The 115,343-nt window shown below is 55.7% G+C and carries 93 protein-coding genes, 6 tRNA genes, 3 rRNA genes and 1 riboswitch (2 of these 103 running past the window's edge); of the genes, 64 read left to right on the top strand and 38 right to left on the bottom strand.

The features are described from left to right. The 6 genes from RVY89_RS18505 to aldB all read left to right on the top strand — a co-directional run. Positions 1–113, top strand: the 3' end of a protein-coding gene (locus RVY89_RS18505; RefSeq protein WP_024906600.1) for a DUF3302 domain-containing protein. The gene continues 244 nt to the left of window position 1, outside the view; only the last 113 of its 357 coding nucleotides appear in the window; the start codon falls outside the window, past its left edge; it ends in the stop codon at positions 111–113. 2 nt (positions 114–115) lie between these two features. After that, entirely contained in the window at positions 116–1,252 is a 1,137-nt protein-coding gene (locus RVY89_RS18500; RefSeq protein ID WP_025758413.1) for an HlyD family secretion protein, read from the top strand. Between the two features lie 90 nt (positions 1,253–1,342). Next, the gene (locus RVY89_RS18495; RefSeq protein ID WP_484826106.1) at positions 1,343–1,951 is read left to right on the top strand and encodes a glutathione S-transferase; all 609 of its coding nucleotides are present in this window, start codon (positions 1,343–1,345) and stop codon (positions 1,949–1,951) included. Between the two features lie 103 nt (positions 1,952–2,054). Beyond that, positions 2,055–3,440 carry an L-seryl-tRNA(Sec) selenium transferase gene (gene selA / locus RVY89_RS18490; RefSeq protein ID WP_484826105.1) on the top strand — a complete coding sequence of 462 codons (1,386 nt, stop codon included), beginning with the start codon at positions 2,055–2,057 and terminating at the stop codon, positions 3,438–3,440. Next, positions 3,437–5,284: a selenocysteine-specific translation elongation factor gene (selB, locus tag RVY89_RS18485; protein WP_484826104.1), complete on the top strand. Its 1,848-nt coding sequence runs from the start codon at positions 3,437–3,439 to the stop codon at positions 5,282–5,284. The genes selA and selB overlap by 4 nt, the downstream gene beginning before the upstream one ends. A gap of 85 nt (positions 5,285–5,369) precedes the next feature. Continuing rightward, positions 5,370–6,908, top strand: a complete 1,539-nt coding sequence (gene aldB, locus RVY89_RS18480) for an aldehyde dehydrogenase AldB (protein ID WP_371899123.1) — start codon at positions 5,370–5,372, stop codon at positions 6,906–6,908. Here the strand turns inward: aldB and RVY89_RS18475 are convergent. Further along, positions 6,905–7,870 carry a LysR family transcriptional regulator gene (locus tag RVY89_RS18475; protein WP_484826103.1) on the bottom strand — a complete coding sequence of 322 codons (966 nt, stop codon included), beginning with the start codon at positions 7,868–7,870 and terminating at the stop codon, positions 6,905–6,907. The genes aldB and RVY89_RS18475 overlap by 4 nt on opposite strands. 117 nt (positions 7,871–7,987) lie before the next feature. Here RVY89_RS18475 and RVY89_RS18470 point away from each other — a divergent pair, with 117 nt between their 5' ends. Then, positions 7,988–8,728: a MipA/OmpV family protein gene (locus tag RVY89_RS18470; RefSeq protein ID WP_484826102.1), complete on the top strand. Its 741-nt coding sequence runs from the start codon at positions 7,988–7,990 to the stop codon at positions 8,726–8,728. A 281-nt stretch (positions 8,729–9,009) separates the two neighbouring features. Further along, positions 9,010–9,465 (top strand): 4Fe-4S dicluster domain-containing protein, encoded by a 456-nt coding sequence (locus tag RVY89_RS18465; protein WP_484826101.1) that lies wholly within the window; start codon positions 9,010–9,012, stop codon positions 9,463–9,465. Here the strand turns inward: RVY89_RS18465 and RVY89_RS18460 are convergent. The 4 genes from RVY89_RS18460 to RVY89_RS18445 form a co-directional block, all read right to left on the bottom strand. Beyond that, complete coding sequence (locus RVY89_RS18460; protein ID WP_484826100.1) at positions 9,449–11,167, bottom strand: ShlB/FhaC/HecB family hemolysin secretion/activation protein; 1,719 nt, start codon at positions 11,165–11,167, stop codon at positions 9,449–9,451. The genes RVY89_RS18465 and RVY89_RS18460 overlap by 17 nt on opposite strands. A 90-nt stretch (positions 11,168–11,257) precedes the next feature. Beyond that, entirely contained in the window at positions 11,258–12,490 is a 1,233-nt protein-coding gene (locus tag RVY89_RS18455; protein ID WP_484826099.1) for a collagen-like triple helix repeat-containing protein, read from the bottom strand. A gap of 305 nt (positions 12,491–12,795) precedes the next feature. Next, positions 12,796–14,052, bottom strand: coding sequence for a valine--pyruvate transaminase (avtA, locus tag RVY89_RS18450; protein WP_371899132.1), 1,257 nt, complete (start codon positions 14,050–14,052; stop codon positions 12,796–12,798). Between the two features lie 183 nt (positions 14,053–14,235). Next, complete coding sequence (locus RVY89_RS18445) at positions 14,236–16,266, bottom strand: alpha-amylase (RefSeq protein WP_484826098.1); 2,031 nt, start codon at positions 16,264–16,266, stop codon at positions 14,236–14,238. A gap of 314 nt (positions 16,267–16,580) precedes the next feature. On the opposite strand from RVY89_RS18445, the gene RVY89_RS18440 reads away from it, so the two are divergent. After that, a complete protein-coding gene (locus RVY89_RS18440; RefSeq protein WP_032661838.1) occupies positions 16,581–17,405 on the top strand; it encodes a protein bax in 825 nt (274 codons plus the stop codon). Between the two features lie 39 nt (positions 17,406–17,444). Here the strand turns inward: RVY89_RS18440 and xylR are convergent, their stop codons facing one another. From xylR to xylF, 4 genes are all read right to left on the bottom strand, one after another. Beyond that, positions 17,445–18,623 (bottom strand): D-xylose utilization transcriptional activator XylR, encoded by a 1,179-nt coding sequence (xylR, locus tag RVY89_RS18435; protein ID WP_484826097.1) that lies wholly within the window; start codon positions 18,621–18,623, stop codon positions 17,445–17,447. Between the two features lie 33 nt (positions 18,624–18,656). Next, entirely contained in the window at positions 18,657–19,838 is a 1,182-nt protein-coding gene (gene xylH, locus RVY89_RS18430) for a xylose ABC transporter permease XylH (protein ID WP_484826096.1), read from the bottom strand. After that, positions 19,816–21,357: a xylose ABC transporter ATP-binding protein gene (locus RVY89_RS18425; protein ID WP_484826095.1), complete on the bottom strand. Its 1,542-nt coding sequence runs from the start codon at positions 21,355–21,357 to the stop codon at positions 19,816–19,818. The genes xylH and RVY89_RS18425 overlap by 23 nt, the downstream gene beginning before the upstream one ends. A gap of 72 nt (positions 21,358–21,429) precedes the next feature. After that, positions 21,430–22,422 (bottom strand): D-xylose ABC transporter substrate-binding protein, encoded by a 993-nt coding sequence (xylF, locus tag RVY89_RS18420; RefSeq protein WP_484826094.1) that lies wholly within the window; start codon positions 22,420–22,422, stop codon positions 21,430–21,432. A 371-nt stretch (positions 22,423–22,793) separates the two neighbouring features. Here xylF and xylA point away from each other — a divergent pair, with 371 nt between their 5' ends. The 4 genes from xylA to RVY89_RS18400 all read left to right on the top strand — a co-directional run bounded on the left by xylA (position 22,794) and on the right by RVY89_RS18400 (position 27,206). Then, complete coding sequence (xylA, locus tag RVY89_RS18415; RefSeq protein ID WP_371899153.1) at positions 22,794–24,116, top strand: xylose isomerase; 1,323 nt, start codon at positions 22,794–22,796, stop codon at positions 24,114–24,116. Between the two features lie 72 nt (positions 24,117–24,188). After that, the gene (gene xylB / locus RVY89_RS18410; protein WP_484826093.1) at positions 24,189–25,643 is read left to right on the top strand and encodes a xylulokinase; all 1,455 of its coding nucleotides are present in this window, start codon (positions 24,189–24,191) and stop codon (positions 25,641–25,643) included. A gap of 103 nt (positions 25,644–25,746) precedes the next feature. After that, on the top strand, positions 25,747–26,286 hold the full coding sequence (locus RVY89_RS18405) for an isochorismatase family protein (RefSeq protein ID WP_484826092.1): 540 nt from the start codon (positions 25,747–25,749) through the stop codon (positions 26,284–26,286). Then, positions 26,286–27,206 carry a GlxA family transcriptional regulator gene (locus RVY89_RS18400; RefSeq protein ID WP_484826091.1) on the top strand — a complete coding sequence of 307 codons (921 nt, stop codon included), beginning with the start codon at positions 26,286–26,288 and terminating at the stop codon, positions 27,204–27,206. Before RVY89_RS18405 ends, RVY89_RS18400 begins: the two co-directional genes overlap by 1 nt. On the opposite strand, the gene RVY89_RS18395 is transcribed toward RVY89_RS18400, so the two are convergent. Further along, positions 27,199–28,194 (bottom strand): acyltransferase, encoded by a 996-nt coding sequence (locus RVY89_RS18395; RefSeq protein WP_484826090.1) that lies wholly within the window; start codon positions 28,192–28,194, stop codon positions 27,199–27,201. The genes RVY89_RS18400 and RVY89_RS18395 overlap by 8 nt on opposite strands. A gap of 183 nt (positions 28,195–28,377) precedes the next feature. Between RVY89_RS18395 and RVY89_RS18390 the strand changes: the two genes are divergently transcribed. The 4 genes from RVY89_RS18390 to RVY89_RS18375 all read left to right on the top strand — a co-directional run bounded on the left by RVY89_RS18390 (position 28,378) and on the right by RVY89_RS18375 (position 33,762). Further along, positions 28,378–28,683, top strand: coding sequence for a YsaB family lipoprotein (locus RVY89_RS18390; RefSeq protein WP_024909071.1), 306 nt, complete (start codon positions 28,378–28,380; stop codon positions 28,681–28,683). 160 nt (positions 28,684–28,843) lie between these two features. Continuing rightward, positions 28,844–29,755 carry a glycine--tRNA ligase subunit alpha gene (glyQ, locus tag RVY89_RS18385; RefSeq protein WP_003860141.1) on the top strand — a complete coding sequence of 304 codons (912 nt, stop codon included), beginning with the start codon at positions 28,844–28,846 and terminating at the stop codon, positions 29,753–29,755. Between the two features lie 9 nt (positions 29,756–29,764). Further along, positions 29,765–31,834, top strand: a complete 2,070-nt coding sequence (gene glyS, locus RVY89_RS18380; RefSeq protein WP_484826089.1) for a glycine--tRNA ligase subunit beta — start codon at positions 29,765–29,767, stop codon at positions 31,832–31,834. Between the two features lie 308 nt (positions 31,835–32,142). Then, positions 32,143–33,762 carry an ABC-F family ATP-binding cassette domain-containing protein gene (locus tag RVY89_RS18375; RefSeq protein WP_484826088.1) on the top strand — a complete coding sequence of 540 codons (1,620 nt, stop codon included), beginning with the start codon at positions 32,143–32,145 and terminating at the stop codon, positions 33,760–33,762. Positions 33,763–33,801: 39 nt separating this feature from the next. On the opposite strand, the gene RVY89_RS18370 is transcribed toward RVY89_RS18375, so the two are convergent. Further along, complete coding sequence (locus RVY89_RS18370) at positions 33,802–34,089, bottom strand: HTH-type transcriptional regulator (RefSeq protein WP_008502755.1); 288 nt, start codon at positions 34,087–34,089, stop codon at positions 33,802–33,804. A gap of 331 nt (positions 34,090–34,420) precedes the next feature. Between RVY89_RS18370 and RVY89_RS18365 the strand changes: the two genes are divergently transcribed. Together RVY89_RS18365 and cspE are read left to right on the top strand one after the other, a co-directional pair. Beyond that, positions 34,421–35,131 (top strand): DUF3053 domain-containing protein, encoded by a 711-nt coding sequence (locus RVY89_RS18365; RefSeq protein WP_023334083.1) that lies wholly within the window; start codon positions 34,421–34,423, stop codon positions 35,129–35,131. A 247-nt stretch (positions 35,132–35,378) separates the two neighbouring features. Next, positions 35,379–35,591, top strand: a complete 213-nt coding sequence (gene cspE, locus RVY89_RS18360) for a transcription antiterminator/RNA stability regulator CspE (RefSeq protein ID WP_003860775.1) — start codon at positions 35,379–35,381, stop codon at positions 35,589–35,591. 58 nt (positions 35,592–35,649) lie between these two features. Here cspE and ghrB read toward each other — a convergent pair whose 3' ends face one another. The 6 genes from ghrB to RVY89_RS18330 form a co-directional block, all read right to left on the bottom strand. Beyond that, positions 35,650–36,624 carry a glyoxylate/hydroxypyruvate reductase GhrB gene (gene ghrB / locus RVY89_RS18355; RefSeq protein WP_484826087.1) on the bottom strand — a complete coding sequence of 325 codons (975 nt, stop codon included), beginning with the start codon at positions 36,622–36,624 and terminating at the stop codon, positions 35,650–35,652. 26 nt (positions 36,625–36,650) lie between these two features. Beyond that, positions 36,651–37,931 carry an MFS transporter gene (locus RVY89_RS18350; RefSeq protein WP_045907864.1) on the bottom strand — a complete coding sequence of 427 codons (1,281 nt, stop codon included), beginning with the start codon at positions 37,929–37,931 and terminating at the stop codon, positions 36,651–36,653. A 168-nt stretch (positions 37,932–38,099) separates the two neighbouring features. Then, on the bottom strand, positions 38,100–39,038 hold the full coding sequence (locus tag RVY89_RS18345) for a sugar kinase (protein ID WP_484826086.1): 939 nt from the start codon (positions 39,036–39,038) through the stop codon (positions 38,100–38,102). A 3-nt stretch (positions 39,039–39,041) separates the two neighbouring features. Continuing rightward, positions 39,042–39,791, bottom strand: a complete 750-nt coding sequence (locus RVY89_RS18340; RefSeq protein WP_484826085.1) for a sugar phosphate isomerase/epimerase family protein — start codon at positions 39,789–39,791, stop codon at positions 39,042–39,044. Positions 39,792–39,894: 103 nt separating this feature from the next. Beyond that, the gene (locus RVY89_RS18335) at positions 39,895–40,911 is read right to left on the bottom strand and encodes a LacI family DNA-binding transcriptional regulator (protein WP_045907861.1); all 1,017 of its coding nucleotides are present in this window, start codon (positions 40,909–40,911) and stop codon (positions 39,895–39,897) included. Between the two features lie 179 nt (positions 40,912–41,090). Further along, complete coding sequence (locus tag RVY89_RS18330; protein WP_023334089.1) at positions 41,091–41,753, bottom strand: OmpA family lipoprotein; 663 nt, start codon at positions 41,751–41,753, stop codon at positions 41,091–41,093. A 211-nt stretch (positions 41,754–41,964) separates the two neighbouring features. Here RVY89_RS18330 and RVY89_RS18325 point away from each other — a divergent pair, with 211 nt between their 5' ends. After that, complete coding sequence (locus RVY89_RS18325) at positions 41,965–44,244, top strand: molybdopterin guanine dinucleotide-containing S/N-oxide reductase (RefSeq protein WP_484827957.1); 2,280 nt, start codon at positions 41,965–41,967, stop codon at positions 44,242–44,244. Here RVY89_RS18325 and RVY89_RS18320 read toward each other — a convergent pair. Beyond that, a complete protein-coding gene (locus tag RVY89_RS18320) occupies positions 44,207–44,653 on the bottom strand; it encodes an N-acetyltransferase (protein WP_484826084.1) in 447 nt (148 codons plus the stop codon). The two genes, RVY89_RS18325 and RVY89_RS18320, sit on opposite strands and share 38 nt — an antisense overlap. Beyond that, a complete protein-coding gene (gene tag, locus RVY89_RS18315; protein WP_484826083.1) occupies positions 44,631–45,212 on the bottom strand; it encodes a DNA-3-methyladenine glycosylase I in 582 nt (193 codons plus the stop codon). The genes RVY89_RS18320 and tag overlap by 23 nt, the downstream gene beginning before the upstream one ends. A gap of 154 nt (positions 45,213–45,366) precedes the next feature. Here tag and RVY89_RS18310 point away from each other — a divergent pair, with 154 nt between their 5' ends. The 9 genes from RVY89_RS18310 to dppF all read left to right on the top strand — a co-directional run bounded on the left by RVY89_RS18310 (position 45,367) and on the right by dppF (position 55,991). Further along, positions 45,367–46,065: an autotransporter domain-containing protein gene (locus tag RVY89_RS18310; RefSeq protein ID WP_484826082.1), complete on the top strand. Its 699-nt coding sequence runs from the start codon at positions 45,367–45,369 to the stop codon at positions 46,063–46,065. A 238-nt stretch (positions 46,066–46,303) separates the two neighbouring features. Beyond that, positions 46,304–47,506 carry an L-lactate MFS transporter gene (locus tag RVY89_RS18305; RefSeq protein ID WP_371899148.1) on the top strand — a complete coding sequence of 401 codons (1,203 nt, stop codon included), beginning with the start codon at positions 46,304–46,306 and terminating at the stop codon, positions 47,504–47,506. A gap of 239 nt (positions 47,507–47,745) precedes the next feature. Further along, positions 47,746–49,440: a kdo(2)-lipid A phosphoethanolamine 7''-transferase gene (eptB, locus tag RVY89_RS18300; RefSeq protein ID WP_484826081.1), complete on the top strand. Its 1,695-nt coding sequence runs from the start codon at positions 47,746–47,748 to the stop codon at positions 49,438–49,440. Between the two features lie 91 nt (positions 49,441–49,531). Continuing rightward, a tRNA-Pro gene (locus tag RVY89_RS18295) sits at positions 49,532–49,608 on the top strand. A 620-nt stretch (positions 49,609–50,228) separates the two neighbouring features. After that, positions 50,229–51,836 (top strand): dipeptide ABC transporter periplasmic-binding protein DppA, encoded by a 1,608-nt coding sequence (gene dppA, locus RVY89_RS18290; protein ID WP_484826080.1) that lies wholly within the window; start codon positions 50,229–50,231, stop codon positions 51,834–51,836. Between the two features lie 219 nt (positions 51,837–52,055). Beyond that, entirely contained in the window at positions 52,056–53,075 is a 1,020-nt protein-coding gene (gene dppB, locus RVY89_RS18285; RefSeq protein WP_024909087.1) for a dipeptide ABC transporter permease DppB, read from the top strand. 9 nt (positions 53,076–53,084) lie between these two features. Then, positions 53,085–53,987 (top strand): dipeptide ABC transporter permease DppC, encoded by a 903-nt coding sequence (gene dppC, locus RVY89_RS18280; RefSeq protein ID WP_111964354.1) that lies wholly within the window; start codon positions 53,085–53,087, stop codon positions 53,985–53,987. A 10-nt stretch (positions 53,988–53,997) separates the two neighbouring features. Beyond that, positions 53,998–54,981 (top strand): dipeptide ABC transporter ATP-binding protein, encoded by a 984-nt coding sequence (gene dppD / locus RVY89_RS18275; protein ID WP_008502772.1) that lies wholly within the window; start codon positions 53,998–54,000, stop codon positions 54,979–54,981. Further along, positions 54,978–55,991 carry a dipeptide ABC transporter ATP-binding subunit DppF gene (dppF, locus tag RVY89_RS18270; RefSeq protein WP_032644494.1) on the top strand — a complete coding sequence of 338 codons (1,014 nt, stop codon included), beginning with the start codon at positions 54,978–54,980 and terminating at the stop codon, positions 55,989–55,991. The genes dppD and dppF overlap by 4 nt, the downstream gene beginning before the upstream one ends. A 44-nt stretch (positions 55,992–56,035) precedes the next feature. Here the strand turns inward: dppF and coaA are convergent, their stop codons facing one another. Beyond that, positions 56,036–56,986: a type I pantothenate kinase gene (gene coaA, locus RVY89_RS18265; RefSeq protein ID WP_032668002.1), complete on the bottom strand. Its 951-nt coding sequence runs from the start codon at positions 56,984–56,986 to the stop codon at positions 56,036–56,038. A 317-nt stretch (positions 56,987–57,303) separates the two neighbouring features. Between coaA and RVY89_RS18260 the strand changes: the two genes are divergently transcribed. From RVY89_RS18260 to rpoC, 13 genes are all read left to right on the top strand, one after another. Beyond that, a tRNA-Thr gene (locus tag RVY89_RS18260) sits at positions 57,304–57,379 on the top strand. Positions 57,380–57,387: 8 nt separating this feature from the next. Next, a tRNA-Tyr gene (locus RVY89_RS18255) sits at positions 57,388–57,472 on the top strand. Positions 57,473–57,588: 116 nt separating this feature from the next. Beyond that, positions 57,589–57,663: transfer RNA gene (locus RVY89_RS18250), tRNA-Gly, on the top strand. Between the two features lie 6 nt (positions 57,664–57,669). Further along, a tRNA-Thr gene (locus RVY89_RS18245) sits at positions 57,670–57,745 on the top strand. Between the two features lie 118 nt (positions 57,746–57,863). Further along, entirely contained in the window at positions 57,864–59,048 is a 1,185-nt protein-coding gene (gene tuf, locus RVY89_RS18240; protein WP_023309456.1) for an elongation factor Tu, read from the top strand. A 225-nt stretch (positions 59,049–59,273) separates the two neighbouring features. Further along, entirely contained in the window at positions 59,274–59,657 is a 384-nt protein-coding gene (gene secE, locus RVY89_RS18235; RefSeq protein ID WP_014068449.1) for a preprotein translocase subunit SecE, read from the top strand. 1 nt (position 59,658) lies between these two features. Further along, positions 59,659–60,204, top strand: coding sequence for a transcription termination/antitermination protein NusG (gene nusG / locus RVY89_RS18230; RefSeq protein WP_002438628.1), 546 nt, complete (start codon positions 59,659–59,661; stop codon positions 60,202–60,204). 155 nt (positions 60,205–60,359) lie between these two features. Beyond that, on the top strand, positions 60,360–60,788 hold the full coding sequence (gene rplK / locus RVY89_RS18225; RefSeq protein ID WP_008503452.1) for a 50S ribosomal protein L11: 429 nt from the start codon (positions 60,360–60,362) through the stop codon (positions 60,786–60,788). A gap of 3 nt (positions 60,789–60,791) precedes the next feature. After that, positions 60,792–61,496: a 50S ribosomal protein L1 gene (rplA, locus tag RVY89_RS18220; RefSeq protein ID WP_006810530.1), complete on the top strand. Its 705-nt coding sequence runs from the start codon at positions 60,792–60,794 to the stop codon at positions 61,494–61,496. A 291-nt stretch (positions 61,497–61,787) separates the two neighbouring features. Further along, entirely contained in the window at positions 61,788–62,285 is a 498-nt protein-coding gene (gene rplJ, locus RVY89_RS18215) for a 50S ribosomal protein L10 (RefSeq protein WP_001207203.1), read from the top strand. A 66-nt stretch (positions 62,286–62,351) separates the two neighbouring features. Then, entirely contained in the window at positions 62,352–62,717 is a 366-nt protein-coding gene (rplL, locus tag RVY89_RS18210) for a 50S ribosomal protein L7/L12 (RefSeq protein WP_006176746.1), read from the top strand. Between the two features lie 319 nt (positions 62,718–63,036). After that, the gene (rpoB, locus tag RVY89_RS18205; protein WP_023334099.1) at positions 63,037–67,065 is read left to right on the top strand and encodes a DNA-directed RNA polymerase subunit beta; all 4,029 of its coding nucleotides are present in this window, start codon (positions 63,037–63,039) and stop codon (positions 67,063–67,065) included. 76 nt (positions 67,066–67,141) lie between these two features. Beyond that, positions 67,142–71,365 carry a DNA-directed RNA polymerase subunit beta' gene (rpoC, locus tag RVY89_RS18200; RefSeq protein WP_023309968.1) on the top strand — a complete coding sequence of 1,408 codons (4,224 nt, stop codon included), beginning with the start codon at positions 67,142–67,144 and terminating at the stop codon, positions 71,363–71,365. Positions 71,366–71,422: 57 nt separating this feature from the next. On the opposite strand, the gene RVY89_RS18195 is transcribed toward rpoC, so the two are convergent. The 10 genes from RVY89_RS18195 to rsd all read right to left on the bottom strand — a co-directional run bounded on the left by RVY89_RS18195 (position 71,423) and on the right by rsd (position 80,206). Next, positions 71,423–71,740, bottom strand: a complete 318-nt coding sequence (locus RVY89_RS18195; protein WP_008503455.1) for a PTS lactose/cellobiose transporter subunit IIA — start codon at positions 71,738–71,740, stop codon at positions 71,423–71,425. Beyond that, entirely contained in the window at positions 71,740–72,048 is a 309-nt protein-coding gene (locus tag RVY89_RS18190; RefSeq protein WP_010425948.1) for a PTS sugar transporter subunit IIB, read from the bottom strand. Before RVY89_RS18190 ends, RVY89_RS18195 begins: the two co-directional genes overlap by 1 nt. Positions 72,049–72,228: 180 nt before the next feature. Then, on the bottom strand, positions 72,229–73,770 hold the full coding sequence (locus RVY89_RS18185) for a sensor domain-containing diguanylate cyclase (RefSeq protein ID WP_484826079.1): 1,542 nt from the start codon (positions 73,768–73,770) through the stop codon (positions 72,229–72,231). A gap of 337 nt (positions 73,771–74,107) precedes the next feature. Continuing rightward, the gene (gene thiH, locus RVY89_RS18180; RefSeq protein WP_484826078.1) at positions 74,108–75,235 is read right to left on the bottom strand and encodes a 2-iminoacetate synthase ThiH; all 1,128 of its coding nucleotides are present in this window, start codon (positions 75,233–75,235) and stop codon (positions 74,108–74,110) included. Beyond that, positions 75,232–76,002, bottom strand: a complete 771-nt coding sequence (thiG, locus tag RVY89_RS18175) for a thiazole synthase (protein WP_126535174.1) — start codon at positions 76,000–76,002, stop codon at positions 75,232–75,234. The genes thiH and thiG overlap by 4 nt, the downstream gene beginning before the upstream one ends. A gap of 1 nt (position 76,003) precedes the next feature. Next, on the bottom strand, positions 76,004–76,204 hold the full coding sequence (gene thiS, locus RVY89_RS18170; RefSeq protein ID WP_032644502.1) for a sulfur carrier protein ThiS: 201 nt from the start codon (positions 76,202–76,204) through the stop codon (positions 76,004–76,006). Then, a complete protein-coding gene (locus RVY89_RS18165; protein ID WP_484826077.1) occupies positions 76,188–76,943 on the bottom strand; it encodes a HesA/MoeB/ThiF family protein in 756 nt (251 codons plus the stop codon). The genes thiS and RVY89_RS18165 overlap by 17 nt, the downstream gene beginning before the upstream one ends. After that, complete coding sequence (gene thiE / locus RVY89_RS18160) at positions 76,930–77,571, bottom strand: thiamine phosphate synthase (protein ID WP_484826076.1); 642 nt, start codon at positions 77,569–77,571, stop codon at positions 76,930–76,932. Before thiE ends, RVY89_RS18165 begins: the two co-directional genes overlap by 14 nt. Further along, positions 77,571–79,466 carry a phosphomethylpyrimidine synthase ThiC gene (gene thiC / locus RVY89_RS18155; protein ID WP_484826075.1) on the bottom strand — a complete coding sequence of 632 codons (1,896 nt, stop codon included), beginning with the start codon at positions 79,464–79,466 and terminating at the stop codon, positions 77,571–77,573. Before thiC ends, thiE begins: the two co-directional genes overlap by 1 nt. Positions 79,467–79,545: 79 nt before the next feature. Then, positions 79,546–79,654: riboswitch (TPP riboswitch) on the bottom strand. A gap of 54 nt (positions 79,655–79,708) precedes the next feature. Further along, a complete protein-coding gene (gene rsd, locus RVY89_RS18150) occupies positions 79,709–80,206 on the bottom strand; it encodes a sigma D regulator (protein WP_484826074.1) in 498 nt (165 codons plus the stop codon). A gap of 95 nt (positions 80,207–80,301) precedes the next feature. Here rsd and nudC point away from each other — a divergent pair, with 95 nt between their 5' ends. The 6 genes from nudC (at position 80,302) to RVY89_RS18120 (ending at position 84,654) form a co-directional block, all read left to right on the top strand. After that, complete coding sequence (gene nudC / locus RVY89_RS18145; protein WP_484826073.1) at positions 80,302–81,075, top strand: NAD(+) diphosphatase; 774 nt, start codon at positions 80,302–80,304, stop codon at positions 81,073–81,075. Between the two features lie 38 nt (positions 81,076–81,113). Continuing rightward, positions 81,114–82,178, top strand: a complete 1,065-nt coding sequence (gene hemE, locus RVY89_RS18140; protein WP_029742041.1) for a uroporphyrinogen decarboxylase — start codon at positions 81,114–81,116, stop codon at positions 82,176–82,178. A gap of 9 nt (positions 82,179–82,187) precedes the next feature. Then, positions 82,188–82,859, top strand: coding sequence for a deoxyribonuclease V (gene nfi, locus RVY89_RS18135; protein WP_484826072.1), 672 nt, complete (start codon positions 82,188–82,190; stop codon positions 82,857–82,859). A gap of 41 nt (positions 82,860–82,900) precedes the next feature. Beyond that, entirely contained in the window at positions 82,901–83,491 is a 591-nt protein-coding gene (locus tag RVY89_RS18130; RefSeq protein WP_008503468.1) for a YjaG family protein, read from the top strand. A 186-nt stretch (positions 83,492–83,677) separates the two neighbouring features. Further along, positions 83,678–83,950, top strand: a complete 273-nt coding sequence (gene hupA, locus RVY89_RS18125) for a nucleoid-associated protein HU-alpha (protein ID WP_002445246.1) — start codon at positions 83,678–83,680, stop codon at positions 83,948–83,950. Between the two features lie 11 nt (positions 83,951–83,961). Next, complete coding sequence (locus RVY89_RS18120; protein WP_484827956.1) at positions 83,962–84,654, top strand: DUF1481 domain-containing protein; 693 nt, start codon at positions 83,962–83,964, stop codon at positions 84,652–84,654. Between the two features lie 48 nt (positions 84,655–84,702). On the opposite strand, the gene purD is transcribed toward RVY89_RS18120, so the two are convergent. After that, entirely contained in the window at positions 84,703–85,995 is a 1,293-nt protein-coding gene (purD, locus tag RVY89_RS18115) for a phosphoribosylamine--glycine ligase (protein ID WP_484826071.1), read from the bottom strand. 15 nt (positions 85,996–86,010) lie between these two features. Beyond that, positions 86,011–87,600, bottom strand: coding sequence for a bifunctional phosphoribosylaminoimidazolecarboxamide formyltransferase/IMP cyclohydrolase (gene purH, locus RVY89_RS18110; RefSeq protein WP_484826070.1), 1,590 nt, complete (start codon positions 87,598–87,600; stop codon positions 86,011–86,013). Positions 87,601–88,160: 560 nt separating this feature from the next. Between purH and RVY89_RS18105 the strand changes: the two genes are divergently transcribed. The 8 genes from RVY89_RS18105 (at position 88,161) to aceK (ending at position 99,299) form a co-directional block, all read left to right on the top strand. Further along, positions 88,161–89,700 (top strand): 16S ribosomal RNA (locus RVY89_RS18105). Between the two features lie 85 nt (positions 89,701–89,785). Beyond that, a tRNA-Glu gene (locus tag RVY89_RS18100) sits at positions 89,786–89,861 on the top strand. Between the two features lie 182 nt (positions 89,862–90,043). Next, a 23S ribosomal RNA gene (locus RVY89_RS18095) occupies positions 90,044–92,947 on the top strand. 69 nt (positions 92,948–93,016) lie between these two features. Beyond that, a 5S ribosomal RNA gene (gene rrf / locus RVY89_RS18090) occupies positions 93,017–93,132 on the top strand. The 16S, 23S and 5S rRNA genes sit together here with 1 tRNA gene alongside, the layout of an rRNA operon. A 242-nt stretch (positions 93,133–93,374) precedes the next feature. Further along, positions 93,375–94,304 carry a homoserine O-acetyltransferase MetA gene (gene metA, locus RVY89_RS18085; RefSeq protein ID WP_008503405.1) on the top strand — a complete coding sequence of 310 codons (930 nt, stop codon included), beginning with the start codon at positions 93,375–93,377 and terminating at the stop codon, positions 94,302–94,304. Positions 94,305–94,573: 269 nt separating this feature from the next. Then, entirely contained in the window at positions 94,574–96,175 is a 1,602-nt protein-coding gene (gene aceB / locus RVY89_RS18080) for a malate synthase A (RefSeq protein ID WP_047650891.1), read from the top strand. A gap of 31 nt (positions 96,176–96,206) precedes the next feature. Further along, positions 96,207–97,511, top strand: a complete 1,305-nt coding sequence (aceA, locus tag RVY89_RS18075) for an isocitrate lyase (RefSeq protein ID WP_023334117.1) — start codon at positions 96,207–96,209, stop codon at positions 97,509–97,511. Between the two features lie 48 nt (positions 97,512–97,559). Next, positions 97,560–99,299, top strand: coding sequence for a bifunctional isocitrate dehydrogenase kinase/phosphatase (gene aceK, locus RVY89_RS18070; protein WP_484826069.1), 1,740 nt, complete (start codon positions 97,560–97,562; stop codon positions 99,297–99,299). A 68-nt stretch (positions 99,300–99,367) separates the two neighbouring features. Here aceK and iclR read toward each other — a convergent pair whose 3' ends face one another. Next, positions 99,368–100,195 (bottom strand): glyoxylate bypass operon transcriptional repressor IclR, encoded by an 828-nt coding sequence (iclR, locus tag RVY89_RS18065; protein ID WP_371899840.1) that lies wholly within the window; start codon positions 100,193–100,195, stop codon positions 99,368–99,370. Positions 100,196–100,388: 193 nt separating this feature from the next. On the opposite strand from iclR, the gene metH reads away from it, so the two are divergent. Both metH and RVY89_RS18055 read left to right on the top strand, forming a co-directional pair. Beyond that, the gene (metH, locus tag RVY89_RS18060) at positions 100,389–104,072 is read left to right on the top strand and encodes a methionine synthase (RefSeq protein ID WP_484826068.1); all 3,684 of its coding nucleotides are present in this window, start codon (positions 100,389–100,391) and stop codon (positions 104,070–104,072) included. Positions 104,073–104,289: 217 nt separating this feature from the next. Then, positions 104,290–105,921, top strand: a complete 1,632-nt coding sequence (locus RVY89_RS18055) for a Na/Pi cotransporter family protein (protein WP_484826067.1) — start codon at positions 104,290–104,292, stop codon at positions 105,919–105,921. On the opposite strand, the gene RVY89_RS18050 is transcribed toward RVY89_RS18055, so the two are convergent. Together RVY89_RS18050 and RVY89_RS18045 are read right to left on the bottom strand one after the other, a co-directional pair. Next, complete coding sequence (locus tag RVY89_RS18050; RefSeq protein WP_021242718.1) at positions 105,918–106,205, bottom strand: addiction module antidote protein; 288 nt, start codon at positions 106,203–106,205, stop codon at positions 105,918–105,920. The two genes, RVY89_RS18055 and RVY89_RS18050, sit on opposite strands and share 4 nt — an antisense overlap. Positions 106,206–106,211: 6 nt before the next feature. Further along, the gene (locus RVY89_RS18045; protein WP_214598992.1) at positions 106,212–106,514 is read right to left on the bottom strand and encodes a type II toxin-antitoxin system RelE/ParE family toxin; all 303 of its coding nucleotides are present in this window, start codon (positions 106,512–106,514) and stop codon (positions 106,212–106,214) included. A 197-nt stretch (positions 106,515–106,711) separates the two neighbouring features. Between RVY89_RS18045 and rluF the strand changes: the two genes are divergently transcribed. Next, positions 106,712–107,584, top strand: a complete 873-nt coding sequence (gene rluF, locus RVY89_RS18040) for a 23S rRNA pseudouridine(2604) synthase RluF (RefSeq protein ID WP_048990571.1) — start codon at positions 106,712–106,714, stop codon at positions 107,582–107,584. Here rluF and RVY89_RS18035 read toward each other — a convergent pair whose 3' ends face one another. From RVY89_RS18035 to lysC, 3 genes are all read right to left on the bottom strand, one after another. After that, a complete protein-coding gene (locus RVY89_RS18035; protein ID WP_023309994.1) occupies positions 107,585–107,857 on the bottom strand; it encodes a YjbD family protein in 273 nt (90 codons plus the stop codon). A gap of 50 nt (positions 107,858–107,907) precedes the next feature. Further along, on the bottom strand, positions 107,908–108,852 hold the full coding sequence (panS, locus tag RVY89_RS18030) for a ketopantoate/pantoate/pantothenate transporter PanS (RefSeq protein ID WP_116343974.1): 945 nt from the start codon (positions 108,850–108,852) through the stop codon (positions 107,908–107,910). A 93-nt stretch (positions 108,853–108,945) separates the two neighbouring features. After that, positions 108,946–110,295 carry a lysine-sensitive aspartokinase 3 gene (gene lysC / locus RVY89_RS18025; protein WP_484826066.1) on the bottom strand — a complete coding sequence of 450 codons (1,350 nt, stop codon included), beginning with the start codon at positions 110,293–110,295 and terminating at the stop codon, positions 108,946–108,948. 374 nt (positions 110,296–110,669) lie between these two features. Between lysC and pgi the strand changes: the two genes are divergently transcribed. The 5 genes from pgi to RVY89_RS18000 form a co-directional block, all read left to right on the top strand. Then, the gene (pgi, locus tag RVY89_RS18020) at positions 110,670–112,319 is read left to right on the top strand and encodes a glucose-6-phosphate isomerase (protein ID WP_484826065.1); all 1,650 of its coding nucleotides are present in this window, start codon (positions 110,670–110,672) and stop codon (positions 112,317–112,319) included. Between the two features lie 367 nt (positions 112,320–112,686). Next, entirely contained in the window at positions 112,687–112,929 is a 243-nt protein-coding gene (yjbE, locus tag RVY89_RS18015) for an exopolysaccharide production protein YjbE (RefSeq protein WP_008503423.1), read from the top strand. 63 nt (positions 112,930–112,992) lie between these two features. After that, on the top strand, positions 112,993–113,631 hold the full coding sequence (locus RVY89_RS18010) for a YjbF family lipoprotein (protein ID WP_484826064.1): 639 nt from the start codon (positions 112,993–112,995) through the stop codon (positions 113,629–113,631). Beyond that, positions 113,628–114,365 (top strand): capsule biosynthesis GfcC family protein, encoded by a 738-nt coding sequence (locus RVY89_RS18005; protein ID WP_484826063.1) that lies wholly within the window; start codon positions 113,628–113,630, stop codon positions 114,363–114,365. The genes RVY89_RS18010 and RVY89_RS18005 overlap by 4 nt, the downstream gene beginning before the upstream one ends. Continuing rightward, positions 114,365–115,343: the 5' portion of a YjbH domain-containing protein gene (locus RVY89_RS18000; protein WP_484826062.1), read on the top strand. 1,118 nt of this gene lie beyond the right edge of the window; the window shows 979 of its 2,097 coding nt (coding positions 1–979); it begins with the start codon at positions 114,365–114,367; its stop codon lies beyond the right edge, outside the window. Before RVY89_RS18005 ends, RVY89_RS18000 begins: the two co-directional genes overlap by 1 nt.

Here is a 115,343-nt window from a genome sequence, read left to right as displayed (position 1 = left end):
CAAAGCCTGATGAAGTCCCGGGCATGGATGCGCTCGCCAAACGCGTGGCGGAACTCGAACAAAAGCTGGCCGCGGTAAAGCCTGCTGCTGATAAGAACACGCTGGAGCGCTAATCATGGATCTGTTGATTATTTTGACCTACGTGGCATTTGCCTGGGCCATCTTTAAAATATTCCGAATTCCGGTCAACCAGTGGACGCTTGCCACCGCAACATTAGGCGGCGTATTTATTGTTGCCGGACTTATTCTGCTAATGAACTATAACCACCCGTATACCTTTACGGCGCAAAAGGCGGTTATTTCTATTCCAATCACGCCGCAGGTGACCGGTGTGGTCAGCGAAGTGACTGATAAAAATAACCAGCTTATTAAAAAAGGCGAAGTGTTATTTAAACTGGATCCAGGCCGCTACCAGGCGCGCGTCGACAGACTTCAGGCCGACCTGGTGACCGCGACGCACAATATCGATAATCTGAAGGCGCAGCTGGCGGAAGCCGTTGCCAATACCACGCGCGTCTCCGCTGAGCGCGATCGCCTGTACAAAGATTATCAGCGCTACCTGAAAGGCAGCCAGGCGAAGGTGAATCCGTTCTCTGAAAGCGATATCGACAACGCGCGGCAGAACTATCTGGCGCAGGATGCGCTGGTGAAAGGCTCCGTGGCTGAACAGGTGCAGATCCAAAGCCAGTTAGACAGCATGGTGAACGGCGAACAGTCGCAGATTGCTTCGTTACGCGCCCAGCTTGCCGAAGCCAAATACAACCTGGACCAGACCGTGGTGCGCGCGCCGAGCAATGGTTATATCACCCAGGTGCTGATTCGTCCGGGAACCTATGCCGCCGCGCTGCCTTTGCGTCCGGTGATGGTCTTCATTCCAGAACAGAAGCGTCAGATTGTGGCCCAGTTCCGCCAGAACTCGCTGCTGCGTCTGAAGCCGGGCGATGAGGCGGAAGTGGTGTTTAACGCGCTGCCCGGCCAGGTGTTCTCCGGGAAGCTCACCAGTATTCTGCCGGTGGTGCCGGGGGGAACCTATCAGGCGCAGGGCGCGCTGCAGTCGCTGACGGTGGTGCCGGGAACGGACGGCGTTCAGGCACTTATTGAGCTGGAACCCAACGCCGAAGTCGATGCCCTGCCGGACGGTATCTATGCCCAGGTGGCGGTCTATTCGGACCACTTCGCTCACGTCTCGGTGATGCGTAAGGTGCTGCTGCGTATGACCAGCTGGATGCACTACCTCTACCTCGATCACTAATCCTTCCAGGGCAGGAATGCGACACGCGTATCTGCCCTTTTTTCATCGCTTGATCCATACTGACTTTTTTCCGGCATCAAGGATCAGGCAATGAAACTCATCGGTAGCTACACCAGTCCCTTCGTGCGAAAAATCTCGATTCTCCTGTTGGAGAAAGGGATTGAATTTGAATTCATCAATGAACAGCCCTACAACGCGGAAAACGGCGTTGCGCAGTACAATCCGCTGGGGAAGGTCCCGGCGCTGGTGACGGACGAGGGCGAATACTGGTTCGATTCCCCGATTATTGCGGAGTATATCGAGCTGCTGGGCGTTGCCCCGGCAATGCTGCCCGCTGACCCAAAAGCGGCGCTGGCGGTGAAGCAGGTTGAAGCCCTGGCCGATGGCATTATGGATGCGGCGTTAACCTCCGTACGGGAACAGGCAAGGCCCGCTGCCCAGCAGTCGGAAACGGAACTGTTACGCCAGCGGGAAAAAATCAGCCGCAGCCTGGACAGGTGCGAGCAGCTTATCCAGGAGGGAAAGATCGACACCGACAGCCTGAACCTGGGGACCATCGCCATCGCCTGCGCAATTGGTTATCTCAACTTCCGCCGGGTCTCCCCGGGCTGGTGCGTCGACCGACCGCTGCTGGTGAAGCTTGCAGACACGCTGTTTAGCCGCGAGAGCTTTGCCCGTACCGAACCGCCAAAGGCTTGACGCGGGTTATAACACTTCGCCGTCGGAGGCGGTACAATCCCCCCACATGTTAACTCCCTCTCCCGTCGGGAGGGGGGAAGATATTTACTCGCCAGGCGCTTTCATGACTACTCATCATTCGCTGTACAGCCAGATCCCCGCTACCGACCGTCTTCTTCGCGAACCCCGCATTCATGCTGTTGTTGAGCGTTTCGGTCATACCGCGACGGTGGAAATGTTACGCCTGCTTCAGGACGAAGCCCGATACGCGATTCAGGCAGAAAACGCCTTGCCCGACTGGTGTACTGACTGGGAGCAGGAAGTTAAACGCCGGCTGGATGAGAAGGCGCAAAGCGCGTTACGCCCGGTGATAAACCTGTCGGGGACCGTGCTGCATACCAACCTTGGGCGCGCGCAGCAGGCTGAAGAGGCCGTTGCCGCGGTCGTGCAGGCCATGCGAACGCCAGTGACGCTGGAGTACGATCTGGACGGTGCCGGACGCGGGCATCGCGACCGCGCGCTGGCGGAGCTGCTGTGCCAGCTGACCGGCGCGGAAGATGCCTGCATTGTGAATAACAACGCCGCCGCGGTGCTGCTGATGCTGGCGGCCACCGCCAGCGGCAAAGAGGTGGTGGTGTCCCGCGGCGAGCTGGTGGAGATTGGCGGAGCGTTTCGTATTCCGGACGTGATGCGCCAGGCAGGCTGCACGCTACATGAAGTGGGCACGACAAACCGTACCCATGCGAAAGATTATCGCGCGGCGGTGAATGAGAATACCGCGCTGTTGATGAAGGTTCACACCAGCAATTACCATATTGAAGGCTTCACCAAAACGGTTGAAGAGGCGGAGCTGGCGGCGATTGGGCGCGAACTGAATATACCGGTGATTGCCGATCTCGGCAGCGGCTCGCTGGTGGACCTGAGCCTGTACGGGCTGCCGAAAGAGCCGATGCCGCAGGAGATGATTGCGGCGGGCGTTAGCCTGGTTAGTTTTTCCGGCGACAAACTGCTGGGCGGGCCGCAGGCCGGGATTATCGTCGGCAAGCGCGAGCTGATTGCGCAGCTGCAGCAGCATCCGCTTAAGCGCGCCCTGCGCGCCGATAAAATGACGCTTGCCGCGCTGGAGGCGACGCTGCGGCTCTATCTCCACCCGGAAAAACTGGCCGACCGCCTGCCCACGCTGCGCCTGTTAACCCGCGATGCCGCCTCGATTCGCGCCCAGGCCGAACTGCTGCTGCCGCGCGTCGCCGCGCACTACCCCGATTTTGACGTTCGCATTGAGCCCTGCCAGTCGCAGATTGGCAGCGGGTCGCTGCCGGTAGACAGGCTGCCGAGTGAGGCGCTGACGTTCACGCCGCGTGACGGGCGCGGCAGCCAGCTTGAGGCGCTGTCTTCGCACTGGCGAGGTCTCTCGACGCCGGTTATCGGGCGGATTTACGACGGCCGAATGTGGCTGGATCTGCGCTGCCTTGAAGATGAAGAGCGATTTCTGGAGATGTTGTTGAAATGATTATTGCCACCGCCGGTCACGTCGACCACGGAAAAACCACGTTACTGCAGGCCATTACCGGCGTAAATGCCGATCGCCTGCCGGAAGAGAAAAAGCGCGGCATGACCATCGATCTGGGCTATGCCTACTGGCCCCAGCCTGATGGTCGCGTGCTGGGCTTTATTGATGTGCCGGGGCATGAAAAGTTTCTGTCCAACATGCTGGCGGGCGTGGGCGGCATCGATCATGCCCTGCTGGTGGTGGCCTGCGATGACGGCGTGATGGCGCAAACCCGCGAGCACCTGGCGATCCTGCAGCTAACCGGCAACCCGCAGCTGACCGTGGCGCTGACTAAAGCCGATCGCGTGGATGATGCGCGCGTCAGCGAGGTGCGCGAAACGGTCCAGGCGACCCTGCGGGAGTATGGTTTTGCCGATGCATCGCTTTTTGTCACCGTGGCGACAGAAGGGCGTGGTATCAACGAACTTCGCCACCATTTGCAGCACCTTTCATCACGCGACCACGCCAGCCATCATCGTTTCCGTCTGGCGATCGACCGGGCGTTTACCGTCAAAGGCGCGGGGCTGGTCGTGACCGGCACCGCGCTGAGTGGTGAAGTCAGCGTGGGAGATACGCTCTGGCTGACGGGCGTGAACAAACCGATGCGCGTGCGCGGGCTGCACGCTCAAAACCAGCCCGCTGACCGTGCCCACGCCGGGCAGCGGATCGCGCTGAACATTGCCGGGGATGCGGAAAAAGAGCAGCTTAATCGCGGCGACTGGCTGCTGTCCGATGCCCCGCCGGAACCGTCTGAACGGGTGATTGTCTCCCTGCAGACACACATGCCGCTGACCCAGTGGCAGCCGCTGCATATTCACCACGCGGCCAGCCATATCACCGGGCGCGTGTCGCTGCTGGAAAACGATCTCGCCGAGCTGGTATTCGATTCGCCGCTCTGGCTGGCAGACAACGATCGTCTGGTACTGCGTGACATTTCTGCAAGGGAAACGCTGGCGGGGGCGCGCGTGGTGGCGCTTAACCCACCCCGACGCGGCAAGCGTAAGCCGGAATATTTGCAGTGGCTTGCCGCGCTGGCAGAGGCCAGAGAGGATAACGCCGCGCTGCGGGTGCACCTCGATCGCGGAGCGGTGAGTCTGCGTGATTTTGCATGGGCACGCCAGCTGAGCGGGGAAGGCTTACGGCAGCTGACACAAGAGCCGGGCTTTATTCAGGCCGGCAACAGCCTGCTCAATGCCCCGGTTGCTGCGCACTGGCAGCGTAAGATACTGAACACGCTTGCGACGTACCATGAACAGCATCAGGACGAGCCTGGCCCGGGCCGCGAGCGTCTGCGACGCATGGCGCTGCCGATGGAAGACGATGCGCTGGTGCTGCTGCTGATCGAAAATATGCGCGAAAGCGGGGTGATTAAAAGCCACCACGGCTGGCTGCACCTGCCGGATCACAAGGCCGGGTTCACCGCCGAGCAGGAGGCGATATGGCAAAAAGCGGCCCCGCTGTTTGGCGATGAGCCGTGGTGGGTTCGCGATCTGGCCAGGGAAACCAACACCGACGAGCAGGTGATGCGCCAGGTATTGCGCCATGCAGCGCAGCAGGGGCTGATTGTCGCGATCGTGAAAGATCGTTATTACCGTAACGATCGCATTGTGGCGTTTGCCAACCTGATCCGCGAGCTGGATCAGGCTCGCGGTTCTACCTGTGCAGCGGATTTCCGCGACCGGCTGAACGTGGGCCGCAAGCTGGCGATCCAGATCCTGGAGTATTTCAACCGCATCGGCTTTACCCGCCGTCGCGGTAACGATCATTTATTGCGAGATTCGTTATTATTTCCTGAAACTCCGTGACCCCCGTCGTAAAGCCGTTACCGGTTGGCGAGAAAATCGCCAGCCGGGGCTAACCTTGTTGTACACCAACAGCAAGGAGACGGACATGACAAACAATCCTCCCTCATCGCGAATCCAGCCCGGCGAGTATGGTTTTCCCCTCAAGCTGAAGCCCCGTTATGACAACTTTATCGGCGGCGACTGGGTCGCTCCCGTCGACGGCGAATACTATTCCAACCTGACCCCCGTTACCGGCCAGCCGCTGTGCGAGATTGCCAGCTCCGGCAAGCGCGATATCGATCTGGCGCTGGATGCGGCGCACAAAGCGAAAGAGAAATGGGCTCACACCTCCGTGCAGGACCGCGCGGCGATCCTGTTCAAAATCGCCGACCGAATGGAGCAAAATCTGGAGCTGCTGGCGACGGCGGAAACCTGGGATAACGGCAAGCCGATCCGGGAAACGATGGCGGCTGACGTGCCGCTGGCTATTGACCACTTTCGCTATTTTGCCTCCTGTATTCGCGCTCAGGAGGGCGGGATCAGCGAAGTCGACAGCGACACCGTGGCGTATCACTTCCACGAACCGCTGGGCGTCGTCGGGCAAATCATTCCGTGGAACTTCCCGCTGCTGATGGCGAGCTGGAAAATGGCGCCCGCGCTGGCGGCCGGGAACTGCATTGTGCTGAAACCGGCGCGTCTGACCCCGCTCTCTGTCCTGCTGCTGATGGAAATCGTTGGCGATCTTCTGCCGCCGGGCGTGATTAACGTAGTCAACGGCGCGGGCGGGGAGATAGGCGAATATCTGGCGACCTCGAAACGGATCGCCAAAGTGGCGTTTACCGGGTCGACGGAGGTGGGCCAGCAGATTATGCAGTACGCCACGCAGAATATTATCCCGGTGACCCTGGAGCTGGGCGGGAAGTCCCCGAACATCTTCTTCGCGGACGTGATGGAGGAAGAGGATGCCTTCTTCGATAAAGCTCTGGAAGGGTTTGCGCTGTTTGCGTTTAACCAGGGCGAAGTCTGCACCTGCCCAAGCCGCGCGCTGGTGCAGGAGTCCATCTATGAGCGCTTTATGGAGCGCGCTATTCGCCGCGTCGAGTCTATCCGCAGCGGTAACCCGCTCGATAACGTCACGCAGATGGGGGCGCAGGTCTCGCACGGACAGCTGGAAACCATCCTCAACTACATCGACATCGGCAAGAAAGAGGGGGCGGATATTCTCACCGGCGGGCGTCGTAAGGTGCTTGGGGGGGATCTGCAGGACGGCTATTACCTTGAGCCGACGATCCTGTTCGGCCAGAACAACATGCGCGTTTTCCAGGAGGAGATTTTCGGACCGGTGCTGGCCGTGACCACCTTTAAAACGATGGAGGAAGCGCTGGAGATTGCCAACGACACGCCGTATGGTCTGGGGGCAGGCGTCTGGAGCCGCAACGGTAATCTGGCCTATAAAATGGGCCGCGGCATTCAGGCCGGGCGCGTCTGGACCAACTGCTACCACGCCTATCCGGCGCACGCGGCATTCGGCGGTTATAAACAGTCGGGCATCGGGCGTGAAACCCACAAGATGATGCTGGAGCATTACCAGCAGACGAAATGCTTGCTGGTCAGCTACTCCGATAAACCGCTGGGGCTGTTCTAATCGCCCAGCTCAGGCCGCCCGTGGGCGGCCTGAGCAATTTGCTGACGCAGGCAGTTAAGGACGCCATCCAGAACGTATTGCACGCGCCAGGGCTGGTATTCGCGTTTGCGGAAGATGGCCGTCAGATCGAGCCACCATTCTTCCTGATGTGGGAAGCAGGGGACCAGCATGCCTTTCGTTAATTCTTTCTTCAGGCTCTCTTTTGGTGCAAAAACAATCCCAAGATTATTTCTTGCCAGCTCCAGAGCCGTCTGCGTATTGTCGCAAATATAATTACCGGTCACCCGGTAGTCATGCACGTCATTGCTGCCGTGCATGCGGAAACGCCAGATGTTTGCATCATCGATCAGCATGGAATCAATGAGAATACAGGAGTGATTAATTAAATCTTCAGGCCCCGTTAAGGGGTGTTTATTTAAATACTCTACGGTAGCGAATGCCGTAACGGAATATTTTGTTAACACGCTGGCGACCAGGCTTTCGTCTTTCGGTGGTGCATAAGTAATTAAAATGTCGCAGTCATCCGGAAAAGAAACACCTTCTGCAAATTCATTCCGGTCCAGGTTATAGGTTTTCAGGGAGATGCGGATGTCACCGATATCTTCTATCTTATGGATCACGTGTCGCGCGAGATAGGTTACGATACCTGTAGGGGCATAGATCGTGACCTTTCCGCGTTTTTCATGCTTATAATCAGCAATGAAATTAACGAGTTGGCTATTCTTATCCAGCGTGGCATCAACGTACGGGAGTAACGCTTCCCCAAACTGGGTCAGGGCCAGCTGGCGCGTGGTGCGCTCAAAAACCTTAAGCCCAACCCGCGTTTCAAAATCAGACAGATATTTACTGACGTTTGCCTGCGCCATGCCCAGCAGGGCGGCGGCATCGCCAATGCTGTGGGTGGCTGCGATGACGGATATAATTTTTAACTCGCGTGGTTTTAGCTGTAATTTATTCATCATGCACACCCATCTATATGATTTTGTATATAATATTATATAAACCGCAGCGTTGCATTGGCAAATTTGTAACCATTATTATGCGCCTCGCTTGTTTGGCATTTTAATGGATTACATGTAATGACTATTAAATACAATTTACTCATCGCTGCCTCGTTATTTGCAACATCCTCAGCAATGGCCGGTGACTTTTCACTAGGAGCGGGGGCTGTATTTAATGAGTCTCCTTACAAAGGCTATAACGAAAATACTACCGCAGTACCGTTAATTAGCTACGAAGGCGATCGCTTTTATGTTCGCCAGACCACGGGCGGATGGATCCTGTGGAAAGACGCAAAAAATGAACTCAGCCTGACCGCATCGTGGATGCCGCTGCATTTCGATCCAGATGACAACGACGACCATCAGATGAAACAGCTTGATGAGCGTAAAGCCTCTGCCTTCCTCGGCGGCGCGTACTACCGCCACGAAAGCTGGGGCTCTCTGAAAGTGGCCGTTTCTGGCGATGCGATGGATGAAAGCGGCGGCGTAGTGGGCGAGGTATCGTACTTCCGTCCAATCAGAATGGAGCGCCTGACCCTGACGCCTTCTGTGGGGGTGTTCTACAGCGACGAAAGCTATAACGACTACTACTACGGCGTATCCGGCAGCGAGTCTCGCCGCTCGGGACTGGATCAATACACCGCCGGTGACAGCTGGACGCCATACGTTGGCCTGGCGGCTAAATATCAGTTAACCCAGAAGCTGTACCTGAACGCCAGCGCGGTCTACACCGTATTGCCTGACGACGTGAAGAACAGCCCGATGATCGACCGCGATGACAGCTTCGCGCTGATGACCGGCCTGACCTGGCGTTTCTGATGCGGTAAGCCGGGGGGCGACTTCGCCTTACCCGGCCTACATGGACCGCCATCGCAGTTTTACGTATGCCGGCGCAAGCGAAGCGCCGCCGGGCATATTTGATAGTACCAATCTCCCGTTTTCCCTTCCCGTAATGACTCCCTCCTTAATATTCCTGATACGCTAATGCGATCTGCGCCATCAATAAAGGTGTGCATCATGTGTATCATTCATAAAGAAATTTAAACCGGACACTCTCGCCATCAAAAGAACTGGATTTTAACGCGCGCGAGGCGTAACAGATGAACCGATTTATCATGGCGGATGCGGAAAAATGCATTGGGTGCCGCACCTGCGAAGTGGCCTGCGTTGTGTCGCATCAGGGCGCCGTCTCCTCTCATGCCTTTACGCCCCGCCTTCGGGTGGTTAAGGGAAGTTCATACACTACGGCAGTGGGTTGCCATCAGTGCGAGGATGCGCCCTGTGCTAACGTCTGTCCAACCCATACCATCAGCCGTACGGCGGGAGCCTGGCTTGTTGAGCAGACGCGCTGCATTGGGTGTAAAAGCTGTGTGGTGGCGTGTCCGTTTGGGGCAATGCAGGTTGGTCTGGAGGGAAATAAGGCGCAGGCGCTGAAATGTGATTTATGCGTGCATCGCGAAGGCGGACCGGCCTGCGTGGAGGCCTGTCCAACCCACGCGCTGCGCTGCGTTGACCCTGTCAGTATTCGAGCGGAAAAGCTTACTGCATTTTATTGAAATTCCACGTGAACGTCAGACTGTAGCGCCAGTCCCTGTTGCGACTGTCTGTCGGTACATCCCCTACGGGTCTTGCCGCCTCAACCGTGACGCTATAGTGGCGCGTATCGCCTATCATCACGCCGGTCGCCACTGACCCGAGCCGCTGATGAGGTAAACCGGACGTGTTAAACCAGGTTTGCGCGGTATCGGCCAGGATATAGGGCTGGATGGTGGCAAGCCAGGTGCTCTCTTTCCGCATCTTGATATAGCGCAGTTCTACCTGCCCGCCATAGCCGTAATCACCGCTTGCCTCACTGTCCTGGTATCCACGGCCAAAGCGCTGGGCACCGAAGCTAACGCGTTCGGGCTCTGGCAACGTGTTATTTGACCAGTCTCCCTCCCAGGATGTTGATAACCGCCATTTGTCGGCAAACAGCCAGGCAGCGTCCAGATAGCTTTTTGTGAGCGTGAAATTTATATCGGGTTTAGGGGCTGAGACGATATCTGCCCCCATCGCATCAATACCCTGACGGACGTTGAGTCGGCCGCTGATGCTGGCGGCTGTGAATTGATGCGCACCGTTGATACCCACTTCCAGCGCAGGATAACGCGCGTGTTGGTTGACGGAGTCCAGACTATAGGTTTTGCCCTGCAGTCTGGCCTGTAGAGCATAATCATCCTGGCGGTCGGTATAATCAAAACCGCCGGTCAGATTAATTTGTGATTTTTGCGTCAGCAGCAATGGATAGCCAAACGTCACGCCGCCGTTGTATTGCGTTGTTTTTTGCTTCGAATCGACCTGAATATTATTGGGCAAAGAGATAAGGGGAGAAAAATCTCGCGGATCTTCACGGTAATAGCTGCCTTTGAGCTGCATCGTCAGCCCTTCATCGTTTAAAAACTGCTGCCAGTTCAGGCCGACATAGTTTTTTCGCGTGTTGTTATCTAAAGGTATAAGCGTGGCCACGCCCAGCTGATCGCCATAGCTTGTCATGTTGCTGAGCGTTCCGTTCAGCATCATTAAATCTTGCCCTTTACGGGTGTCGATCGTGGAGGCGATATTCCAGCTCCGCTCCTGATTACCGGTTATCTGCATTGCCGCCGCGCCATAAATATTGGTTGGCAGCTGCGCGTTGGCCGTGACCGGAACGTTCGGGGTGCGCGTCATCAGCTGGCTGTAGCGATCGAACGTATCCTGAGACAGCGGTTTTTCCGCCATGATTTTTTCTGACAATCGTTTAAGACGCTCGGCGATGTGAGGGTTATTACTGGTGATGTCGCTGTGAGCGACATACCCTTCAACCAGAACAATTTTAATATTTCCCTGCTGGAAATTATCATCGGGCAGCCAGGCATAGGAGAGCGGAAAACCGTCGGCCTTGTAGCGCGCCGTAATATCGTTTACCAGCCCCGTGAGCGTTTTTAGCGGCACGGTTTTTCCGGCGTACGGCCTGAAGGGCTGAAGTAATTCCTGCAACGGATAACGCGTGCCGCCAATAAACTGAATGTGATGAATGGTAATGGGCGTTTCAGGCGTCAGCGTTGACTGCGGTTTTTCTATTTTGACTTTCGGCTGTGGGACGGTCTCAGGCTGTTCTGGGGCAACGTTACGAGAAACTTGCGCCGGATTATCAGGGTTAATAATAGAGGGCAGTGTATCGGCGCGGGCCATGCTCAGCACAACCAGCCCCGTCAGCGAAAAAAGGAAGTGGTGTTTCATCGCGCTATCCCTGTTCATCATTCCCGGTTAGGGGGAGTGTCGCTGTATAAAGCGCCCCTGAACCAGGGGCGCAGAATGACAATAAGCAGGTTACTGTTTTGGCGTCAGCAGACCGGTGGTTAACGTGTTGAGACCGTTGACCGGGTTAGTTGTCGACGTGTTTTGACTTGATGTTGTTGCTGCGTTGGCCGTAACGCCCGCAGTCAGGGTATTGAGGGTCGTATTGACCGTTGCACCCAGGCTGTTGTTCGTGGCCGCCACATTTGCATTGGCTGTGAGAGAGCCTGAACTTCCTCCGGTTGTCGAAGAGGCGGGTTTGACCAGCGTGCCGCTATCCGTGACCGTCTGGCCGACGTTCTGGACGACCTGACCCGCGCCGTTCAGCCCGCTATTACTGTTGCTGACGTTGGTCCCCACGCCGCTCACGGTGTTACCCACTTGGGTCAGCAGGCCGTTGACCGGTGTGCCGAGGCCCGTCGTGGTGCCCACGCTTTGCGTGACGCCCTGTACTCCGCCCAGCGTCTTGTTGGCAACGGTCGTGGTATCGGTTGTTACCTGAGTGACCGCAGGGCTGCTTACCGTGTTGGTAAGACCCGTGCCGGTGTTACTGACCAGTTGCCCGGTACTGTTGACCACGCTGCCCGTCAGGCCGGTTACGCCGCTGACCGGTGTTCCGGAAGTGGAGCTCGCCAGGCCCGTGCCTACCGTTGAAACGGTATTGCCCAGGGAGGTAACCGACGTGGTCACGCCTTTAACCGTTGTGCCCACACCGTTCGCGTTGTTTGGATCGCCAACGCCAGTAGTGACGCCTGTCCCCACGGTGGACACGGCGCTGCCAACACCGCTGACGGTGGTTGAAACGGTTGACGTGACGGGATTATTTGTTGGAAGTTGGCTTCCAAGGCCATCCACCGTAGAGCCAACGCTGGTCACCGTTTTACCGGCGTCACCCAGTATCGTATTTACGCCTGCGGTAGTGGTTCCTCCACCGCCCGTGTTGCCTGTTCCGGTTCCTCCGCTGCCATTGCCTCCTGAGCCTGAGCCTGAGCCTGAGCCTGAGCCTGAACCAGAACCCGTTCCGCCACCAGCGCCTGTCCCGGTACCTGAACCCGTCCCGGTACCCGAGCCGTTGCTGCCCGAACCGCCATTGCTCGCGGTCGTGCCACTTCCATCACCTGAGCCGCTGCTGCTTCCCGTCGCAGGGTTATTTTTGGCCGTTGAGTGATGAGAGCCGCCACCGCTTCCACTGCAGGCAGAAAGAGAGAACGCGAGCAGTACCGCAACAGCAATAGCGCTGATGCGACTAACATTATTAGGTAGCATATGAATACTCCACGCAAAAGAACGCCGAGCGGCGTATTAGTGAGTATATGCACTATTTTTAAATATGCATGAAAGTGACTCAGGGTGATATTTTCCTGCGTTGCAGGTGGTTATTTCAAAATAACAATAAGTTAAGATCTTTAATTGGTGCTTAATTATTGATGGGGAAGTTAGCGAGCGTAAATTAAAGGAATATTCCTAAGGAAACTCAAGGGGGATGATAAATAACACGCTACAGGATATATCCTTAATATAAGATTAAGATCACGGAAAAATAAGGCTCTTCATTTGAAGAGCCTTATTATTTAACAATTGCCTTCGCGCCAGGCTTTTTCGATCTCTTCGGCGAGAATTTTGACACCCGCTTCGATTTTTTCCGGATCGGGCACATAGTTCATGCGCATGCACTGGTGCGTATGCGGCCAAGGCTTATCCAAACCCGGGAAGAAATAATCGCCCGGCACCATTAGTACGCCGCGCTTTTTCAGGCGCTGATAGAGCAGCTCGGTGGTGATGGGTAAATCCTTAAACCAGAGCCACAGGAAAATCGCCCCTTCCGGCTTGTGGATCAGACAGCGTTCTTCCGGCAAATAGCGGCGAATTGTCGCAATCGTCTCCTGAACGCGCTGGTAATAGAAAGGCTTGATCACCTCATTCGACAGACGCAGCAGGTCCTTGCGTTTGATCATTTCGCACATCATCGCCGGGCCAATGCCGCCCGGAGAAAGGCTGATAATCCCGTTCATATTGGTGATGGCGGTGATGATTTTTTCGTTGGCGATGATGATGCCGCAGCGGCTGCCCGGCAGGCCCAGCTTAGAGAGACTCATGCACAGGACAATGTTCGGGTTCCACAGCGGACGTGCTTCGCTGAAGATAATGCCCGGGAACGGTACGCCGTAGGCGTTATCGATCACCAGCGGAATGCCGTGCTGATTCGCCAGCGCATCCAGCTTCATCAGTTCGTCATCGGTGATCACGTTGCCCGTTGGGTTAGTCGGACGCGATACGCAGATCATGCCCGTCTCTTCACCAATATGCAGGTGTTCAAAATCGACGTGATATTTGAACTGGCCTTCCGGCAGCAGCTCAATGTTCGGACGCGCGGAGACGAACAGATCCTCTTCCAGGCCGGAATCAGCGTAGCCGATATATTCCGGTGCCAGCGGGAACAGCACTTTTTTGGTGGTGCCGTCGGCGCGACGTCCCGCGAACAGGTTAAACAAGTAGAAAAACGCGCTCTGGCTGCCGTTTGTCAGTGCAATATTCTGTGGTTCGATATCCCAACCCAGCTCGTCACGCAGCATTTCCGCGAGGAGTGTCAGCAGTTCGGTTTTACCCTGCGGGCCGTCGTAATTGCAAAGCGCATCGGTTGCTTTGCCGCTTTCCAGCATCTGAGCGAGCAGCGTCTGGAAATAGGTATTCATCTCCGGAATTTGAGCCGGGTTTCCGCCGCCGAGCATGATTGCGCCCGGTGTGCGCAGCCCGTCGTTGAGGTCCTCCATCAGGCGAGTAATGCCTGAATGGCGGGTAAATTTGTCGCCGAAAAGTGAAAACGTCATAGCAGGTGATCTGTCGAGCTTATTTTGAAAGTGGGTAACCATAACGCTAGCACCGTGTTGGTGCAAATCGGGTGGTGTGGTCGGATTTGTTGTTTTATAGGGCGGGAGTGGATTTGTGTAGTGAATAGTTCTGGTGTTTTTCCCCTCTCCCCTGTGGGGAGAGGGTTAGGGTGAGGGGGGTAATTATTGATTACCCGCCCAAACCACCATCACCTTATCGCCATTGTGCTCGCGCACGAAGCCGTACCCCTCTTTCAGCGACAGCGTGGTTTGTTTGCCTTCGCCAATCGCCGGGTGACGGGCGCGGAACTGACCCAGCGTTTGCCAGTGCGCGACGGTTAAGGCCTGCTTGCCCGTAACGTCCTGCCAGTTCATATCTGACCGGGTGCCCTGCAATGGGTCAGAACCTGTCGGCCCGAATGGACGCTCGGACTCATCCCCGTAATAGATTTGCACGCTGCCCGGCGCCAGCAGAAGCAGCTCCGCCGCGCGCTGGCCCCCTTCGCGGAACAGGCGCGTATCGTGGGAGGAGAGGTAGCTCAGCACGTTGAAGCTTTGCAGCTTCTCCGCCATCTGCTGCCAGGTGAGATCCATATCGGCCAGGCAATCCACCGCCTTCGCCGCCTGCTCCTGATAGTCAAAGTTAATCATCGCGTCAAAACCGTGACGGTAATAATCGCTTTGCATCACCCCGTGGCCCCAGGATTCCCCGGTCATCCAGAACGGTGCGTTGTCGAGCTTTTTATCCGGGTGCGCGCCTTTCCAGGCGGCCAGCGCCTGGCTTGCCTGGTCTTTCAGCTGTTGCCAGGCCGCAAGCTCGACGTGTTTCGCGGTATCCACCCGGAAACCGTCGATGCCGTAGTCGCGTACCCACTGGCTGAGCCAGTGGGTCAGATAATCGCGCGGGGTATATCCCGGGATGGCCTTCGCGTGGGTGTCGGGCTTGTGTTGATAAAAGTTTGGCAATCCGGAAGGCGTCGTCGATTCCGTTTTCAGATCGGGCAGAAATGCCAGCGACATGGTCAAATCGTCGAAGCCGGGGTTGTCGTAATCGCCGATATCGGTGCGGATCCACTTTTTACCCCACCATTTTTCCCATGCGGCTTTGTCGCTAAAGTTGATGTAGTCGTTAAAGCTGTGCCAGGTCTGGCCCGCGCCCGGCTTCCAGTCCGTCCAGCGTTCTCCAAGCGTCTTTTTCAGCTCATCACCCTGCAGGTACAGGGCACCAAACTGATATTCCTGCATGTCTGCCAGCGTGGCATAACCAACGTGGTTCATGACGATATCGAACAGAACGCGGATCCCGCGCTTGTGCGCTTCGTCGACAAGCTGGCGTAGGTCATCCTCAGTTCCCATGTTGGCGTCGAGCTTTGTCCAGTCCTGGGTGTAGTAGCCGTGATAGGCGTAATGCGGGAAATCACCTTTGGTGCCACCGCCTACCCAGCCGTGGATCTGCTCAAGCGGGGAGCTTAGCCAGAGCGCATTCACCCCCAGCTGCTGCAGGTAATCGAGCTTGCTGGTCAGCCCCTTGAGATCGCCGCCGTGGAAGGTGCCAATCTCCTGCATACCGTCTTTATGGCGACCGTAGCTGTTGTCGTTGCCCGGGTCACCATTCACGTAACGGTCGGTTAGCACAAAATAGACGGTGGCATTTTGCCAGCTAAACGGCGCAGGCTTGTCGGTTTCGGCGCGCTCAATCAGCAGCAGGCCATTACTGTTGGCGGCTGGCTGCAGGGTGATTTTTCCATTCTGCACCGTCGCCGTCTGTTTACTGTAGTAGTCGCGCACGACGGAGCCCTCAGGGAAGGTACTGCCGACGTCCAGCGTCAGCGGTTTACCGTCCCACTTAGGGCACTGGCGGATGACGTTTGCAACCGGCTGTTCTGCGGCACTCTGAATCGTCAGCAGCAGGGTGGGCGTGCCGGAGCGGGTATCAATCCGCATCTGGTAGTCACCGTCGCGGAAAAGGCGCCACTGCGGCGGCGTGCCGTCACAGGGCTTGAGCGACAGCATCTCATTGAGTTTTATCGCATCTGCAGGCTGCCAGCACGTCTTGTCAAAACTCAGCGTCAGAGGACGCGTACCCTTCGCAAGCTTTGCCTGGCTGGTGAAGACTCCGGTGCCTTCGGCGCTAAATGCGCTAAATCCCGGCGATGACCAGTCGGCATGTGCCATTGCGGGTAACATCAGAAAGGCTAATGCGGTACGTTTCATTCCTTTTTCCTGTCGCGGCATTTTTGACCAGTGTGCCATCAGGCGGGGGGCAAAAACTCATCCCCTGTCGCTTTCTGCCAGGAGGAAGCGTGAGGATGAGTGATCTCGCGCAAAATTAGGCAGTTATCTGCGATAGCGCACACAGTTTTTGTGGAATGATGTTTTTATGAGCAAGTTTCAGGTGACATAGTTTCGGAATTGGACTATTTCTACACGTGCTCTTGAAGTCTATTTTTGATATGATTTGAGATTCCGCTCTCAAATTTGTGAAAAAAATAAGGTGTTGGGATGATTACATCCGACCAGGAGACCTAATGATATCGACTCCCATTCGACGATATGGGGCTGCGATACTCATGTTACTCACCACGGCATTTTCGGGTGAGGTGCTTGCGAAGACGCACACGGATACAACGAGTAAGAAAGCCCACGTAATAAAGACGACAAGTAGTAAGGTTAGCAGTAAACAAGAGTATTCTCGCAATAGTGCAAAGAGTAGTTCACTTCCTGATTTGCGAAAATACCCTTCCGGAACACCAAGGAAAAAAGCGTTTCTCCGGACGGTAATGCCTTACATCACGAGTCAAAATGCCGCGATTACTGCGGATCGTAACTGGCTGATCTCCAAACAGTACGATAGCCGCTGGTCGCCGTCAGAGCGCGCGCGTCTGAAAGATATCACGAAGCGCTACAAGCTGAGCTGGAACGGTAACACGCGTCGTGTGCCGTGGAATGCTCTCCTTGAGCGTGTGGATATCATCCCGGGCAGCATGGTTGCGACCATGGCCGCAGCCGAAAGCGGCTGGGGTACGTCTAAGCTTGCGCGTAGCAACAACAACCTTTTCGGCATGAAGTGCGTGAAAGGTCGTTGTAATAATGCCCCTGGCAAGGTGAAAGGCTATTCGCAGTTTGAATCTGTGAAGGATTCCGTCAGCGCCTACGTGGTGAATCTGAATACGCACCCGGCCTACTCATCGTTCCGTAAATCACGCGCTCAGCTGCGTAAGGCGGACCAGGAAGTGACGGCCAGTACGATGATCCACAAGCTGAAAGGTTATTCGACGAAGGGACAGAGCTATAACAACTATCTGTTCGCCATGTACCAGGATAACCAGCGCTTAATCGCCGCCCATATGTAATCTCAAAAAAACGCCTTCCACTGGAAGGCGTTTTCTTTTCTAGATCAGCACCTCGCTGTGGCGATCCCGATACTCTTTCGGCGTGGTGTCATACTCTTTGCGAAACACCGAATAAAAATATTGCAGAGACGGGTAACCGCACATCTGCGAGATTTCGTTGATCGACAGCGACGTGGAAATGAGCAGGCTGCGTGCTTTCTCCAGCTTTTCAGCATGGATGACGGCATGAATGGTTTCGCCCACCTCTTCTTTGAAACGCTTCTCCAGATTCGAACGCGAAATGCCCACCGAATCCAGCACCTGATCGACCTTTATCCCTTTGCAGGCGTGGTTGCGAATATAGTGCATGGCCTGAATGACGGCCGGGTCGCTTAAGGAGCGATAATCGGTTGAGCGACGTTCCACGACGCGGACAGGAGGCACGAGCAAACGCTGAAGCGGCATAGATTCTTTATCGAGCAGGCGATGCAGCAGCTTCGCCGCCTGATAGCCCATCTGACGCGTGCCCTGGGCAACGGAGGAGAGCGCCACGCGAGACAGGTAGCGGGTCAGTTCTTCGTTATCAATGCCAATCACGCACAGTTTTTCCGGCACCGGAATGTGTAAGTGTTCGCAAACCTGCAGCACGTGCCGCGCGCGCGCATCCGTCACGGCAATAATACCGGTTTGCGGCGGAAGCGTTTGCAGCCAGTCCGCCAGGCGGTTTTGCGCGTGCTGCCAGTTTTCCGGGGCGGTTTCCAGCCCCTGATAGACCACGCCGCGATACTTCTCCTGCGCGACCAGCTGGCAAAACGCGTGCTCACGCTCAACGGCCCAGCGCTTGCCGCTGGTGGCGGGTAAACCATAAAACGCGAAGCGATGGACGCCTTTCTCTTTTAAATGGAGAAACGCGGCCTCGACCAGAGCATGGTTATCGGTGGCAATATAGTGAACCGGCGGATAGTGTTCGGGCGAATGATAGGAGCCGCCGACGCCCACGATCGGAACGTCGACGTCGGTCAGCAGTTGCTCAATAACGGGGTCGTCATAGTCAGCGATAACGCCATCGCCCAGCCAGTCTTTGATGTTCTCCAGACGGGTGCGAAAATCTTCCTCAATAAAGATATCCCACTCGGATTGCGACGCCTGCAAATATTCACCCACGCCTTCCACCACCTGACGGTCGTAGGCTTTATTGGCATTGAATAACAACGTAATGCGGTGACGCTTTTCAAACATGGCTCACTTCCCAATTAAGTCACAATACGGCTATCAGGCCCGTCGCTTGGTGGCCGAGTCCATCCAGACTGCCAGTAAAAGAATGGCCCCCTTGACGATATACTGCCAAAACGTCGGGACGTCCATCATACTCATCCCGTTATCCAACGACGCCATGATAAATGCCCCCATGACCGCGCCCGCCACGCTACCGATACCCCCTGCGAGGCTGGTGCCGCCAATGACGCAGGCAGCGATAGCATCCAGCTCGGCGATGTTACCGGCGGAGGGTGAACCGGCGCCCAGACGCGAGCTGAGGATCAGCCCGGCGATAGCGACCATCAGGCCGTTAATGGCGAAGACCGCCAGCTTGGTACGCTCGACATTGATACCCGAGAGGCGGGCAGCTTCAAGGTTTCCGCCAATAGCATAAATGCGGCGGCCAAACGCGGTGCGCGTGGCCATAAACATGCCGCCCAGCAGTAAAAGCGCCAGCAGCAGGACGGGCGTCGGGACACCGCGATAGTCGTTTAAAAGCCAGATGGCGCCGAGCACAATGATCGCCGTGAGCGCCTGACGCCCTACTACCGACGTGGATGCTGGCGACGCCAGCCCCAGCGCCTGACGGCGCATACGTCCACGCCACTGCCACGCGACAAACCCTAGCAACCCCACCACGCCGATGGTAAAGCCCACGCTATCTGAGAGGTAACTCTGGCCAATCTGCGACATGGCTGCACTGGTCGGGGAGACGGTAGTGCCATTGGTGATGCCGATTAAGATCCCGCGGAAGGCCAGCATCCCCGCCAGGGTGACAATGAACGACGGCACTTTACGATAGGCAACCCACCAGCCGTTCCAGGCTCCCAGAACCAGACCCAGCACCAGCGTGACCGCCACGGTTAGCGGCAGCGGCCAGCCGAGCCAGACGTCAAAAATCGCCGCCACGCCGCCGAGGAGCCCCATCATTGACCCGACCGACAGATCGATTTCCGCGGAGATAATCACGAACACCATGCCGACGGCCAGAATGCCGGTGATGGCAGTCTGGCGGAGCAGGTTGGAGACGTTACGCGCGCTTAAGTACGAGCCATCGGTCATCCAGGTAAAGAACAGCATGATGACGATAATCGCCGCGATCATCACGAAAACCTGCAGGTTAAGCGCTTTTAGCCCCGCAAACGCACCGGGCGTCGGAACGGCGACTTTGATATCAGACGGATTGCTTTTCGACATGACGTTCGCTCCTTAAAGCGGCTTCCATCACCTGCTCCTGCGTCAGGTTCTGGTTAATCAGGTTGGCTTTCAGTTTTCCCTCGTGCATGACCAGCACGCGGTCGCTCAGGCCGAGCACTTCGGGTAACTCAGACGAAATGACAATGACGGCAATCCCTTGCTGTACAAGCTGATTAATCAGTTTGTAGATTTCATATTTGGCACCGATATCAATCCCCCGCGTGGGCTCATCAAGAATTAATATGCGTGGATTGAGAAGCAGGCAGCGCGCCAGAATCGCCTTCTGCTGGTTGCCGCCGCTCAGGCGGCCAATCGCCAGTTCCGGTGAGGAGGTTTTAACCTTCAGCCGGGCGAGTGACTGTAGGATGCACTGCTGCTCTGCGGCATCGTCCAGGCTGCTCAGCGCGCCGGAGAAGCGATCGAGCGCCGCAAGCGTAATGTTTTTCCCCACCGCCATAACCGGCACGATGCCGTCTTTTTTGCGGTCTTCCGGCACCATGGCAATGCCGCGGGCGATCGCCTGCTGGCAGTTGTCGATTTTCACCTGCTGACCGTCGATATAAATGGTGCCCTCCCAGCGCCCCGGCCACACGCCAAACAGGCACTGTACGGCCTCCGTGCGCCCGGCGCCGACTAACCCGGCAATACCGAGAATTTCGCCGCTGTGCAGAGAAAACGAGACGTTATTCACACGCTTGATGTGGCGGTTAACGGGATGCCACGCGGTCAGGTTTTCCACGCGTAGCACTTCATCGCCCGTTGCGTGGGGTTCATTCGGGTAAAGTGCCGTTAGCTCGCGTCCCACCATCATGGTGATGATGTCATCTTCACTCATGCCCGCGGCTTCACGCGTGCCGATGTGTTGCCCGTCGCGGATCACGCAGATGGTGTCCGAAATGGCTTTGACCTCGTTCAGCTTGTGCGAAATGTAGATGCAGGCGATGCCGTGATTTTGCAGATCGCGAATGATATTGAGCAGTACCGCAGTTTCCTGTTCGGTAAGCGAGGCGGTTGGCTCATCAAGGATCAGCAGCCTGACCTGCTTATTGAGCGCTTTAGCGATTTCGACCAGCTGCTGTTGCCCGAGGCCCAGATCCCCCACGCGGGTATCCGGTGAAATGCTGAGGCTCACCTGCGCCAGCAGCTTTTCACAGCGGAGCGTCATGGTGTCGTAATCCAGCACGCCGTGGCGGGAAATTTCGGCCCCAAGGAAAATGTTCTCCAGCACGGTGAGATGCTTCACCAGCGCCAGCTCCTGGTGGATGATGGCGATGCCTTTGCGTTCGGTATCGCGGATGTGATTCGCCTGGATAACTTCGCCGGCAAAAACGATTTCGCCTTCGTAGCTGCCGTGTGGGTAGATCCCGCACAACACTTTCATCAGCGTCGACTTGCCCGAACCGTTCTCACCGCACAGCGAAACCACTTCGCCGGGGTTCAACCGCAGGCTGACGTTGTCGACGGCTTTCACCGTGCCGAAGCGTTTGGTGATGCTTTTCATTTCAAGTAAATAAGGCATAACCGCTCCACATAACCCGAGGGAAGAACAGTACAACGTGATGCGCCCCCGCAGAGCAGGGGCCGCGCCGGATTACAGTTCGCTCTTCTTGTGGAAACCGTCTTTAACCACGGTGGCGTCAATGTTCTCTTTATTGACTTCAATCGGTGTGAGCAGGCGAGCCGGAACGTCTTTCAGCCCGTTATTCAGCGTTGCGTCTGCTTTAGGCTGCTTGCCATTGCCCAGTTCTACGGCGATTTCCGCCGCCGTATTGGCAAGCTCGGTAATCGGTTTGTAGACCGTCATGGTTTGGGTGCCTGCGATAATGCGTTTTACGCCAGCCAGATCGGCGTCCTGTCCAGAAATAGCGACTTTACCCGCCAGCCCCTGCGCGCTTAATGCCTGAATCGCACCGCCTGCGGTGGCATCGTTGGAGGCCACAACCGCATCAATTTTGTTGTTATTTGCCGTCAGCGCGTTTTCCATAATCTTCAGCGCGTTTTCTGGCAGCCAGCCGTCGGCCCACTGATCGCCAACCACTTTAATTTTCCCGTTGTCGATGTACGGCTTAAGGACTTTCATTTGTCCTTCGCGGAACAGTTTGGCGTTGTTATCCACCGGAGAGCCGCCCATCAGGAAATAATTGCCCTGAGGCACTTTGTCGATCAGGCTTTGCGCCTGTAATTCCCCGACTTTTTCATTGTCGAAAGAAATATAATAATCAATGTCCGCATTATTAATCATGCGGTCATAGGCCAGAACTTTTATGCCTTCCTGCTTGGCTTCTTTCACCACGTTACTTAATACCTGGCCGTTATAGGGGATAATGACCAGCACATCGACGCCACGGTTAATCATATTCTCGATCTGCGACATTTGTGTTTCTTCATTGCCGTTAGCCGACTGCACAAACACGCTGGCGCCGTGGGATTCAGCTTTTTTAACAAAAATATCGCGATCTTTTTGCCAGCGCTCCAGACGCAGGTCGTCAATCGCCATGCCAATTTTGACCTCTTTGGCATGTCCTGCAAAGCTTGCAAGGAGGAGCGTAGTGCAGAGCGTTAGAGTCAGGTTCTTTATCTTCATAATTATTAGGCCTTTTTGTAGGGGTATGTGTTGCTGAGATAAAAGAAACATTCACTGCTGAGACGCAGCAAATTTTTAACGCGGAAAGGCGGGCTGGCAATTACAGATTTTTATCTTCTCATTATGATATTTGGTTTATTTCTGAATTTATGACCGCGATCGGATTTTAAAATGCGTAACGTCTTAATTACATTTGATTCTGGAATAAGCGCCGAAAAATAGTTTGTCTGCGCATTATTTTGCGAGCCAGCGCACAGTTGTGCATTCTCTCAATAGCAGTGTGAAATAACGTAATTGAGCAACCCAAAATGTCTATTCACTATTACTCCTGTATCAACGACTCGCCGCATACCCTGATTATGGAGCTCAATATGCAAGCTTATTTCGACCAACTCGATCGTGTTCGTTACGAAGGCCCGAAAACGACCAATCCTTTAGCATTTCGTCACTACAACCCGGATGAGCTGGTGCTGGGTAAGCGCATGGAAGATCATCTGCGCTTTGCCGCCTGTTACTGGCATACCTTCTGCTGGAACGGCGCCGATATGTTCGGCGTGGGATCCTTTGACCGCCCGTGGCAGCAGCCGGGTGAGGCCATCGAACTGGCAAAGCGCAAAGCCGATGTGGCGTTTGAGTTCTTCCACAAGCTGAACGTGCCGTACTACTGCTTCCATGACGTGGACGTGTCGCCGGAAGGCGCGTCGCTGAAAGAGTATCTGAACAACTTCGCGCAGATGGTGGATGTGCTGGCGGCGAAACAGCAGCAAAGCGGCGTGAAGCTGCTGTGGGGCACGGCGAACTGCTTTACCAACCCTCGCTACGGCGCGGGTGCGGCAACCAACCCGGATCCGGACGTGTTTAGCTGGGCGGCCACGCAGGTGGTGACGGCAATGAACGCTACGCATCAGTTGGGCGGCGAAAACTATGTCCTGTGGGGCGGACGTGAAGGCTATGAAACCCTGCTCAACACCGATCTTCGCCAGGAGCGCGAGCAGATTGGCCGCTTTATGCAGATGGTTGTCGACCACAAGCACAAAATTGGCTTCCGCGGCACGCTGCTGATCGAGCCGAAACCGCAGGAGCCAACCAAGCACCAGTACGACTACGACGTGGCGACGGTGTATGGCTTCCTGAAGCAGTTCGGTCTGGAAAAAGAGATTAAAGTGAACATTGAGGCCAACCACGCCACGCTGGCGGGCCACTCTTTCCACCACGAGATCGCGTCTGCGATTGCGCTGGGCATCTTCGGCTCGGTCGATGCGAACCGCGGCGACCCACAGCTGGGCTGGGACACCGATCAGTTCCCGAACAGCGTGGAAGAGAATGCGCTGGTGATGTACGAAATCATCAAAGCGGGTGGTTTTACCACTGGCGGCCTGAACTTTGACGCCAAAGTGCGTCGCCAGAGCACCGATAAATACGATCTGTTCTACGGCCACATTGGCGCGATGGACACCATGGCGCTGGCGCTGAAAGTGGCGGCTCGTATGATTGAAGACGGCGAGCTGGATAAACGCGTAGCGAAGCGTTACAGCGGCTGGAACAGTGAGCTGGGCCAGCAAATTTTGAAGGGGCAGTTATCGCTTGCGGAGATCGCGAAGTACGCTGAACAACATCAGCTGGCGCCACAGCACCAGAGCGGACACCAGGAGCTGCTGGAAAATCTCGTAAACCACTATCTGTTTGATAAGTAATTTAGCTGAAGATGCACGTAGGCCCGGTAAGCGTTAGCGCTACCGGGCATTTCTGTAAAAGGAGTCACCGTAATGTATATCGGGATCGATCTTGGCACATCGGGTGTGAAAGCCATCCTTTTGAGCGAGCAGGGCGAGGTGTTAGCAACGCAGACGGAAACGCTGCAGGTTTCACGTCCGCATCCGCTGTGGTCGGAGCAGGATCCGGAGCAGTGGTGGCAGGCGACGGATCGCGCAATCAATGCCTTAGGCGAGCAGCATAGCCTGCGCGACGTTAAAGCGCTGGGGATTGCCGGGCAAATGCACGGCGCTACGCTGCTGGACAGCGAGCATCGCGTGTTGCGACCCGCCATTCTCTGGAACGATGGCCGCTGTGCAGAAGAGTGTGCGCTTCTTGAGGCGCATGTACCCACGTCTCGTGAGATTACCGGCAACCTGATGATGCCCGGCTTTACCGCGCCCAAGCTGCTGTGGGTGCAGCGACACGAGCCGGAGATTTTCCAGCAGGTGGCGAAAGTCCTGCTGCCGAAAGACTATCTGCGTTTTCGCATGACGGGCGATTTCGCCAGCGACATGTCCGATGCCGCCGGCACCATGTGGCTCGACGTGGCGAAACGCGACTGGAGCGAGGCGATGCTGGATGCCTGCCACCTGACCCGGGAACATATGCCCGCGCTGTACGAAGGCTGTGAGGTGACAGGCGCGCTGCTGCCAGCCGTTGCTGAACGCTGGAATATGCCTGCCGTACCGGTGGTTGCCGGAGGCGGTGATAATGCCGCGGGCGCTGTCGGCGTCGGCATGGTTGAGGCGGGGCAGGCGATGCTTTCTCTGGGAACCTCTGGCGTCTATTTTGCCGTCAGCGACGGCTATCGCAGTAATCCAGAAAGCGCTGTGCACAGTTTCTGTCATGCCCTTCCAGGGAAATGGCATTTGATGTCGGTGATGCTGAGCGCGGCGTCCTGCCTGGACTGGGCGGCGAAACTCACCGGCATGACCGACGTGCCGGCGCTCATTGCGGCGGCGCAGCAGGCGGATGACGCTGCGGGTGCCGTCTGGTTTTTACCGTATCTTTCCGGCGAGCGTACGCCGCACAACAACCCGGAAGCGAAAGGGGTGTTCTTTGGCTTAACCCATCAGCATGGCCCGGCAGAGCTGGCGCGTGCGGTTCTCGAAGGCGTGGGCTATGCGCTGGCCGACGGAATGGACGTGGTGCACGACTGCGGCCTGGAACCCGCAAGCGTCACTTTGATTGGCGGCGGCGCGCGAAGCCCTTACTGGCGACAGATGCTGTCGGATATCAGCGGGTTGCAGCTGGATTTCCGCACCGGTGGCGATGTCGGCCCCGCGCTCGGCGCCGCGCGTCTGGCGCAGATTGCTATGAACCCGGAAAAACCACTTTCACAACTGCTGCCGCAGCTTACCCTTGAACAGGCGCATTTCCCTGACGCGGCAAATCTTGCGCGGTACGCGGAAAGGCGCGCGGTATTCCGTAAAATCTACCAGCAGCTGCTGCCCCTGATGTCGTAAATACGCTTGTCCGGGAAAGGCACGAGGATGTCCTTTTTTGGTCTGTGCGTGCCTTCATTTCCTTGCCAGTATGGTGCCACACCCACTGGCGAGGAGACCCATCATGTCACGCACTGCATTAATCAACATCGACACTCAGCAGTCCTTCCATCACCGCAATTACTGGCAGGAAAGCGAGATCCCTGCCTTTCAGCAGGCGATGCTGGGGCTGATTGAAGGCTGCCAGGCGCGCAATATTCCGGTCGTTGATATTTTTCATGTGGACGAAGACGGCCCTTTCACCCTGAAAAGCGGCTATGTCAAACCGATGGCCTTTTTGCGTCATCAGCCGGATGTGGTTTTCCAGAAACACGTCCATAATGCCTTCACGGATACCGGGCTCGATCGCTGGCTGCGTGAACGTGATATCAACCAGCTGATTATCTGCGGCATTCGCACTGAGCAATGCTGCGAAACCACCGCCCGGGTGGCATCCGATCTGGGTTATGCTGTGACCTTTGTCAGCGAGGCCACGCTGACGTTCCCCATGACGTACAGGGGCATTACCCTTAGCGCTGCGGACATTCGCCACCGTACCGAAACGGTACTGTCCGGGCGTTTTGCCGAAATTAAAACGGTAGCGGAGACGCTGGAGTCCCTGTAATGAGTATCGACGTCTGGTTCGTGATGTTGCCCGGGGTGCTGTCATTAGACATGACCGGCCCGGCAGAAACCTTTGTACTGGCTGGCGACGCGTTTCGTCTGCATTACATTGGCCCGCAACCGGAGGTGCCGACGTCGATAGGCCTGACGATGAGCGGCATTCAGCCGTTACCGGAAAGGCTTCCTGAGGGGAGCCTGCTGGTATTGCCCGGCGTGAGCGACTCCCGCACTCAGTTTTCGACACCACATGCGTTACAGATACAGCACTGGCTGATGCGCCTGCAGCCACAGATCCAGCGCCGGGATATCACGGTGATGTGCGTCTGTTCAGGCGCGCTGCTGGCGGCGAAATCGGGCCTGCTGAACAACCGGCAGTGTACAACCCACCATGACGTTATCAGCCGTTTACGCACTGCGGCTCCCGCGGCGACGATTAAAGAAAACCGCATCTTTGTACAGGATGAGAATATCTGGACCAGCGCGGGGATCACGTCGGGCATCGATCTGGCGCTGCACATGATTAACCGCCTGTGCGGCCCCGAAAAGGCGCTGACCGTGGCGCGTGAGATGGTGGTCTGGTTCCGCCGTTCCGGTGACGATCCTCAGCTATCTCCGTGGCTACGCTATCGCAATCATCTTCATCCGGCGATACATCGGGCGCAGGATGCGCTCACCGCCGAGCCGCAAAAAACGTGGAGCTTGCCTGACATCGCCGCACTGGCGCACGTCAGCCCGCGCCATCTCACCCGGCTTTTCCAGTCGCATTTAGGCATTAGCGTTCGCGATTATCTTGAGCAGCTGCGTCTGGCGGTGGCGGAGCAATGGCTATTGCAGGGGCGCGGCGTGGAGCAGGCTTCACTGGCGGCAGGGTTTTCCTCCCCGCGCCAGTATCATCGCGCCCGGCAGCGAAGCATTAGCTGACGAAGCGGCGAGCGTCTATTTTTTGCAGCAGTATCGACAGCAGCAGGCTGATCGCCAGCGTGGCGGCAAAAATCCAGACGATATCCAGCACCGGCCAGCTTTTTAGCTCAATGCCCCTCGTGCGCAGCGCGTGGATCACCAGCGCGTGAAAACCGTAAATCCCGAGAGAGTGCCGTGAGATAAGGCTCAGCACGGGCAGGGGACGCGCGTTCAGGGTGTTTTTGGCGAGCGTGAGCAGCGAAACCGCACAGATAAAGACCATCGGCCCGCAATAGAGATACCAGGTATCGGCAAAATTGCCGCGCCACTGCAGCTCATGCAGCGTCCCGCGTGAAATCACCGCCACGCCAGCGATAAACAGCGCCCCGCAGAGCCAGCTCAGCCCGCGTTTTTGCGTGTCCATCATCCCGATGGCACGCCCCAGCATGCCGTAAAGCACGTAGTAAAATGTATCGCCGTTGATATAGAGATTGACCGGAAGCCACTCTAATCCGTCGATTTTCTGCGAAACCGTATTCGGGTTAGCGATAATGCCAATCACCACCATCAGGGCCAGAAGCATTTTACCGCTGACGTTTTTCACCTGAATGAGCGGGGAGACCAGATAGATAACAATAATCGCGAAGAAGAACCACAGGTGGTAGAACACCGGTTTTTGCAGCACGTATTTCAGCGACAGCCCGGCGTTAATGGAGGTGAACAGCGTGATATAAAGCAGGGCAACGGCGCTGTAGAACCCCAGGCAGGCCGCGATGCGGACGAAGTGCCTCGGCTGCGCGCTACGCTCGCCAAAAAAGAGAAAGCCGGAAATCATAAAGAACAGCGGCACGCTGACGCGTGACGCAGAGTTGAGAATATTGGCGATATCCCAGTTAACGGGGCTGATGCTGTGGGCATTTGTGACGTACCAGGTCGTCGTGTGGATCATGACCACCATCAGACACGCTATTCCTCGCAGGTTATCAATCCAGTTAATTTTTGACTGCATCAGTTCCTCGTATTCCCTGTAAATTGAGTGTGACTGCCGTTGTCCAAAAGTCTTCGTTTGGAAAATTCTGAGTTTTATTCAGCAGGCTTGTAGGGAGGCCGCGAGATTCGCAGAATGCCGGACCGTAATCTATAAAAGCTTTGATACTAAAAATAACAGCCACTGACCAGGGCGGTAATAAAAATGATGATGAAGCGTGTGGCGTCACTCTTTCTGCTGTTGATCCTGGCGGGATGCAGTGCGCCGCAAGAAGCACCTGTGCAAAAAGCGCAGCAGGGTAAAATGAGCCCGGAACGTTCACTGAATATGGAAGCGCTCTGTAAGGATCGGGCCGCTCGCCGCTATAACTCGGACGTGCAGAAAATTGATGTCACCGGGTTTGAGCGTTTTCAGGGAAGCTACGAGCTGCGGGGCCATACGTCGCGCAAAGAGGGCTTTGTCTGCTCGTTTGATGCGGACGGTCAGTTTTTACATCTCTCCATGCGCTAGCCTGCTCGTATAATCAACAGCCAGACGCCGTCAGCGTTCTGGCCGCAAGGCTTATTTCCCAATTTTCCCTAAACAACCCCGTTTCGTACTGTATATCTTGCAGCCAGCGGGTATACTGGTCCCTTCCATTTAAAACCACACGTATCCAGCACGAAATACTATGCAAAAGTTTGATACCAAGACCTTCCAGGGCCTGATCCTGACCTTACAGGATTACTGGGCTCGTCAGGGCTGTACCATTGTTCAACCTTTGGACATGGAAGTCGGCGCCGGCACTTCACACCCGATGACCAGCCTGCGCGCGTTGGGGCCAGAGCCAATGGCGACCGCGTATGTGCAGCCTTCCCGTCGTCCGACCGATGGTCGTTACGGTGAAAACCCGAACCGTCTGCAGCATTACTATCAGTTCCAGGTGGTGATTAAGCCATCACCCGACAACATTCAGGAACTGTACCTCGGGTCGCTGAAAGAGCTGGGTATGGATCCGACCATCCACGACATCCGTTTCGTGGAAGATAACTGGGAAAACCCAACGCTGGGTGCCTGGGGTCTGGGTTGGGAAGTGTGGCTGAACGGCATGGAAGTGACCCAGTTCACTTACTTCCAGCAGGTGGGTGGTCTGGAATGTAAGCCGATCACCGGTGAAATCACCTACGGTCTGGAACGTCTGGCGATGTACATTCAGGGCGTAGACAGCGTTTACGACCTGGTCTGGAGCGACGGCCCGCTGGGTAAAACCACCTACGGCGACGTGTTCCATCAGAACGAAGTGGAGCAATCCACCTATAACTTCGAATACGCGGACGTGGACTTCCTGTTCACCTGCTTCGAGCAGTACGAGAAAGAAGCGCAGCAGCTGCTGGCGCTGGAGACTCCGCTGCCGCTGCCTGCCTACGAGCGTATTCTGAAGGCCGCCCACAGCTTCAACCTGCTGGACGCCCGCAAAGCCATCTCCGTGACTGAACGTCAGCGCTACATTCTGCGTATTCGTACCCTGACCAAAGCCGTTGCAGAAGCTTACTACGCGTCCCGTGAAGCCCTTGGCTTCCCGATGTGCAACCGAAACAAATAAGAGGCGGCCATGTCTGAGAAAACTTTCCTGGTGGAAATCGGCACCGAAGAGCTGCCACCAAAAGCCCTGCGCAGCCTGGCTGAATCTTTCGCTGCGAACGTGACTGCCGAGCTGGATAACGCTGGCCTGGTGCACGGTAAAATTGAGTGGTTTGCCGCTCCGCGCCGTCTGGCGCTGAAAGTGGCAAATCTGGCGGCGTCTCAGCCGGATCGCGAAGTCGAAAAACGTGGCCCGGCGATTGCCCAGGCGTTTGACGCGGAAGGCAAACCGAGCAAAGCGGCTGAAGGCTGGGCGCGCGGCTGCGGCATCACCGTCGATCAGGCCGAGCGTCTGACCACGGATAAAGGCGAGTGGCTGCTGTACCGTGCACACGTGAAAGGCGAAAGCGCGGAAGCGCTGCTGCCGGACATGATTGCCACGTCTCTGGCGAAGCTGCCGATTCCTAAGCTGATGCGCTGGGGCGCGTCTGACGTGCACTTCGTGCGTCCGGTTCACACCGTGACCCTGCTGCTGGGCGATACCGTTATCCCTGCGACCATTCTGGGCGTGGCGTCCGATCGCGTGATTCGCGGCCACCGCTTCATGGGCGAGCCTGAATTCACCATCGACAATGCCGATCAGTATCCGCAGATCCTGCTGGAGCGCGGTAAAGTTATTGCCGACTACGAGCAGCGTAAAGCTAAAATCAAAGCGGACGCCGAAGAAGCGGCGCGCCAGATTGGCGGTAACGCCGACCTGAGCGAAAGCCTGCTGGAAGAAGTGACCTCTCTGGTTGAATGGCCGGTTGTGCTGACCGCGAAGTTCGAAGAGAAATTCCTGGCCGTTCCGGCTGAAGCGCTGGTGTACACCATGAAGGGTGACCAGAAGTATTTCCCGGTCTACGCCAACGACGGCAAGCTGCTGCCGAACTTCATCTTCGTGGCGAACATCGAATCGAAAGATCCGAGCCAGATTATCTCCGGTAACGAAAAAGTGGTGCGTCCGCGTCTGGCGGATGCCGAGTTCTTCTTCAATACCGACCGTAAAAAGCGTCTGGAAGATAACCTGCCGCGTCTGCAGACCGTGCTGTTCCAGCAGCAGCTGGGCACGCTGCGCGACAAGACCGACCGCATTGCGGAGCTGTCCGGCTGGATTGCCCGTGAAATCGGTGCGGACGTCAACCACGCGACGCGTGCTGGCCTGCTGTCTAAATGCGACCTGATGACCAACATGGTGTTCGAGTTTACCGACACCCAGGGCGTTATGGGCATGCACTACGCACGTCACGATGGCGAAGCGGAAGACGTGGCCGTTGCCCTGAACGAGCAGTATCAGCCGCGCTTTGCGGGTGACGAACTGCCGTCTAACCCGGTTGCCTGCGCCGTGGCGATCGCCGATAAGATGGACACCCTGGTGGGTATCTTCGGTATCGGTCAGCATCCGAAAGGCGACAAAGACCCGTTTGCGCTGCGTCGTGCTGCGCTGGGCGTGCTGCGCATCATCGTTGAGAAGAACCTGAACCTGGATCTGCAGACCCTGACCGAAGAAGCGGTGCGTCTGTACGGTGATAAGCTGACCAACGCGAACGTTGTGGATGACGTGATCGACTTTATGCTCGGTCGTTTCCGCGCCTGGTATCAGGATGAAGGCTACACCGTCGACACCATTCAGGCGGTGCTGGCGCGTCGTCCGACCCGTCCGGCTGATTTCGATGCGCGTATGAAGGCGGTTTCCCACTTCCGTACGCTGGAAGCGGCATCCGCTCTGGCGGCGGCCAACAAGCGTGTATCCAACATCCTCGCGAAATCCGACGAGACGCTGAACGAGCGCGTGAACGCCGCAACCCTGAAAGAGCCGGAAGAGATCGCTCTGGCGATGCAGGTTGTGGTGCTGCGCGACAAGCTCGAGCCGTACTTCGCGGAAGGTCGCTACCAGGAAGCGCTGGTGGAATTGGCTGAGCTGCGTGACGTTATCGACGCCTTCTTCGAGAAAGTGATGGTGAACGTAGAAGATAAAGAGCTGCGTGTTAACCGTCTCTCCATGCTTGAGAAACTGCGCGAGCTGTTCCTGCGCGTAGCGGATATTTCGCTCCTGCAGTAATGTGCCCGTTGTTACAAATGCTAAAAACCCGCTTCGGCGGGTTTTTTTATGGGTCTTTTGTAGGCCGGATAAGCGCAGCGCCATCCGGCAGGTTTAGCCGATCGCGATTGAACCACCCCGGAGAGGGAGTACAAATTGTCCAAAATTTAACCTTGAAATGGTCAACGCATTCCCGCTATCCTTATCCCCGTTAACTTTCTCGCGCTGGAGCGCCCCCAAAAAATGAACAAACACGACTGATGAATTTCGATCCTTGCTAAACGCTACCGCGTCGGCAGGGGATGTTTTGATTTCATTCAGGAGTGCTTATGGCTCATTTTGCGCAGTCCCCTTCTTTTATTTTGCATCAGGTCACCTGTCAGTTTCCGACGGGCGATACTCTTTTTGGTCCGCTGAATCTTTCGCTGGAACCCGCTCTGTGCGCGCTGGTTGGGCGCAACGGCAGCGGAAAAACGCGTCTGCTGCGTATGCTGGCGGGGCTGGACGAACCGGCTACCGGCCACATTGAACGCTTTGGCTCGCATGTCTGGGTGGCGCAGCAGCACGTTATTGCTCCGCATACGACGCTGGCTGAACTGCTCGGGTATGATGTGATTTTTGCGGCGCGTAAGCGCATCGACAGCGGCGATTACCAGCCTGACGATCTGGAGCTGCTCGACGGCCACTGGGATGTTGCCGAGCGCCTGAGCGAGGCGTTTATCAATGCGAAGCTTCCACCATTTGATCCGGATAAGCCCGCCGGTGAACTCAGCGGCGGCGAACGCATTCGCGCCCTGCTGTGCGGGGCATTTACGGCTGAAGCGGATTTCCTGCTGCTGGACGAGCCCACGAACCATCTGGATCGACAAGGCCGGGCGTGGTTCTACGACCAGTTGAGTCGGTATCAGGGCGGCGTGCTGGTGGCCTCTCATGACCGCGAACTTCTGGAGCAGGTGCCGCGTATTCTTGAGCTGAGCGCCTCGGGTCTGCGCAGCTACGGCGGGAATTATGCGGATTATCAAACCCAGCGCGATGCCGAACAGCAGGCGGCCCGCTCGGCGCTGGAACATGCGGCAACCGAGCGCAAACGCACACGGGCACGGATGCAAAAAGAGCACGACGACAGCCAGCGGCGTTCGGCAAAAACATTGCGCACCGTCGATACCCTGAATATCGCGTCGTTCGAGAGGGTCAAATATAAAGGCGCGGCAAAGGAGCGGATCGGCTCCTGGAAAAAACAGCACAGCGAGCAGAATGAAGCCCTGAACGCCGCGGTAAATAAGGCGCGTGAACGCGTTGAAGAAGATAACCCGGTCATGTTCACCCTGCCGGGGAGTCAGATCCCGGAGGGGAAGCAGGTACTGGTGCTGGAGGATCTGGTGCTGCCGCATGTGCCTGTTCCTGCGCTCAACTTGCGGATGGACGGACCGATGCGCGTGGCGTTAAAGGGACCGAACGGCTGCGGAAAATCGACGCTGTTAAAAACCATCCTCGGCGAGATTGCCCCCCGTTCGGGGACCTGTAAGGTTTCAGTCAGCTGCGCCTATCTCGACCAGCATCTGTCCAGGCTCGATCTTTCGCAGTCGGTCATGACGCATCTCAACCTGAGTCATACGCCTCTGGAAGAGGGGGTGTTGCGAACCCGTCTGGCGCAGCTTCAACTGGGTGCCGACAAAGTTACGCTTCCGCTGGCGGAGCTCAGCGGCGGCGAGCGTCTTAAGGCCGCCCTGGCCTGCGTGCTGTGGCGCGCGGAGGCCACGCAGCTTCTGCTGCTGGATGAACCGACCAACCATCTGGATCTGGCCTCGGTCCAGGCCATTGAAGCGGCGCTGGCCGGTTTCCCCGGGGCTCTGCTGGTGGTATCACACGATGAGGCTTTTCTAAGAGGCTTAACGTTAACGCATGAATGGGTATGGGAAGAGGCGAGCTGGCGTTGTGAGAGCCTTTAAAACACAAGCCCCCGCAAAGGCGGGGGCATTCAATCTTCACTACGCTATCTGTTTGCTGAGTGCAGGGTTGGCCTGAATCAGGCGCATCAGCCTTAACTCGGTTGGAGTGGGTTTCTCACGTTTTGACTCCCACTCCTGCACCATAGCCACGCTGACACCCATCGCTCTGGCGAATTCTTCCGTTTTCAGTCCTGTCCCTTTGCGCAATTGCTCATATTCTGTAAAGGGATTGGATTTTTGTTGCAGGGTAATCGTCTGCGGTACATCTTTAAAAATGATCTGTTCCAGGCTGCTCAGCAGCTCAAACTCAGGATCTTTATATTCCATTGAGGACTCCTCTTAAATCTCACATCGTGATCAAGAACATCAGAGAGCCAGTTAAGAATAGTCCCTAATACGAACCCAGGATCGTCACGGGTGTGATTAATCGTGCGGTAACGATTGCTGTATCCGATTCAGCAATATGGACAGTTATGCTAATTCCCTGATTAGCCATACGTCGCCTTCGCCAGGTATTTTTTTGTAAATGGTAAGAAGTAAATCGGCAATAGCCGTTTTGTATGAAAAGAGTATCTTGCAAGGCTGACCTGGACTATCCTTGTCAGCGTCGGGCACGCGTGTGCCGGTGTGCGCTTTTTTGGGTGAAAGGAGTAATAAAATGGCGACAGGAAAGTCCTGCTCTCGCTGGTTTGCGCCTATTGCGGCGTTGTTGATGGTTGTTAGCCTGAGTGGGTGTTTTGATAAAGAAGGCGATCAGCGCAAAGCGTTTATCGATTTTCTGCAGAATACAGTGATGCGCAGCGGCGAGCGGTTGCCGACGCTGACTGCGGATCAGAAAAAACAGTTTGGCCCCTTCGTGTCCGATTACGCCATTCTTTATGGTTATTCACAGCAGGTGAGCCAGGCGATGGATTCCGGAATTCGTCCCGTGGTGGATAGCGTGAACGCCATCCGCGTTCCGCAGGATTATATGACGCAGCGTGAACCGCTTCGCCAGTCCAACGGTGCGCTTGGCGTGCTGAGCCAGCAGTTGCAGAATGCGAAAATGCAGGCTGACGCGTCACGTTCTGCGCTGAAGCAGGGCGACGATCTCAAACCAGTCTTCGACAAAGTGTATGAGAAAGTGGTGACCAAGCCTTCTGAAGCGCTGCAACCGCTGATTCCGGCCGCGCAAATCTTCACGCAGCAGCTGGTTCAGGTGGGTGACTTTATCGCCCAGCAGGAGGCTCAGGTGAGCTTTGTTGCCAACGGCATTCAGTTCCCGACCTCGCAGCAGGCAAGCCAGTACAATACGCTGATTGGGCCACTGGCCTCCCAGCATCAGGCCTTTAGCCAGGCCTGGAGTGCCGCAGTCACGGCCACAGAATAAACCGAAAAAACCCCGCTTCCGGCGGGGTTTTTTTATGCATATCGAAAATAACGCTTGTCATTCCTCTACCACATCGGTATAACTATCCCCGTCGGTTTGTTACACAGACCTAAAGCAGTTTAGTAAAGCAGTCCAGATTGTTATCCATAGATACCCTTCGTAGTGACCCTTCCTTCATCGCTTAAAAATCTGTAACGCAATCCATCAAGCCGGAAGGCACAATATATTTGTTAATAAGGTAATTTCTATGTCTGCTAAAATGACTGGTCTGGTAAAATGGTTCAACGCTGATAAAGGTTTCGGCTTCATCACTCCTGACGATGGCTCTAAAGACGTGTTCGTACACTTCTCTGCTATCCAGAACGATGGCTACAAATCTCTGGACGAAGGTCAGAAAGTGTCCTTCACCATCGAAAGCGGCGCTAAAGGCCCAGCAGCTGGTAACGTTGTAAGCCTGTAAGCTTCCAACCCAGTAGCACAAAATTCAAAAACCCGCCTTCTGGCGGGTTTTTTCGTTTCTATCGTTGCACCTGCGGGTTCACGCAGTTTAACTCCACCTTTCCGCTAAGGGCGGCGATGAGATTATCGACCGCAGTGGCCGCCATGTTGTAGCGCGTCTCATGGGTTGCTGAGCCGATGTGCGGCAGCGAAACCACGTTAGGCAGCGAAAGCAGCGGGGAATCCACGGGCAGCGGCTCCTGTTCAAAGACGTCCAGACCTGCTGCATGGATCTCACCGTTCTGCAGAGCCTCAATCAGCGCCTTCTCATCCACCACCGGGCCTCGACCCGCGTTGATGAAAATGGCTGACTGCTTCATTTTCTTAAACGCCTCTTTACCAATCAGATGACGGGTTTCGTCCGTCAGCGGCAGAACCAGGCAAACAAAATCGGCTTCCTGCAGCAGGGTATCCAGTTCGCAGTAGCGGGCGTTGAAGCGTTCTTCGGCTTCACTGTGGTGGCGACGTGCGTTATACAGAATCGGCATGTTAAAACCAAAATGCGCGCGCTGCGCCAGCGCCAGCCCGATACGCCCCATGCCAACAATGCCCAGCGTTTTGCCGTGAACATCCACACCGAACCAGTCCGGACCAATGCTTTTTGTCCATTCGCCCGCTTTGACGCGCTCAGCCACTTCCACCACGCGACGGGCCGTGGTGAGCATCAGCGCCATCAGCGTGTCGGCCACGGTTTCCGTCAGGGCATGCGGCGTATGCATCAGCAGGATCTTACGGGCGTTAAGGGCATCCACGTCAAAGTTGTCGTAACCCACGGAAACGGTTGAGGTAGCACGAAGCTTTGGCATTTTCTCCAGCAGGGCGACATCCACTTTTTCGCTTGAACCCAGCAGGCCTTCGGCGCTGGCAAACGCGTCGGCGTGCTGTGCCACGGTTTCCGGGCGCAGGTTCTTCACCTGCGTGACGGTGAAGTGCTCTTCAAGACGTTTCTGCAGATCTTCCGGCAGGGCTTTATACAAAATGACGGACGGCTTCATGCTAATCTCCGTTGATTTTTAAGGATTCAGGCGTGGCGAGCGCCGACAGGGTGTTGTTGATTATTAGCAGGCTTAACAATCAGAGTAAGCCACACCGAGGCGAAAAGCGCCACCCCCATAAAGATGTACGATGCGGACGGACTGCCGGTGGCACCGTTCAGGTAACCCACGAACCAGGAGCCGCAGAACGAACCCAGCGCACCCATACTGTTAATTAGCGCCATCGCGCCACCCGCAACGTTACGCGGCAGCATCTCGGGGATGATGGCGAAGAACGGTCCGTACGGGGCGTACATGGCCGCACCGGCAATCACCAGTAGCGTATAAGAAACCCAGAAGTGGTTTGCGCCCACGGCCCAGGAGCCAATAAAGGCGAAGGCAGCAATCAGCAGCAGCGGCCAGACAAAAAGCTTGCGGTTCTGCAGCTTGTCCGACGCCCAGGAGACGATGATCATCGCGATGGTCGCCGCCAGATACGGTACGGATGACAGCCAGCCTACTTCGACCATGCCGAGGTTCTCACCACCGCTACGAATAATTGATGGCAACCACAGCACAAAGCCGTACACGCCAATGCTCCAGGTAAAATACTGTGCGCAGAGCAGGATCACGTTGCGCGAGCGGAAGGCTTCACCATAGTTACGTACCGCCTTCAGACCTTGCTGTTCTTTATCCAGCTGCGCCTGCAGCGCCGCTTTTTCATCTTCGGAAAGCCATTTCGCCTGGGCAGGTTTATCTTTTACCAGCACCCACCAGCAGAAGGCCCAGATAATCGCCGGCACCCCTTCAATGATGAACATTTCGCGCCAGCCGAAGGACTGGATCAGGTAGCCCGACACCACCGACATCCACAGTACCGTGACCGGGTTACCGAGGATCAGGAAGGTATTCGCGCGCGAGCGCTCAGATTTGGTGAACCAGTTGCTGATGTAGATCAGCATCGCGGGCATAACCGCCGCCTCAACGACGCCGAGGATAAAGCGAATGGCGGCCAGGGCAGGAATATTGTTCACCATGCCGGTCAGCGATGCGCAGGCACCCCACAGGATCAGACAGATGAAGATCAGCTTACGCACGCTGCGGCGTTCCGCATAAATCGCGCCGGGGATCTGGAAGAAGAAGTAGCCCAGGAAGAAAAGGGCACCCAGCAGGGAGGAGATTCCTTTGGTGATGCCGAGGTCCTCGGTGATCCCCGCTGCGGACGCGAAGCTGAAGTTGGCACGGTCAAGGTACGCCAGGCTGTACGTGATAAACACGATTGGCATGATGTACCACCAGCGTTTTACTGCGTTGGTCGAACTGTTCATAGGCTTGCCTCTGTTGTTGAGGTTGTTACCGCCGTTGTCTGTAGGGTACACGGTGGTTTGTTTTGTTGAGTGCGATTTGCTCCCCTAACTCCAGCCCTCTCCCCAAAGGGAAGAGGGTTTACGAGTTCCCTCGCCCCTTTGGGGAGAGGGTTAGGGTGAGGGGAATGTTTATTCGTTAAGTTCTGCTCGCGTTGGTAATCCTTCGCTGTCGCCCTGCACCTGAATGGCCAGCGAGCCAATCTTGTTGCCTCGCGCGACGGCCTGCGGCAGAGTTTTGCCTTCCAGCAGGGCGCTAATCACGCCCACGGCAAAGCCGTCGCCCGCGCCGACGGTGTCGACAACGTTCTCAACCTTCACCGCCGCGACCGCACCCTGTTCGCCGTTGGCCGTCTTGAACCATGCGCCATCGGCACCGGTCTTCAGCACTACTGCTTTTACCCCTTTATTCAGGTAGAAATCAGCAATGCCTTCCGGCGTGCTTTCGCCGGTCAGGATCATCCCTTCTTTCAGGCCCGGCAGAACCCAGTCCGCCCTGAACGCCAGACGGTTCAGTTTCTCCACCATTTCCGCTTCGCTTTTCCACAGCACCGGGCGCAGGTTAGGGTCGAACGATATGGTCTTACCTTGGGCTTTCATTGTGGTCGCGGCATGATCGAGCAGCTCATACGAGCTGGCAGAGAGCGCTGCCGCCACGCCGCTCAGGTGCAGGTGACGTGCGCCAGCGAAATAACCGGCGTGATAATCCACCACAGAGAGGTGGCTTGCGGCCGATCCTTTACGGAAATACTCTACAATGGGATCGGTTCCATTTTCGACCTTAGATTTAAGCTGAAAGCCGGTAGGGAAGCGTCCGTCGAGGGTGACGCCTGAGGCATCGATACGCTCTTTTTTCAGCGAATCGAGAACGAAATGGCCAAAGCTGTCGCCCCCCACGCGGCTGACCCAGCCGACGTTCAGGCCGAGACGCGCCAGGCCGGTCGCGACGTTCAGCTCTGCGCCTGCGACGCGTTTGATAAAGTGCTCTACCGCGCTCAGTTCGCCCGTTTCAGTGGCGACAAACATCGCCATGGCTTCCCCGATCGTGATGACATCCAGCGTCTTGTGCATGGTTTACTCCTCGCGCAGCAGGTTGACGTAATGGCGGGTAACGGCGGTTAAATCCGCCCCTTCCAGCGGGAATTCGATGCCGCGTGGAGCATCGTCAGGCAGCTGGCCGAGCAGATCCAGCCAGCGCGCATCGGCGTGGTCCGGCGCCACGGCGCGGAAGTTATCTTTATGCGGCACGGCGGCTTTAACGTGGATATAGCTCACCGCGGGGGCCAGATGACGGGCGGCCTCTTCGGGTGAATCGCCAACCCACAGCCAGTTGCCCATGTCGAAGGTCAGCGTGACGGGCAATGCCATTTCCCGACAGGCGGCCTGGAAGCGTTGCATGGGCGCGAGCTGTCCGCAGTCGGTCTGATCGTTCTCCACGACCAGCGCCATGCCGCTTGCGTTCAGCAGGGTACGCAGGGCGTTGAGATGCTGCGCGTCGCTGAAATGGCCGAGGGAAACCTTCAGCCACAGGGCGTTCAGGGTGTTGGCCTCAGAAAGATAGCGGGTCAGGTCCGGGTTGAGGGTGCCGTCTGGCATAAACAGGGCTGCGGGGGCGGAGTAGCACGCCAGCAGGCCGAGCAGCTCAATGGATTCTCCCAGCGCAGGCAGCGCCAGCAGCTCTTCGCTGTTGAACAGTTCCCGGCGGATCTCCACGCCGTCTGCTCCTGCGCCTGCAATAACGGGCAGCATCGCCCGCTGACCGCCTGCCTGTCGCACCTGTTCCGCACCGTACGCGGCGGTGACCACCATAATTTTCCTGCCCATCTTCGGACTCCATCGCAACATATCAATACTATTACGCTAGATGGAACCGGTTCCAAAGAAAAGGTCAGGATGTCGAATTTATGATCGGTATCACAAGGGAAAATTAACGCGCCGTGGAGCCGCGAACGATCAGCTCGCCGGAGAAGACCTGCTCGCGAACGGCATCGCTGGTGCCTTCAATGCGACGAACCACTTGTTCAACAGCAGCATAGCCAATCTGCCAGGTGGGTTGTTTGAGGGTGGTAATGCCTACGCCAGCCAGTTCCGCCCACTCCAGTTCATCAAATCCCAGCAGACCGATATCGCTGCCCCAGTGCAGGCCAATGCGCTTGAGCGAGCGAGCAACCTGCAGGGTTAACGCCCCGTTGGCGGAGATAACGGCTTTTCGCATCCCGCGATGGCGCATGTGGAACTGACGCAGGGTGTTGTCGAGCTGCGCGGCTTCGTGCAGCGGCGTTTCGGCATTTTCGGCGATCACGCCGGGATATCGCTCCAGCGTGGCGCGAAATGCGCTCAGGCGCTCACGTCGGGTGTTGACCATCCCCAGCGGTTCACTCAGAAACAGAATGGCCTCGAAACCCTGTTCGATGAGATGTTCGGTGGCGGTCGTTGCGGCCTGGGTGTTGTCCAGCCCCACCACATCGCAGGCAAATTCCGGGATTTTACGGTCGATGAGCACCATGGGCAGGGAGGATTGCTGCAGGCGGTTTAAACCCTCTTCCCGCATGCCTACCGCGTTAACCACAATTCCTTCGACCTGGTAGCTGCGCAGCAGATCGAGGTAGTGCAGCTCCTGATCGACTTCGTTGTTGGTATTACAGACCAGCGGCGTGAAACCCTTCTCGCGACAGGCGGCTTCAATACCGCTGAGCACGTTAACGGAATAGGGATTAGTGATATCGGCGATGATCAGCCCGATAAGACGGGTGCGGCCGCGTTTGAGCCCGCGCGCCATGAGGCTGGGACGGTAGTCGAGATCGGCGATGGCCTGTTCAATTCGCGCCAGCAATGCGTCGGACAACAGGTGTTTCTCGCCGTTAAGGTAGCGCGAAATACTGGTTTTACCGGTTTTGGCTGCTTTCGCCACGTCGCTGATGGTGGCCCGGGCTGGTTTGCTCATCGCTGATTTCCCTGAATTTAGTGAGAATACCTTAGCGGGAAAATCTGGCGAATCAAGCATTTTGCCGGGTGGCGCTGCGCTTACCGGAGGTTGCGGTCTGATGCCCTCACCCCAACCCTCTCCCACGGGAGAGGGCGCAGACACTATAAACGGCAACGGGGTTGCCGTTTTGCTTTTACCTACTGCACAGGACTCAACGTAATCTCTACGCGGCGGTTCTGCGCTTTGCCTTCCGCCGTGCTGTTGCTGGCGATAGGGTTGGCAGGGCCCATGCCGCTGGTGCGGATGCGGTTCGCTTCAACGCCCTGGGTAATCAGCGAGCTGGCCACGGCGTCGGCACGCTGCTGGGACAGACGCATGTTCAGATCCTGGCTGCCGGTGCTGTCGGTGTAGCCCATCACGTTCACGGCGGTCTTGTTGTACTCTTTCAGCACCATTGCCACGCCGGTCAGGGTATTTGCGCCCGCAGGTTTGAGGGTCGCGCTGCTGCTGTCGAAGGTCACGTTGTTCGGCATGTTCAGGATGATGTTATCGCCGCTGCGCGTCACGCTTACGCCGGTTCCCTTCATTTTGTCGCGCAGCTTCGCTTCCTGCACGTCCATGTAATAGCCTACGCCGCCGCCCAATGCCGCGCCCGCCGCTGCGCCAATCAGCGCGCCTTTACCGCGGTCTTTCTTGGAGGAGGAGAGCGCCCCAACGCCTGCGCCGACCAGCGAGCCGATACCCGCGCCAATGCCGGATTTACCTGCTTCGCGTTCACCGGTGTAAGGGTTGGTTGTGCAGCCAGAAACAGCCAGAGCACCGCTCACCAGAGCGGCAATAACGAGTACGCGTTTTTTCATCTTCTTTCCTTAATCCTTTTTATTCTTTGCCACGGCGAGCGTGGCAGTTGATTATGACGTCCAGATACGGAGAAAATTCCGGGTATAACTCTGAAATTTGTGACAAACCATAAACTGCCTCAACAAGAAGGCCGTAAACCTGCACGCAACCAGGAGCGCACGCTTGAGCACCTCAACGAAAACCATTCTGACCGCCGCCCACTGGGGGCCGATGCTGGTCGAAACCGATGGCGAAAATGTCCTGTCGTCCCGCGGGGCACTGCCAACCCAACATCCCAACTCTTTACAGACCGTCGTTCGCGATCAGGTGCATAGCAAAACGCGCGTGCGCTGGCCGATGGTGCGTAAAGGTTTTCTGGCCTCGCCGGACAAGCCGCAGGGTATTCGCGGTCAGGATGAGTTTGTACGCGTGAGCTGGAATGACGCGCTGGCGCTGATCCACGCCCAGCACAAGCGGATTCGCGACAGTTACGGCCCGTCGTCCATTTTCGCCGGGTCCTACGGCTGGCGTTCGAACGGCGTGCTGCACAAGGCCTCGACGCTGCTGCAGCGCTATATGAGCCTGGCGGGAGGCTATACCGGTCATCTGGGGGATTACTCCACCGGTGCGGCGCAGGCGATCATGCCGTACGTCGTGGGAGGGAACGAAGTGTACCAGCAGCAGACCAGCTGGCCGCTGGTGCTGGAGCATACCGACGTGGTAGTGCTATGGAGCGCTAACCCTCTTAACACGTTGAAAATTGCCTGGAATGCCAGCGACGAGCAGGGCATTGGGTATTTCGACGCGCTGCGCAAAAGCGGCAAACGCATCATCTGCATTGACCCGATGCGTTCGGAAACCATGGATTTCTTCGGCAAGAGCGCAGAGTGGATTGCCCCCCATATGGGCACCGACGTGGCGATGATGCTGGGGATCGCCCATACGCTGGTAGAAAACGGCTGGCACGACGTCGAATTCCTGACGCGCTGCACCACCGGTTTCGATAAATTCGCCGACTACCTGACGGGCCAATCCGACGGGGTTGCTAAAACGGCAGAGTGGGCGGCCGGGATTTGCGGCGTTCCAGCGGAAAAACTCCGCGAACTGGCGGCGTTGTTCTATAAAAATACCACGATGTTAATGTCCGGCTGGGGAATGCAGCGTCAGCAGTTTGGCGAGCAAAAACACTGGATGCTGGTAACGCTTGCCGCGATGCTTGGGCAGATCGGCACGCCGGGCGGCGGTTTTGGTCTCTCCTATCACTTTGCTAACGGCGGTAACCCGACGCGTAAAGCGGCGGTGCTGGCGTCTCTGCAGGGCTCGGTGCAGGGCGGCGTGGACGCCGTGGATAAAATCCCGGTGGCGCGTATTGTTGAAGCCCTGGAAAACCCCGGTGGTTTTTATCAGCACAACGGTCTGGACCGCCACTTCCCGGACATTAAATTTGTCTGGTGGGCGGGCGGGTCGAACTTCACGCACCATCAGGATACCAACCGCTTGATCCGCGCCTGGCAAAAGCCGGAGCTGGTGGTGATTTCCGAGTGCTTCTGGACCGGTTCGGCTAAGCATGCAGATATCGTGCTGCCGGCGACTACCTCGTTTGAGCGTAACGATCTCACCATGACCGGTGACTACAGCAACCAGCATATGGTCCCGATGAAGCGCGTAGTGGCCCCGCGAGATGAAGCACGTGATGATTTTGACGTTTTTGCTGAACTGAGCGAACTGTGGGAAGCGGGCGGTCGCGAGCGTTTTACCGAAGGTAAAAGCGATCTGCAATGGCTGGAGACCTTCTACCAGATTGCCGGGCAGCGCGGTGCGGCGCAGGGCGTGACGCTTCCGCCATTCGCTGAGTTTTGGGAGGCGAACCAGATTGTTGAAATGCCGGAGAGCGAACAGAACGCGCAGTTTGTCCGTTTCGCTGATTTTCGACGCGATCCGGAGAACCATCCGCTGAAAACCGAGAGCGGAAAGATTGTGATCTACAGCGAGCGCATTGCCAGCTTTGGCTATGCTGACTGCCCGCCGCATCCTATGTGGCTCGAGCCGGACGAATGGCACGGCAACGCCCGGCCGGATCAGCTACAGGTGTTGTCTGCGCATCCCGCGCACCGTCTGCACAGCCAGCTTAACTACACCTCCCTGCGCGAGCAGTATGCGGTCGCCGGGCGAGAGCCGATCACGCTGAATACCCTCGATGCGAAAGCCCGCGGGATCGCGGACGGCGACGTGGTGCGCGTCTGGAACTCGCGCGGGCAGGTGCTGGCAGGGGCGGTGTTGAGCGACGGGATTAAACCGGGCGTGATCTGCATTCATCAGGGCGCATGGCCTGACCTTGAGCTCGCCGAAGGCGGTATCTGTAAAAACGGGGCGGTTAACGTGCTGACTAAAGATCTCCCCAGCTCGAAGCTGGGGAATGGTTGCGCAGGAAACACGGCGCTGGCCTGGGTCGAGAAATATACGGGTCCCGAGCTTACCTTAACGGCGTTTGATCCGCCTGCCAGCTCATGATCCACGTCGGGTGCTGAGTGTCATCCTGCCAGGCGCTGTCTTCAATGCGAAAGCCCTGAGCATGGTAGAAATTCACCGCCCGGACATTTTTCTGATACACCTCCAGGGTTAAGTGCGGGAAGCGCTGTTGAACATGGTTCAGCAGCGCGCGCCCGATGCCTTTCCCGATGCATAACGGCGCCACAAACAGGGCACCGACAAACTGAGACTGCATCACGCTGATAAATCCGTACGGCTCGCCATCCTGTTCCCAGACCCAGGTTTCAGCGGAAGGCAGGTAAACATCCCGCACCATGGCCTCATTCTCTTTCCAGTAATTCGGCGCGATAAACGGATGCGCTTCCGTGGTGCTTTCAAGCCACAGGCTCAGAAGCGGCGCGGTATTTTCACTTTGCCATTTGCGGATCATGATGGCCTCCGGGATGACAGAAGCAGCCGGTAACGTGGTCGTTGACCAGGCCACAGGCCTGCATAAAGGCGTAGCAGATGGTGGAGCCGACAAACTTAAAGCCGCGTTTTTTCAGGGCCTTCGAGAGCGCATCCGAGGCCGGGGTGGAGGCCGGGATTTCCGCGAGCGTGGCGGCCTGCGTGACTTGCGGATTGTTGTTCACAAACGTCCAGACAAAATCTGAAAATGATTCGCCGTTTTGCTCCATCGCCAGATAAGCGCGTGCGTTACCGATGATGGCCTGGATCTTACCGCGATGACGAATGATGCCGGCGTCCTGCACCAGTCGTTCCACGTCCTCATCGGTCATCGCAGCGACGGCGACAGGATCGAACCGGTGGAAAGCGTTGCGGTAATTTTCGCGTTTCTTCAGTACCGTAATCCATGATAAACCCGCCTGCTGGCCCTCCAGGCAGATCATCTCAAAGAGTTTTTTGCCATCCGTTTCCGGCACGCCCCATTCCCGATCGTGATAGTCGATATAAAGCTGATCCTGGCTCACCCAACCGCAACGTTCCATCCGTCATCTCCCTTATTGATACTGATTTAGCAAATATTTCGTTCTGACTGGCTTGACGTGTTTACTATAAAGACAATAGTTAATACAAGGGCTACAAGCTCTTCCTGAATAACGACAAATATCGCCGAATTCGGCTCTCTCTGGGGTCGCGTTGATGATTATAAAAAAAATCAGTGGTCGCCATGCTGCTTCTGGCCTGGTGGGAATTTCAGCCTGCCTGTTCTTTTGTAATACAGCGTCTGCATGGCAACAGGAATATATCGTTTCAGACGCCCAAAATAATACGGCGGAACGCTATACATGGGACGCGGATCACCAACCGCGTTATGAGGATATTCTGGCTGAGCGTATTCAGTCTTCGCAGAACGCGCCGGGTCTTGCCCTGAATGTACCGTCTGGCAGCGCGACGGAGGGGGCGATGAGCGTGGGCTGGAATTTTCCGGTTTCAGCGCGCATCACTACCGGCCCGGTAGTGGCATGGCGGTACGACGGCACGACTCCCATGATGATCAACGAGTTTGGTGATAGCGCGTCGACGCAGGCATTCACCGACCCGCTCTGGCATGCCAGCGTCAGCACGCTGGGGTGGCGGGTGAATACCCAGTACGGCGATCTCCGACCCTGGGCGCAGATCAGCTATAACCAGCAGTTTGGTGAAAACCAGTGGAAATCGCAGTTTGGTATGCCACAAACGCCCGCCCCTGCCCAAAACGGTAGCTGGATGGATGTCACCGTGGGAACGGATATTCCCTTTAACACACACATGGCGGCCTATGCATCGCTGGCTCAGGGGGAGCATACCACTACCGGTGAGGAGTTTTTATACACCCTCGGCGTCAGCGCGAATTTCTAGAGTTGTTACTTTTTTAAACGTTACGATAACATCTCGAATACAACAACCACGGACTTTACAGCGATAGCAGATACTAACACGCTGTCGCTTTATTCCCGGACAAGGTCATTCATTCCCAATTCCAGGCATTTCATTCCGTTCCGCCTGCATTTCATGCCGTTTTCCCCCAGGCGTATTAAGGTTTTGTTTATCGTTGTCCTCAGCGAACTTCCTTAATTTCTCTTGCAGGACAACTGCCATGAACACATCAACTTATAACCGCACGCGCTGGCTCACGCTCTTTGGCACCATCGTCACCCAGTTTGCGCTGGGGTCGGTCTATACCTGGAGCCTGTTTAACAGCGCGCTTTCCGACAAGCTCGGCGCGCCGGTCAGCCAGGTCGCGTTCTCCTTTGGTCTGCTGAGCCTGGGTCTGGCGATTTCGTCTTCCGTCGCGGGCAAGCTGCAGGAGCGTTTTGGCGTGAAGCGTGTGACTATGGCGTCCGGCATACTGCTGGGTCTGGGCTTTTTCCTCACGGCACATTCCAGCAACCTGATGATGCTGTGGCTGAGCGCCGGCGTGCTGGTGGGTCTGGCCGATGGCGCAGGTTATCTCCTGACCCTGTCTAACTGCGTGAAGTGGTTCCCGGAGCGTAAAGGCTTAATCTCCGCGTTTGCCATTGGTTCTTACGGTTTAGGCAGCCTTGGGTTCAAATTTATCGACGCCCACCTGCTGGCGTCCGTCGGCCTCGAAAAAACCTTTATGATCTGGGGCGCAATTGTTCTGGTGATGATTTTGTTCGGCTCCACGCTGATGAAAGATGCGCCTCAGCAGGAAGTTAAATCCGTGAACGGCGTGGTGGAGAACGACTTTACCCTCGCGCAGTCTATGCGTAAGCCACAGTACTGGATGCTGGCGGTGATGTTCCTGACGGCCTGCATGAGCGGTCTTTATGTCATCGGCGTGGCGAAAGATATCGCGCAGGGGATGGTAAAACTGGATGCGGCCACGGCGGCCAACGCAGTGACCGTGATCTCCATTGCCAACCTCTCCGGTCGTCTGGTGCTCGGTATCCTGTCTGATAAAATCGCCCGCATCCGCGTGATTACGATTGGGCAGGTGGTCTCGCTGGTCGGTATGGCGGCGCTGCTGTTCGCTCCGCTGAATGAAGCCACCTTCTTCGCGGCGATTGCCTGCGTGGCCTTTAACTTCGGCGGCACCATTACCGTCTTCCCGTCCCTGGTGAGCGAGTTCTTTGGCCTGAACAATCTGGCGAAAAACTATGGCGTTATCTATCTGGGCTTCGGGATCGGCAGTATCTGCGGTTCGCTGATTGCCTCTCTGTTCGGCGGGTTCTACGTGACCTTCTGCGTGATATTTGCCTTGCTGATTATCTCGCTGGCGCTCTCGACCACGATTCGCCAGCCGCAGCGTGAAGTCTTCAAAGAAGCGCATGCGTAAGCTGTATGAAAGAGGCCTCTGCGGCCTCTTTTTTCTTTAAGCGAGACGCTTCCCGTCTCGATATTTTGTAAAAATTTACACCGATCACACTCTCTGCTGCCACTTTTCTCTCCCGCTGTGGTCTACTTACCGCGCTTGTAGACGTTTCTCATAACGCTTCCTTACGCATTTACTTACTCTGTCCGCTTTCTCTTAGAGATTCGACGGGTCTTTATACCCCTTCCCCCAGGGTTGTTTGCATGAAATACATTAGGTCTCTTACCCAGCAAAGATTGTGTCTGATGCTGGCTGTCTATATCGGTTTGTTTCTGAATGGCGCGGTGCTGTTCAGAAGAGTGGAAGGTTATTTTGAGCACCTCACCGTAAGAAATGGAATTTTTGCCGCGATTGAAGTGTTCGGCTCGATCCTCGCCACATTCTTCCTGTTACGCCTGCTCTCTCTTTTTGGCCGACGTACCTGGCAAATTTTGGCCTCGCTGGTGGTGATTATCTCCGCCGCCGCAAGCTATTACATGACATTTATGAACGTGGTCATTGGGTACGGTATCGTTGCCTCAGTGATGACCACGGATATCGACCTCTCGAAAGAGGTGGTGGGGAAAGGCTTTATTGTCTGGACGATTTTGACCTGTCTGATCCCGCTCTTCTTTATCTGGAACAATACCTGCCGCTATACCTTGTTACGCCAGCTGCGCACGCGCGGGCAGCGGGTTCGCAATATCCTTGTCGTTCTGCTGGCCGGTCTGCTGGTGTGGGCACCTATTCGCCTGATGGAACAACAGCAAAAACGGATTGAAAAAGCGACGGGCGTGGATATGCCAAGCTATGGCGGCGTGGTGGCAAACTCGTATTTGCCGTCTAACTGGCTGTCAGCGTTAGGTCTTTATGCCTGGGCTCAGGCGGATGAATCCAGCGATGTGAAGTCTCTGATCAATCCACTGAAAAAATTCACCTACCAGCCGCCAGCCGACGGGATTGATGATACGTACGTCGTCTTTGTTATTGGTGAAACGACGCGCTGGGATCATATGGGCATTCTCGGTTATGACCGGGATACCACGCCAAAGCTGGCGCAGGAGAAGAACCTGGTGGCCTACCGTGGCTACTCCTGCGATACCGCGACCAAGCTCTCGCTGCGCTGTATGTTTGTGCGTGAAGGCGGTGCAAGCGATAACCCGCAACGTACGCTGAAAGAACAAAACGTCTTTGCCGTGCTGAAGCAGCTTGGCTTTAGCTCTGACCTGTTCGCGATGCAAAGTGAGATGTGGTTCTACACCAACACGCTGGCAGATAACATCGCGTATCGTGAGCAGATTGGTGCCGAGCCGCGTAACCGCGGGAAAAACGTCGACGACATGCTGCTGCTTGAGGAGATGTCCCAGTCTCTGAAGAATCACCCGCAGGGCAAACATCTCGTCATTCTGCATACCAAAGGGTCGCATTACAGTTATTACCAGCGTTACACGCGCGATTTCGCGAAATGGCAGCCTGAGTGCGTAGGTATTAATAAAGACTGCAGCAAGCAGGAGCTGATTAACGCCTACGATAACTCGGTGCTGTATGTGGATACCTTCCTGAGCCGGGTGATTGACCAGCTGCGCGATAAAAAAGCGATTGTGATTTACGCGGCAGACCACGGTGAATCCATCAACGAGAAAGAGCACCTGCACGGTACGCCGCGCAAGCTGGCACCGCCGGAACAGTTCCGCGTGCCGATGATCATGTGGATGTCGGATAAGTATCTTGAAAATCCGGAGAAAGCGAAGATGTTTGCTCAGCTGAAGAAAGAAGCGGAGATGAAGGTGCCGCGTCGTCACGTTGAGCTGTACGACACCATTATGGGTTGTCTCGGCTATACCTCACCGAACGGTGGTATTAACGAAAACAACAACTGGTGTAAACTCCCTGCTAACAGCGTAAAAGCCGCGCAGTAGCTGCTCTGGCGAGAATATCGCCAGTTGAATGGCTTTTTGAAAATAAGGGATTGACGGGGGCGCACCTCAGCAGTAAGATGCGCTCCGCATTCGGCGAGTAGCGCAGCTTGGTAGCGCAACTGGTTTGGGACCAGTGGGTCGGAGGTTCGAATCCTCTCTCGCCGACCACATTCTGAAAAGGGCTAACCGTAAGGTTAGCCCTTTTTGCATTATGATCTTATCCCGTCAGAGTATCCAAAACGCCCCTTAGGCCTGCTTCTCCCTGCCTGTTAACGATTTTGTGACATAATCCATTGTATTTTTTTATATATAGATTGATCTTTTTTCGCGTTGCTTATGGATAACCTCAGCATTTTTCGCTGTGCGTTTTAACGTTCGCGGTATTTAGTGCTCAGATAATCACCATTCTGCAAGAAAATTTACCCATTCTGAATAAAAGTTAATCACTGATTGTTGCGAAATATGAAGATAGTTGTGCTGCAACATGGCGAGTAGCATAAATTTCCCTGCTGAAAACTGGCGCTCATGGTTTTTTTAATCTTTGTTTGCGGTTTCTCACACTCAGCGTAAATCCCCGTCACCTGTATTGACGTTTTCACATTCTGTTGACAGATTGTAGGGCATGAGGGGCATTTCAGGGACGATCTGCGCTGCAACTCAAACGCTCTTCTGAAAGGATTCTCCATCCCTTTAACGCCTTCGGGCACCTCCGACCGGACCGGGTAAAAAATAAATAAAGGTCTGGCGGCGTAACACAACAAAGCAAAACATCACATTGGAGCAGAATAATGAGTATTTCCTTGAAGAAGTCAGGGATGCTGAAGCTTGGTCTGAGCCTGGTGGCTATGACCGTGGCAGCAAGCGTACAGGCAAAAACCCTGGTTTACTGTTCTGAAGGCTCGCCGGAAGGCTTTAACCCACAGCTCTTTACCTCTGGTACGACGTACGACGCAAGCTCTGTACCGATCTATAACCGTCTGGTTGAATTCAAAACTGGTACCACGGAAGTGATTCCGGGTCTGGCTGAGAAGTGGGACGTCAGCGAAGACGGTAAAACCTATACCTTCCACCTGCGCCAGGGCGTGAAGTGGCAGGACAGCAAAGATTTCAAACCAACGCGCGACTTTAACGCCGACGACGTTGTGTTCTCCTTCGACCGCCAGAAAAACGCTCAGAACCCGTACCACAAAGTGTCTGGCGGCAGCTATGAATACTTCGAAGGGATGGGTCTGCCAGACCTGATCGCTGAAGTGAAAAAAGTGGACGATAAAACGGTTCAGTTCGTACTGACTCGTCCGGAGGCGCCATTCCTGGCTGACCTGGCTATGGACTTCGCTTCAATTCTGTCCAAAGAGTACGCGGACAACATGCTGAAAGCCGGTACGCCGGAAAAAGTCGACCTGAACCCAATCGGTACTGGTCCATTCCAGCTGCTGCAGTACCAGAAAGACTCCCGCATTCTGTATAAAGCATTCGAAGGCTTCTGGGGCACCAAGCCGCAGATCGACCGTCTGGTCTTCTCCATCACGCCTGATGCGTCAGTGCGTTATGCAAAACTGCAGAAAAACGAATGTCAGGTCATGCCGTATCCGAACCCGGCTGACATCGCCCGCATGAAGCAGGACAAGAATATCAACCTGCTGGAGCAGGCTGGCCTGAACGTTGGCTATCTCTCCTTTAACACCGAGAAGAAACCGTTTGATGACGTGAAAGTGCGTCAGGCGCTGACCTACGCGGTGAACAAAGAAGCGATTATCAAGGCGGTTTACCAGGGCGCTGGCGTTGCTGCCAAAAACCTGATCCCACCAACCATGTGGGGCTATAACGACGACGTTAAAGACTACAGCTACGATCCTGAGAAAGCGAAAGCGCTGCTGAAAGAAGCGGGCCAGGATAAAGGCTTCACCGTTGAGCTGTGGGCGATGCCGGTACAGCGTCCGTACAACCCGAACGCACGCCGTATGGCGGAAATGGTTCAGGCTGACTGGGCTAAGGTTGGCGTTCAGGCCAAGATTGTGACCTACGAGTGGGGCGAGTACCTGAAGCGCGCCAAAGCGGGTGAGCACCAGGCCGTCATGATGGGCTGGACCGGTGACAACGGGGATCCGGACAACTTCTTCGCCACCCTGTTCAGCTGCGCAGCGGCGAAAGACGGTTCTAACTACTCTCGCTGGTGCTACAAGCCGTTTGAAGACCTGATCCAGCCGGCGCGTGCGACCGACGATCACAACAAACGTATTGAACTGTACAAGCAGGCTCAGGTTGTTATGCACGATCAGGCTCCGGCGCTGATTGTTGCTCACTCCACCGTGTACGAGCCAGTGCGTAAAGAAGTGAAGGGCTACGTGGTTGATCCACTGGGCAAACACCACTTCGAAAACGTATCTGTTGAATAATAAGTAGGGTGTTCTCCCTCTCCCTCTGGGAGAGGGCAGGGGTGAGGGGCGTGCATGCATCCCCTCACTCTAACCCTCTCCCTCTGGGAGAGGGCAGGGGTGAGGGGCGTGCATGCATCCCCTCACTCTAACCCTCTCCCGAAGAGAGAGGGAATTTACATTTGTGAGCAATACAGACGTCACGCCACTGGTCGTGCGTCATCAGAGAGAATCCGGGTTATGTTGCAGTTCATCCTCCGACGTCTGGGACTTGTTATCCCCACGTTTATCGGTATCACCCTTCTCACTTTTGCCTTCGTCCATATGATCCCCGGCGACCCGGTAATGATTATGGCGGGCGAGCGTGGTATTTCCCCTGAGCGTCATGCACAGCTGCTGGCTGAACTCGGTCTCGATAAGCCGATGTGGCAGCAGTACCTCCACTATATCTGGGGCGTGCTGCACGGTGATTTAGGGATTTCGCTGAAAAGCCGTCTTCCGGTGTGGGACGAGTTCGTGCCGCGTTTTAAAGCGACACTGGAGCTTGGCGTCTGCGCCATGATTTTCGCCACCGCGGTAGGTATTCCTGTCGGGGTTCTGGCTGCCGTCAAGCGTGGCTCTATTTTTGACCACACCGCCGTGGGCCTGGCGCTGACCGGCTACTCCATGCCTATTTTCTGGTGGGGCATGATGCTGATCATGCTGGTATCGGTGCAGCTTAACCTGACACCGGTCTCCGGGCGCGTTAGCGATATGGTCTTCCTGGATGATACCAACCCGCTCACCGGCTTTATGCTGATTGATACGGCTATCTGGGGAGAAGAGGGCAACTTCATGGATGCCGTTGCGCACATGATTCTGCCTGCTATGGTGCTGGGCACCATTCCTCTGGCGGTGATCGTGCGTATGACCCGTTCCTCCATGCTGGAAGTGCTGGGTGAGGATTATATCCGCACCGCGCGCGCCAAGGGCCTGACGCGTATGCGCGTCATTATCGTTCACGCGCTGCGTAACGCCATGCTGCCGGTAGTGACCGTTATCGGTCTCCAGGTGGGGACGTTGCTGGCGGGGGCGATTCTGACCGAAACCATTTTCTCCTGGCCGGGTCTTGGACGCTGGCTGATTGACGCGCTGCAACGCCGTGACTATCCGGTTGTGCAGGGCGGTGTACTGCTGGTCGCGACGATGATTATCCTCGTCAACCTGCTGGTCGATTTGCTGTACGGCGTGGTGAACCCGCGTATTCGTCATAAGAAGTAAGGGGCCATCATGTCACAAGTCACTCAAAATAAAGTGGTCGCTGCACCGGTTCCTATGACGCCGCTGCAGGAATTCTGGCACTACTTCAAGCGCAATAAAGGCGCGGTGGTAGGGCTGGTGTATGTCGCAATCATGATCCTGATTGCGGTGTTTGCGAACTTCCTCGCACCATATAACCCAGCGGACCAGTTCCGCGATGCGCTGCTCGCGCCACCTGCGTGGCAGGATGGCGGTAGCCTGGCTCACCTGCTGGGTACCGATGACGTGGGCCGCGACGTGCTGTCGCGTCTGATGTACGGCGCGCGCCTGTCGCTGCTGGTCGGCTGCCTGGTGGTGGTGTTATCCCTGATTATGGGGATCGTGCTGGGTCTGGTTGCCGGTTACTTCGGCGGTATCGTTGATAACATCATCATGCGTATCGTCGACATCATGCTGGCGCTGCCAAGCCTCCTGCTGGCGCTGGTGCTGGTGGCGATCTTCGGCCCGTCGATTGGTAACGCCGCGCTGGCGTTGACCTTCGTGGCGCTTCCTCACTACGTGCGATTAACCCGTGCGGCGGTGCTGGTGGAAGTGAACCGCGACTACGTCACGGCATCTCGCGTGGCGGGTGCCGGTGCGATGCGCCAGATGTTTGTCAACATCTTCCCGAACTGCCTTGCGCCGCTGATTGTTCAGGCGTCGCTCGGTTTCTCTAACGCCATTCTTGATATGGCCGCTCTTGGCTTCCTGGGCATGGGTGCACAGCCGCCAACACCGGAGTGGGGCACGATGCTCTCCGACGTGTTGCAGTTCGCACAAAGCGCCTGGTGGGTTGTCACCTTCCCGGGTCTGGCAATCCTGCTGACGGTGCTGGCATTTAACCTGATGGGTGATGGCCTGCGTGATGCGCTTGATCCCAAACTGAAGCAGTAAGAGGCACGAGATGGCGTTATTAAATGTAGATAAATTATCGGTGCACTTCGGCGACGAAGGCACCCCGTTTCGCGCCGTGGACCGCATCAGCTACAGCGTAAATCAGGGCGAAGTGGTTGGTATCGTCGGGGAGTCCGGCTCCGGTAAGTCAGTGAGCTCGCTGGCGATCATGGGGCTGATTGATTACCCGGGCCGCGTGATGGCGGAAAACCTGCAGTTCAACGGTCAGGATCTGAAGCGCATTTCTGAAAAACAGCGCCGCCAGCTGGTGGGCGCCGAAGTGGCGATGATTTTCCAGGATCCCATGACCAGCCTGAACCCCTGCTACACCGTTGGTTTCCAGATCATGGAAGCGATTAAGGTGCATCAGGGCGGGAATAAGAAAACCCGTCGCCAGCGCGCGATCGATCTGCTGAACCAGGTAGGTATTCCTGACCCGGCATCGCGCCTGGACGTTTATCCGCATCAGCTCTCCGGCGGGATGAGCCAGCGCGTGATGATCGCCATGGCAATTGCCTGTCGGCCAAAGCTGCTGATTGCGGATGAACCGACGACGGCGCTGGATGTGACCATTCAGGCGCAAATCATCGAACTGCTGCTGGAGCTGCAGCAGAAAGAAAATATGGCGCTGGTGCTGATTACGCACGATCTGGCGCTGGTGGCCGAAGCCGCGCACAAAATCATCGTGATGTATGCCGGCCAGGTGGTCGAGACCGGAAATTCGCACGATATCTTCCGCGCGCCGCGTCACCCGTATACCCAGGCGCTTTTACGCGCGCTGCCGGAGTTTGCTCAGGATAAAGCGCGTCTGGCGTCGCTGCCGGGTGTGGTGCCGGGTAAATATGACCGTCCGCAGGGCTGTCTGCTCAATCCGCGCTGTCCGTATGCGACGGACAAATGCCGGGCAGAAGAGCCAGAGCTGAACCAGCTGGCTGATGGTCGTCAGTCGAAATGCCACTACCCACTCGATGATGCCGGGAGGCCAACACTATGAGTACGCAACAGGCCACCACGCAACAGCCGCTGTTGCAGGCCATCGATCTGAAAAAATACTACCCGGTGAAGAAGGGACTGTTTGCCCCTGAACGCCTGGTTAAAGCGCTGGACGGCGTCTCTTTTAACCTCGAACGTGGTAAAACGCTGGCGGTGGTGGGGGAGTCAGGCTGCGGTAAATCCACGCTGGGCCGTCTGCTGACGATGATTGAGGTACCGACCGGCGGTGAGCTCTATTATCAGGGGCAGGATCTGCTCAAGCACGATCCGCAGGCGCAGAAGCTGCGTCGCCAGAAAATCCAGATTGTGTTCCAGAACCCGTATGGTTCTTTGAACCCGCGTAAAAAAGTCGGGCAGATTCTGGAAGAGCCGCTGCTGATCAACAGTAATTTGAGCAAAGAGCAGCGCCGTGAAAAAGCGCTGGCGATGATGGCAAAGGTCGGCCTCAAAACCGAGCATTACGATCGCTATCCGCACATGTTCTCCGGCGGCCAGCGTCAGCGTATCGCCATCGCGCGCGGGCTGATGCTCGATCCGGACGTGGTGATTGCCGATGAGCCGGTCTCCGCGCTCGACGTATCCGTGCGTGCGCAGGTGCTGAACCTGATGATGGATCTCCAGCAGGAACTGGGGCTGTCTTACGTGTTCATCTCCCACGACCTGTCGGTGGTGGAACATATTGCTGATGAAGTGATGGTGATGTACCTGGGACGCTGCGTGGAGAAGGGGACCAAAGACCAGATCTTTAATAACCCTCGTCACCCGTATACCCAGGCGCTGCTGTCTGCGACGCCGCGTTTGAACCCGGACGATCGTCGTGAGCGTATTAAGCTGACGGGTGAACTGCCAAGTCCGCTGAATCCGCCTCCGGGATGTGCATTCAACGCCCGCTGCAGCCGTCGCTTTGGCCCGTGCACCCAGCTCCAGCCGCAGCTGAAGGATTATGGCGGTCAGCTGGTTGCCTGCTTCGCGGTCGATCAGGATGAAAATGGCGAGAAGCCACATGCATAATAAAAAAAACCGGCGCTAAGCCGGTTTTTTTTATGTCTGCTTGATTATTTCCGCAGACGAATCTGGTCGACGGCGTGCTTCTCACTCTTAGTGAGGATCAGGCTGGCGCGTTCGCGCGTCGGCAGGATGTTCTCTTTGAGGTTCACGTAGTTGATCTCGTTCCACAGTCCCGTGGCCACGCCGATCGCTTCTTCTTCAGAAAGCTGAGCATAGTGGTGGAAATAGGAATCCGGGTCAGTGAACGCCCCTTCGCGGAACTTCAGGAAACGGTTGATGTACCAGTTCTGCAGCAGGTCTTCCGGGGCATCGACATAGATTGAGAAATCAACGAAATCCGAGACGAATACGTGATGCGGGTCGTGAGGATAGTCCATCCCGCTTTGCAGCACGTTCAGACCTTCCAGAATCAGGATGTCCGGCTGGACCACCGTTTTATCCCCACCCGGAATGCGATCGTAGATCAGATGCGAATAGACTGGCGCAGTCACGTGAGGCACGCCGGATTTCAGGTCAGAGACAAATTTCACCAGACGGTGCATATCATAAGAGAGCGGGAAGCCTTTCTTCTTCATCAGGCCGCGTTCTTTTAACACCTCATTCGGGTGCAGGAAGCCGTCGGTGGTGATTAGCTCCACGCTGCGGTGTTCCGGCCAGCGGCTCAACAGAGCCTGCAGGACACGCGCGGTGGTACTTTTACCCACGGCCACGCTGCCTGCGATACTAATGATATAAGGAATGCGTTGACCGTTCGTCCCGAGAAACTGCTCCAGCACGGCCTGACGGCGCAAGTTCGAGCTGATATAGAAGTTAAGCAAGCGAGAGAGGGGGAGATAAATTTCTGCCACCTCTTCCAGGGACAGATCTTCGTTTATCCCTTTTAACCGTGCGATTTCACCTTCCGTCAGCGTCATGGGGACGGAATCACGCAGGGCAGCCCACTGGCTGCGGTTAAAGTGAAGATAAGGCGTCATTAACGTTTGCTCTTTTTTGCTCATAAGCATGCTTCAGTGAGCCAGCATCACACTGCCGGATCATGGCTCATCACACAGTTAATTTTGGACAATGGGCAGGAGGTTAACACCAGATGACAGGAATAATAAGAAAAAAGATGGAAAGCGCTGAGTAACGCGGAAGCCGTCACGCTACGGTGAATACGGTGCAAATCACGATGATATGTTGAATATTTGACCTCAAATGACTACTTTTACAGCGTCCGATACGTTGTTCGCATAAAATGTGAGCGAAAGAACGTTTTATGCAAATTTTTAGTTGCATGACCGCGCAGGTATCCATAGAATGCGCGCTACTTGATGCCGACTTAGCTCAGTAGGTAGAGCAACTGACTTGTAATCAGTAGGTCACCAGTTCGATTCCGGTAGTCGGCACCATCAAGTCCGGTGGGGTTCCCGAGCGGCCAAAGGGAGCAGACTGTAAATCTGCCGTCACAGACTTCGAAGGTTCGAATCCTTCCCCCACCACCACTTTCTGGCAGCGTAAATGCCGCCGGAGCTGGTTGGAAAAATTAGCCAGCTCAAACAAAAAAAGAGAGAAATCTCTTTTTTGTTACAGAAAGAACTGGGTAGCCGAGTTTCAGGATGCGGGCATCGTATAATGGCTATTACCTCAGCCTTCCAAGCTGATGATGCGGGTTCGATTCCCGCTGCCCGCTCCAATACGTGCTGATATGGCTCAGTTGGTAGAGCGCACCCTTGGTAAGGGTGAGGTCCCCAGTTCGACTCTGGGTATCAGCACCACTTCACTTCTCCTTCCCGTTTCTCTCTGTTTCAATTTTACTGTATTCAACAATTCAGGCATTTCGCCTGGTTGATGTGGTGATATCACCGATTTATCCGTGTCTTAGAGGGACAATCGATGTCTAAAGAAAAGTTTGAACGTACAAAACCGCACGTTAACGTCGGTACTATCGGCCACGTTGACCATGGTAAAACAACGCTGACCGCTGCAATCACTACCGTTCTGGCAAAAACCTACGGTGGTTCTGCTCGTGCATTCGACCAGATCGATAACGCACCAGAAGAAAAAGCTCGTGGTATCACCATCAACACCTCTCACGTTGAATATGACACCCCGACTCGCCACTACGCACACGTAGACTGCCCAGGCCACGCCGACTATGTTAAAAACATGATCACCGGTGCTGCGCAGATGGACGGCGCGATCCTGGTTGTTGCTGCGACTGACGGCCCAATGCCTCAGACTCGTGAGCACATCCTGCTGGGTCGTCAGGTAGGCGTTCCTTTCATCATCGTGTTCCTGAACAAATGCGACATGGTTGATGACGAAGAGCTGCTGGAACTGGTAGAGATGGAAGTTCGTGAACTGCTGTCTCAGTACGATTTCCCAGGCGACGATACCCCAATCGTTCGTGGTTCTGCTCTGAAAGCGCTGGAAGGCGACGCAGAGTGGGAAGCGAAAATCATCGAACTGGCTGGCTTCCTGGATTCTTACATCCCAGAACCAGAGCGTGCGATTGACAAGCCATTCCTGCTGCCAATCGAAGACGTATTCTCCATCTCCGGTCGTGGTACCGTTGTTACCGGTCGTGTAGAGCGCGGTATCATCAAAGTTGGCGAAGAAGTTGAAATCGTTGGTATCAAAGAGACTGCTAAGTCTACCTGTACTGGCGTTGAAATGTTCCGCAAACTGCTGGACGAAGGCCGTGCTGGTGAGAACGTTGGTGTTCTGCTGCGTGGTATCAAACGTGAAGAAATCGAACGTGGTCAGGTACTGGCGAAGCCAGGCTCTATCAAGCCACACACCAAGTTCGAATCTGAAGTGTACATCCTGTCCAAAGACGAAGGCGGCCGTCATACTCCGTTCTTCAAAGGCTACCGTCCACAGTTCTACTTCCGTACAACTGACGTGACCGGTACCATCGAACTGCCAGAAGGCGTTGAGATGGTAATGCCAGGCGACAACATCAAGATGGTTGTGACTCTGATCCACCCAATCGCGATGGACGACGGTCTGCGTTTCGCAATCCGTGAAGGTGGCCGTACCGTTGGCGCGGGCGTGGTTGCTAAAGTTCTCGGCTAATCGCTGATAACATTTGACGCAATGCGCATGAAAAGGGCATCATTTGATGCCCTTTTTGCACGCTTTCACATCAGAACCTGGCTCATCAGTGATTATTTTTGTCATAATCATTGCTGAGACAGGCTCTGCAGAGAGCGTATAATCCATAAAGGGATTATTTCGATTTGGCTCGCCTCGCAATCGCGGGGTGAAATTATTTGTAGAATTCTTCTGACAGGTTGGTTTATGAGTGCGAATACCGAAGCTCAAGGGAGCGGGCGCGGCCTGGAAGCGATGAAGTGGGTCGCTGTTGCCGTGCTGCTGATTGTGGCAATCGTTGGCAACTATCTTTATCGTGACATGATGCTGCCGCTCCGCGCGCTGGCAGTGGTGATTCTGATTGCTGCAGCGGGCGGTGTCGCGCTGTTGACGACTAAAGGTAAAGCAACCGTTGCTTTTGCACGTGAAGCGCGTACCGAAGTCCGCAAGGTCATTTGGCCGACTCGCCAGGAAACACTGCACACCACGCTGATCGTGGCAGCAGTAACTGCGGTAATGTCACTGATCCTGTGGGGACTGGATGGTATTCTGGTTCGCCTGGTTTCCTTTATTACTGGCCTGAGGTTCTAAGATGTCTGAAGCCCCTAAAAAGCGTTGGTACGTCGTTCAGGCGTTTTCCGGTTTTGAAGGCCGCGTAGCAACGTCGCTGCGTGAGCATATCAAATTACACAACATGGAAGAGTTATTTGGCGAAGTTATGGTTCCGACCGAAGAAGTGGTTGAGATCCGTGGCGGCCAACGTCGCAAAAGCGAGCGTAAATTCTTCCCGGGTTACGTGCTGGTTCAGATGGTGATGAACGACGCGAGCTGGCACCTGGTGCGCAGCGTACCGCGCGTGATGGGCTTTATCGGCGGCACCTCTGACCGTCCGGCGCCAATCAGCGACAAAGAAGTTGATGCGATTATGAACCGCCTGCAGCAGGTGGGTGATAAGCCGCGTCCTAAAACGCTGTTTGAACCGGGTGAAATGGTTCGTGTTAGCGATGGTCCGTTTGCTGACTTTAATGGCGTCGTTGAAGAAGTGGACTACGAGAAGTCCCGCCTGAAAGTTTCTGTTTCTATCTTCGGTCGTGCGACCCCGGTAGAACTGGACTTTGCGCAGGTCGAAAAAGCCTAAGCAGCGATCAAAAAAGCGGCGATTTAATCGTTGCACAGGGCGCGAGATTGGAATACAATTTCGCGCCTTTTGTTTTTATGGGCCCAGCCCGTAAAACGAATTTTATTCACGGGGAGCCTCCCTGAGGCGCTATTACCCAATCAGAGGATTTTAGAATGGCTAAGAAAGTACAAGCCTACGTCAAGCTGCAGGTTGCAGCTGGTATGGCGAACCCAAGTCCACCAGTTGGTCCAGCTCTGGGTCAGCAGGGTGTGAACATCATGGAATTCTGTAAAGCGTTCAACGCCAAAACCGAATCCCTGGAAAAAGGTCTGCCAATCCCAGTCGTAATCACTGTTTACGCTGACCGTTCTTTCACTTTCGTTACCAAAACCCCTCCAGCAGCTGTTCTGCTGAAGAAAGCGGCTGGTATCAAGTCTGGTTCCGGTAAACCGAACAAAGACAAAGTGGGTAAAATTTCCCGCGCTCAGCTGCAGGAAATCGCGCAGACCAAAGCTGCCGACATGACTGGTGCCGACATTGAAGCGATGACTCGCTCAATCGAAGGTACTGCACGTTCCATGGGCCTGGTAGTGGAGGACTAAGAAATGGCTAAACTGACCAAGCGCATGTCCGTGATCCGTGACAAAGTTGATGCGACCAAACAGTACGACATCAACGAAGCTATCGCTCTGCTGAAAGAACTGGCAACTGCTAAGTTCGTTGAAAGTGTTGACGTTGCCGTTAACCTCGGCATCGACGCGCGTAAATCCGATCAGAACGTTCGTGGCGCAACTGTACTGCCACACGGTACTGGCCGTTCCGTTCGCGTAGCTGTATTTGCTCAGGGTGCAAACGCTGAAGCTGCTAAAGCTGCCGGCGCTGAACTGGTAGGTATGGAAGATCTGGCTGATCAGATCAAGAAAGGCGAAATGAACTTTGACGTTGTTATTGCTTCTCCAGATGCAATGCGCGTTGTTGGCCAGCTGGGCCAGGTTCTGGGTCCACGCGGCCTGATGCCAAACCCGAAAGTGGGTACTGTAACCCCTAACGTTGCTGAAGCTGTTAAGAACGCTAAAGCAGGTCAGGTTCGTTATCGTAACGACAAAAACGGCATCATCCACACCACCATCGGTAAAGTGGACTTTGACGCTGACAAACTGAAAGAAAACCTGGAAGCTCTGCTGGTTGCGCTGAAAAAAGCAAAACCAACTCAGGCTAAAGGCGTGTACATCAAGAAAGTTAGCATCTCCACCACCATGGGTGCAGGTGTTGCAGTTGACCAGGCTGGCCTGAGCGCTGCTGCAAACTAATGCCTTTACGTGGGCGGTGATTTTGTCTACAATCTTACCCCCACGTTTGCTAACGAAAGTTAGCGGCTAAAAGATTTGTTCGTTGGAGCCTGGCCTAATCCAGGCCTCCGTCGAAGACCGCAGGTGTTTCGCAAGAGACTTAATCCCCTGCGTAGACGGTGACAGAACGCTAAGATTATTTTTGGATACTCTGGCTTGTTTCTGCTCACCGTATTAAGACGCTCTTTCCGTTGGGGAGAGTGAAGTGAGTTCCGGAACATGAGTTCCGGCAAACATCCAGGAGCAAAGCTAATGGCTTTAAATCTTCAAGACAAACAAGCGATTGTTGCTGAAGTCAGCGAAGTAGCCAAAGGCGCGCTGTCTGCAGTAGTTGCGGATTCCCGTGGCGTTACTGTAGACAAAATGACTGAACTGCGTAAAGCAGGTCGTGAAGCTGGCGTATACATGCGTGTTGTTCGTAACACCCTGCTGCGTCGCGTAGTTGAAGGTACTCAGTTCGAGTGCCTGAAAGACACGTTTGTTGGTCCGACCCTGATTGCATACTCTATGGAACACCCGGGCGCTGCTGCTCGTCTGTTCAAAGAGTTCGCGAAAGCGAATGCAAAATTTGAGGTCAAAGCTGCAGCCTTTGAAGGTGAGTTGATCCCGGCATCGCAAATCGATCGCCTGGCAACCCTGCCGACCTACGAAGAAGCAATTGCACGCCTGATGGCAACCATGAAAGAAGCTTCGGCTGGCAAACTGGTTCGCACTCTGGCTGCTGTTCGCGATGCGAAAGAAGCTGCTTAATCGCAGTTATCTTTATAAAGCATTCGCTTACGTATAAACTTATTCTGATTTTCAGGAACAATTTAAATGTCTATCACTAAAGATCAAATCATTGAAGCAGTTGCAGCTATGTCCGTAATGGACGTTGTAGAACTGATTTCTGCAATGGAAGAAAAATTCGGTGTTTCTGCTGCTGCTGCTGTAGCTGTAGCTGCGGGCCCGGCTGAAGCTGCTGAAGAAAAAACTGAATTCGACGTAATTCTGAAAGCTGCTGGCGCTAACAAAGTTGCTGTTATCAAAGCAGTACGTGGCGCAACTGGCCTGGGTCTGAAAGAAGCTAAAGACCTGGTAGAATCTGCTCCAGCTGCGCTGAAAGAAGGCGTGAGCAAAGACGACGCAGAAGCACTGAAAAAATCTCTGGAAGAAGCTGGCGCTGAAGTTGAAGTTAAATAAGCCAACTTTTCTGGTTGCAGCCTAAGTAATTAGGCTGATGGCTGGTGACTTTCTAGTCACCAGCCTTTTTGCGCTGTAAGGCATCAGTAGCATTTCACACTGTTTGACTGCTGATTGTCCTGACAATGCATGTTTCTATCGACGACTTAATATATTGCGACAGGGTGCTCGCTCTGTGTAAATCGCGACGAAATGATTTAAGCGTGATAGCAACAGGTATTGCGGAAAGTATTCAATTTTCCGGTCCACAAAATGGTGTTGCACAAACTGTCCCTTCGTCGGACAGATGGGTCGACTTGTCAGCGAGCTGAGGAACCCTATGGTTTACTCCTATACCGAGAAAAAACGTATTCGTAAGGATTTTGGTAAACGTCCACAAGTTCTGGACATTCCATATCTCCTTTCTATCCAGCTTGACTCGTTCCAGAAGTTTATCGAGCAAGATCCTGAAGGGCAGTACGGTCTGGAAGCAGCCTTCCGCTCCGTGTTCCCGATTCAGAGCTACAGCGGTAACTCCGAGCTGCAGTACGTCAGCTACCGCCTTGGCGAACCGGTGTTTGACGTTCAGGAATGTCAGATCCGTGGCGTGACCTATTCCGCACCGCTGCGCGTAAAACTGCGTCTGGTGATCTACGAGCGCGAAGCGCCGGAAGGCACCGTAAAAGACATTAAAGAACAAGAAGTCTACATGGGTGAAATTCCACTCATGACAGACAACGGTACTTTCGTAATCAACGGTACTGAGCGTGTTATCGTTTCCCAGCTGCATCGTAGCCCGGGCGTCTTCTTCGACAGCGATAAAGGTAAAACACACTCTTCCGGTAAAGTACTGTATAACGCACGCATCATTCCTTACCGTGGTTCATGGCTGGACTTTGAGTTCGATCCGAAAGACAACCTGTTTGTCCGTATTGACCGTCGTCGTAAGCTGCCTGCAACCATCATTCTGCGTGCGCTGCAATACACCACTGAACAGATCCTGGACCTGTTCTTTGAGAAAGTGATCTTTGAAATCCGCGACAACAAGCTGCAGATGGAGTTGGTGCCGGAACGTCTGCGTGGTGAGACCGCGTCGTTCGACATCGAAGCCGACGGCAAAGTGTATGTGGAAAAAGGTCGCCGTATCACCGCGCGCCACATCCGCCAGCTGGAAAAAGATGATATCAAACTCATCGAAGTTCCGGTTGAGTACATTGCAGGAAAAGTAGCCGCGAAAGATTACGTTGATGAATCAACTGGCGAGCTGATCTGCCCAGCTAACATGGAGCTGAGCCTGGATCTGCTGGCTAAGCTGAGCCAGTCTGGCCACAAACGTATCGAAACGCTGTTCACCAACGATCTGGACCACGGTGCGTATATCTCTGAGACTATTCGCGTCGACCCAACCACCGATCGTCTGAGCGCGCTGGTAGAAATTTACCGCATGATGCGTCCTGGTGAGCCACCAACTCGCGAAGCGGCGGAAAGCCTGTTCGAGAACCTGTTCTTCTCCGAAGACCGCTACGATCTGTCCGCGGTTGGTCGTATGAAGTTCAACCGTTCTCTGCTGCGTGACGAAATCGAAGGTTCCGGTATCCTGAGCAAAGACGACATCATCGAAGTGATGAAGAAGCTCATCGATATCCGTAACGGTAAAGGCGAAGTGGACGATATCGACCACCTCGGCAACCGTCGTATCCGTTCCGTAGGCGAAATGGCGGAAAACCAATTCCGCGTTGGCCTGGTACGTGTAGAGCGTGCGGTGAAAGAGCGTCTGTCTCTGGGCGATCTGGATACCCTGATGCCTCAGGATATGATCAACGCCAAGCCGATTTCTGCAGCAGTGAAAGAGTTCTTCGGTTCAAGCCAGCTGTCTCAGTTCATGGACCAGAACAACCCGCTGTCTGAGATCACGCACAAACGTCGTATCTCTGCACTCGGCCCAGGCGGTCTGACCCGTGAACGTGCAGGCTTTGAAGTTCGAGACGTACACCCGACGCACTATGGTCGCGTATGTCCAATCGAAACGCCTGAAGGTCCAAACATCGGTCTGATCAACTCCCTGTCCGTGTACGCACAGACTAACGAATACGGTTTCCTCGAGACCCCGTACCGTAAAGTGACTGACGGTGTTGTAACCGACGAAATTCACTACCTGTCTGCTATTGAAGAAGGCAACTACGTTATCGCTCAGGCGAACTCCAACCTGGATGACGAAGGCCACTTTGTAGAAGATCTGGTTACCTGCCGTAGCAAAGGCGAATCAAGCCTGTTCAGCCGCGACCAGGTTGACTACATGGACGTATCCACCCAGCAGGTGGTATCCGTCGGTGCGTCCCTGATCCCGTTCCTGGAACACGATGACGCCAACCGTGCATTGATGGGTGCGAACATGCAACGTCAGGCCGTTCCAACTCTGCGCGCTGATAAGCCGCTGGTTGGTACCGGTATGGAACGTGCTGTTGCCGTTGACTCCGGTGTTACTGCGGTTGCTAAACGTGGCGGTACTGTTCAGTACGTCGATGCATCCCGTATCGTTATCAAAGTTAACGAAGACGAGATGTATCCGGGCGAAGCAGGTATCGACATTTATAACCTGACCAAATACACCCGTTCTAACCAGAACACCTGTATCAACCAGATGCCTTGCGTATCTCTGGGTGAGCCAGTTGAGCGCGGCGACGTGCTGGCAGACGGTCCGTCCACCGACCTCGGTGAACTGGCGCTCGGTCAGAACATGCGCGTAGCGTTCATGCCGTGGAACGGTTACAACTTCGAAGACTCCATCCTCGTCTCCGAGCGTGTGGTTCAGGAAGATCGTTTCACCACCATCCACATTCAGGAACTGGCGTGTGTGTCCCGTGACACCAAGCTGGGGCCAGAAGAGATCACCGCTGACATCCCTAACGTGGGTGAAGCTGCGCTCTCTAAACTGGATGAATCCGGTATCGTTTACATCGGTGCGGAAGTGACCGGCGGCGACATTCTGGTTGGTAAGGTTACACCTAAAGGTGAAACTCAGCTGACGCCAGAAGAGAAACTGCTGCGTGCAATCTTCGGTGAGAAAGCGTCTGACGTTAAAGACTCTTCTCTGCGCGTACCAAACGGTGTTTCCGGTACGGTTATTGACGTTCAGGTCTTCACCCGTGACGGCGTTGAGAAAGATAAGCGTGCGCTGGAAATCGAAGAGATGCAGCTCAAACAGGCTAAGAAAGACCTGTCTGAAGAACTGCAGATCCTCGAAGCGGGTCTGTTCAGCCGTATCTATGCGGTGCTGGTTGCCGGTGGCGTTGAAGCTGAGAAGCTCGACAAACTGCCACGCGATCGCTGGCTGGAACTGGGCCTGACCGACGAAGAGAAACAAAATCAGCTGGAACAGCTGGCTGAACAGTATGACGAACTGAAACACGAGTTCGAGAAAAAACTCGAAGCGAAACGCCGTAAAATCACTCAGGGCGACGATCTGGCACCAGGCGTGCTGAAGATTGTTAAGGTGTATCTGGCTGTTAAACGTCAGATCCAGCCTGGTGATAAGATGGCAGGTCGTCACGGTAACAAGGGTGTTATCTCTAAGATCAACCCGATCGAAGATATGCCGCACGATGCTAACGGTACGCCGGTAGATATCGTACTGAACCCACTGGGCGTACCGTCTCGTATGAACATCGGTCAGATTCTGGAAACCCACCTGGGTATGGCTGCGAAAGGTATCGGCGACAAGATTAACGCCATGCTGAAGCAGCAGGAAGAAGTCGCGAAACTGCGCGAATTCATCCAGCGTGCCTACGATCTGGGTACCGACGTGCGTCAGAAAGTCGACCTGAATACCTTCAGCGATGAAGAAGTGCTGCGCCTGGCTGAGAACCTGAAAAAAGGTATGCCAATCGCAACGCCAGTCTTCGACGGTGCGAAAGAAGCTGAAATTAAAGAGCTGCTGCAACTGGGTGGTCTGCCAACGTCTGGTCAGATTACGCTGTTTGACGGCCGTACTGGTGAACAGTTCGAGCGTCCGGTAACCGTAGGTTACATGTACATGCTGAAACTGAACCACCTGGTCGACGACAAGATGCACGCTCGTTCTACCGGTTCTTACAGCCTGGTTACTCAGCAGCCGCTGGGTGGTAAGGCACAGTTCGGTGGTCAGCGCTTCGGGGAGATGGAAGTGTGGGCGCTGGAAGCATACGGCGCGGCATACACCCTGCAGGAAATGCTCACCGTTAAGTCTGATGACGTGAACGGTCGTACCAAGATGTATAAAAACATCGTGGACGGCAACCATCAGATGGAACCAGGCATGCCAGAATCCTTCAACGTACTGTTGAAAGAGATTCGTTCGCTGGGTATCAACATCGAACTGGAAGACGAGTAATTCTCGCTCAAACAGGTCACTGGTGCCGGGTTAACCCCCGGCACCAGATTGTGCTAACTCCGACGGGAGCAAATCCGTGAAAGATTTATTAAAGTTTCTGAAAGCGCAGACTAAAACCGAAGAGTTTGATGCGATCAAAATTGCTCTGGCTTCGCCAGACATGATCCGTTCATGGTCGTTCGGTGAAGTTAAAAAGCCGGAAACCATCAACTACCGTACGTTCAAACCTGAGCGTGACGGCCTTTTCTGTGCGCGTATTTTCGGGCCAGTAAAAGATTACGAGTGCCTGTGCGGTAAGTACAAGCGCCTGAAACACCGTGGTGTGATCTGTGAGAAGTGCGGCGTTGAAGTGACCCAGACCAAAGTGCGTCGTGAGCGCATGGGCCACATCGAGCTGGCGTCTCCGACCGCTCACATCTGGTTCCTGAAATCTCTGCCGTCCCGTATCGGTCTGCTGCTGGATATGCCGCTGCGCGATATCGAACGCGTTCTGTACTTCGAATCTTATGTGGTTATCGAAGGCGGGATGACGAACCTGGAACGTCATCAGATCCTGACTGAAGAGCAGTATCTGGACGCGCTGGAAGAGTTCGGTGACGAATTCGACGCGAAGATGGGTGCGGAAGCTATTCAGGCCCTGCTGAAGAGCATGGATCTGGAGCAAGAGTGCGAGCAGCTGCGTGAAGAGCTGAACGAAACCAACTCCGAAACCAAACGTAAAAAGCTGACCAAGCGTATCAAACTGCTGGAAGCGTTCGTTCAGTCTGGTAACAAACCAGAGTGGATGATCCTGACCGTTCTGCCGGTTCTGCCGCCAGATCTGCGTCCACTGGTTCCGCTGGATGGTGGTCGTTTCGCAACGTCCGATCTGAACGATCTGTATCGTCGCGTTATCAACCGTAACAACCGTCTGAAACGTCTGCTGGATCTGGCTGCGCCGGACATCATCGTACGCAACGAAAAACGTATGCTGCAGGAAGCGGTAGATGCCCTGCTGGATAACGGTCGTCGCGGTCGTGCGATCACCGGTTCTAACAAACGTCCTCTGAAATCTTTGGCCGACATGATCAAAGGTAAACAGGGTCGTTTCCGTCAGAACCTGCTCGGTAAGCGTGTTGACTACTCCGGTCGTTCTGTAATCACCGTAGGTCCATACCTGCGTCTGCATCAGTGCGGTCTGCCGAAGAAAATGGCACTGGAGCTGTTCAAACCGTTCATCTACGGCAAGCTGGAACTGCGTGGCCTGGCCACCACCATCAAAGCCGCTAAGAAAATGGTTGAGCGTGAAGAAGCTGTCGTTTGGGATATCCTGGACGAAGTGATCCGCGAACACCCGGTACTGCTGAACCGTGCACCAACCCTGCACCGTTTGGGTATCCAGGCATTTGAGCCAGTCCTGATCGAAGGTAAAGCTATCCAGCTGCACCCGCTGGTTTGTGCGGCATATAACGCCGACTTCGATGGTGACCAGATGGCTGTTCACGTACCGCTGACGCTGGAAGCCCAGCTCGAAGCGCGTGCGCTGATGATGTCTACCAACAACATCCTGTCCCCAGCGAACGGTGAACCAATTATCGTTCCTTCTCAGGACGTTGTATTGGGTCTGTACTACATGACCCGTGACTGTGTTAACGCCAAAGGCGAAGGCATGGTGCTGACTGGCCCGAAAGAAGCTGAGCGTATTTATCGCGCTGGCCTGGCCTCTCTGCATGCGCGCGTTAAAGTGCGTATCACCGAATACGAAAAAGATGAAAACGGCGAATTCGTTGCGAAAACCAGCCTGAAAGACACGACCGTTGGCCGTGCCATTCTGTGGATGATCGTACCGAAAGGTCTGCCTTTCTCCATCGTCAACCAGGCGCTGGGCAAGAAAGCGATCTCCAAAATGCTGAACACCTGTTACCGCATTCTGGGTCTGAAGCCGACCGTTATCTTCGCTGACCAGACAATGTATACCGGCTTTGCTTATGCAGCGCGTTCAGGTGCATCTGTTGGTATTGATGACATGGTCATCCCAGAGAAGAAACACGAGATCATCTCTGAAGCGGAAGCCGAAGTTGCTGAGATCCAGGAGCAGTTCCAGTCTGGTCTGGTTACCGCGGGCGAACGCTATAACAAAGTTATCGATATCTGGGCAGCGGCGAACGATCGTGTATCCAAAGCGATGATGGATAACCTGCAGACCGAAACCGTGATTAACCGTGACGGCGTAGAAGAGCAGCAGGTTTCCTTCAACAGCATCTACATGATGGCCGACTCCGGTGCGCGTGGTTCCGCAGCACAGATTCGTCAGCTGGCAGGTATGCGTGGTCTGATGGCGAAGCCAGATGGCTCCATCATCGAAACGCCAATCACCGCGAACTTCCGTGAAGGTCTGAACGTACTCCAGTACTTCATCTCCACGCACGGTGCTCGTAAGGGTCTGGCGGATACCGCACTGAAAACAGCGAACTCCGGTTATCTGACGCGTCGTCTGGTTGACGTTGCGCAGGATCTGGTTGTGACCGAAGACGATTGTGGCACCCTCGAAGGTATCACCATGACCCCGGTTATCGAGGGTGGTGATGTTAAAGAGCCACTGCGCGATCGCGTTCTGGGTCGTGTTACCGCGGAAGACATTCTGAAGCCGGGTACTGCAGACATTCTGGTTCCACGCAACACGCTGCTGCACGAGCACTGGTGTGACCTGCTGGAAGCGAACTCTGTTGACTCCGTGAAAGTACGTTCCGTTGTATCTTGTGACACCGACTTTGGTGTATGCGCGCACTGCTATGGTCGTGACCTGGCGCGTGGCCACATCATCAACAAAGGTGAAGCAATCGGCGTTATCGCGGCACAGTCCATCGGTGAGCCGGGTACACAGCTGACGATGCGTACGTTCCACATCGGTGGTGCGGCATCTCGTGCGGCTGCTGAATCCAGCATCCAGGTGAAAAACAAAGGTAGCATCAAGCTCAGCAACGCGAAGTCTGTTGTTAACTCCGCAGGCAAGCTGGTTGTGACCTCTCGTAACACCGAGCTGAAGCTGATCGACGAATTCGGTCGTACCAAAGAGAGCTATAAAGTGCCTTACGGTGCGGTTATGGCGAAAGGTGATGGCGAGCAGGTTGCCGGCGGTGAAACCGTTGCAAACTGGGATCCACACACCATGCCGGTCATCACCGAAGTAAGTGGTTTCATCCGCTTCACTGACATGATCGACGGCCAGACCATTACTCGTCAGACGGACGAGCTGACCGGTCTGTCTTCTCTGGTGGTTCTGGATTCTGCTGAACGTACTACCGGTGGTAAAGATCTGCGTCCTGCACTGAAAATCGTTGATGCTCAGGGTAACGACGTTCTGATCCCGGGCACCGACATGCCTGCGCAGTACTTCCTGCCGGGTAAAGCGATCGTACAGCTGGAAGATGGTATTCAGATTGGTGCGGGTGATGCTCTGGCGCGTATTCCACAGGAATCCAGCGGTACCAAGGACATCACCGGTGGTCTGCCACGCGTTGCGGATCTGTTCGAAGCACGTCGTCCGAAAGAGCCTGCAATCCTGGCTGAAATCAGCGGTATCATCTCCTTCGGTAAAGAGACCAAAGGGAAACGCCGTCTGGTTATCACTCCAGTAGATGGCAGCGAACCGTACGAAGAGATGATTCCTAAGTGGCGTCAGCTCAACGTGTTCGAAGGTGAACGTGTAGAACGTGGTGACGTGGTTTCCGATGGTCCAGAAGCGCCGCACGACATTCTGCGCCTTCGTGGCGTACACGCGGTAACGCGTTACATCACCAACGAAGTGCAGGACGTTTACCGTCTGCAGGGCGTTAAGATTAACGATAAGCACATCGAAGTTATCGTTCGTCAGATGCTGCGTAAAGCAACCATCGAAAACGCAGGCAGCTCCGAGTTCCTGGAAGGCGAGCAGGTTGAATACTCACGCGTCAAGATCGCCAACCGCGAACTTGAAGCGAACGGCAAAATCGGTGCGACCTTCTCGCGCGATCTGCTGGGTATCACCAAAGCGTCTCTGGCAACCGAGTCCTTCATCTCTGCAGCATCGTTCCAGGAAACGACTCGTGTCCTGACCGAAGCCGCTGTTGCAGGTAAACGTGATGAACTGCGCGGTCTGAAAGAGAACGTCATCGTGGGTCGTCTGATCCCGGCCGGTACCGGTTATGCGTACCACCAGGATCGTATGCGTCGTCGTGCTGCGGGCGAACTGCCAGCTGCACCGCAGGTGACTGCTGAAGATGCATCCGCGAGCCTGGCAGAACTGCTGAACGCAGGTCTGGGTGGTTCCGACAACGAGTAATCGTTGATGCGCTAATAAAAAACCCGCCTCGGCGGGTTTTTTTACATCTGCATGTTTTCAATTCACCAACGGGATCCGGCGATAAAGCTCAATCATATCGCCCGCGAGGTCCTGAATGACCATCGCATTCATCAGGTGATCCTGCGAGTGGACGGTGATCAGGTTAACCGGAAGCTTCCCGGTCCCCTCATCAAGACCGATAAGCTGCGTCTGTATGGTGTGCGCATGCTTCACATATTCACGCGACTCTTCCATCGCTTTTTCAGCTTCGTCAAACTCACCTTTACGCGCCATCTGCAACGCCGTCAGGGCTGCACTACGCGCCGCGCCTGCGTTAACAAGCAGTTCCATAATCGTGGTTTCTAAGTCTTCCATTATGACTCCAGAAGTTTGAGTGCTTTTTCCAGTACGGCATCACCTTTCATCATGCCGTAATCCATCATGTCGATCACCGCGACCTTTTTACCCAACGGGTCGGCCTGCGCCTGGAGTTTAGCCTGCTCGTATTTAACCTGTGGCCCCAGCAATACGATGTCGGCCGTCGCGATGTTGTCTTTAAACTCCGCAACCGGAACGGCTTTAATGGTGACTTCAACCCCTTTTTTCTGCGCGGCGTCTTTCATACGTTGAACCAGCATGCTGGTTGACATTCCCGCTGCACAGCATAAAACGATGTTCTTCATAATCAGCCTCGATCTACATGTGTTTATTGATAATTATCCCGTGCAGACCGCTTCAACAACCGCTTTACCGCGATTGTGTGTCAGGCATCACAAAGAAACCGGCGATTTTCTGAAACCGGTTACAATTTTGCATTGTCGGGTACCCGGCCCGTGGAAACGGGCAGGGTGAAAGAGAGAGGATTAGCTGATGGACGTTCGATTGATGCGGTTTTTGCCCTGCTGTTTTGCGCTATAGAGGGCGTTATCAACGCTCCCGATAAATTGATCCAGCGGTTCAAAATGCCACTCCCCAAGACCGCCGCTGAACGTAACCCGCAGGTTTTCTTCCCGCCAGACGCGATTTTCAACAGCGGTACGCCACGCTTCCAGTAATGACAGCGCAGACGTCATCTGCTCAGCCTGGAAAATTACCGCGAACTCTTCTCCACCATAACGGTAAAGCGAGACGTGATGTGGCTGCATGATCTGGATCCCTTCGCGGGCCACGTTGCGCAGAACAATATCACCGGTCAGGTGGCCAAGCGTGTCGTTAATCGACTTGAAGTTATCAATGTCCACCAGCGCCATCGCGAAAGGCTGCTGTGCATTCAGCAGCTCCGCAATATCGCTGTCGAACGCGCGGCGGTTTTTACAGCCCGTCAGCGCATCGTGGGTGGCCTGGCGCACATAGGCCATCTCACGCTCTTTATTGGACTGAATCGTGTGGCTCAGCATCGCTTCCAGGCGCGGCGCCTCGCTGACGTCGCCGGTTTTGATAGCATTGATAATGTGCATCAGCACGCTACGGGAGGCGTGGCGGAGGTATAAGCCGAAGAGAATGATGATGATGGCCGCCAGCGCAAACCCCCAGCCAACAATCGTTGTTTCGTGACGGGTGATATCGGTGAGCGTCTCGCCAGAGACCCGGTAGATGACAAACCAGTCCGGGTTGGTAAACGAGTAGTAGTAATACCAGGCGTTGCTTTTCTTGTCGTAAAGATGGCCTTCGCCGCTGGTCATTTTGTCCATCAGCGCTTCGCTAACGTACTGTTTGAACAGCGCGCCTGTATCCGGATGAAGCACAACGGCGCCATCGCGTTCGACGACGAAGAATTCCCCCTGAACGGGCGCTACCATCTGACGCAGGGTGTAGCCCATTGACGTCAAATCGAGATGAAACGCGATCGTTCCCTTCAGTCTGCCTTCCGGTGAAATCAATGGCTTATAGAGTGTGACCGTCGGATGACCGGTGAAGTAGTCCATGTAGGGGCGAGTATAGTGGCTGAAGATACTGGCTTCGGCCTGAGCAACAAACCACGGCCGCGTCCGGGGATCGAAGATTTTACTCTTCTCCGTGGGGAGTACTTCCGGTGCGCGGAGATAATGCCCCTGCGTGTCCGCCAGCGAGATGGAGGAGACGGTTGGCATCAGGTTCTGCAGATGCATCACCATCTGCAGCCCTTGCGTCGGGTTGACGTTGAGCGTCTCGTTTAGCCTGTCGTTACGCGAAAAGTACATCGCGGCACGGCCCAGGATATAGTCGTTTTCACGCAGGATCGACTCGGTGTAGTTCACCGCCAGGTTGTGCGTGAAGTTGCTATTGATCTTATGATAATCCTCAAGAAAATCCTTCCGTTGCGAAAGCGTCACCGCAATTGCGATCACCGCAAAACTGCAGAGGATCCCCGCGAAGCTGAGCATAATAGGCCGGGTAAAAGAGAGCTTTTTGCTGTGAAGTGCCATGAGCTGTACATCGTTCCTGATGGTGAATACTGTTCGTCTGCCGATATCCTCTCAGCATAGTCGCTGTCCTGCGGTTAGCGGTGAATTATACGGCACACGATTTCTGACGGGATGATTTATCTTAAGAACCATTAAGAAAATACTTATTAAACTGGCAGGGGCCGTTTGTGCAATGAACCAGAGGCAGGGCGAAACGAGGAAGAAGCTTTTCGCCCTGGTCAGCATCCTTTGCTGACCGTGTGACAATAAAAAAACCGGACGATCGCTGACAATCCTCCGGTTTTGCCTTTTCGTCGCGCCTCGACAATTTTTTATGATGTTGCAGTGCGTTTCAACGTCATTGCGAGGCTCTTCCCAGCCAGCTGTCCCAGTCTTTCCAGACAGGCTGAAGACCCTGCGACGTCAGGGCTGCGGCGACCGCTTCCGGGCGTCGCCCGTCATGCGGCACAAACTGCTCGAGCTCCGGACGATCGTCGGCGTAGCCGCCAGGCTGCGTTTTGGAAAACGCGCTGACGTTGTTAATCGCAAGCGGGATAACGCGATCGCGAAACGCCGGGGACTCACGGGTCGAGAGCGATAATTCAACTTCCGGGGCGAGCAGGCGAAACGCGCAGATGGTCTGCACCAGCTGGCGTTCATCCATCAGAGAAGCCGGTTCAATTCCTCCCGCGCAGGGACGCAGACGCGGGAAGGAGATGGAATAACGGCTTTGCCAGTAGCGCTGCTGAAGCCACAGCAGATGTTCCGCCACCATGTAACAATCCACCCGCCAGCTGTCGGAGAGCCCAATCAGCGCACCCAGACCAATTTTGTCGATGCCGGCGCGACCCAGCCTGTCCGGCGTTTCCAGGCGGAAAAAGAAATCCTGTTTCTTGCCTTTCAGGTGGTGCCGGGCGTACGTCGCCTCGTGGTAGGTTTCCTGATAGACCATAACGCCGTCCAGCCCGAGCGTTTTGAGCTCCGCGTACTCCTCCTGCGACAGAGGCTGCACTTCCATCTGCAACGACGCAAACTGACGACGAATGGCGGGAAGGTGCTGACGGAAATAGTCCATTCCCACTTTTCCCTGATGCTCGCCCGTGACCAGCAGAAGGTGTTCAAAGCCCATTTCACGAATGGCAGCACACTCACGGGCAATCTCTCCTTCATCGAGCGTTTTACGCCTGATGCGGTTGCTCATGGAAAAGCCGCAGTAGGTGCAGTCATTGGCGCACAGGTTTGAGAGATAGAGCGGCACGTAGAAACTCACCGTGTTGCCAAAACGCTGGCGGGTGAGCCGCTGCGCTCGCTGGGCCATCGGTTCGAGGTACGCGCTGGCCGCCGGGGAGAGCAGGGCCATCAGATCCTCGCGGGTAAGGTGACGGGCATGCAGCGCGCGCTCCACGTCAGTTGCCGTTTTGCTGTTGATGCGCAGGGCAATGTCGTCCCAGTTAAGCTGCCGCCAGCGCTCGGTAAACGTGCTCATGAGATCGCCTCCAGAAAACCGGTCAGCGGGCTGGTGGCCTGCGCCTGGAAACTGCGCGAGCCGGGGCCGGAGCCCTTTGCCAGCAGGCCAGCCTCCACGGCCAGGCGGAATGCCCGCGCCATCATGACCGGATCGTCGGCAACCGCGATAGCCGTATTCACCAGCACCGCGTCAGCACCCATTTCCAGCGCCTGCGCGGCATGGCTGGGTACGCCAATGCCCGCATCAACCACCACCGGCACGGTGGCCTGCTCAATAATGATTTCCAGCATCGCGCGGGTTTCCAGCCCCTGGTTGGAGCCAATGGGGGCCCCCAGCGGCATGACGGCGGCGCAGCCGACCTCTTCGAGACGTTTGCACAGCACCGGGTCGGCCCCGCAGTAAGGCAGGACGGTAAACCCTTGCTGAACCAGCTTTTCAGCCGCTTTCAGCGTTTCAATCGGGTCGGGCAGCAGCCAGCGGGCATCCGGATGGATTTCCAGCTTCAGCCAGCGGGTGCCGAGCGCCTCACGCGCCAGCTGTGCGGCAAAAATCGCCTCTTCGGCGGTTTTCGCTCCGGAGGTGTTGGGCAGCAGCGTCACGCCTGCTTCCAGCAACGGAGCCAGAATGGCATCGCTGTGATGGCGCAGATCCACGCGCTTGAGCGCCAGCGTCACCAGCTGGCTGCCGCTTTCGCGAATGGCATCCACCATCAGCTGCGGCGAGGCGAATTTTCCGGTTCCGGTAAACAGATGCGAATCAAAAACCTTATCGGCAATACGTAACATCTCAGCCCCCTGCGATGACCTGAAACAGCAGGATCTGGTCGCCTTCATTGACCTGCTGATGTTCCCACTGCTCGCGCGGCAGGATCTGTTGATTGAGCGCCAGCGCCGTTCCCGGCTTGAGCTGACGCAGCTTGTCGAGCAGTGCGGCAACGGTAAGCCCGTCGTCGCATCTCATCGGCTCATCGTTAAACAGAATGCGCATCGCGGCCTCCGCATACCGGGCAGCGGCTGGCGCGGCGTAACGCCAGCTGGCGCCAGCCGCTGGAGCGGGCATCAAACAGCCGTAGCGTATTGCGTTCCGTCTCCATGCCGCTGAGCAGCTTGATGGCCTCCAGCGCCTGCATGGTGCCCATCACGCCGACCACCGGACCAAGAATGCCCGCCGTACGGCAGTTGCGCGTCGGCTCGGCATCGTCCGGCCACAGGCAGCGATAGCAGCCCTGCGTCCACGGTGGCGTCAGAACCATCATTTGCCCGCCGAACCCCACCGCGCTGGCGGTGATAAGCGGCGTATGATTTGCCACGCACGCGGCGTTGATCGCCTGGCGTGTCGCCATGTTGTCGGTACAGTCCAGCACCACGTCGGCAAGGGCGACTTCACGGCGCAGGCTTTCACCGCTAAGACGCTCCTGTAAGGCAATCAGCTCGATATCCGGGTTAAGCTGGTTCAGCCGCTGCCGGGTGATCTGCGCTTTCGGCTGGTTGATATCGTCGGTAGTAAAGAGGATTTGCCGCTGCAGGTTGCTGAGGTGAACCTCATCGTCGTCGGCCAGCACCAGCGTGCCGACGCCCGCGCCTGCCAGATAGAGCGCGGCGGGTGCGCCTAATCCCCCCAGGCCAACAATCAGCACCCGGCTGGCGAGCAGTTTTTGCTGCCCGTCGATGGCGATATCCTCCAGAAGGATCTGACGGCTGTAGCGCATAAAGTCACGATCGTTCATCGCCTGCTCCTGCCAGCTGTAAAAGCTGTTCGGTGGCGGACCGCCAGTCTGCGGCCTGGGTGATGGCGCTGACGACGGCGATGCTGCCGACGCCGGTCTCCAGAACCGCCTGGGCACGTTCAAGGCTTATTCCGCCGATGGCGACGGTGGGGTAATCGGCAAGGCGTTTAACGTGACTCGCCAGCTGCGTCAGGCCCTGCGGTGCGGAGGGCATCTGCTTGGTTTGCGTCGGGAAGACGTGACCGAGCGCGATGTAAGAGGGACGGGCCGCCAGGGCCACGTCGATCTCCATGTCATCGTGCGTTGACACGCCAAGACGCAGTCCGGCTTCGCGGATAGCGCTCAGATCCGTTGTTTCCAGGTCCTCCTGGCCCAGATGCACGCCGTACGCCCGGTGCTTAACGGCCAGCCGCCAGTAGTCGTTGATAAACAGGCGGGCGTTATACCGGCGCCCCAGCGCGATGGCGGCAACCACATCGGCTTCCACCTCGTCATCGTGCTTGTCCTTGATGCGCAGCTGGATCGTGCGAACGCCTGCTTCCAGCAGTCGCGCTATCCACGCCACGCTGTCCACCACCGGATAGAGCCCTAAACGGTAGGGGACGGGTGGGAAATCGGGCTGGTACATTACGCCTCCTCTTTTTTGAGGTAGATTTCGCCGCCTCTGGCGCGGAAGGTTTCAGACATGTCCGCCATGCCCACTTCAATGGTTTGCGCTGCGGCGTAGTCGCGCACTTCCTGGCTGATTTTCATTGAGCAGAATTTTGGCCCGCACATAGAGCAGAAGTGGGCGACTTTGCCCGATTCCTGCGGCAGGGTCTCGTCGTGATAGGCGCGTGCGGTGAACGGATCCAGCGCCAGGTTGAACTGGTCTTCCCAGCGGAATTCAAAGCGCGCCTTCGACATGGCGTTATCGCGGATTTGCGCCCCCGGGTGGCCCTTGGCCAGATCCGCCGCGTGGGCGGCAATTTTATAGGTGATCAACCCCTGCTTCACGTCCTCTTTGTTTGGCAGGCCGAGGTGCTCTTTCGGCGTCACGTAGCAGAGCATGGCGCAGCCGAACCAGCCGATCATCGCCGCCCCAATGCCTGACGTGAAGTGGTCATAGCCCGGCGCAATATCAGTGGTCAACGGCCCCAGGGTATAGAACGGCGCTTCGTGGCAGTGCTCCAGCTCCTCGGTCATGTTGCGGCGGATCATCTGCATCGGCACGTGTCCCGGACCTTCAATCATCACCTGCACGTCATACTCCCAGGCGATTTTGGTCAGTTCGCCCAGCGTGTGCAGCTCGGCAAACTGCGCTTCGTCGTTGGCGTCACGAATAGAGCCCGGACGCAGACCGTCGCCCAGCGACAGGGAGACGTCATAGGCGGCGCAGATTTCGCAGATCTCGCGGAAGTGCTCGTAAAGGAAGTTTTCCTGGTGATGGGAGAGGCACCACTTCGCCATGATGGAACCGCCGCGCGAGACGATGCCGGTCAGACGCTTCGCGGTCATCGGCACGTAGCGCAGCAGCACGCCCGCGTGAATGGTGAAGTAGTCCACGCCCTGCTCGGCCTGCTCCAGCAGCGTGTCGCGGAACGCTTCCCAGGTGAGGTCTTCGGCAATGCCGTTGACCTTCTCCAGCGCCTGATAAATCGGGACGGTGCCAATCGGTACCGGGCTGTTACGCAGGATCCATTCGCGGGTTTCGTGAATATAGCGGCCAGTGGAGAGGTCCATTACCGTGTCCGCGCCCCAGCGCGTGGACCAGACCAGCTTTTCCACCTCTTCTTCGATGGAGGAGGTCACGGCCGAGTTACCGATGTTCGCGTTGACCTTCACCAGGAAGTTGCGGCCGATAATCATCGGCTCGGATTCCGGGTGGTTAATGTTGGCGGGGATAATTGCGCGGCCGGCGGCCACTTCGTCGCGCACAAACTCCGGCGTGATGTTCTCCGGCAGGCGAGCGCCAAAGCCTTCACCCGGATGCTGATAGCGCAGCACTTCGCTACGAATGCGCTCGCGGCCCATATTTTCGCGGATGGCGATGAACTCCATCTCCGGCGTGACGATACCCTGGCGGGCGTAGTGCAGCTGGGTCACGCATTTGCCCGCTTTGGCGCGTTTTGGCGTCAGCAGGCCGTTAAAGCGCAGCTCGTCCAGACCGTCGTCGGCCAGGCGCTCTTTGGTGTACGCAGAGCTGCGCACGCTCAACTCTTCGCAGTCGTTACGCGCGTCAATCCACGGCTGGCGCAGCTTTGCCAGACCCTGCTGGACGTTGATCGTAACAGACGGGTCGCCATACGGGCCGGAGGTGTCATACACCGGTACGGCTTCGTTGTCTTCATACTGCGGATTCTCTTTGCTGCCGCCGATAAGCGTCGGGCTGAGCTGGATTTCGCGCATCGGGACGCGGATATCGGCCTGCGAGCCGGAAATGTAGATGCGTTTCGAGTTCGGGAAAGCGGTGCCTTCCAGGGTGTCGATGAAGTGTTGGGCCTGTGCGCGCTGTTCGCGGCGGGTCAGTTTTGCAGTAGACATAGCTCATTCCAAAAGTGAAGGACATGGCTTGTCAGACGACGGATGAAGCAAGAGAGGATCGCCCGGGGGGCGATACAACAGCAGTGTGACTCTTGTTCCCTTCGCAGGTATTAACCTGATCAGGTTCCGCGGATCCCGAATTAACGGTCTCAGCCCGGCTTTCGCTCTGGGCACTCCGACAAGAAAAATCCCCCTCGTGAGAGGGGCGAATGGTTGTAAATTACTCGTTAACGATTAAGAACTCAAGCAGGGCGCGCGACGTTCTCTTCGTTACTGATGTTCAAATCACTGTCCAGCACGAGGGCAATCAGCTTATCTTCCAGCGTGAATCGCTCTTCCAGAGCTTCACCGAGGTCGGATAGCGCCCGCTGGAACTCAAGATAGTTATCGTGATCGATGGCGTTCTCGAGCGCGGAATCATAGTAATCCATGATCTGCTGGGTGTTGGCTTCCAGCAGCGGATAGAGCTTGCTGGCCGCTAAATACGGTGTTGTCCCTTCCATTTCGCGGATAATACGTTCATAAATATTGAAATGGCCGTCGGACAGATAGTCGACCAGGCCCTGACAAAAATCATCCAGCGCTTTTTCGTTCAGCCGCATAAACGATTCTTTGCCAGGCTTAATGCCGACCAGATTGTAATAAGCCACGAGGAGATGCTTGCGCACATGTAGCCAGCGATCTACCAGTTTATTACTTCCTCTAACGCGCTCAGTCAGGCTTTCCAGCTGGTTTAACATGGTCGACTCCGCAAAGTGTAGGATTGAATCTGCTTATCCAGAATGTAACCACAATGCTAACAACATGTCAGTGAAGCGAAGGTAGTGCAATAGATATGGATCGTATTATTGAAAAATCAGATCTGGGTTGGTGGATCGTCAGCCACGAACAAAAATTATGGTTGCCCGGTGGAGAACTGCCCTACGGTACGGCGGAAACGTTCGATCTCGTTGGCCAGCCAGCGCTACAGATCGGCGAGTGGCAGGGTGAGCCCGTGTGGTTGATCCAACAGCCCCGCCGCCAGGATATGGGATCTGTGCGCCAGGTGCTGGATCTGGACGTGGGGCTGTTCCAGCTGGCGGGGCGCGGCGTGCAGCTGGCGGAGTTTTATCGCTCGCACAAATACTGCGGCTACTGCGGTCATACCATGCGCCCGAGCAAAACCGAGTGGGCGATGCTCTGCAGCCACTGCCGCGAACGCTACTATCCGCAGATTGCGCCGTGCATTATCGTCGCTATCCGCCGGGAGGATTCCATCCTGCTGGCGCAGCATACCCGTCATCGCAACGGCATTCACACCGTGCTGGCCGGCTTCGTCGAAGTGGGCGAAACGCTGGAACAGGCGGTGGCGCGCGAGGTGATGGAGGAGAGCGGAATCAAAGTGAAGAACCTGCGCTACGTCACCTCCCAGCCGTGGCCGTTCCCGCAGTCGCTGATGACGGCATTTATGGCCGAATACGACAGCGGTGAGATCGTGATTGACCAGAAAGAGCTGCTGGAAGCGAACTGGTATCGCTACGACGATTTACCGCTGTTACCTCCGCCAGGCACCGTGGCGCGTCGGCTGATAGAAGATACCGTGGCAATGTGTCGGGCCGAGTATGAGTAGTGTTACACTGAGGCCATGACGCTTAAGGAACTGCAAAAATGACCGAACTGAAGAACGATCGTTATCTGCGTGCGCTGCTGCGCCAGCCCGTTGATGTCACCCCGGTGTGGATGATGCGCCAGGCGGGACGCTATCTGCCAGAGTACAAAGCCACGCGCGCGCAGGCGGGCGATTTTATGTCGCTGTGCAAAAACGCCGAGCTGGCCTGCGAAGTGACGCTCCAGCCGCTGCGCCGCTTCCCGCTGGATGCTGCGATCCTCTTCTCGGATATTCTGACCATTCCGGATGCCATGGGCCTTGGCCTGTACTTCGAAACCGGTGAAGGTCCGCGTTTCACCTCCCCAATCAAAAGCAAAGCCGACGTGGACAAGCTGCCGATCCCCGATCCGGAAGGCGAGCTGGGCTACGTGATGAATGCCGTGCGCACCATTCGCCGCGAGCTGAAAGGCGAAGTGCCGCTGATTGGCTTCTCCGGCAGCCCGTGGACGCTGGCGACCTACATGGTGGAAGGGGGCAGCAGCAAAGCTTTCACCATGATTAAAAAGATGATGTACGCCGAGCCGCTGGCCCTGCATGCGCTGCTCGACAAGCTGGCGAAGAGCGTCACGCTCTACCTCAACGCGCAGATTAAGGCGGGTGCGCAGTCGGTGATGATTTTCGACACCTGGGGCGGCGTGCTAACCGGCCGCGATTATCAGCAGTTCTCCCTGTACTACATGCATAAAATCGTTGACGGCCTGCTGCGTGAAAACGAAGGCCGCCGCGTGCCGGTGACGCTGTTCACCAAAGGTGGCGGTCAGTGGCTGGAAGCGATGGCGGCAACCGGCTGCGACGCGCTGGGTCTCGACTGGACCACCGATATCGCCGATGCGCGCCGTCGCGTGGGCGACAAAGTGGCGCTGCAGGGCAATATGGACCCGTCCATGCTCTATGCGCCGCCAGCCCGCATTGAAGAAGAAGTCTCGACTATACTGTCTGGTTTCGGCCAGGGGGAAGGCCACGTCTTTAACCTCGGTCACGGCATTCATCAGGATGTGCCGCCAGAACACGCAGGCGTATTTGTGGAGGCGGTGCATCGGCTTTCTGCCCAGTATCACAAGTAAGGAGTGGTTATGGATCTCGCGTCGCTACGCGCTCAGCAAATCGAACTGGCCTCATCGGTGATCCGCGAGGATCGTCTGGATAAGGATCATCCGCAGTACATTGGCGGAGCAGACGTCGGATTTGAGCAGGGTGGGGAAGTGACGCGAGCGGCGATGGTGGTACTGAAGTACCCGTCGCTCGAGCTGGTGGAGTACAAGGTAGCGCGTATTGCCACCACTATGCCCTACATTCCGGGCTTTCTCTCCTTTCGTGAATATCCCGCGCTGCTGGCAGCGTGGGAGCAACTCTCGCAAAAACCTGACCTGCTGTTTGTCGATGGGCACGGTATCTCACATCCGCGACGTTTAGGCGTTGCCAGCCATTTTGGGCTGCTGGTGGATGTGCCGACCATTGGCGTTGCCAAGAAACGCCTGTGCGGCGCGTTTGAACCTCTTTCTGCTGAGCCGGGCGCGCTGGCGCCGCTTATCCATAAAGGTGAGCAGCTGGCGTGGGTCTGGCGCAGCAAGGCGCGCTGTAACCCGCTTTTTATTGCCACCGGCCATCGGGTGAGCATGGACAGCGCCCTTGCGTGGGTTCAGCGCTGCATGAGGGGCTACCGCTTGCCGGAGCCGACGCGCTGGGCAGACGCCGTGGCGTCTTCGCGTCCGGCTTTTGTTCGTTGGCAGGAAATTCAGCGATGATTCAGGTAAACTGCGCCTAATTATCGATTCGAGAGATCATCATGCTACAAAACCCGATTCACCTGCGCCTTGAAAAGCTGGAAAGCTGGCAACACGTCACCTTTATGGCTTGCCTGTGCGAGCGTATGTATCCCAACTATGCCGCGTTCTGCAAGCAGACGGGCTTTGGTGATGGCCATATCTATCGCCGCATTCTGGATCTGATCTGGGAAACGCTGACGGTGAAAGACGCGAAGGTGAATTTCGACTCTCAGCTCGAAAAGCTCGAAGAGGCGATTCCGGTTGCGGATGATTTTGACCTGTACGGCGTCTACCCGGCGATAGATGCCTGCGTGGCGTTAAGCGAACTGCTCCACTCCCGTCTGAGCGGTGAAACGCTGGAGCACGCAATTGAAGTCAGTAAGGCATCTATTACGACCGTCGCGATGCTGGAAATGACCCAGGAAGGTCGCGAGATGACCGACGAAGAGCTGCGCGCAAACCCTGCCGTTGAGCAAGAATGGGACATTCAGTGGGAAATTTTCCGCCTGCTGGCAGAGTGTGAAGAACGCGATATCGAACTGATAAAAGGGCTGCGCGCGGACTTACGAGAGGCTGGTGAGAGCAATATTGGTATAATTTTTAACCAATGAGACAATAAAACTTGAGATAACGCCCGTTTTGTCGCTCCTCGACTCTTCCCTTTCGCCCCTTGTCTGGTCTACATTTGGGGGGCGAAAAAAAGTGGCTATCGGTGCGTGTATGCAGGAGAGTGCTTTTTTGGCATTTTCGTCGCACTCGATGCTTAGCAAGCGATAAACACATTGAAAGGATAACTTATGAACAAGACTCAACTGATTGATGTAATTGCGGACAAGGCTGATCTGTCTAAAGTGCAGGCTAAAGCTGCTCTGGAATCTACCCTGGCTGCTATTACTGAGTCTCTGAAAGAAGGTGATGCTGTACAACTGGTTGGTTTCGGTACCTTCAAAGTGAACCACCGCGCTGAGCGTACTGGCCGCAACCCGCAGACCGGTAAAGAAATCAAAATCGCCGCAGCTAACGTGCCGGCATTTGTTTCTGGTAAAGCACTGAAAGACGCTGTTAAGTAAGACGCGTGGCAGTGAACAGTTTTAGCGAAGGGGCGGCAACGCCCCTTTTGTCTTTCTGGCGTGGAACGCTCGCGCTGGCAGGCATGCTGCTGCTGTCCGCCTGCAGCCACGACACCTCCCTGCCGCCGTTTACCGCCAGCGGCTACGCGGACAACCAGGGCGCGGTCAGGATCTGGCGCAAAGATTCCGGCGGCGAAGTGCATCTGCTTTCTGCCTTCAGCCCGTGGCATAACGGCAATACGTCGACTGCGGAATATCGCTGGCAGGGAGATGACCTGTCGCTGATTGAGCTGAACGTCTACAGCAAGACCCCCGAACACGTGAAAGTGCGTTTTGACGACCATGGCGAGCTGAGCTTTATGCAGCGCGAAGTCAGCGGTCAAAAACAGCAGCTTTCCAGCGATCAAATCGCCCTCTACCGTTATCGTGCCGAACAAATCCGCCAGACCAGCGATGCGCTTCGTCTGGGCCGCGTTATGCTGCGCCAGGGACGCTGGCATAGCGATGGTACGGTGACAACCTGTGAAGGACAGACGGTCAAGCCTGAGCTCGAATCTTGGGCAATCGAACACATTCAACGCCGTCAGCGACATTCATCGATAGAGGTGAGCGTGGCGTGGCTGGAAGCGCCGGAAGGCTCTCAGCTGCTGCTGGTGGCGAACGAAGACTTCTGCACCTGGCAGCCGACAGAAAAGAGTTTTTGATTTAAGTCCCCTCTCCCTTTGGGAGAGGGTTAGGGTGAGGATGTGAAATTACTCGCCCTGCTCACGTGCAATCGCGCGATAACCGATATCCTGACGGCTAAAGCTGCCGTTCCAGTGAATATCCGCCATCAGCGCATAGGCACGCTTCTGCGCTTCTGCCACGGTATTACCCAGCGCGGTTGCACACAGCACGCGGCCGCCGTTGGTGAGGACGCGATCGTCTTCAGCCAGCTTCGTACCTGCATGGAATACCTTCGCGCCTTCAATCTCTTCCAGCGGCAGACCGTGTATTTCATCCCCGGTGTTGTAGTTGCCCGGATAACCACCTGCAGCAATCACCACCCCCAGAGACGCTCGTTCGTCCCACTCTGAAGTTTTCTCATCGAGCTTGCCTTCGCAGGCTGCCAGGCACAGATCCACCAGATCGGACTTCATGCGCAGCATGATTGGCTGCGTTTCCGGATCGCCAAAGCGGCAGTTGAATTCGATGACCTTAGGGTTACCCTGCTTGTCGATCATCAGACCTGCGTAAAGGAAACCGGTGTAGGTATTCCCTTCTGCTGCCATTCCCTTCACGGTAGGCCAGATGATGCGATCCATGGTGCGCTGGTGGACTTCGTCAGTCACGACCGGAGCAGGGGAGTAAGCGCCCATCCCGCCGGTGTTAGGACCCGTGTCGCCATTGCCCACACGCTTGTGGTCCTGGCTGGTGGCCATCGGCAGAACGTGCTCACCGTCAACCATAACGATAAAGCTCGCTTCTTCACCGTCGAGGAATTCTTCGATCACGATGCGGTGGCCTGCATCGCCAAAGGCGTTACCTGCCAGCATGTCCTGAACCGCGGCTTCGGCTTCTTCGAGCGTCATCGCGACGATCACGCCTTTACCGGCGGCCAGGCCGTCGGCCTTAATAACAATCGGGGCGCCTTTCTCACGCAGGTAAGCCAGCGCGGGCTCCACTTCGGTGAAGTTCTGATACTCCGCGGTCGGGATGTTGTGGCGCGCGAGGAAATCTTTGGTGAAGGCTTTGGAGCCTTCCAGCTGCGCGGCGCCTTCCGTTGGGCCGAAGATTTTCAGGCCCGCTGCGCGGAACGCATCCACCACGCCAATCACCAGCGGCGCTTCCGGGCCGACGATGGTCAGGTCGATTTTCTCGCTCTGGGCAAAGCTCAGCAGCGCCGGAATGTCGGTTACGCCAATGGCAACGTTCTGTAGAGTCGGCTCCAGTGCGGTACCGGCGTTACCCGGCGCCACGAAGACCGTTTTCACCAGCGGAGACTGCGCCGCTTTCCACGCCAGAGCGTGCTCGCGTCCGCCGTTACCAATTACTAATACTTTCATTTTCAGCTCCGGGAATTAATGGCGGAAGTGGCGCATGTCGGTGAAGATCATCGCAATGCCGTGTTCGTCGGCGGCGGCAATCACTTCGTCGTCGCGGATTGAACCACCAGGCTGGATCACGCAGGTGATGCCGACAGCGGCTGCGGCGTCGATGCCGTCACGGAACGGGAAGAAGGCGTCAGAAGCCATGGCGGAGCCTTTGACTTCCAAACCTTCGTCACCTGCTTTAATACCCGCGATTTTCGCAGAGTAAACGCGGCTCATCTGGCCTGCGCCTATCCCGATGGTCATGTTCTCTTTGGCGTAGACGATGGCGTTGGATTTAACGAACTTCGCGACTTTCCAGCAGAACAGCGCATCACGCAGTTCCTGTTCGGTCGGCTGACGTTTGGTCACTACGCGCAGGTCGGCTTCTGTGACCATACCCAGATCGCGGTCCTGAACCAGCAGGCCGCCGTTCACGCGTTTGAAGTCCAGGCCCGGCACGCGTTCTGCCCACTGGCCGCAAATCAGCACGCGCACGTTCTGTTTTGCCGCGGTGATTTTCAGCGCTTCTTCAGATGCGGCTGGCGCGATGATCACTTCAACGAACTGTCGGGAGATGATGGCCTGAGCCGTTTCAGCATCCAGCTCGCGGTTGAAGGCGATAATGCCGCCGAACGCGGAGGTCGGGTCGGTTTTGTAAGCGCGATCGTAGGCATCCAGAATAGAAGTGCTCACGGCAACGCCGCATGGGTTTGCGTGCTTGACGATAACGCAGGCAGGCTCGTTGAACTCTTTCACGCACTCCAGCGCGGCGTCGGTGTCAGCAATGTTGTTATAGGAGAGCGCTTTGCCCTGAACCTGCTGAGCGGTCGCAACAGAGGCTTCTTTTACCTCTTCTTCTATGTAGAAGGCTGCCTGCTGGTGGCTGTTCTCGCCGTAGCGCATATCTTGTTTCTTAATGAAGTTCAGATTCAGGGTACGCGGGAAGCGGCCAGAAGGGTCTTTGCTTTCACCGTGGTACGCCGGCACCAGGCTACCGAAGTAGTTGGCGATCATGCTGTCATACGCCGCGGTGTGCTCGAAGGCTTTAATGGCGAGGTCGAAACGGGTATCCAGAGTCAATGACCCTTGGTTGGCATCCATCTCATTAATAATGGTCTCGTAATCGCTGCTCTTCACCACGATAGCCACATCTTTATGGTTCTTGGCTGCTGAGCGCACCATGGTTGGGCCGCCGATATCAATATTCTCTACAGCATCTTCCAGAGAACAGCCTTCGCGGGCAACGGTCTGGGCGAACGGGTAGAGGTTAACGACAACCATGTCGATCGGGGCGATATCATGCTGTTCCATAATAGCGTCGTCCTGACCGCGACGGCCAAGAATACCGCCGTGCACTTTCGGGTGCAGGGTTTTGACGCGTCCATCCATCATTTCCGGGAAACCGGTGTAATCGGACACTTCGGTTACCGGCAGACCTTTATCTGCTAACAGGCGAGCGGTACCGCCTGTAGAAAGCAGCTCCACACCGCGTGCGGAAAGTGCCTGAGCGAATTCGACGATACCGGCTTTATCAGAAACACTGAGCAGAGCGCGGCGGACTGGACGACGTTGTTGCATGGTAAATCCCCTGGATTTCACGATTACAGAGAGCGTTAGATGAATTTTCCTGCGAAAAACTCATCTAACACACCTGACGGGGCATCCTTGTTAAGCGCGAGCATTTTAACGAAAACGTTTGCGCAACGCTCGCACATTTTCACTTTTTCGTATCATTGTGGATAAGTCTGTGTGTAAAAAGGTATAAGGCGGGGTTTTGCTGGGGAATGCAGCAGTCAGTCATTTTTTTGCAACTTTTCGGTTGCGGTCGTTCGGGAACTCCCTATAATGCGCCTCCATCGACACGGCGGATGTGAATCACTTCACAAACAACCCGGTCGGTTGAAGAGAAAAAATCCTGAAATAACGGGTTGACTCTGAAAGAGGAAAGCGTAATATACGCCACCTCGCAACGGTGAGCGAAAGCCGCGTTGCACTGCTCTTTAACAATTTATCAGACAATCTGTGTGGGCACTCAAAGTGACATGGATTCTTAATGTCTTCGGACAATAAATGAATACCAAGTCTCTGAGTGAACATACGTAATTCATTACGAAGTTTAATTCACGAGCATCAAACTTAAATTGAAGAGTTTGATCATGGCTCAGATTGAACGCTGGCGGCAGGCCTAACACATGCAAGTCGAGCGGTAGCACAGGGAGCTTGCTCTCGGGTGACGAGCGGCGGACGGGTGAGTAATGTCTGGGAAACTGCCTGATGGAGGGGGATAACTACTGGAAACGGTAGCTAATACCGCATAACGTCGCAAGACCAAAGAGGGGGACCTTCGGGCCTCTTGCCATCAGATGTGCCCAGATGGGATTAGCTAGTAGGTGGGGTAACGGCTCACCTAGGCGACGATCCCTAGCTGGTCTGAGAGGATGACCAGCCACACTGGAACTGAGACACGGTCCAGACTCCTACGGGAGGCAGCAGTGGGGAATATTGCACAATGGGCGCAAGCCTGATGCAGCCATGCCGCGTGTATGAAGAAGGCCTTCGGGTTGTAAAGTACTTTCAGCGGGGAGGAAGGTGTTGAGGTTAATAACCTCAGCAATTGACGTTACCCGCAGAAGAAGCACCGGCTAACTCCGTGCCAGCAGCCGCGGTAATACGGAGGGTGCAAGCGTTAATCGGAATTACTGGGCGTAAAGCGCACGCAGGCGGTCTGTCAAGTCGGATGTGAAATCCCCGGGCTCAACCTGGGAACTGCATTCGAAACTGGCAGGCTAGAGTCTTGTAGAGGGGGGTAGAATTCCAGGTGTAGCGGTGAAATGCGTAGAGATCTGGAGGAATACCGGTGGCGAAGGCGGCCCCCTGGACAAAGACTGACGCTCAGGTGCGAAAGCGTGGGGAGCAAACAGGATTAGATACCCTGGTAGTCCACGCCGTAAACGATGTCGACTTGGAGGTTGTGCCCTTGAGGCGTGGCTTCCGGAGCTAACGCGTTAAGTCGACCGCCTGGGGAGTACGGCCGCAAGGTTAAAACTCAAATGAATTGACGGGGGCCCGCACAAGCGGTGGAGCATGTGGTTTAATTCGATGCAACGCGAAGAACCTTACCTACTCTTGACATCCAGAGAACTTAGCAGAGATGCTTTGGTGCCTTCGGGAACTCTGAGACAGGTGCTGCATGGCTGTCGTCAGCTCGTGTTGTGAAATGTTGGGTTAAGTCCCGCAACGAGCGCAACCCTTATCCTTTGTTGCCAGCGGTTCGGCCGGGAACTCAAAGGAGACTGCCAGTGATAAACTGGAGGAAGGTGGGGATGACGTCAAGTCATCATGGCCCTTACGAGTAGGGCTACACACGTGCTACAATGGCGCATACAAAGAGAAGCGACCTCGCGAGAGCAAGCGGACCTCATAAAGTGCGTCGTAGTCCGGATTGGAGTCTGCAACTCGACTCCATGAAGTCGGAATCGCTAGTAATCGTAGATCAGAATGCTACGGTGAATACGTTCCCGGGCCTTGTACACACCGCCCGTCACACCATGGGAGTGGGTTGCAAAAGAAGTAGGTAGCTTAACCTTCGGGAGGGCGCTTACCACTTTGTGATTCATGACTGGGGTGAAGTCGTAACAAGGTAACCGTAGGGGAACCTGCGGTTGGATCACCTCCTTACCTTAAAGAACCTGCCTTTGTAGTGCTCACACAGATTGTCTGATGAAAAGTAAATAGCAAGGCGTCTTGCGATTGAGACTTCAGTGTCCCCTTCGTCTAGAGGCCCAGGACACCGCCCTTTCACGGCGGTAACAGGGGTTCGAATCCCCTAGGGGACGCCACTTGCTGGTTCGTGAGTGAAAGTCACCTGCCGTCATATCTCAAAACTGACTTGCGAGTCATGTTTGAGATATTTGCTCTTTAAAAATCTGGATCAAGCTGAAAATTGAAACGACACATCTTTAAGGTGTGTTCGAGTCTCTCAAATTTTCGCAATCAGAAGTGAAACATCTTCGGGTTGTGAGGTTAAGCGACTAAGCGTACACGGTGGATGCCCTGGCAGTCAGAGGCGATGAAGGACGTGCTAATCTGCGAAAAGCGCCGGCGAGGTGATATGAACCTTTGACCCGGCGATGTCCGAATGGGGAAACCCAGTGCAATTCGTTGCACTATCGTTAACTGAATACATAGGTTAACGAGGCGAACCGGGGGAACTGAAACATCTAAGTACCCCGAGGAAAAGAAATCAACCGAGATTCCCCCAGTAGCGGCGAGCGAACGGGGAGCAGCCCAGAGTCTGAATCAGCTTGTGTGTTAGTGGAAGCGTCTGGAAAGTCGCACGGTACAGGGTGACAGTCCCGTACACGAAAGCACACAGGCTGTGAACTCGAAGAGTAGGGCGGGACACGTGGTATCCTGTCTGAATATGGGGGGACCATCCTCCAAGGCTAAATACTCCTGACTGACCGATAGTGAACCAGTACCGTGAGGGAAAGGCGAAAAGAACCCCGGCGAGGGGAGTGAAAAAGAACCTGAAACCGTGTACGTACAAGCAGTGGGAGCACCTTCGTGGTGTGACTGCGTACCTTTTGTATAATGGGTCAGCGACTTATATTCTGTAGCAAGGTTAACCGTATAGGGGAGCCGAAGGGAAACCGAGTCTTAACTGGGCGTTAAGTTGCAGGGTATAGACCCGAAACCCGGTGATCTAGCCATGGGCAGGTTGAAGGTTGGGTAACACTAACTGGAGGACCGAACCGACTAATGTTGAAAAATTAGCGGATGACTTGTGGCTGGGGGTGAAAGGCCAATCAAACCGGGAGATAGCTGGTTCTCCCCGAAAGCTATTTAGGTAGCGCCTCGTGAACTCATCTTCGGGGGTAGAGCACTGTTTCGGCTAGGGGGCCATCCCGGCTTACCAACCCGATGCAAACTACGAATACCGAAGAATGTTATCACGGGAGACACACGGCGGGTGCTAACGTCCGTCGTGAAGAGGGAAACAACCCAGACCGCCAGCTAAGGTCCCAAAGTCATGGTTAAGTGGGAAACGATGTGGGAAGGCACAGACAGCCAGGATGTTGGCTTAGAAGCAGCCATCATTTAAAGAAAGCGTAATAGCTCACTGGTCGAGTCGGCCTGCGCGGAAGATGTAACGGGGCTAAACCATGCACCGAAGCTGCGGCAGCGACACTATGTGTTGTTGGGTAGGGGAGCGTTCTGTAAGCCGTTGAAGGTGTGCTGTGAGGCATGCTGGAGGTATCAGAAGTGCGAATGCTGACATAAGTAACGATAAAGCGGGTGAAAAGCCCGCTCGCCGGAAGACCAAGGGTTCCTGTCCAACGTTAATCGGGGCAGGGTGAGTCGACCCCTAAGGCGAGGCCGAAAGGCGTAGTCGATGGGAAACAGGTTAATATTCCTGTACTTGGTGTTACTGCGAAGGGGGGACGGAGAAGGCTATGTTAGCCGGGCGACGGTTGTCCCGGTTTAAGCATGTAGGCGGAGGTTCCAGGTAAATCCGGTACCTTTTAACGCTGAGGTGTGATGACGAGGCACTACGGTGCTGAAGTAACAAATGCCCTGCTTCCAGGAAAAGCCTCTAAGCATCAGGTAACACGAAATCGTACCCCAAACCGACACAGGTGGTCAGGTAGAGAATACCAAGGCGCTTGAGAGAACTCGGGTGAAGGAACTAGGCAAAATGGTGCCGTAACTTCGGGAGAAGGCACGCTGATATGTAGGTGAAGCCCCTGCGGGTGGAGCTGAAATCAGTCGAAGATACCAGCTGGCTGCAACTGTTTATTAAAAACACAGCACTGTGCAAACACGAAAGTGGACGTATACGGTGTGACGCCTGCCCGGTGCCGGAAGGTTAATTGATGGGGTTAGCGGCAACGCGAAGCTCTTGATCGAAGCCCCGGTAAACGGCGGCCGTAACTATAACGGTCCTAAGGTAGCGAAATTCCTTGTCGGGTAAGTTCCGACCTGCACGAATGGCGTAATGATGGCCAGGCTGTCTCCACCCGAGACTCAGTGAAATTGAACTCGCTGTGAAGATGCAGTGTACCCGCGGCAAGACGGAAAGACCCCGTGAACCTTTACTATAGCTTGACACTGAACACTGGTCCTTGATGTGTAGGATAGGTGGGAGGCTTTGAAGCGTGGACGCCAGTCTGCGTGGAGCCGACCTTGAAATACCACCCTTTAATGGCTGGTGTTCTAACGTAGACCCGTAATCCGGGTTGCGGACAGTGTCTGGTGGGTAGTTTGACTGGGGCGGTCTCCTCCCAAAGAGTAACGGAGGAGCACGAAGGTTAGCTAATCCTGGTCGGACATCAGGAGGTTAGTGCAATGGCATAAGCTAGCTTGACTGCGAGAGTGACGGCTCGAGCAGGTGCGAAAGCAGGTCATAGTGATCCGGTGGTTCTGAATGGAAGGGCCATCGCTCAACGGATAAAAGGTACTCCGGGGATAACAGGCTGATACCGCCCAAGAGTTCATATCGACGGCGGTGTTTGGCACCTCGATGTCGGCTCATCACATCCTGGGGCTGAAGTAGGTCCCAAGGGTATGGCTGTTCGCCATTTAAAGTGGTACGCGAGCTGGGTTTAGAACGTCGTGAGACAGTTCGGTCCCTATCTGCCGTGGGCGCTGGAGAATTGAGGGGGGCTGCTCCTAGTACGAGAGGACCGGAGTGGACGCATCACTGGTGTTCGGGTTGTCATGCCAATGGCACTGCCCGGTAGCTAAATGCGGAAAAGATAAGTGCTGAAAGCATCTAAGCACGAAACTTGCCCCGAGATGAGTTCTCCCTGACCCTTTAAGGGTCCTGAAGGAACGTTGAAGACTACGACGTTGATAGGTCGGGTGTGTAAGCGCAGCGATGCGTTGAGCTAACCGATACTAATGAACCGTGAGGCTTAACCTTACAACGCCGAAGCTGTTTCGGCGAAGAGAGACGCGATTTTCAGCTCTGATACAGATTTAACAGAATTTGCCTGGCGGCTTTAGCGCGGTGGTCCCACCTGACCCCATGCCGAACTCAGAAGTGAAACGCCGTAGCGCCGATGGTAGTGTGGGGTCTCCCCATGTGAGAGTAGGGAACTGCCAGGCATCAAATAAGAAGAACCCCGCACCGGAAGGTGCGGGGTTTTTTGCTTTGTGCGTCAGAAAACATGCCGGATGGCTTTATAGGCCCGGTAAGCGCAGCGTCACCGGGCAATTCAAACCGCACTATCCTCTCCTTGAAACTTTCTCACCTTCTGCTTGCAGACTCGACATTCAAACCATTTCTGGGTATCGTTAGCTGTCTGGATGTCTAAACGTTTATACGTATGCTGTGAGGATATAAAGCTATGCCGATTCGGGTGCAGGACGAGCTACCAGCCGTCAATTTCTTGCGTGAAGAAAACGTCTTTGTCATGACGACTTCGCGTGCGACAGGTCAGGAAATTCGCCCGCTGAAGGTGCTTATTCTCAATCTGATGCCAAAAAAGATCGAAACAGAAAACCAGTTCCTGCGTCTTCTGTCGAACTCCCCGCTGCAGGTCGATATTCAGCTGCTGCGAATCGATGCCCGTGAGTCACGCAATACGCCTTCTGAGCATCTGAACAACTTCTACTGCAACTTCGATGACATTCAGGGTGAAAACTTCGACGGTCTGATTGTGACCGGCGCGCCGCTCGGTCTAGTGGAATTTAACGATGTCGCATACTGGCCGCAGATCAAACAGGTTCTGGAGTGGGCAAAAGATCACGTCACGTCCACGCTGTTTGTCTGTTGGGCGGTACAAGCCGCACTTAATATTCTTTATGGCATCCCCAAGCAAACCCGCACTGAAAAGCTCTCCGGCGTATACGAACACCATATTCTCCATCCCCATGCGTTACTGACGCGCGGATTTGATGATTCTTTCCTGGCCCCACATTCTCGCTACGCTGACTTCCCGGCCCAGCTGATTCGTGATTACACCGATCTGGAGATTCTGGCTGAAACGGAAGATGGGGACGCTTACCTGTTTGCCAGTAAAGATAAGCGCATTGCCTTTGTGACCGGGCATCCTGAGTACGATCCGCACACCCTTGCGTCAGAGTATTTCCGTGATGTCGAAGCGGGTCTTAATCCAGATGTACCGTACAACTATTTCCCGAAAGACGATCCGCAAAACAAACCGAGAGCGACCTGGCGCAGCCACGGGAATTTGCTTTTTACTAACTGGCTCAACTATTACGTTTACCAGATAACACCATACGATCTGCGTCACATGAATCCGACGCTGGAGTAATCTTCTGCACTAAACGATCCTAAAGCGTTTCAGCTATTCAAATCAGGCACCTTCGGGTGCCTTTTTTATTTCCGAAATACCCCTCATCATTCAGTAAAAATTCAATCTCAATAAAATCAATCAATTAATTGCAATTAACAATTAAAATGGAAATTGTTTTTGATTTTAGAAAAAATAGAGATAGTCTTAATTCTGCTGAGCGAAACTACCCAACGATCTTTCGTTCGCATCGGGAGCGTGATTTTGGATCTTTGATGAGGAGCAGAGTAATGACTCAACAGGCAACGACGGTCGATGAACTGGCCTTTACCCAGCCGTATGGCGAGCAAGAGCAGCAAGTTTTGACGGCGGAAGCGGTAGAATTTCTGACTGAACTGGTGACTCGCTTTACGCCGCAGCGTAATAAGCTGCTGGCGGCACGTATTCATCAGCAGCAGGAAATTGACGATGGCAAGTTGCCTGGCTTCATTTCGGAAACCGCTTCCATTCGACGCGGTGAGTGGAAAATCCGCGGCATCCCTGAAGATTTACAGGATCGTCGCGTTGAGATCACCGGTCCGGTAGAGCGCAAAATGGTGATCAACGCCATGAACGCCAACGTTAAAGTCTTTATGGCCGATTTTGAAGACTCGCTGGCGCCAGACTGGAACAAAGTTATCGATGGGCAGATCAACCTGCGCGACGCCGTGAACGGCACCATCAGCTATACCAACGAAGCCGGCAAAATATATCAGCTCAAGCCGAACCCGGCGGTACTGATCTGTCGCGTACGCGGCCTGCACCTGCCTGAAAAACACGTCACCTGGCGTGGGGAAGCCATTCCGGGCAGCCTGTTTGATTTCGCACTCTATTTCTTCCACAACTACAAAGCCCTGCTGGCGAAGGGCAGCGGCCCGTATTTCTATCTGCCTAAAACTCAGGCCTGGCAGGAAGCGGCCTGGTGGAGCGAGGTCTTCAGCTACGCGGAAGACCGTTTCAACCTGCCGCGCGGCACTATCAAAGCCACGCTGCTGATTGAAACGCTGCCCGCCGTGTTCCAGATGAATGAAATTCTGCACGCCCTGCGCGACCACATCGTCGGCCTGAACTGCGGACGCTGGGACTATATTTTCAGCTACATCAAAACCCTGAAAAACTATCCCGATCGCGTACTGCCGGATCGCCAGGTCGTGACCATGGATAAACCGTTCCTGAGCGCCTACTCGCGTCTGCTGATCAAAACCTGCCACAAGCGCGGTGCCTTTGCGATGGGCGGCATGGCGGCTTTTATCCCGAGCAAAGACGCAGAGCGCAACAATCAGGTGCTCAACAAGGTGAAAGCCGATAAAGAGCTTGAAGCACGCAACGGCCATGACGGGACGTGGATTGCCCATCCGGGCCTGGCCGATACGGCGATGGAGGTCTTTAACCGCGTACTCGGTGACAATAAAAACCAGCTGTTTGTCACGCGCGAAGACGATGCCCCAACGGCTGAAGAACAGCTGCTGGCACCGTGCGCGGGTGAGCGGACGGAAGAGGGTATGCGTGCCAATATTCGCGTCGCCGTGCAATACATCGAAGCGTGGATCTCCGGCAATGGCTGCGTGCCGATCTACGGCCTGATGGAAGATGCTGCGACGGCGGAGATCTCACGTACCTCTATCTGGCAGTGGATCCACCATCAAAAAACGCTCAGTAACGGCAAGCCGGTGACCAAATCCCTGTTCCGCCAGATGCTGGCCGAAGAGATGCGGGTGATCCAGGACGAGCTGGGCGAACACCGCTTCAGCAGCGGACGCTTTGACGACGCTGCGCGCCTGATGGAGCAAATCACCACATCAGATGACTTAATCGACTTCCTGACCCTGCCGGGCTACCGCTTCCTGGCGTAACTCACCACATAACAATATGGAGCATCTGCACATGAAAACCCGTACCCAACAAATCGAAGAGTTAAAGAAAGAGTGGACACAACCTCGCTGGGAAGGCATCCGCCGTCCTTACAGCGCGGAAGAAGTGGTGAAATTACGCGGCTCGGTCAATCCGGAATGCACGCTGGCACAGAACGGTGCGGCGAAAATGTGGAAGCTGCTGCACGGAGGCTCTAAAAAGGGCTACATCAACAGCCTCGGCGCGCTGACCGGCGGTCAGGCGCTGCAGCAGGCGAAGGCCGGTATTGAGGCGATTTACCTCTCCGGCTGGCAGGTTGCGGCGGACGCTAACCTGGCCTCCAGCATGTACCCGGATCAGTCGCTCTATCCGGCTAACTCCGTGCCGTCGGTGGTGGATCGGATCAACAATACCTTCCGCCGTGCGGATCAGATCCAGTGGGCCGCCGGAATCGAACCTAACGATCCGCGCTTTATTGACTATTTCCTGCCGATCGTCGCGGATGCGGAAGCGGGCTTCGGCGGCGTGTTGAACGCCTTCGAGCTGATGAAATCGATGATTGAGGCCGGTGCAGCGGCCGTTCACTTCGAAGACCAGCTGGCGTCAGTGAAGAAGTGCGGACACATGGGCGGTAAGGTGCTCGTTCCGACTCAGGAAGCCGTGCAGAAGCTGGTTGCCGCGCGTCTGGCTGCTGACGTGCTCGGCGTGCCGACGCTGGTCATTGCCCGTACCGATGCGGACGCGGCGGACCTGATCACCTCTGACTGCGACCCGTACGACAGCGAGTTCATCACCGGCGAGCGTACCAGTGAAGGCTTCTACCGCACCCATGCCGGCATTGAACAGGCGATCAGCCGCGGCCTGGCGTACGCGCCTTACGCGGACCTGGTCTGGTGTGAAACCTCCACGCCTGATCTGGCGCTGGCAAAACGCTTTGCCGACGCCATCCACGCGAAATACCCGGGCAAGCTGCTGGCCTACAACTGCTCGCCGTCCTTCAACTGGCAGAAAAAGCTGGATGACAAAACGATCGCCAGCTTCCAGCAGCAGCTGTCCGACATGGGCTACAAATACCAGTTCATTACTCTGGCAGGCATCCACAGCATGTGGTTCAACATGTTCGACCTGGCGCACGCCTATGCGCAGGGTGAGGGCATGAAGCACTACGTTGAGAAGGTGCAGCAGCCGGAATTTGCGGCGGGCAAAGATGGTTATACCTTCGTCTCTCACCAGCAGGAAGTGGGAACCGGCTACTTCGATAACGTGACCACGATTATTCAGGGCGGCACCTCCTCCGTCACCGCCTTAACGGGTTCAACGGAAGAAGCACAGTTCTAATCTTTTCCCCCTCTCCCCTCTGGGGAGAGGGTTGGGTAAGGGGAATATATGTCGCGTGGCCTGGAATTACTGATTGCCCAAACTATTTTGCAGGGCTTCGATGCCCAGTATGGTCGTTTTCTTGAAGTGACATCCGGCGCGCAGCAGCGCTTCGAACATGCAGACTGGCATGCGGTTCAGCAGGCCATGAAGCAGCGCATCCATCTCTACGACCACCATGTGGGTCTGGTGGTGGAGCAGCTGCGCTGTATTACCGACGGTAAAAGTCCGGACGCGGAATTTTTACTGCGCGTAAAAGAGCATTACACCCATTTGTTACCCGACTACCCGCGCTTCGAGATTGCGGAGAGCTTTTTCAACTCCGTCTATTGCCGGTTATTTGACCACCGCTCATTATCTCCTGAGCGGTTATTTATCTTCAGCTCCCAGCCGGAACGGCGCTTTCGTACCATTCCCCGTCCGCTGGCGAAAGATTTCTTTCCCGAGCGGGGATGGGAAAAGCTTCTGCACCGCGTCTTAACGGATCTGCCGCTGCGCCTGCCCTGGGAGAATAAAACCCGGGATATCGGGTATATCCACGCCCATCTCAACGAAACCTTCGGCGCGGAGATGCTCAGCCACAGCCATTTGCAGGTGGCCAACGAGCTTTTCTACCGCAACAAAGCCGCCTGGCTGGTGGGGAAACTGGTTACCCCGACGGCCATTGTGCCGTTTCTGCTGCCCATTCACCGCACCGACGGCGGGGAACTGTTTGTCGATACCTGCCTGACAACCGGCGCCGAGGCCAGCATCGTGTTTGGTTTCGCCCGCTCCTATTTTATGGTCTATGCACCGTTACCTGCCGCGCTGGTGGAGTGGCTGCGCGAGATCCTGCCGGGTAAAACCACCGCCGAGCTGTATATGGCCATTGGCTGCCAGAAGCACGCTAAAACGGAAAGCTACCGGGAATACCTGCGTTATGTCACTACCGCCGACGAGCAGTTTATCGAAGCGCCAGGCATCCGCGGCATGGTTATGCTGGTGTTCACGCTGCCGGGCTTCGATCGGGTCTTTAAGGTGATTAAGGACAGATTCGCGCCGCAGAAAGAGATGACCGCCGCGCACGTCCGCGCCTGCTACCAGCTGGTTAAGGAGCACGACCGCGTCGGGCGCATGGCGGATACCCAGGAATTCGAAAACTTTGTGCTGGATAAACAGCAGATCGACCCGGCTCTCATGGCGCTTCTAGTGCAGGAAGCGCCCGCCAAAATCACCGATCTTGGCGATAAAATCGTCATTAGCCATCTCTACATTGAACGACGCATGGTGCCGCTGAATATCTGGCTGGAGCAGTCCGAAGGTCAGGCTTTAAGAGATGCGATTGAAGAGTACGGCAACGCGATTCGCCAGCTTGCCGCCGCCAATATCTTCCCGGGCGATATGCTGTTTAAAAACTTCGGCGTCACCCGTCACGGGCGGGTGGTGTTCTATGATTACGACGAAATTTGCTACATGACCGAGGTGAACTTCCGCGATATACCACAGCCCCGCTACCCGGAAGATGAGCTTTCCGGTGAGCCGTGGTACAGCGTCTCGCCGGGCGATGTGTTTCCGGAGGAGTTTCGCCACTGGCTTTGTGCCGACCCGCGCATCGGGCCGCTATTTGAAGAGATGCATGAGGATCTGTTCCGTGCCAGCTACTGGCGCGGACTGCAAACGCGGATCAAAAACGGGCATGTCGAAGATGTGTACGCTTATCGGCGCAAGCAGCGGTTTTGCATTCGGTTTTCTCCCTCTCTCGCAGGGTAAGGGCATCCTATTTTCTCCCTCTCCCCGTGGGAGAGGGCCGGGGTGCGGGCATCAGGCCGCACTCAATCTCAACGAATCCCGCCATACGCCAGGGTCACCTCTTTCGCCGCCTTAATCACCAGCGCACCCAGTTCGGTCACGCGGTCGTCGGTCATCCGCGAAATCGGGCCGGAGATGGAGATGGCGGCAAACGGCTCGCGGTGCTCGTCAAAAATACAGGCCGCGAGGCAGCGCAGGCCCAGGGCATGTTCTTCATCATCAAACGAATAGCCGCGCTTGCGGGTCAGGGCCAGATCTTCTTTCAGATGCACGGGCGACACCAGCGTGGCGTGGGTATAGGCGTGCAGACCTTTACGGTGCAGCAGTCCCGTCACCTGCTCTTCGCTTAGCTGCGAGAGAAACGCTTTCCCCGCCCCGGAAGCATGCATCGGCAGCTTGCCGCCAATCGGCGCGGACATGCGCATCAGCTGCGTGCACTGCACCTGGTCGATGATAATCGCCTGGTGGTCGCTCTGGTCCAGCACCGCCAGGTTCACCGTCTCGCCGGACTCCTCCATCAGCTTGCGCAGAATCGGGTGCACAATCGCCAGCAGGTTGCGGCTCTGCAGGAAGCTGCTGCCAACGATAAACGCATGCGCGCCCACCGCCCAATGCCCCAGCTCGCCGACCTGGCGGACAAAGCCCAGCTGCTGCATGGTGGTCAACAGGCGGTGCGTCGTAGAGTTCGGCAGGCCAGCCTGCTGGGCCAGCTCCGTCAGGGCCACGCTGCTGTGCGACTCGGCTATCCACTCCAGCAGCTTCAAACCGCGCGTGAGCGATTGAACCTGTCCGCCCTGTTGTACGGCGGTGGTAGCAGCAGGTTTTCTGCCGCGTTTAGCGGGAACGGTCGCGACCATGACGATCTCCTTTTTCTGTATCGTGGAAATCATTTTCGTTTTATTTGGTGAATTTGCAACCGTTATCCTGACTGATCGGAGGAGTGATGGTGAACATGTCTCATGTTACCGCTGAGCGACTTTTCCACCCTGCGAGATTGTGCCAGTATGGAACGCAGCCTTTTGGCCTTGTTGAGCGTTGTCGGGAGCAAGTGTGAGCAGCAAAGTAGAGCAACTGCGTGCGCAGTTAAATGAACGAATTCTGGTGCTGGACGGCGGCATGGGCACCATGATCCAGGGCTATCGCCTGAGTGAAGACGATTTCCGCGGCGAGCGCTTTGCCGACTGGCCATGCGACCTGAAAGGGAACAACGACCTGCTGGTGCTCAGCAAGCCGTCCGTGATTAAAGATATCCACAACGCCTACTTCGAAGCGGGTGCGGATATCGTTGAAACCAACACCTTCAACTCGACAACCATCGCCATGGCGGATTACCAGATGGAATCCCTGTCGGCGGAAATCAACTTTGAAGCCGCGAAGCTGGCGCGCGCCTGCGCCGACGAGTGGACGGCCCGCACGCCGGACAAGCCTCGCTACGTTGCCGGGGTGCTTGGCCCGACGAACCGCACCGCGTCTATTTCACCGGACGTCAACGACCCGGCGTTTCGTAATATCACCTTCGATCAGCTGGTCGCGGCCTACCGTGAATCGACCAAAGCGCTGGTGGAAGGCGGTTCCGATCTGATCCTGATTGAAACCGTATTCGACACCCTCAATGCCAAAGCCGCGATTTACGCTGTGAAAGAGGAGTTCGAGGCGCTCGGCGTTGACCTGCCGATCATGATTTCCGGCACCATCACCGACGCCTCCGGGCGCACTCTTTCCGGCCAGACAACCGAAGCATTTTATAACTCTCTGCGCCACGCCGAAGCGCTCTCCTTTGGCCTGAACTGCGCGCTGGGTCCAGATGAACTGCGCCAGTACGTGCAGGAACTATCGCGCATCGCGGAATGCTATGTCACCGCGCACCCGAACGCCGGTCTGCCGAACGCCTTCGGTGAATACGATCTCGATGCCGACACCATGGCGGCGCAAATCCGCGAGTGGGCCGAATCTGGCTTCCTGAACATCGTTGGCGGCTGCTGCGGCACCACGCCGGAGCACATCGCCGCCATGAGCAACGCCGTGGCCGGTCTGCCGCCGCGCAGGCTGCCCGAGCTTCCGGTTGCCTGTCGCCTTTCCGGCCTTGAGCCTTTGACCATCGGCGAAGACAGCCTGTTTGTGAACGTGGGTGAGCGTACGAACGTCACCGGTTCTGCAAAGTTCAAGCGCCTGATCAAAGAAGAGAAGTACAGCGAAGCGCTGGACGTTGCCCGCCAGCAGGTGGAAAGCGGCGCGCAGATTATCGATATCAATATGGATGAGGGGATGCTCGACGCCGAAGCGGCGATGGTGCGTTTCCTTAACCTGATCGCCGGCGAGCCGGACATCGCCCGCGTGCCGATTATGATTGACTCCTCCAAGTGGGAAGTCATCGAAAAAGGTCTGAAGTGCATTCAGGGTAAAGGCATCGTCAACTCTATCTCGATGAAAGAGGGCGTTGATATCTTTATCCACCACGCGAAAATGGTCCGCCGCTACGGTGCCGCCGTGGTGGTAATGGCCTTTGACGAAGTGGGCCAGGCGGATACCCGCGAGCGCAAAATCGAGATTTGCCGCCGCGCGTACAAGATTTTGACCGAAGAGGTGGGCTTCCCGCCGGAAGACATTATCTTCGACCCGAACATTTTCGCCGTCGCGACCGGGATTGAAGAGCACAACAACTACGCCCAGGACTTTATCGGGGCGTGCGAGGACATCAAGCGCGAGCTGCCGCATGCGCTCATCTCCGGCGGCGTGTCGAACGTGTCGTTCTCGTTCCGCGGTAACGACCCTGTGCGTGAAGCGATCCACGCCGTGTTTCTTTACTACGCCATCCGCAACGGCATGGACATGGGGATCGTTAACGCCGGCCAGCTGGCGATTTACGACGACCTGCCCGCAGAGCTGCGTGACGCGGTGGAAGACGTAATCCTTAACCGCCGCGACGACGCCACCGAGCGTATGCTGGACCTGGCGGAAAAATACCGGGGCAGCAAATCGGATGAGGCGGCAAACGTTCAGCAGGCCGAGTGGCGTTCCTGGGACGTGAAAAAGCGTCTGGAATACTCGCTGGTCAAAGGCATTACCGAATTTATCGAGCTCGATACCGAAGAGGCACGCCAGCAGGCAGCCCGCCCGATTGAGGTGATTGAAGGCCCGCTGATGGACGGCATGAACGTGGTCGGCGATCTGTTCGGCGAAGGCAAGATGTTCCTGCCGCAGGTGGTGAAATCCGCCCGCGTGATGAAGCAGGCGGTGGCGTATCTTGAGCCCTATATCGAAGCCAGCAAAGAGAAAGGCTCCAGCAACGGCAAGATGGTTATCGCCACCGTGAAGGGCGACGTGCACGACATCGGCAAAAACATCGTCGGCGTAGTGCTGCAGTGTAATAACTACGAGATTATCGACCTTGGCGTGATGGTCCCGGCGGACAAAATCCTCAAGACCGCGCGCGAAGTTAACGCTGACCTGATTGGCCTCTCCGGGCTGATCACCCCGTCGCTGGACGAAATGGTCAACGTGGCAAAAGAGATGGAACGACAGGGCTTCACCATTCCGTTATTGATTGGCGGGGCGACCACCTCAAAAGCGCACACGGCGGTGAAAATCGAGCAGAACTACAGCGGCCCGACGGTGTACGTGCAGAACGCCTCGCGCACGGTGGGCGTGGTCTCCGCGCTGCTTTCCGACACCCAGCGCGACGATTTTGTCGAGCGCACCCGCAAAGAGTACGAAACCGTTCGCATCCAGCACGGGCGCAAGAAACCGCGCACGCCGCCAGTTTCACTCCAGGCAGCGCGGGATAACGATCTGGCGTTTGACTGGTCGAGCTATACGCCGCCGGTCGCGCACCGTCTGGGCGTTCAGGAGGTTAGCGCCAGCATCGAAACGCTGCGTAACTACATCGACTGGACGCCGTTCTTTATGACCTGGTCGCTTGCGGGCAAATATCCGCGCATCCTGGAAGATGAGGTGGTTGGCGAGGAGGCGAAGCGCCTGTTTAAAGATGCCAACGACATGCTCGACACGCTGAGCGCGGAGAAAACCCTTAACCCGCGCGGCGTCGTGGGCCTGTTCCCGGCCAACCGGGTGGGTGACGACATCGAAATTTATCGCGATGAAACCCGCACCCACGTGCTGGCGGTCAGCCGCCATTTGCGTCAGCAAACCGAGAAAGTGGGCTTTGCCAACTACTGTCTGGCCGATTTCGTGGCGCCGAAGCTCTCCGGAAAAGCGGATTATATCGGCGCCTTTGCCGTGACCGGCGGTCTGGAGGAAGATGCGCTGGCGGACGCGTTCGAAGCGCAGCACGATGATTACAATAAAATCATGGTGAAAGCGATTGCCGACCGCCTGGCGGAAGCCTTCGCCGAGTACCTCCACGAGCGCGTGCGTAAGGTGCACTGGGGCTACGCGGCGAATGAAAACCTCAGCAATGAAGAGCTTATTCGCGAGAACTACCAGGGGATTCGTCCGGCACCGGGCTATCCGGCCTGCCCGGAACACACCGAAAAGGGCACTATCTGGCAACTGCTGGACGTCGAAGCCCATACCGGGATGAAGCTCACCGAGTCGTTCGCCATGTGGCCGGGCGCCTCAGTTTCAGGCTGGTACTTCAGCCATCCGGACAGCAAGTACTTTGCCGTGGCGCAGCTGCAGCGCGATCAGATTGAAGATTACGCCCTGCGCAAAGGCATGAGCGTGTCAGAAGTGGAGCGCTGGCTGGCCCCGAATCTCGGCTACGACGCCGACTAAAATCACTTTTCCTTACAACAAACAGGGCGCCTCAATGGTGCCTTGTCTCTTTCTTACGCTTAAACCCTTATACTGGAATAAGGTTCTTTCCCTGGTGCCCGGTGGCGCTGCGCTTACCGGGCCTACGCGTAGGCCGGATAAGGCGTAGCCGCCATCCGGCAAGACAATGCGCAGGGAACCTCAGGAAAACACATAACGATAAGGAGGAAAAACTTCCGTGCTGACGTTGTTACACCTGCTCTCTGCAGTCGCACTGCTCGTATGGGGCACCCATATCGTCCGTACCGGCGTAATGCGCGTATTTGGCGCGCGCTTACGTACCGTTCTCAGCAGCAGCGTTGAGAAGAAGCCGCTCGCCTTCTGCGCGGGCATTGGCGTAACGGCACTGGTTCAGAGCAGTAACGCCACAACCCTGCTTGTCACCTCCTTTGTGGCGCAGGACCTGGTGGCGCTTGCTCCGGCGCTGGTCATTGTGCTGGGGGCGGATGTAGGTACCGCGCTGATGGCGCGTATCCTGACGTTCGATCTCTCCTGGCTGTCACCGCTGCTGATTTTTATCGGCGTTATCTTTTTCCTCGGCCGCAAACAGACGCGGGCCGGCCAGCTTGGACGCGTGGGTATTGGCCTGGGGCTGATCCTGCTGGCGCTGGAGCTGATTGTGCAGGCGGTCACGCCGATCACCGAGGCCAACGGCGTTCAGGTCATCTTCGCCTCCCTGACCGGGGACATCATGCTGGACGCGCTCATTGGCGCGGTGTTTGCCATCGTCAGCTACTCCAGCCTGGCGGCGGTCCTGCTGACGGCCACACTTACCGCCGCAGGGGCGATCTCCTTCCCGGTGGCGCTGTGTCTGGTGATCGGGGCTAACCTCGGCTCGGGCCTGCTGGCGATGCTTAACAACAGCGCGGCCAATGCCGCCGCCCGCCGCGTGGCGCTCGGCAGCCTGCTGTTTAAGCTGGTGGGCAGCCTGATTATTCTGCCCTTTATCCACCCGCTGGCGAACCTGATGGACAACCTCTCGCTGCCGAAGGCGGAGCTGGTGATCTACTTCCACGTGTTCTACAACCTGGTGCGCTGCCTGGCGATGGTACCTTTTGCCGGGCCGATGGCCCGCTTCTGCGAACGCCTCATTCAGGACGAACCGGAGCTGGACGCGCGCCTGAAACCGAAGCACCTGGATACGTCCGCGCTGGATACCCCGGCGCTGGCGCTGGCAAATGCCGCGCGCGAGACGCTGCGCATGGGTGATGCGATGGAAACCATGCTCGAAGGCCTGCAAAAGGTGATGCACGGCGAGCCGCGTGAAGAGAAAGAGCTGCGCAGACTGGCGGACGATATCAACGTGCTTTATACCGCCATCAAGCTCTACCTGGCGCGCATGCCGCAGGACGAGCTGGCAGAAGAGGAGTCCCGCCGCTGGGCGGAAATTATCGAGATGTCGCTTAACCTCGAGCAGGCCTCGGATATCGTTGAACGTATGGGCAGCGAGATCGCCGACAAATCCCTTGCCGCGCGTCGTGCGTTTTCAGGTGAGGGCCTGAAGGAGCTGGAAGCGCTGCACGAACAGCTGGTCAGCAACCTCAAGCTGGCGATGTCGGTGTTCTTCTCCAGCGACGTGCCGAGCGCGCGCCGCCTGCGCCGCAACAAGCATCGTTTCCGTATTCTGAACCGCCGCTATTCGCACGCCCACGTTGAGCGTCTGCACCAGCAGAACGTGCAGAGTATCGAAACCAGTTCGCTGCATCTGGGGCTGCTGGGGGATATGAAGCGCCTCAACTCGTTGTTCTGCGCGGTGGCCTACAGCGTGATGGAACAGCCGGATGAAGATGACCAGCGGGATGAGTATTAATCCCCGGCGTGTTTGAGTGTTAGCCCAAAACCCAATGCTTTCATGACCGCGAGCGTGGTTTTGAGCGTTGGGTTTCCTTTATCACTGAATGACCGATAAAGCTGCTCACGTGATAAACCGGTTTGCTGTGAAATGTTCGACATGCCTTTGGCTCGCGCGACAACACCAAGGGCTTTAGCGATATATGTCGAGTCGCCTGTTTCTAGTGCATCAGCGATAAACACGGCGATTTCCTCGTCATCCACCAACGCGTTGGCGGGATCGTAAGGTGTTAATTTATGCATGCTCATTCACTCCTGCCATTGGGATACATTGCTCAGCATTTTTGCCATCAGTATGTCTCTGGCCTGGCTGCTTTTGTCACCACCACATAACAGCACGATGATGCAATTGCCTTGGTCTTTAAAATAGATTCTGTAGCCCGGACCAAAGTGAATCCTTAACTCACTTATACCTTCTCCCACGGGTTTAACGTCGCCCGCTAAGCCATTTGCCAACCGAAAGAGGCGGGAAGCGATAATGGTCTTCGCTCGTCGATCTTTTAAGTTTTGCTCCCAGCGTCGGAAGGATTCTGTCTGAACAATCTCCTTCATATTACTCCCTGTGATTTATAAACTACAAACACTTCTCCATGGAGAGTAAAACTAAAAGGCTTGAACACATGGGTAAATGACAGGACGCAAAATCCTGAAAGCGTCTCGCAAACTTAAAAACCCGTCTCAGTTACCGTCGGCTAATCTTTTTTTCCAGTCCATACCTAAGGTATATTTCGCCCTTCACAGGAGAAACTATGCTGCCAACTCAATCAACCCGATTAAACAAATACATTAGCGAGAGCGGGATCTGCTCACGTCGCGAGGCTGACCGTTACATTGAACAAGGTAACGTGTTTCTTAACGGCAAACGCGCCACCATCGGCGATCAGGTGGTGCCTGGCGATGTGGTTAAAGTGAATGGTCAGGTCATCGAACCGCGTGATGCTGAAGACCTGGTGTTTATCGCGTTGAACAAACCGGTTGGGATTGTCAGCACCACGGAAGACGGTGAGCGGGACAACATCGTTGATTTCGTGAACCATAGCAGCCGTATCTTCCCGATTGGCCGTCTGGATAAAGACTCTCAGGGGCTGATTTTCCTCACCAACCACGGCGATCTGGTCAACAAAATTCTGCGTGCCGGTAACGATCACGAGAAAGAGTACATTGTGACGGTGAATAAGCCGGTTACGGACGACTTCATTCGCGGCATGGGAGCCGGTGTGCCAATTCTCGGTACCGTCACGAAAAAGTGTAAGGTCAAGAAAGAAGCACCGTTCGCGTTCCGCATTACGCTGGTGCAGGGCCTGAATCGCCAGATCCGCCGCATGTGCGAGCACTTCGGTTATGAAGTGACGAAGCTGGAACGCACGCGCATCATGAATGTCAGCCTGTCCGGTATCCCGCTGGGCGAGTGGCGCGATTTAACGGATGACGAGCTGATTGAGCTGTTCAAGCTGATCGAGAACTCCTCGTCCGAAGCGAAGCCGAAGGCTAAAGCAAAACCGAAAACCCAGGCGATTAAGCGCCCGGTGGTGAAGGCGCCGCAGGCAGAAGAGAAAGGGCGAGGCAAGCCGGGCAACGGAAAACGCTTTACCCAGCCGGGGCGCAAAAAGAAAGGGCGCTGATTAGCGCCTTCCACGAGTAGACGTTGTGGCCGACCAGGAAAAGGTCGCCTCTGCATCGGGTTTATAAGCCTGCTCTTTTTTCAGCTTGCGGGCTTTCTTCGCCGCAGCGTCACGCTGCGCCATCAGCTTATCGATGTACTCTTTTTTCACCTGATTGGTTTCGGCGTTGGTCAGCGTGCGGCCATGCGCGATACGGGCGCGGTCGAGAAGCGTTTTCAGTTCGCGCTGCTCGGCTTCCGTCATGTCTTTCTGGGTCAAACGTGGTGTAGCCATTGCTGAAGCCTCCTGATGGGGAGGCTTCAGTGTAAAGCAAGCAGCGTAAATTAACCCTGCTTCACCGCATCTTTTTTCGTTTGTTCATCAATCGGTTTGCCAGACCAGTAGCCTGCCAGCAGCGAGCCGGAGAGGTTATGCCAGACGGAGAACAGCGCGCCAGGCAGGGCTGCCAGCGGGGAGAAGTAAATTTTACCGAGCGCTGCCGCCAGACCGGAGTTCTGCATGCCGACCTCGATTGCCAGCGTGCGGCAGGTAGATTCGTCAAAACCAAACAGCTTCCCGCCCCAGTAGCCGCCCAGCAGGCCGATGGTGTTATGCAGCACCACCGCGACGATCACCACAAAGCCTACGGAGGCAATGTGCGAGGCGGAGCCCGCCACCACGGCGCTGATGATGGCCAGAATACAGACCATCGAAAATGCGGGCAGGTATGGCTCAACGGCCTTCACTACGCGCGGGAAAAGATGGTGAATGACCAGCCCCAGCGCAATCGGGATCACCACAATCTGCAGAATGCTGAGCAGCATGCCCATCACGTCCACCTGAATATGCGCGTCCACGTACAGGCGGGTTAACAGCGGCGTGGCAATCACGCCTACCAGCGTGGAAACGGAGGAAATGGTGACGGAGAGCGCCACATCCCCTTTCGCCAGGTAGATCATGACGTTGGACGCCGTGCCGCTGGCCACGCTGCCCACCAGCACCATCCCGGCGGAGAGGTCGGGCGGCATCTTAAAGGCCATCGCCAGCAGCCACGCCGCGAGCGGCATCACCAGGTAGTGCAGAAATATTCCTGCCGCGACGGGCGCAGGGCGAGACAGCACGCGTTTGAAGTCGTCGATTTTCAGATGCACGCCCATACCGAACATGATCAGCATCAGCAGCGTGGTGACCCACGGACCAATACCGGTGAACGTGGTAGGCGTGTAATACGCGAGTACGGAGAGCAGCAGCGCCCATAACGGAAACAGCCGCGTGATGGCGGATAACATAGTGGATTCCTTGCAGTATTGTCGTGTTGTTTAGTTATAAAAAAGCCGGGTCTGTGCCCGGCTTATAGGTATTGTTTATCGTGCTAACGAATTTTATTCAAACAAATTCTGATGAAGTTTCTGCACGACCTGCTCGGCCTGATCGGCTGGCACCAGGAAGCAGAGGTTATAGCTGGACGCACCGTAGCAGATCATGCGGATGCTGAACGGGTCGAGCACGCCAAACACCTCTTTGCCCACGCCGCAGGCGCGCGACAGCTTGTTGCCGATGATGGCTACCAGCGCCAGATCTTCTTCTACTTCCACGCGGCACAGCTCAGACAGCTCAATCAGCAGAGACTGCGTCAGCAGCGTGTCGCCGGTGGAGGTCGAGCCGGTGGTGTCCAGCGTCAGCGCAATGCTCACTTCAGAGGTGGTGATCAGATCCACCGAGATATTGTGGCGCGCCAGAATGCCAAACACTTCCGCCAGGAAACCGCGGGAGTGCAGCATATTGTGGCTGTGGAGCGTCACCAGCGTCTGGCGACGGCGCAGGGCCAGGGCGCGGAACAGCGGTGGGTTTTCCGTTTTCTTGCAGACCAGCGTCCCGCCGGCTTTCGGATCTTTACTGGAGCCGACGAAGACCGGAATATCGCTGCGTACGGCAGGCAGCAGCGTGGCCGGGTGCAGCACTTTCGCGCCGAAGGTGGCCATTTCCGCCGCTTCTTCAAAGGCGATCACATCAATACGTTTAGCCGCAGAAACGACGCGCGGGTCGGTGGTGTAAATGCCCGGAACGTCAGTCCAGATATCCACGCGCGTGGCATGCAGGGCTTCGCCCAGCAGCGCGGCGGTGTAGTCGCTGCCGCCACGGCCAAGCGTGGTGGTGCGGCCTTTGGCTTCACTGCCGATAAAGCCCTGGGTGATCACAATACCGTCTGCCAGACGCGGGGCCAGCTGCTGATTGGTCAGCTCCGCCAGCACCTCAACGTCCGGCTCGGCGCGGCCAAAGCGGTCGCTGGTGCGCATCACTTTACGCACGTCAAACCACTGCGCCTGAATGTTACGCTCGCGCATGATTTCAACAAACAGCAGAGTGGACATCAGCTCGCCGTGGCTGACCAGTTCGTCGGTCAGGGCGGTGGAGGTAGCCAGAGACGCCGCTTCTGCCAGAGTGGTGATATTTTCCAGCAGACGTTCCACTTCCTCGCGGATGACGTTCGGGTTCTGCAGACGCTCAAGAATGTCGAACTGAATTTTGCGCAGTGCATCCAGCTTCACGAAACGTTCTGTCGCTTCCAGTCCTTCAGACAGAGAAACCAGCAGGTTCGTCACGCCGGCGGAGGCAGACAGCACCACCAGACGGGTATTCGGATCGGCCAGCACCACATCGGCGCTGCGGTTCATGGCATCGTAATCGGCCACACTGGTGCCGCCAAATTTGGCGACCACAAAACTCGTCATAACAACCTCGTGTCAGGGAATGAATAAGCGACCTTGGCACAAGAGTGAAACGAAAACAGGTGCAGGCGCAAAATACGGCCCTATAAATAAAATGCGGGGGAGGTCCTGTCAATGCTGGGATTATGCGGATTTTTTATGGGGGGGTACCCCTGAGAAACAGGACTTATAACAGCGCCATATTTTATGCTCCGTTTTAGGCTTTTTTGACCGACATTTCGCCGCCCCGGGAGGGCTCTTCAGCAGCTATACTTTTCGGGTCTTTTCACCTGTGTTTGATGCAGGCCAGGGCAATGGCATAAAAACCATCACAATTTTTATTTGCAGGCGCTACAATCGACCGCAGTCACAATTCTCAAATCAGAAGAGTATTGCTAATGAAAAACATCAACCCAACGCAGACCGCTGCCTGGCAGGCACTCCATAAACATTTTGATGAAATGAAAGATGTCACCATCGCGGATTTGTTCGCGAAAGATGGCGATCGTTTCTCTAAGTTCTCCGCGACCTTCGACGACCTGATGCTGGTGGATTTCTCCAAAAACCGCATTACCGAAGAGACGCTGGCAAAACTGCAGGATCTGGCGAAAGAGACTCAGCTTGCCGACGCCATCAAATCCATGTTCTCCGGCGAGAAGATCAACCGTACCGAAGACCGTGCCGTGCTGCACGTGGCCCTGCGTAACCGTAGCAATACGCCAATCATCGTTGACGGCAAAGACGTCATGCCGGAAGTGAACGCGGTGCTGGAAAAGATGAAAGCCTTCTCCGAAGCGATCATCTCCGGTAGCTGGAAAGGCTACACCGGCAAAGCGATCACCGACGTGGTGAACATCGGTATCGGCGGTTCTGACCTCGGTCCGTTCATGGTGACCGAAGCGCTGCGCCCGTACAAAAACCACCTCAATATGCACTTTGTGTCTAACGTCGATGGTACCCACATCGCCGAAGTGCTGAAGAACGTGAACCCGGAAACTACCCTGTTCCTGGTTGCGTCCAAAACCTTCACCACTCAGGAAACCATGACCAACGCCCACAGCGCGCGCGACTGGTTCCTGAAAACCGCGGGCGACAACAAGCACGTGGCGAAACACTTCGCGGCGCTGTCTACCAACGGTAAAGCGGTCAGCGAGTTCGGCATTGATACCGCGAACATGTTCGAGTTCTGGGACTGGGTCGGCGGCCGCTACTCCTTGTGGTCCGCGATTGGCCTGTCCATCATCCTGTCCGTGGGCTTCGACAACTTCGTTGAGCTGCTCTCCGGTGCGCACGCGATGGACAAACACTTCTCCACTACCGCACCTGAGAAAAACCTTCCGGTACTGCTGGCGCTGATCGGGATCTGGTACAATAACTTCTTCGGCGCTGAAACCGAAGCGATCCTGCCGTATGACCAGTACATGCACCGCTTTGCGGCGTACTTCCAGCAGGGGAACATGGAATCCAACGGTAAATACGTTGACCGTAACGGCAACGCGGTGGATTACCAGACTGGCCCAATCATCTGGGGCGAGCCGGGCACCAACGGTCAGCATGCCTTCTACCAGCTGATTCACCAGGGCACCAAAATGGTACCGTGCGATTTCATCGCTCCGGCTATCACCCATAACCCGCTGTCCGATCACCATCCAAAACTGCTGTCTAACTTCTTCGCTCAGACCGAAGCGCTGGCGTTTGGTAAATCCCGCGAGGTGGTTGAGCAGGAATACCGTGACCAGGGTAAAGACCCGGCCACGCTGGACCACGTTGTCCCGTTCAAAGTGTTCGAAGGCAACCGTCCTACCAACTCCATCCTGCTGCGCGAAATCACGCCGTTCAGCCTGGGCGCGCTGATTGCCCTGTACGAGCACAAAATCTTCACGCAGGGCGCGATCCTGAACATCTTCACCTTTGACCAGTGGGGCGTTGAGCTGGGCAAACAGCTGGCAAACCGTATTCTGCCAGAGCTGGGTGATGATAAAGCGATTACCAGCCATGACAGCTCAACAAATGGTTTGATCAACCGTTATAAAGCCTGGCGTGCGTAATTAAAACGTCATGAAAACGTGCCGGCTTAATGCCGGCATTTTTTTATCGGATAATTCCTGATGTCTATTAGTTAACTCAAATTCTGAATCTGAGTTTAATCCGAAAAAGACGCTTAACCCGTTAATTGTTGCGGTTTATTTTAAGAAAATACGTAGAAGCCAGTTAATATATTAATATTATAACTTATTGATTATTATCGGTTATCTATTTATCTAATTTGTCTTTCATTTCGATTTTATCCATTAGTCTGAAAACTCTCTCCCTATTTCCCCTTACGGCAAACCCACGGCAGTAGTTGTGTATACTCGATTCCGCCTGAAATTCTTTTCGGGCAAATCTCCATTCATTCATTGAAGGGAAATTGTTATGAAGAAAGTACTGTATGGCATTTTTGCCATATCTGCGCTTGCGGCGACATCTGTTTATGCAGCTCCGGTTCAGGTCGGGGAAGCGGCAGGTTCGGCTGCGACGTCTGCGTCTGCGGGAAGTTCTACCGCAGCCAGCGCCAGCACCGTAAGTTCAGCCGTGGGTGTCGCGCTGGCGGCAACCGGTGGCGGTGATGGCTCCAATACCGGAACCACGACCACCACGACAACCAGCACCCAGTAATAGCGGGTGTTTTAATCATAACCACACTTCGGTGTGGTTATTTCGCCCCTTCGGAGAAGAGTCGTGAAGCGACCTGCAATCATTCTGATTTGCCTGCTGCTGCAGGCGTGCTCGGCCACTACTAAAGGGCTGGGAAACTCACTGTGGGAAAGCATGTTTGGTACACCGGGCGTACATCTGACCGATGACGAACTTCAAAACATGCCCTATGCCAGTCAGTACATGCAGCTTAACGATGGCCCGCAGCTGTTTGTGGTGCTCGCTTTCGATGAAAACGGGCAGCAGAAATGGGTGACGCAGGATCAGGCCACCATCGTGACGCAGCATGGCCGTATCGTGAAAACCCTGTTGGGCGGCGACAACCTGCTGGAAGTGAATAATATCGCTGCCGATCCGCTGATCGCGCCGAACCAGATCGTCGACGGCGCAGGCTGGACGCGCACGATGGGCTGGACCGAACACAAGCAGGTGCGTTACGCCACGGCACGCTCGACCTTCCGCTGGGACGGCACGGACAGCGTGAAAGTCGGCAGCGACGAAACCCATGTTCGCGTGCTGGATGAAGAGGTCACCACCGACCAGGCCACCTGGCACAACCGCTTCTGGATCGACGAGGAAGGGCAGATCCGCCAGTCCCTGCAGTATCTTGGTGCCGGCTTCTTCCCGGTGAAAACCACCCTGATCAAGGCGGCGAAATCATGAAAACGCTCATTCACGTTGCGCTTATCGCCAGCTTTGCCGCGCCGCTGGCATGGTCCGCAGGGACTGTGAAGGTCTACACGCCGGACAGTGAAAAACCCAAAACCTTAACCCACGCCGAGCATCTGCTCGATCTCGTCGGACAGCCAAGGCTCGCCAACAGCTGGTGGCCGGGGGCAGTGATCGCTGAACGGCAGAAGACCGTGGAAGCGGAACAGCAGCACAAGGCGCTTCTTGCCAGGCTAACGGGATTAGCGGAGCAGGAAGACGGCGACGACGCGGCGGCCATTAACAGCGTCCGTCAGCAGCTGCAGGCGCTGAAGATAACTGGCCGTCAGAACGTGAACCTTGATCCCGATGAAGTGCGCGTCACGGAAAACGGCAACCCGACGCTGGAAGGGGAGTATACGCTCTGGCTACCGGTGAAGCCGACGACGGTGACCGTGATGGGGCTTATTAGCAGCCCGGGTAACAAGCCCTTTACGCCCGGCCGTGACGTGGCGAGCTACCTCGACGAGCAGAGCCTGCTGAGCGGCGCGGATAACAGCTACGCCTGGGTGGTTTACCCTGACGGCCACACGCAAAAAGCCCCCGTCGCTTACTGGAATAAACGTCATATCGAACCCATGCCGGGCAGCATTATTTTTGTCGGTTTTGCCGACCATTTCTGGACGAAGGCGTATGACGGGCTTAACGCCGATATCCTTCACTCCCTGATTCAGCGGATACCGGAATAATGAAAAAAACCTATCTCTACAGCATGCTGGCGCTCTGCGTGAGTGCCGCCTGCCATGCAGAAACGTATCCGGCACCCATTGGCCCGTCTCAGTCAGACTTCGGCGGCGTCGGTTTACTGCAAACCCCCACCGCGCGTATGGCGCGCGAAGGGGAAATTAGCCTTAACTACCGTGATAACGACCAGTATCGCTACTACTCGGCGTCGGTGCAGCTGTTTCCGTGGCTTGAAACCACGCTGCGCTATACCGACGTGCGGACGAAACAATACAGCAGCGTCGAGGCGTTCTCCGGCGATCAGACCTACAAAGATAAAGCCTTCGACGTCAAGCTGCGCCTGTGGGAAGAGAGCTACTGGATGCCGCAGGTCTCCGTGGGCGCCAAAGATATCGGCGGTACCGGTCTGTTTGACGCGGAATACATCGTGGCCAGCAAGGCCTGGGGGCCGTTCGACTTCTCGCTCGGCCTGGGATGGGGCTATCTGGGCACCAGCGGTAACGTGAAAAACCCGTTTTGCTCCTACAGCGATAAATACTGCTACCGCGATAACAGCTATAAGAAAGCGGGCTCCATCAACGGGGACCAGATGTTCCACGGTCCGGCGTCGCTGTTTGGCGGTGTAGAGTATCAAACGCCCTGGCAGCCATTACGCCTGAAGCTGGAGTATGAAGGTAATGACTACTCGCAGGACTTCGCCGGGAAGATTGAGCAGAAGAGCAAGTTTAACGTCGGCGCCATTTACCGCGTCACCGATTGGGCCGACGTTAACCTCAGCTACGAGCGCGGCAATACGGTGATGTTTGGCTTCACGCTGCGCACCAACTTTAACGACATGCGGCCGCACTACAATGATAACGCGCGGCCTGCATACCAGCCGGAGCCGCAGGATGCGATTCTGCAGCACTCCGTGGTGGCAAACCAGCTGACGCTGCTGAAATACAATGCCGGTCTGGCGGATCCGAAGATTCAGACCAAGGGCG

It is taken from the genome of Enterobacter sp. 3U4 (genome assembly GCF_057224565.1).
This window is presented reverse-complemented; position numbering and strand designations above follow the sequence as displayed.

What these genes read in the sequence shown, in the direction of transcription:
- xylR (WP_484826097.1), bottom strand. Translation starts at nt 18,623, where the DNA reads ATGTTTGAAAAGCGTCACCGCATTACGTTGTTATTCAATGCCAATAAA.
- RVY89_RS18340 (WP_484826085.1), bottom strand. Translation starts at nt 39,791, where the DNA reads ATGGGCAGGAAAATTATGGTGGTCACCGCCGCGTACGGTGCGGAACAG.
- glyQ (WP_003860141.1), top strand. Translation starts at nt 28,844, where the DNA reads ATGCAAAAGTTTGATACCAAGACCTTCCAGGGCCTGATCCTGACCTTA.
- RVY89_RS18325 (WP_484827957.1), top strand. Translation starts at nt 41,965, where the DNA reads ATGCTGGTCGAAACCGATGGCGAAAATGTCCTGTCGTCCCGCGGGGCA.
- RVY89_RS18365 (WP_023334083.1), top strand. Translation starts at nt 34,421, where the DNA reads ATGGCGACAGGAAAGTCCTGCTCTCGCTGGTTTGCGCCTATTGCGGCG.
- rplK (WP_008503452.1), top strand. Translation starts at nt 60,360, where the DNA reads ATGGCTAAGAAAGTACAAGCCTACGTCAAGCTGCAGGTTGCAGCTGGT.
- xylH (WP_484826096.1), bottom strand. Translation starts at nt 19,838, where the DNA reads ATGTCGAAAAGCAATCCGTCTGATATCAAAGTCGCCGTTCCGACGCCC.
- rluF (WP_048990571.1), top strand. Translation starts at nt 106,712, where the DNA reads ATGCTGCCAACTCAATCAACCCGATTAAACAAATACATTAGCGAGAGC.
- xylF (WP_484826094.1), bottom strand. Translation starts at nt 22,422, where the DNA reads ATGAAGATAAAGAACCTGACTCTAACGCTCTGCACTACGCTCCTCCTT.
- xylB (WP_484826093.1), top strand. Translation starts at nt 24,189, where the DNA reads ATGTATATCGGGATCGATCTTGGCACATCGGGTGTGAAAGCCATCCTT.
- RVY89_RS18470 (WP_484826102.1), top strand. Translation starts at nt 7,988, where the DNA reads ATGACTATTAAATACAATTTACTCATCGCTGCCTCGTTATTTGCAACA.
- xylA (WP_371899153.1), top strand. Translation starts at nt 22,794, where the DNA reads ATGCAAGCTTATTTCGACCAACTCGATCGTGTTCGTTACGAAGGCCCG.
- nusG (WP_002438628.1), top strand. Translation starts at nt 59,659, where the DNA reads ATGTCTGAAGCCCCTAAAAAGCGTTGGTACGTCGTTCAGGCGTTTTCC.
- thiS (WP_032644502.1), bottom strand. Translation starts at nt 76,204, where the DNA reads ATGCGCATTCTGTTTAACGATGAGCCGATGAGATGCGACGACGGGCTT.
- iclR (WP_371899840.1), bottom strand. Translation starts at nt 100,195, where the DNA reads ATGGTCGCGACCGTTCCCGCTAAACGCGGCAGAAAACCTGCTGCTACC.
- metA (WP_008503405.1), top strand. Translation starts at nt 93,375, where the DNA reads ATGCCGATTCGGGTGCAGGACGAGCTACCAGCCGTCAATTTCTTGCGT.
- dppF (WP_032644494.1), top strand. Translation starts at nt 54,978, where the DNA reads ATGAGTACGCAACAGGCCACCACGCAACAGCCGCTGTTGCAGGCCATC.
- aceB (WP_047650891.1), top strand. Translation starts at nt 94,574, where the DNA reads ATGACTCAACAGGCAACGACGGTCGATGAACTGGCCTTTACCCAGCCG.
- RVY89_RS18005 (WP_484826063.1), top strand. Translation starts at nt 113,628, where the DNA reads ATGAAAACGCTCATTCACGTTGCGCTTATCGCCAGCTTTGCCGCGCCG.
- panS (WP_116343974.1), bottom strand. Translation starts at nt 108,852, where the DNA reads ATGTTATCCGCCATCACGCGGCTGTTTCCGTTATGGGCGCTGCTGCTC.
- thiH (WP_484826078.1), bottom strand. Translation starts at nt 75,235, where the DNA reads ATGAGCACGTTTACCGAGCGCTGGCGGCAGCTTAACTGGGACGACATT.
- thiC (WP_484826075.1), bottom strand. Translation starts at nt 79,466, where the DNA reads ATGTCTACTGCAAAACTGACCCGCCGCGAACAGCGCGCACAGGCCCAA.
- dppA (WP_484826080.1), top strand. Translation starts at nt 50,229, where the DNA reads ATGAGTATTTCCTTGAAGAAGTCAGGGATGCTGAAGCTTGGTCTGAGC.
- hupA (WP_002445246.1), top strand. Translation starts at nt 83,678, where the DNA reads ATGAACAAGACTCAACTGATTGATGTAATTGCGGACAAGGCTGATCTG.
- RVY89_RS18370 (WP_008502755.1), bottom strand. Translation starts at nt 34,089, where the DNA reads ATGGAATATAAAGATCCTGAGTTTGAGCTGCTGAGCAGCCTGGAACAG.
- hemE (WP_029742041.1), top strand. Translation starts at nt 81,114, where the DNA reads ATGACCGAACTGAAGAACGATCGTTATCTGCGTGCGCTGCTGCGCCAG.
- RVY89_RS18425 (WP_484826095.1), bottom strand. Translation starts at nt 21,357, where the DNA reads ATGCCTTATTTACTTGAAATGAAAAGCATCACCAAACGCTTCGGCACG.
- coaA (WP_032668002.1), bottom strand. Translation starts at nt 56,986, where the DNA reads ATGAGCAAAAAAGAGCAAACGTTAATGACGCCTTATCTTCACTTTAAC.
- RVY89_RS18130 (WP_008503468.1), top strand. Translation starts at nt 82,901, where the DNA reads ATGCTACAAAACCCGATTCACCTGCGCCTTGAAAAGCTGGAAAGCTGG.
- RVY89_RS18310 (WP_484826082.1), top strand. Translation starts at nt 45,367, where the DNA reads ATGATTATAAAAAAAATCAGTGGTCGCCATGCTGCTTCTGGCCTGGTG.
- eptB (WP_484826081.1), top strand. Translation starts at nt 47,746, where the DNA reads ATGAAATACATTAGGTCTCTTACCCAGCAAAGATTGTGTCTGATGCTG.
- nudC (WP_484826073.1), top strand. Translation starts at nt 80,302, where the DNA reads ATGGATCGTATTATTGAAAAATCAGATCTGGGTTGGTGGATCGTCAGC.
- rplA (WP_006810530.1), top strand. Translation starts at nt 60,792, where the DNA reads ATGGCTAAACTGACCAAGCGCATGTCCGTGATCCGTGACAAAGTTGAT.
- dppD (WP_008502772.1), top strand. Translation starts at nt 53,998, where the DNA reads ATGGCGTTATTAAATGTAGATAAATTATCGGTGCACTTCGGCGACGAA.
- selB (WP_484826104.1), top strand. Translation starts at nt 3,437, where the DNA reads ATGATTATTGCCACCGCCGGTCACGTCGACCACGGAAAAACCACGTTA.
- RVY89_RS18375 (WP_484826088.1), top strand. Translation starts at nt 32,143, where the DNA reads ATGGCTCATTTTGCGCAGTCCCCTTCTTTTATTTTGCATCAGGTCACC.
- RVY89_RS18395 (WP_484826090.1), bottom strand. Translation starts at nt 28,194, where the DNA reads ATGCAGTCAAAAATTAACTGGATTGATAACCTGCGAGGAATAGCGTGT.
- RVY89_RS18460 (WP_484826100.1), bottom strand. Translation starts at nt 11,167, where the DNA reads ATGAAACACCACTTCCTTTTTTCGCTGACGGGGCTGGTTGTGCTGAGC.
- dppC (WP_111964354.1), top strand. Translation starts at nt 53,085, where the DNA reads ATGTCACAAGTCACTCAAAATAAAGTGGTCGCTGCACCGGTTCCTATG.
- thiG (WP_126535174.1), bottom strand. Translation starts at nt 76,002, where the DNA reads ATGTTACGTATTGCCGATAAGGTTTTTGATTCGCATCTGTTTACCGGA.
- selA (WP_484826105.1), top strand. Translation starts at nt 2,055, where the DNA reads ATGACTACTCATCATTCGCTGTACAGCCAGATCCCCGCTACCGACCGT.
- ghrB (WP_484826087.1), bottom strand. Translation starts at nt 36,624, where the DNA reads ATGAAGCCGTCCGTCATTTTGTATAAAGCCCTGCCGGAAGATCTGCAG.
- RVY89_RS18440 (WP_032661838.1), top strand. Translation starts at nt 16,581, where the DNA reads ATGATATCGACTCCCATTCGACGATATGGGGCTGCGATACTCATGTTA.
- aldB (WP_371899123.1), top strand. Translation starts at nt 5,370, where the DNA reads ATGACAAACAATCCTCCCTCATCGCGAATCCAGCCCGGCGAGTATGGT.
- nfi (WP_484826072.1), top strand. Translation starts at nt 82,188, where the DNA reads ATGGATCTCGCGTCGCTACGCGCTCAGCAAATCGAACTGGCCTCATCG.
- tuf (WP_023309456.1), top strand. Translation starts at nt 57,864, where the DNA reads ATGTCTAAAGAAAAGTTTGAACGTACAAAACCGCACGTTAACGTCGGT.
- RVY89_RS18195 (WP_008503455.1), bottom strand. Translation starts at nt 71,740, where the DNA reads ATGGAAGACTTAGAAACCACGATTATGGAACTGCTTGTTAACGCAGGC.
- lysC (WP_484826066.1), bottom strand. Translation starts at nt 110,295, where the DNA reads ATGACGAGTTTTGTGGTCGCCAAATTTGGCGGCACCAGTGTGGCCGAT.
- RVY89_RS18305 (WP_371899148.1), top strand. Translation starts at nt 46,304, where the DNA reads ATGAACACATCAACTTATAACCGCACGCGCTGGCTCACGCTCTTTGGC.
- aceA (WP_023334117.1), top strand. Translation starts at nt 96,207, where the DNA reads ATGAAAACCCGTACCCAACAAATCGAAGAGTTAAAGAAAGAGTGGACA.
- RVY89_RS18465 (WP_484826101.1), top strand. Translation starts at nt 9,010, where the DNA reads ATGAACCGATTTATCATGGCGGATGCGGAAAAATGCATTGGGTGCCGC.
- avtA (WP_371899132.1), bottom strand. Translation starts at nt 14,052, where the DNA reads ATGACGTTTTCACTTTTCGGCGACAAATTTACCCGCCATTCAGGCATT.
- RVY89_RS18455 (WP_484826099.1), bottom strand. Translation starts at nt 12,490, where the DNA reads ATGCTACCTAATAATGTTAGTCGCATCAGCGCTATTGCTGTTGCGGTA.
- RVY89_RS18185 (WP_484826079.1), bottom strand. Translation starts at nt 73,770, where the DNA reads ATGGCACTTCACAGCAAAAAGCTCTCTTTTACCCGGCCTATTATGCTC.
- yjbE (WP_008503423.1), top strand. Translation starts at nt 112,687, where the DNA reads ATGAAGAAAGTACTGTATGGCATTTTTGCCATATCTGCGCTTGCGGCG.
- tag (WP_484826083.1), bottom strand. Translation starts at nt 45,212, where the DNA reads ATGGAACGTTGCGGTTGGGTGAGCCAGGATCAGCTTTATATCGACTAT.
- secE (WP_014068449.1), top strand. Translation starts at nt 59,274, where the DNA reads ATGAGTGCGAATACCGAAGCTCAAGGGAGCGGGCGCGGCCTGGAAGCG.
- dppB (WP_024909087.1), top strand. Translation starts at nt 52,056, where the DNA reads ATGTTGCAGTTCATCCTCCGACGTCTGGGACTTGTTATCCCCACGTTT.
- RVY89_RS18320 (WP_484826084.1), bottom strand. Translation starts at nt 44,653, where the DNA reads ATGATCCGCAAATGGCAAAGTGAAAATACCGCGCCGCTTCTGAGCCTG.
- RVY89_RS18405 (WP_484826092.1), top strand. Translation starts at nt 25,747, where the DNA reads ATGTCACGCACTGCATTAATCAACATCGACACTCAGCAGTCCTTCCAT.
- purH (WP_484826070.1), bottom strand. Translation starts at nt 87,600, where the DNA reads ATGCAACAACGTCGTCCAGTCCGCCGCGCTCTGCTCAGTGTTTCTGAT.
- thiE (WP_484826076.1), bottom strand. Translation starts at nt 77,571, where the DNA reads ATGTACCAGCCCGATTTCCCACCCGTCCCCTACCGTTTAGGGCTCTAT.
- RVY89_RS18495 (WP_484826106.1), top strand. Translation starts at nt 1,343, where the DNA reads ATGAAACTCATCGGTAGCTACACCAGTCCCTTCGTGCGAAAAATCTCG.
- RVY89_RS18045 (WP_214598992.1), bottom strand. Translation starts at nt 106,514, where the DNA reads ATGAAGGAGATTGTTCAGACAGAATCCTTCCGACGCTGGGAGCAAAAC.
- RVY89_RS18035 (WP_023309994.1), bottom strand. Translation starts at nt 107,857, where the DNA reads ATGGCTACACCACGTTTGACCCAGAAAGACATGACGGAAGCCGAGCAG.
- RVY89_RS18345 (WP_484826086.1), bottom strand. Translation starts at nt 39,038, where the DNA reads ATGCACAAGACGCTGGATGTCATCACGATCGGGGAAGCCATGGCGATG.
- rsd (WP_484826074.1), bottom strand. Translation starts at nt 80,206, where the DNA reads ATGTTAAACCAGCTGGAAAGCCTGACTGAGCGCGTTAGAGGAAGTAAT.
- RVY89_RS18350 (WP_045907864.1), bottom strand. Translation starts at nt 37,931, where the DNA reads ATGAACAGTTCGACCAACGCAGTAAAACGCTGGTGGTACATCATGCCA.
- purD (WP_484826071.1), bottom strand. Translation starts at nt 85,995, where the DNA reads ATGAAAGTATTAGTAATTGGTAACGGCGGACGCGAGCACGCTCTGGCG.
- RVY89_RS18330 (WP_023334089.1), bottom strand. Translation starts at nt 41,753, where the DNA reads ATGAAAAAACGCGTACTCGTTATTGCCGCTCTGGTGAGCGGTGCTCTG.
- RVY89_RS18335 (WP_045907861.1), bottom strand. Translation starts at nt 40,911, where the DNA reads ATGAGCAAACCAGCCCGGGCCACCATCAGCGACGTGGCGAAAGCAGCC.
- rpoB (WP_023334099.1), top strand. Translation starts at nt 63,037, where the DNA reads ATGGTTTACTCCTATACCGAGAAAAAACGTATTCGTAAGGATTTTGGT.
- RVY89_RS18400 (WP_484826091.1), top strand. Translation starts at nt 26,286, where the DNA reads ATGAGTATCGACGTCTGGTTCGTGATGTTGCCCGGGGTGCTGTCATTA.
- glyS (WP_484826089.1), top strand. Translation starts at nt 29,765, where the DNA reads ATGTCTGAGAAAACTTTCCTGGTGGAAATCGGCACCGAAGAGCTGCCA.
- RVY89_RS18445 (WP_484826098.1), bottom strand. Translation starts at nt 16,266, where the DNA reads ATGAAACGTACCGCATTAGCCTTTCTGATGTTACCCGCAATGGCACAT.
- rplL (WP_006176746.1), top strand. Translation starts at nt 62,352, where the DNA reads ATGTCTATCACTAAAGATCAAATCATTGAAGCAGTTGCAGCTATGTCC.
- cspE (WP_003860775.1), top strand. Translation starts at nt 35,379, where the DNA reads ATGTCTGCTAAAATGACTGGTCTGGTAAAATGGTTCAACGCTGATAAA.
- RVY89_RS18050 (WP_021242718.1), bottom strand. Translation starts at nt 106,205, where the DNA reads ATGCATAAATTAACACCTTACGATCCCGCCAACGCGTTGGTGGATGAC.
- RVY89_RS18165 (WP_484826077.1), bottom strand. Translation starts at nt 76,943, where the DNA reads ATGAACGATCGTGACTTTATGCGCTACAGCCGTCAGATCCTTCTGGAG.
- aceK (WP_484826069.1), top strand. Translation starts at nt 97,560, where the DNA reads ATGTCGCGTGGCCTGGAATTACTGATTGCCCAAACTATTTTGCAGGGC.
- pgi (WP_484826065.1), top strand. Translation starts at nt 110,670, where the DNA reads ATGAAAAACATCAACCCAACGCAGACCGCTGCCTGGCAGGCACTCCAT.
- RVY89_RS18475 (WP_484826103.1), bottom strand. Translation starts at nt 7,870, where the DNA reads ATGATGAATAAATTACAGCTAAAACCACGCGAGTTAAAAATTATATCC.
- rplJ (WP_001207203.1), top strand. Translation starts at nt 61,788, where the DNA reads ATGGCTTTAAATCTTCAAGACAAACAAGCGATTGTTGCTGAAGTCAGC.
- RVY89_RS18190 (WP_010425948.1), bottom strand. Translation starts at nt 72,048, where the DNA reads ATGAAGAACATCGTTTTATGCTGTGCAGCGGGAATGTCAACCAGCATG.
- RVY89_RS18500 (WP_025758413.1), top strand. Translation starts at nt 116, where the DNA reads ATGGATCTGTTGATTATTTTGACCTACGTGGCATTTGCCTGGGCCATC.
- RVY89_RS18390 (WP_024909071.1), top strand. Translation starts at nt 28,378, where the DNA reads ATGATGATGAAGCGTGTGGCGTCACTCTTTCTGCTGTTGATCCTGGCG.